The sequence below is a fragment of the Catellatospora sp. KI3 genome (assembly GCF_029948125.1).
Classification (GTDB): domain Bacteria; phylum Actinomycetota; class Actinomycetes; order Mycobacteriales; family Micromonosporaceae; genus Catellatospora.
On the sequence record NZ_JASAMB010000014.1, the window covers coordinates 1 to 111,279 of the forward strand.

Sequence of the window (111,279 nt, forward strand, 5' to 3'; positions counted from 1 at the left end):
GTCACAACCTCGGCTGGGACGCCGCCTCGCGACCGCAAGCGGCGATCATCGCCCGCTCGCGCTACGGAGGTCGCCGCTCCAAGCCAGCCATGGTCACGGTCGCTGGCCACAACCTCAGCGGCAAGGCCGCCTCGCGACCGCAAGGCGCGATCATCGCCAGCCCGCGCTGCGGAGGTCCACAGCTCCAACCGGCCATGGTCGCAGTCGCTGGTCAAAACCTCGGCGAGAACGCCGCAGCGCGACCGCAGGATGCGATCGACAGCTAAGCGAGGTCCGGAGATCACCGTTCCAGGTCAGAACGTTGCAGACAGCCCGGACACCGGTCAGGGTATCGACCTCGATTGGAGATCACTCGCCACTGCGCCACCCCGGAGATCGCCATTCGCGGACGCTCTCCGGGGTGGCGGGGCGGAAACGCCGTCCTGTGACCTGAAAGGCCGATCTCCACGCCCGACGCGGCCAAGATCGGTGTTCGGTGCCAAACGGTCACCGCTCAGCACGCTTTCTGTCCGAGCACCGCGATCTCCGCTGCCGGTGCGAGTCGGTGCGCGGTGCCACGCCGCTGCGGCGGTGACGGATTCGCGGCGGGCTTCAGGCGTTCCAGCGCAGTAGGACCGGGGTCTCCCGTTCGAAGCCCAACACGCTGACGGTGCCGGTCTCCAGGCGGAACAGCATGCCGTCGGAGGGCGGCAGGTCCAGCCAGCGGGCGGTCAGCACCCGCAGCTGGTGCCCGTGCCCGACCAGTGCGACGTCTCCGGTGGCCAGCATCGTCCGGGCCCGGTCGAGCACCCGGTCGGCGCGGGCACCGACCTGCCCGGCGGCCTCGCCGGCCGGGCAGCCGTGCTGCCACAGGCTCCACTCGGGCCGCTCCTGCCGGATCTCGACGGTCGTGCGGCCCTCGTAGGCGCCGTAGTTCCACTCCAGCAGGTCGTCGTCGGTGGCGGTGATGTCCAGCCCGGCCAGCCCCGCGGTGCGTACGGCGCGCTGCAGGGGAGAGCAGAGCACGGCCGCGAACGCCCGCCCGGCCAGCTGGGAGGCCAGTCTCCCGGCCTGCCGTTCGCCCTCGGGGGTCAGCGGCAGGTCGGTGAAGGAGGTATGGCGCCCGCTGGCGCTCCACTCGGTCTGCCCGTGCCTGATCAGCACGATCTCACGCATGACCACACGTTAGCGGCGTATGCGTCCGCCCGGGCGGTATCAGCCCTCGAGTTCAATTCCTAGCGTCCTAGGATCCCTTAGCGGATGGGCTCCGCCTCACAAGAACAGATGAGGACGCCCTTCGGGCGACGACATAACAGAAGGGCCCGGTCAGGCCGGGCTGTGCGCTCACAGAATGGAGTTGTGACCGAGGAGCCGCTCATCCCGCACTACGCCGGGGTGGACCGCAGCCCGGCGGAGGTGAGGGCCCGGCTGGCGGCGTACCTGGAGTCGGCGGCGGCGCATCCCGTGATCACGCGCATCCGCGAGGTCGCGGCCGACGCGATGCGGCTCGCGCCGGGTCAGCGGGTGCTCGACGGCGGGTGCGGGCTCGGCGAGGCGGCGTACCCGCTGGCGTTGCGGGTCGGGCCGGAGGGTTCGGTCGACGGGGTCGACAAGTCGCAGAACATGCTGGCGCTGGCCGACCGGCGCTACGCGGTGTGGCTGCGCAGCCATCCCGGGGCGGCGGCGGTCCGGTTCACCGTCGGTGATCTGACCGGGCTGGACTTCCCGGCGGGCAGCTTCGACGCGGTGCGGTGTGAGCGGACGCTGCAGCATCTGGACGACGCGCAGGCGGTGATCGCGGAGCTGGTGCGGGTGACGCGGCCGGGTGGGCGGGTGTGCCTGGTGGACACGGACTGGGAGTCGCTGGCGTTCGAGGGGATCGCCCACGAGGTGCTGACGCCGATGCTGTGGCGGCTGCGGCAGCGGACGGTGATGAGCAATCCGTCGATGGGGCGTACGCTGCGCAACCGGCTGCGGCAGGCGGGGGTGGTGGAGGTGGAGTGCCATCCGGTGACGGTGCACTTCACGGACCCGCAGGAGGCCCAGCATGTGGTGCCGTACTTCGAGCGGGAGGTGCTGCTGCAGATCGTGGGGCAGGGCGAGGGCAACGACGAGATGGTGTGCCGGTGGCTGGCGGCGGTGGCCGATGCGGCGCGGCGGGACGAGTTCCTGGTGGCGTTGACGATCTGGGTGGTGGCCGGGACGGCTCCGGTACGCGGAACGGGCGCCCGCTGAGCCGTGCGGGCGCCCGTTCTTCGTGCTGCGGTCAGTCCTGGTTCTGCTGCTCCTCGAGCTGCTTGCGCCACCACTTCTGGCCCGACTCGGGCAGGGTGTCGATCGGGTCGTAGTAGGCGTAGCGCTTGGCGAGCACCTCGGGGTCCTGGGTGGCCTCGATGGAGGTGCGGTAGTTCTTGGTCCAGTACGAGATGCCGTTGTCGCGGTCGTACTCGGTGAGCATGTGGACCCAGCGCTTGCCGACGAACGGGACGTCGCAGACGATGCGCGGGGTGGCGTAGCCGGGCAGGTAGCCCATGATGTCGTGCTGCAGTGCCTGGGCGTGGGCGACGGAGACGCGCCAGTGCTCGGCGTTGGGGATCATGTCGCACATGTAGAAGTAGTACGGCAGGATGTTGGCTTCGCCCTGGAGTGCGAAGCACAGGTCGAGCAGGTCGGGGCTGGTGGCGTTGACGCCCCGCATGAGCACGCCCTGGTTGCGCACGTCGCGTACGCCGACCTCCAGTGCCGTCTTTGCGGCGCGGGCGACGGTCGGGGTGATCGAGTTGACGTGGTTGACGTGGGTGTGGATGGCGAGGTTGACGCCGCGGCGGCGGGCGGTGCGGGCGACCCGTTCCAGGCCCTCGACGACGTCGGGCTGCAGCCAGTGCTGGGGCAGGCCCATCAGCGCTTTGGTGGCGAGCCGGATGTCGCGGATGGTGTCGATCTCGAGCAGCCGCATGAGGTAGGACTCGAGGTTCTTCCACGGCACGTTGGCGACGTCGCCGCCGGAGACGACGACGTCGCGTACGCCCGGGTGGGCCTTGAGGTAGGCGATGTGGGCGTCGTAGCGGTCGACCGGTTTGAGTTCCAGTTTGAGCTTCTCCACGGCCGGCGTGGAGTTGCCGACGAGGTCCATCCGGGTGCAGTGGCCGCAGTACTGCGGGCAGGTGGACAGCAGTTCGGCGAGCACCTTGGTGGGGTAGCGGTGGGTGAGGCCTTCGGCGACCCACATGTCGTGCTCGTGGAGGCTGTCGCGGCTGGCGTGGGGGTGGCTGGCCCATTCGGTGAGCCGGTCGGAGGCTACGGGGATCATGTAGCGGCGGACCGGGTCGGCGTAGAACGCCTCGGTGGTCAGTTCCTCGCGCGCCATGGTGTTCATCATCTGCGGCGGGACCAGCATGGACATGGTGGCCATGGCCTTCTGGTCGGCTTCGAGGTCGGTGTAGAAGCGCTCGTCGACGGTGTCACCGAGGAGGGCGCGCAGCTGCTTGATGTTCTTGACGCAGTTGACGCGCTGCCACTGTGCGGACTCCCACTGTGCGGGGGTGACGTTCCGCCAGCCCGGGAACCGGGTCCAGTCGGGTTCGACAAGTTCCACGCGGCGGTACTCGTAGGGCTGCCCAGCGTTCATCGGTGGCCTCTCCTTTGCGGTCCAGATGACCATACTGGAACTTCTTCGGCTCACCAACTATTCTGCCGTAGAATTTCCCGCGAGCGGTAACTTGGGCAGCAGATTTGCCTTGGTGATCGCGGGAGAGCGTCACTTTTTGAGGGAGAACCGGACAATGACGTCACCGATCGGGCTGCACCGGGTGCTGGAGCCGAGGGGCGTTCTGCCCCAGGCGGCGCTTCGGCTGGACAATTCGGCGGAGATCGGGCAGGACGAGGTCCGGATCTGCGTCGAGCGCCTGAACCTGGACGCGGCGAGCTTCCGGCAGCTGGAGACCAAGCACGAAGGCGACGGCGCGGCGGTACGCGCCGAGGTGCTCGACATCATCGCCGCGCGCGGCAAGATGCAGAACCCGGTGACCGGGTCGGGCGGCATGCTCATCGGCACGGTCGAGGCGGTCGGCCCGCGGTCGCCGCTGGGCCTGGCGGTCGGGGACCGCGTCGCGACCCTGGTCTCGCTGACGCTGACGCCGCTGGCCGTCACCGACGGGCTCAAGCGCTGGGACGGCCGCGGTGAGCAGGTCCCGTGCGAGGGCCACGCGATCCTGTTCGCGCGTTCGATCGCCGCGGTGCTGCCCGCGGACCTGGACCCGGAGCTGTCCCTGGCGGTGATGGACGTGTGCGGTGCGCCGGCGCTGACGGCGCGGGTGGTGGGCCAGCACGCCGAGCGCGGCGGCGCCCCCACGGTCGCGGTGATCGGCGGTGCGGGCAAGAGCGGTTCGCTGTCGCTGGCGGCGGCGCGCGCGGCCGGTGCGGCCCGTACGGTGGGGATCGTGCCGGTGGAGCGCGAGCGGGCGCTGCTGGAGCCGACGGGCCTGGCCGACGTGGTGGCGCTGGCCGACGCGCGCGACCCGGTGGCGCTGGCTGAGGCGGTGTCGGGGGCGCTGGGCGGTCCGGCGGACGTGACGGTCGTCTGCGTCGACGTGCCGGGCTGCGAGCATGGTGCGATCCTGTCGACGGCCGACGGCGGCACGGTCGTGTTCTTCTCGATGGCGACGAGTTTCGCGGCGGCGGCGCTGGGTGCCGAGGGGCTGGCCGCCGATGTGACGATGCTGGTCGGTAACGGCTACGTGCCTGGTCATGCGGCGTACGCGCTGGGTCTGCTGCGTTCGGTGCCCGCCGTTCGGGGATTGTTCGAGTCCCGGCTGCGGCAGGAGTCCTCGGCGGGTGCGCCGGACACGGCACACTGACCACATGCAGACTTCGGTGACCCCCCTGCCGGCGGAGCCCACGACGCTGTGGTGCAACGCTGTGGTTCGCAGTCCCGCCGACCCAGCCGCGACGGCGATGGTGACGCGCGGTCAGACGATCGTGTGGCTGGGCCCCCTGTCCGACGCGCCCAGCGCGGATGTCCGGGTCGATCTGGGCGGTGCGCTGGTGACCCCGGCGTTCGTCGACGCGCACGTGCACGCGACCGACACGGGTCTGGCCTTGGCGGGTCTGGACCTGTCGGCGGTGCGCAGCGCGACGGACCTGCTCAAGGCGGTGTCGGGGTTCGCCGACGGGCTCGGCCCGGAGGCGGTGCTGCTGGGCCACGGGTTCGACGAGAGCACCTGGGGTGCGGCGCAGGTCCCGCCGTCGGCGGCGGAGCTGGACCGGGCGGCGGGCGGCCGCAGCGTGTACCTGTCGCAGGCGTCGATCCATTCGGCGCTGGTCTCCTCGGACCTGCTGGCCCTGGCGGTCGGGGTGCCGGGTTTCGACGAGTCCGGCTGGGTGCGCCGCGACGCCCACCACGTGGTGCGGGAGAAGGCGTTCGGTCGGATCACGGCCGTTCAGCGGCAGCAGGCGCAGGCGACGGCGCTGCGGCACGCGGCGTCGCTGGGCATCGCGGCGGTGCACGAGTGCGGCGGTCCCGGCACGTCCAGCGAGGCCGACTTCACCGACCTGCTGCGCCTGTCCGGCCAGGGCCTGCCCGAGGTGTACGGGTTCTGGGGCGAGCTGATGGGCGCGGCCAAGGCCCGGGAGCTGGGTGCGGTCGGTGCGGGCGGTGACCTGTACGCCGACGGTGCCCTCGGCTCGCGTACCGCGCACGTGACCAAGGCGTATCTGGACGGCGAGCAGGGCTGCGGTCACGGCTATGTCACTGTCGAGCAGGTGCGTGATCATCTGCTGGACTGCCATGCGCACCGGATGCAGGGCGGTTTCCACGCGATCGGCGATGAGGCGATCTCGACGGTGGTGGCGGGGTTCGCGCTGGCGGAGCAGAGGCTGGGCGTGGACGTGCTCCGTGACGCCCGGCACCGGGTGGAGCATGCCGAGATCATGGACAAGCGGCTGATCGCCGCGTTCGTGGAGTTCGGGATCGTGGCGAGCATGCAGCCGGCGTTCGACCGGCTGTGGGGCGGGACGGGGCAGATGTACGCCCAGCGCCTGGGTGTGGAGCGGAGTCTGGCGTCGAACCCGATGGGGCAGATGCACAACACGGGTGTGGCGTTGGCGTTCGGGTCGGACAGCCCGGTGACGCCGCTGGATCCGTGGGGCAGTGTCCGGGCGGCGGTGTGGCATTTCAATCCGCAGCAGCGGATGAGTCCGAAGTCGGCGTTCGCGGCGCATACCCGTGGCGGGTGGCGGTCGGTGCACCGTGACGGGGAGGGGGTGCTGGTGCCGGGGGCGCCGGCGACGTTCGCGGTGTGGCGTGCCCCGGCTGGTCTGGCCGGCACCCTGCCGATGCTTGGGCAGCACGATGAGCTGCCGGTCTGTGTCCGTACTGTCCTTCGTGGAGAAACCATCTATGCACAGCAATAAACTGCACCTGGATCCGGAGCTGGTCGCTCGTGCCCGTGCCCTGGCGGCGCGGGCGGGGCGGCCGGTCGTGGACATGGCCCGTTCGCATACCACTGTGTCGGTGGAGCGGGCGGTGCTGCGGCTGGCCGGGATCACCGGTGCCGACGCCGACGGTATTCCGTGGGTGAACCGCCTGGTCGACGCGGTGCGCGCCGATGTGGGGCTGGGGCACGGGGTGGCGTTGCCGGTGTTCCACGCGGTGGCCGAGCATGGCCTGGCCGGGTCGGGTGCGGATCTGACGCTGCTGGCGCAGAAGGCGGCGTCGGGGTCGTTGCGGTTCGACCTGCCGCGCGGCAAGGCGGCCACGGCGGCGCGCAGGGCGGCGCGGCGGGCGGTCGCCGCCGGGATCAGGCAGGTGGACCGCAGCCGGGTCGAGCGCGACCGGATGATCAGAAGGTACGGTGATCCGAGGCAGCGTCCGTGGATCTATCTGATCGTGGCGACCGGTGACATCTACGAGGACATCCCGCAGGCGCAGGCCGCCGCCCGCGCGGGCGCCGACGTGATCGCGGTGATCCGCTCCACCGGCCAGTCGCTGCTGGACTATGTGCCTGAGGGCGCGACCCGGGAGGGTTTCGCGGGTACGTACGCGACGCAGGAGAACTTCCGGCTGATGCGCGCGGCGCTGGACGAGTCGAGCAGGGAGCTGGGCCGCTATGTGCGTCTGACGAACTACGCGTCGGGTCTGTGCATGCCGGAGATCGCGACATTGGCCGGGCTGCAGCGGCTGGACATGATGCTCAACGACTCGATGTACGGCATCCTGTTCCGTGACATCAACCCGATCCGCACGTTCGTGGACCAGCGGTTCAGTCGCCAGATCCACGCGCGGGCCGGGATCGTCATCAACACCGGTGAGGACAATTACCTCACGACCGCCGACGCGGTCGAGGCCGCGCACACGGTCACGGTGTCGCAGCTGCTCAACGAGTACTTCGCGCACGAGGCGGGGTTGGCCGACTGGCAGCTGGGCCTCGGGCACGCGTTCGAGATCAACCCGGATCTGCCGGAGTCGTTCCGCCTGGAGCTGGCGCACGCGCTGCTGGCGCGGGAGCTGTTCCCGAACGCCCCGCTGAAGTGGATGCCGCCGACCAAGCACATGACCGGCGACGTGTTCCGGGGCAATCTGCTCGACGGGTTCTTCAACCTGGTCGGCACGCTCACCGGCCAGGGCATCCTGCTGGTCGGCATGATGACCGAGGCGGTGGTGACGCCGTGGCTGTCCGACCGCGACATCGCCCTGCAGAACGTCCGGTACGTCCTGAACGCGGCCGGCAACCTGCACGAGGACTTCATGCCCGCGCCCGGCGGGTTCATCCAGCGGCGCGCCCACCAGGTGCTCGACGAGGCCATCGACCTGCTCGCGAAGATCGAGGACGACACCCTGCTCAACGCGATCGCCGACGGCACCTTCGGGATCATGAAGCGGCCCGCGGACCGGGGCAAGGGCCGTGACGGGGTCGCCGCGCACGAGGACGGCTACTACAACCCGGCCACCGACATCCTGGAGGCGCCGGCCAAGGGGGAGCAGCAGTGAGCACGGTCATCCGCCCGTACGGCGACACCACCGGCGACGGTATGACCCAGGTCAGTTTCACGTTGCCGCTGCCGCACGACAAGAAGGCCGAAGGCGCGGCGTTGCAGCTGGCGGGCAAGATGGGCCTGGACCCGGCGATGCTGGTGCACGCCAAGCAGATGGGTGACGGGTTCACGTTCTTCGTCGTGTACGGGTCGGTGCGGCACCTGGTGGAGCTGGACAAGGTGCAGGTCGTGGAGCGGGACTTCCCGCTGTTGGGCGCCAAGGAGGTCAACACGGTCGTCAAGCAGAAGCTGCGCCGCAAGCTGTCGGTGGTCGGGGCGACGATCGGCACCGACGCGCACACCGTCGGCATCGACGCGATCCTCAACGTCAAGGGCATCGCCGGCGAGAAGGGCCTGGAGTACTACCGGGAGCTGAAGGTCGTCAACATGGGCGCGCAGGTGACGGTGCCGGAGCTGGTCGCGGCCGCGAAGGCGGAGAAGGCCGACGCGGTGCTGGTGTCGCAGGTGGTGACGCAGCGCGACGCGCATCTGCACAACACGCGGGAGATGTCGGCGGCGTTCCGGGAGGCGATGCCGGCCGACAGGCGGCCGCTGCTGATCGTCGGCGGGCCGCGCTTCGACGAGCTGATGGCCGGTGAGCTGGGCGTGGACCGGATCTTCGGCCGTGGTACGACCCCGCGGGAGGTCGCCAGCTACCTGGTGCACGCCCTGATCACGCAGCGCGCCGAGCGCAAGAAGGAGAAGACGGCAGCATGAGTGTCGGATTGAATGTGACGCACCGCCGGTATGTGCCGTACAGCCACGCCCACTACGCGGGCGACCTCGTCGACGGCGCGTACGCCCTCGCCGCGTTCGGGGATGTGGCGACGGAGGTGTGCATCCGCACCGACGGTGACGAGGGCCTGTTCGCGTCGTACTCCGATGTGCAGTTCAAGGCGCCGATGCGGGCCGGGGACGTGCTGGAGGTCTCCGCGACGGTGACCCGGATGGGGACCCGCAGCCGCACCATCGACTTCGAGGCGCGGGTGGTGTGCCGGGGGCGGCCGGACGTGTCGGAGTCGGCGGCGGAGGTCCTGGACCCGCCGGTGGTCGCGGTGACGGCGACCGGCACCGTGGTCGTACCGAAGAAGTGACGTGCTGATCTGCTGCGTCGACGTCGGGTCGACGTTCACGAAGGCGGCGCTGGTCGACACCGGCGACGGGCGGCTGGTCGCCACGGGCAGCCACCGCACCACCGTCGGCACCGACGTGCTGCACGGCCTGGACGCGGCCGTGGCCGCGACGGGGCACCGCCCCGACGGGCTGCTGGTGTGCTCGTCGGCCGGCGGGGGCCTGCGCCTGGCTGTCGTCGGGTACGAGCGTCTCGTGACGGCGCAGGCCGGGCACCGGGTCGGCCTGTCGGCCGGGGCGAGGGTCGTCCACGTCGCCGCCGGGATCCTCGACCGCGACGGCCTGGCCGCGCTGCGGGCCGCCCGGCCGGACGTGGTGCTGCTGGTCGGCGGCACCGACGGCGGTGACGTCGACACGGTCACCGCCAACGCGACCCGGCTGGCCAGGGCCCGCTGGCGGGTCCCGGTGGTCCTGGCGGGCAACGCCGACTGCCGCCAGGAGCTGCACGACCTGCTCGCCGGCGCCGGGGTGCCGACGGTGGCGGTGGCCAACGTGCTGCCCGCGATCGGGGCCCTGGACCCGGGTCCGGCGCGGGCGGCGATCCGGCAGGTGTTCCTGCAGCACGTCATCGGCGGCAAGAAGCTGTCCCGGGGGCCCCGGTTCGCGTCGCTGGTGCGGGCGGCGACCCCGGACGCGGTCCTGTCGGGCGTGGAGCTGCTGGCGGCGAGCCTGGGCCAGGACCTGCTGGTCGTCGACGTCGGCGGGGCCACGACCGACGTGTACTCGGTGCTGATCCCCGACGCCGAGCACCTGGCCGGGGTCCGCGACGAGGTCGCCGGGGTGCTGTGGGCGGCCCGGACGGTCGAGGGGGACCTGGGGATGCGCTGGTCGGCGCCGGGGGTCGTCGCGGCGGCGGTGGGGGAGAAGCTGCTGCCGCACGACGACACCCACGCCCTGGCGCAGGCCGCGGACCTGCGGGCCGAGCATCCCGGGTTCGTCGCCGACAGTGCGCTGGAGCAGGCCGTCGACTGGCGGCTGGCCGAGCTGGCGGTGGCTGTGGCGCTGCGCCGCCACGCCCGCGGTGAGGCGGTCGTGGCGGGCGGGCCGCGCCGCGGCGGCCGGGACCTGCGGGACGTGGCGCTGGCGATCGGGTCGGGCGGGGTGCTGCGGCACAACCCGCCGCAGGTCGCGCAGCGGATCATGGCGGCGGGGCTGACCGACAGCGCGGGCGGGTGGCCGCTGCCGCGGGCGCCGCGCACGGTCGTCGACGCGTCCTACATCCTGGCCGCGGCGGGACTTCTCGCGGCCGAACATCCGGCCGCCGCGGCGGCCCTACTCGCCGCTGAGCTGCGGTGACGAGTCCCCGGACGGGTAATGGTCACGCTGCGTGCACGCGTGCTCAAATTGACCCGGCGGTGGGCTCACGCGTACCGTCGTAAGGTCCTCCGCCGCAGCGATCGGCTCGATCCACTCGGTTCGATGGTGCGGCAGGCGGTGAGGCGGTGGCCAGTAGACAACGATCCGACGCCGGGCAGCCGGCCAGGCGCGGATCGGCCCGAAGGTCACCGGCCGCGGCCGCTTGCAGGAGTTGGGGAGTGCGGGGCGCGGCCGTCGGCCGCGCCCCGATTCTTGTGTAGCCTGGGCCGCACCCCGGGTGTGATCTTCGGCCGGGGCGGCGCTCCGCGCCCGGCTGCGACAGATAGGTGATGTGGTGACGGTGCAGACCCTCGCCCCCGCGACCCCGCCCAGCCCGTCCGCGCCCGCCCCGGGCGGTCGGCGGCTGTGGCCTGCGCTGGTGCTGGCGGTGCTGTCCGGGCTGGCGCTGCTGGTGTCGTTCCCGCCGTACGGCCTGTGGTGGGCCGCGCCGCTCGGGGTCGCCGGGCTGGCGCTGGCGGTGCACGGTCGGCGGCTGCGCGCCGGCGCCGGACTGGGGCTGATCACCGGCCTGGTGTTCTTCGCGCCGCTGCTGTCGTGGACGAACCTGCACGTCGGGTACGCGCCGTGGCTGCTGCTGGCCGTGTTCCAGGCCACGTACCTGCTGCTGCTGGGCATGGCCCTGGCGTGGGCCAGCCCGCTGGCGGCCCGCCGCCCGGGGCTGTGGCCGCCGGCGGTGGCGCTGCTGTGGACGGCGCAGGAGGCGCTGCGCGACCGGGCCCCGTTCGGCGGCTTCCCGTGGGGCAGGCTCGCGTTCAGCCAGGACGACGCCCCGACGCTGATGCTGGCCCGCCTCGGCGGCGCCCCGCTCGTCACGTTCGCGGTGGCGCTCGCCGGTGGCCTGCTGGCCGCCGCGTGGCTGGCCCTGCGCCCGGCTGCCGCCGATCCGGCCGGGTCTGCGGCAGGGCCCGGCCCGGCCCGGCCGGTGGGCGGCCCGCGCCGTGGCGCCGTGGCCGCGTACGCCGGTGCCGCGCTGGCGGTGGTCGGCGTCGGGCTGGCCGTGCCCGCCGCGCGGCCCGACGGGGCGCCGGTGACCGTCGCGATCGTGCAGGGCAACGTGCCGCGCCTCGGGCTGGACTTCAACGCCCAGCGGCAGGCGGTGCTCAACAACCACGCCCGCGCCACCGTCGACCTGGCCCGCCGCGTCGCCGCGGGTGAGACCGCCCGCCCCGACCTGGTGATCTGGCCGGAGAACGCCTCCGACATCGACCCGCTGCGCAACATCGACGCCGCCGCCGCGATCGACGAGGCCGCCACCGCGATCAACGCCCCGATCCTGGTCGGCGCGGTCCTGTCCGGCCCCGGAGCGGGCCAGTCGCGCAACGCGGGCCTGGTGTGGCTGCCGCGCCAGTCGACGTACGGGCCGCCCGCGCAGATGTACCTCAAGCAGCATCCGGTGCCGTTCGCCGAGTACCTGCCGCTGCGCCCGATCGTCGAACCGATCGCGCAGGCCATCACCAACCAGGCGAAGCTGCTGCGCACCGACTTCGTCGCCGGGACCGCCCCCGGGGTGCTGACGCTGGGCCCGGCGAAGGTCGGCGACGTCATCTGCTTCGAGGTCGCCTACGACGACGTCGTCAACGCGACCGTCCGGTCCGGGGCGCAGCTGCTGGCGGTGCAGACCAACAACGCGACGTTCGACGTGGCCGAGGCGACGCAGCAGCTGGCGATGGTGCGGCTGCGGGCCGTCGAGCACGGCCGCGACAGCCTCATGGCCTCAACAGTCGGTGTGTCCGGTTTTGTAACTGCTGACGGTTCTGTGCATGATGCAACTGAATTCAATACCGAAGCGGTGGTGGTACGGCAGCTGCGGCTGGGCACCGGGTCAACGCTGGCGACCAGGGTGGGCGCGTGGCCGGAGGCCGCCGCGGCGCTGGGCGCGGCGCTGGTGCTGGCCGGAGCGGGTGTGCTGCGCCGGCGCCGGAAGCGCGGAGCGTGACCGGGGCGACATGAGGGAGGCCCGCGTGGGCGAGGCAGACGGCGGCGACGGCTACCCGGGCGTGGGCCGGGTCCTGGTGATCATCCCGACGTACAACGAGAAGGAGAACGTCGCCTCGATCGTCGGGCGGGTCCGCGCGGCGACCCCGCAGGTCGACATCCTGATCGCCGACGACAACAGCCCCGACGGCACCGGCGCGATCGCCGACGCGATGGCCGCCGCCGACCCGCGGATCAAGGTCCTGCACCGGCCCGGCAAGCAGGGCCTCGGTGCTGCGTACATCGCCGGGTTCGGGTGGGCCGACGAGCACGGCTACGACGCGGCCGTGGAGATGGACGCCGACGGCTCGCACGCCCCCGAGCAGCTGCCGCTGCTGCTGGACGCGCTGCGCGGCGCCGACGCGGTCATCGGGTCGCGGTGGACCCGCGGCGGCAGGGTCGTCAACTGGCCGCTGCACCGGCTGCTGCTCTCGCGCGGAGGCAACCTGTACACCCGGACCGTGCTGGGCATGGGGGTGCGTGACGCGACCGGCGGGTACCGGGCGTACCGTACCGACGTCCTACGCAAGATCGAGGTCGAGACGGTGGCGTCGCAGGGCTACAGTTTCCAGGTCGAGCTGACCTGGCGGACGTTCCGCCACGGCTTCCGGATCGTGGAGGTCCCGATCACCTTCGCCGAGCGCGAGCACGGCGCGAGCAAGATGAGCGGGTCTATCGTGAAAGAGGCGCTGTGGCGGGTGACCGTGTGGGGTGCGCAGGCTCGGCGGGACGCGCTGCGGCGCGCGTTCAAGCCAGGCGACCGCTGGCCGTGAGGCCGGCGCGGAGGTGAATCGGATTTGCGCAGGCTGCGGTGGGTTCCGGCGGCTGTCCTACTGGTCGGGGCGGTCGAGTTCCTGATCTTCCTGTGGCTGGCCGCGCAGATCGGGCCGCTGTGGGCGGTGCTGCTGGTGGCGGCCCTGTCGGTGCTGGGGATCGTGCTGATGCGCCGGGAGGGCATGGCCGGATGGCGGCGGCTGCGGGCGGCCCGGCAGGGCGGCGACCCGCGCGGGGAGCAGGCCCTGGACGCGGTCGTCGGGTTGGCCGCGGCGCTGCTGCTGGTCATCCCGGGGCTGCTGACCGGGCTGCTGGGGCTGCTGCTGCTGATCCCGCCGGTGCGGGCCGCGGTCCGGGCGCGGGCCCGCGCGGCGACCGAGAAGCGGATCCCGGCCGGTACGGCCAACAGCGTCTTCGGGCCGCGCCGGGTGCGGGTGAGCACGACCACCCCGCAGCACCCGCCCGCGCAGCAGCCGGGCCCGAATCCGGCGCCCGCGGCCGGGCCGCCGGAGGTCATCGAGGGTGAGATCGTCGACTGATCCCGCCGCTGGAACATATGCGAAAGGCGCCCCGGGCGGACCCGGGGCGCCTTCTCGGTTATCAGGGCGCGGTCAGCGGCCGCGCTTGGTGCGGACCTCGGCCAGGCGCTCGTTGAGGATCTCCTCGAGCTCCTCGATGGAGCGGCGCTCCAGCAGCATGTCCCAGTGCGTGCGCGGCGGCTTGACCTTCTTCTGCTCCGGCTCGGTGCCGTCGACCAGCCGGGCGACGCTGCCGTCGAACTTGCACTCCCACATCGACGGGACCTCGGCGTCGACGGCGAACGGCACCTCGAAGCGGTGGCCGTTGGCGCACTGGAATTCGCGGGTCTGCCGGGGCGCGAGTTCGGTGTTGCGGTCCGACTCGTAGCTGACGGCTCCCAGTCGGCTTCCCCGCAGCATGCGCTCGCCCATACCAGCTCCTCACGTTTGGAAACGACTTCCGGGTGGTGCAACACGCCGCGGCTGGGCAAGATTCCCTCTTTGGTGACGCAGCGTGTCGTAGAACTGTAGCGGTATCGGATTCGTGAGACAGCCTCACCCGTACCCCGGACCGCGATATCGTCCGTTTGAAGACGTTTTGCGGGGAACATCACCTCCGAGGGGACGCGATGGCGACCAGCACGGCGCCGGCCGCAAAGCCGGTCAAAACCTGGATGGGCCACCCCGGCGGGCTCGTCGTGCTGTTCCTCACCGAGATGTGGGAGCGGTTCAGCTTCTACGGCATGCGGGCCATCCTCACCCTCTTCCTGGCCGCCTCGGCGACCGTCGGCGGCTTCGGGATGACCGCGGCGTCGGCGGCGGTGCTGTACTCCATCTACAACTCGATGGTCTACTTCATGGCCCTGCCCGGCGGCTGGATCGCCGACCGGCTCATCGGCACCCGCCGCAGCGTCCTGTACGGCGGCATCGTCATCGCACTGGGTCACTACGCGCTGGCGGCCGGGTCCAAGGCCATGTTCTACCTCGGCCTGGTCCTCATCGTGCTCGGCACCGGCCTGCTCAAACCCAACATCTCCGCCATGGTCGGCGAGCTGTACGACAAGCACCCGGAGATGCACGAGTCGCGGCGCGACGCGGGCTTCACCCTGTTCTACCTCGGCATCAACCTGGGCGCGTTCATCGCCCCGCTGCTGACCGGCTACTTCGCGGCCAAGAACGACTGGCACCTGGCGTTCGGCATCGCCGCGGTCGGCATGACCCTGGCCGTCATCCAGTACATCTTCGGCCACCGGCGGCTGGAAGGGGTCGGGCTCAAGGCCCACAAGCCGCTGCTGAGCCACGAACGCAGCAGACTGCTCAAGATCGCCGCCGTGGTGGTGGCGGTCGTCGCGGTGCTGCTGATCGCCGATGTGGCCGCCGGCACGTTCAAGGCCGACCACGTCATCAACGCGCTGACGCTGATGGCGCTGGTCGTGCCCGCGGCCTACTTCCTGATGATGTTCCGCGACAGGTCGCTGACCACCCAGGAACGCTCCCGCGTCAGCGCCTACGTGTGGATCTTCATCGGGGCGGCGCTGTTCTGGATGATCTACGACCAGGCGGGCAGCCTGGTGAACCTGTTCACCGAGACCGACGTCGACCGGCAGGTCGGCAGCTTCGAGATCCCCACCGCCTGGTTCCAGTCCATCAACCCGGTGCTGATCCTGCTGCTGGCGCCGCTGTTCGCGTGGACGTGGACCAGGCTCGACCGGCGCCAGCCCGGCACCCCGGTCAAGTTCTCCTGGGCGCTGCTGGGCATCGGCCTGTCGTTCCTGGTCATGGGCGCCGCCGGGGCCGCCGCCGGCCGCGGCCTGATCTCCCCGTGGTGGATCGTGCTCGTCTACTTCATCCAGACCTGCGCCGAGCTGCTGCTCAGCCCCGTCGGCCTGTCGGTCACCACCAAACTCGCCCCGCTGCGCTACGCCAGCCAGGTCATGGGCCTGTGGTTCCTGGCCAGCTCCGCCGGCAACGCCCTCAACACGTGGGTCACCCCACTGGCCGAGAAGCTGCCCGCGGGCGTCTACTACGGCGGCCTGGGCCTGCTGGCCATCGCGGTCGGCATCTGCTTCTGGTTCGGCTCGCGCAGGATCGGCCGGCTGATGCACGGCGTGCACTGAGGAACGGAGTCTGATGAGCCACGACACCGCCGCCCTGGACCTGCGCCGCGACCTGCGCGACGGCGCCGCCGCCCGGCTGCACCGCGACCTGGCCGAACTGGCCTGCCGCTACCCGGTCGAACCGGTGACCGCGCTGGCCGGGCAGCTGCTGGAGACCCAGGAGCTCGGCTTCACCGCGCTGGAGACCGACCCCGACCCCGACCGCGACCGGCACCGCTACGCCCTGGTCGCGGTCGCGACCGGGCTGATGGCCCACGTCGGCCACGACCTCGGCCGCGGCCACCAGGCGATGGCCCTGGCCCGCACCATGTACGCCTGCGCCGACAACGCCGACCACGGCTGCCTGCGGTCCTGGGCCCGAGGCATGCAGAGCCTGATCGCGTACTGGGCCGGACGCCCGCAGGAGGCGGCCCGGTTCGCCGAGTCCGGCAGCGCCATGGCCGCCGAGGCCACCGGCACCGTCACCTGCTGGCTGGCCGGCTCGCAGGCACGCGCCCACGCCGTGCTCGGCGCCGTCGAAGCGACCCGCCTGGCCCTGGTCCGCGCCGACGACCTGCGCGAACGCCACGCCAGCGACGACCTCGACGCGCTGGGCGGGCAGCTGACGTTCAGCCTGGCCCGGCAGCACAGCTACGCCGCGCAGGCGTACGCGATGCTGCCCGAGTGCGCCCAGCAGGCCGCCCACGAGGCCACCCGCGCGCTGGCCCTGTTCGGGTCCGGCCCGGCCGAGCACCGCTCCTACCGCGACGAGGCCGCGGCCCGGTGCGCCCTGGCGCTGTCGCGGGTGCACACCGGCGAACCCGACGGCGCCCGCGACGCCCTCGTCCCGGTCCTGTCGCTGGACCTGCCCCGGCGGGTCACCGAGGTCATGGTCAGCGTCGACCGCGTCTACACCGCGCTGCGCGAGCGCCGCTACGCCGACGCGCCCGTCGCCCGGCAGCTGCGCGACGAGATCGAGTTCTTCGCCCAGCGCCCCGCCTCGGCCCTGACGAACTGACCCGGCCCCGCCCCGCCCAGCTCGCGGGCGCGTGTTCGTGCAGTTTCGGGGGAGACTGCGCGAAACACGGCCGTCTAGGCGGCAGTTTCCCCGAAACTGCCGCCTGTCAGCCTGCCGCTACGCGCGGCTGGCGGACAGGCGCAGCACGGCCGCGTGGGCGTCGGCGACCACGTCGGCGTCGGGCCGGGGCCCGTGCGGGGCGCGGGCCGGTGCCGCCGAGCGGCAGGCCGGTCCACGCTCCGCGCGCGTACGGCCGGTGCCCCACCGGGACACCGACCACGCCACCGGCCCGTCACCTGCCCGCGCTGCCATCCGTGCAGTGTCGCACCGTGCCGGGCCGGCCCAGCCGAACGGCGGCCCCGGCACGGTCCGGACGCGCCGTTCAGTCGGCGGCCTGCTCGGAGGTCCGCCGCTCGTCGTGCTCGTCGTCCGGGCCGTAGCGGGCCCGCTCCGTGCGGGCGTCGGACTCGGCCAGGATGGCCTCGGCCTGGGCCTGCGGATCGTCGCTGCCCACGGCGAGCTCCTCGGGCAGCAGTCTGTCGGCCCTGCTGCCGACCCGTTGCTCGTTCATGCCCACCGGCTACCGCGACCCGGCGCCCGCTAAACACGGTGCGGCCCGGTCGTGGCGGCGGGTTCAGTTCGGGGCGGTGGTCAGCCAGGTCGTGCCCAGGCCGGTGAGGGCGGTGCGCTGCGCGGCGGTCAGCGGGCTGCGGCCGGTGGCCGCCCGCAGCAGGCCGGGCCGGTCGGTGCCGAGCAGGGCGGCGGCGGCGCCGGTCTGCGGGCCGAACAGCAGCCCGGTGACGACGTCGGCGGCCTGGCCGGTCAGCCACGGGGCGACGCCGAGCGCGTCGGACAGGTCCAGGCCGTGCACGGCCAGTTCCACGACGCGGGTCACCTGGAAGTCGGTCAGCCGCATCGGGTCGCCGTGGCGGGTGGCGACCAGGCGCGGCGCCGTCGCGGTGACGCGGGCGGTGACGGCGGCGCACTGCTGCTCGCACCAGTCGATCAGCTGCGGGCCGGTGCGGGCGGCGGCGAACTCGTGCGCCGAGTCGACGCGGGCGCTGTCGGCGGCGGGGGCGAACCGGGCGTCGGGGGCGTAGTAGCGGGCGGTGCTGATCGGCTCGGCCGACGGGGCCGGGGCGTCGAGCATGTCCAGGGTCCGCGACACCGCGACGGCGGTGTGGGCGAGTTCGTCGCGCACCGTCCACGGCGGGCAGCAGGTGGGCCGGTCCAGGTCGGCCTCCGGTACGGCGCGCAGCCCGGCGACCAGCGCCGCCGCCTCCGCGGCCAGGGCCGCGGTGACGGTCGCCGCGTCGGGGACCAGCGACACCACCCGGAACCGGTCGGCCACGCACACGGTGTCGTCGTCGACGGTGAACCCGGGATCGCCGAGCCAGGCGCGCATCTGCTCGCCGTGCCAGAACCGCTCGTGCCCGGCCCGCCACTGCGCGACGGTCCGGTAGCCCTCGCCCTCGGCGATGGCGTGGTCGAGGTCCACTTCGGCCAGGCGTACCAGGCGTACGCCGGTGGTCTGCAGGATCGCCAGGGGCTGGCCCGCCGAGTCGATCATCACGGAGCGCTCGCCGGGTACGGGCAGCGGCTCGCCGTCGTGCTCGTAGCCGGCCAGCAGGCCGGTGGAGGAGGTCTTGTGGCCGGCGAGGACCGCGGCGACGAGCTGGTCGCGCAGCGGGCCGGGGAACGCGAACTCGGCGTCGGGCAGGTCGGCGTAGGTCACGCCGGCGAGCCTAGACCGCGCTCGCCGGGTCCCCCTTGACGCCGCTACTACGCCCTGCGATGCTACGCACAACGTAGTAGAAACGAGGTGGTGTCGTGGCCGGACTGTCCGACCTGGGCCGGTTCTCCGAACCGGCGATGCACGTGCTGATCAGCCTCGCCGACGGCCCCAAGCACGGGTACGCCATGCAGGACGACATCGGCGCGCTCACCGGCACCCGCCCCGGACCCGGCACCCTCTACGGCGCGGTGCGGCGCCTGGAGGAGCACGGCTACATCCAGGCCCTGCCCGAGCAGGACCGGCGCAAGCCGTACCGGCTCACCGACGCCGGACGGGCCGCGCTGACCGCCGAACTCAGACGCATCGAACACCTGGCCGGCACCGGCCTGCGCCGCCTGGCGGTGGCCTGATGCGCCGCCTGGCCACGCTCGCGCTCGCCCTGTACCCGCGCCGCATCCGCGACCGCTACGGCGACGAGATCGCCGGCCTGCTGCGCGACTCGCCCCGCCCGTGGCGGGACCTGGCCGACGTGGCCTGGTGCGCCCTCGGCGACCGGATCACCCACCGAGCGGAGACCTTCACCATGGCCCGTGCCCGCACCACCGCCCTGCGCACCGCCTGGCTGCTGGCGTCCCCGGCGGCGCTGACCGCCGTCCTCGCGGCGTTCATGGCCGCGGCGGGACCGCTGCTGTTGCTGGCCGAGCGGTTCACCCGGGTCGACGAGCACGCCGCACACACCGCGTACGCGGTGATGGTCCTGCCCGCCGCGGCGCTGGCGGCGCTGCTGGGCGCCCGGACCGGCCGCCGCGGCGTGGCCCGGCCCTGGCTGGCGGTGCCCGCCGCGATGGCGGTGGGCCTGGTGGCGATCGCGTCGGTGCCCGACGCAGGGCAGATCCTCGGCGAGCACACCGGCGCCAGCGCGGCCGCGATCGCGCTGTGGGCGGCGGGCACCGCCGTCCTGGCCCGGCTCGGCCTGGCCCTGCGCGGCCGGTGGCGCTGGCCGGTCCAGGTGCTCGGCGCGCTGGCCGTGCTCGAACTGGCCACCATGGCGTACGTGCTGATCAGCCTCGACGCGGTCCGCGCACCCCGGCAGTACGCACCGCTGTGGTATCCCACGGCGATGACGGCCCAGGACAGCGGCGTCGTCGACGGTGCGTACCTGCAGCTCGCCGACGTCATCAAGATCCTGCCCGCGATGCTGACCGTGTGCACCGTGTTCGTGCTCGCCGTGAGCGCGGCCGCGGCGAAGACGCCCCGGACCGCGCCGCAACCGGCTTGACTCTGACGTAACGGCAGCCCTCAGCCTTGACCACGGAAAGGAGAGAACCGTGGCCTACACCGTGGGAAAGGTCGCCGACCTCGCCGCAGTGACCGTGCGCACGCTGCACCACTACGACGAGATCGGCCTGCTGTCGCCCAGCGAGCGCTCGCACAGCGGCTACCGCCGCTACGACGACGCCGACCTGGAGCGGCTGCAGCAGATCAGGTACTACCGGGAGCTGGGGTTCTCACTGGAAGAGATCGCGGCCATCCTCGCCGATCCGGGCGCCGACGCCACGGCGCACCTGCGCCGCCAGCACGAGCTGCTGACGGCGCGGATCAGACGGATGCAGGAGATGGTCACCGCGATCGAGTTCGCGATGGAGGCAAGCAAAGTGGGTATCCAGCTCACGCCCGAGGAACGCTTCGAGGTGTTCGGGGACTTCGACCCCGACGACCACGCCGAGGAGGCCGAGCGGCGGTGGGGCGGCACCGACGCCTACAAGGAGTCGGCCCGCCGTACCGCGCAGTACAGCAAGGAGGACTGGCTGCGGCACAAGGCCGCCAACGAGGACTGGGGCGGCCGCTTCACCGCCCTGATGGACTCCGGCGCCGCCGCCGACAGCGCCGCGGCCATGGCACTGGCCGAGGAGCACCGGCAGCTCATCAGCCAGTGGTTCTACGAGTGCTCGTACGAGATCCACACCGGCCTGGCCGACATGTACCTGGCCGACGAGCGCTTCACCGCCACCTACGAGGCGATCAAGCCGGGGATGACGCGGTTCCTGCACGACGCCATCCACGCCAACGCCGTCGACCGCGCGTAGGCGTGAGACCGCTGCCGGTCCCGCTGTGTGCCCGGGACCGGCAGCGGTCAGTTGTCGGACTTGAGGTGCGTGTCCGGGCCCGGGTAGAGCAGGCCCTCGTGCTGGTCGTCCTCCCAGCGCACCGTGTACGGCGGGCTGCCGTCCTCGTGCGGCACCGCGATGATCACACCGATGCGGCGGTGGTCGCCGACGTGCGCGCCCTCGACGATGATCGTATCCCCGACCTTGGCCTTCATGGGGCTCACCTCCTCGTCCATTGTCCGGTCGCGCAGGCCGGTGCGCAGGTCAACGCGGTCGCCGCCAGCCCGCTGGCAGCTCGTACTCCCAGCCGGGCTGCCACGCGAACGGCACCGACACCAGCCGGTGCAGGTCGGCGCCCTCCAGCAGCACCGCCAGGGCGTGCCGGTTGGCCGAGTGGGCCACCAGCACCAGCCGCCGGCCGTCGTGCCGGTCGGCGAGCTCCTCCAGCAGGTCGGCGGTCCGGTCGACGACCTGCCGGTAGGACTCCCCGCCGGGGAACGGCGTGTCCACCCGCTGCGCCCGCTGCCGGTCGAGCCTGGCCACCGGCGCACCGTTGAGCTGCCCGTAGTCGCACTCGCGCAGCCGGGCGTCCAGGCGGATCTCCACACCGGTGCCGCCGAACGCGAGCTGCGCGGTCTGCACCGCCCGGTGCAGGTCCGAGCTGTAGACCAGGTCCACGCCGTCGTCGCGGCGGCGCCGGGCCAGGTCGGCGGCGTCGCGCAGACCCCGTTCGGACAGCTCGCCGGGCAGCCAGCCGGTGGCGATCCCGGCCTCGTTGTCGGTGGTGGTGGAGTGGGTCTCGTACACCAGGCGCACGCTCATACGCTGTGCACGCCGACGGCGGTGCGACCGGTTGTCCCGGTCAGTGCAGTTCGCGGAACCAGTGCAGCGGCGTGGCGGCGGTGAAACCGAGACGGGCCAGCACGGCCGCGCTGGGCGGGTTGTCGAACTCCAGTTCGGCCACCACCCGGCGGGCACCGGCCGCGGCGGCAGCCTCGACCAGCGCCCGCGCGGCCTCGGTCGCGTAGCCGAGGCCGCGAGCCGACTCGGCCAGCCCGTAGCCGATCTCGACGATGCCGTGCCCGTCCGGGGCGCCGTGGAAGCCGGCCCCGCCGACGAACACTCCGCTGTCGCGGACCTGGACCGCGTACGGCACCCACAGCCCGCCCGGCGCCCCGGCCCGCAGGTACATGCGGGCGGTGTCCCGGTCCCCGGTGAACGGGTAGTCCGGCGCCCAGCGCGGGTCGCGCGGCGCGCCGTCGGCGATCATCGACGCCAGGATCGGCGTGTACGGGTGCAGCACCAGCCGCGCGGTCTCGATCACAAGCACCGCAGCCTACCCGCGGGACGGCACCCCGGCGGGCCGTCGGGGAGGATGGCAGCCATGACGTGGACCGCCCCGCAGATCACCCGCGCCGACGAGCCGTACGTGGGCTCCGAACGCACCATCCTCGAGGGCTACCTCGACTGGCACCGCACCACGCTGCTGCGCAAGTGCGCCGGGCTGACCGGCGAGCAGCTGTGCCTGGCCTCGACGCCGCCGTCGAACCTGACCCTGCTGGGCCTGGTCCGGCACATGACCGACGTGGAGCGGGGCTGGTTCCGGCGCCGGGTCGCCGGCCAGCAGGTCGAGTCGCAGTACTCCCACGCCGACGGCCGGGGCGGCGCCTCGTTCGACCTGATCGACCCGGCCGGCGCCGAGGCCGACTACGACCTGCTGGTCAAGGAGTGGCAGCTGTGCCGCGACGCGGTGGCCGACCTGGACCTGACCGCCGAGTTCGTCCACGACCGCACCGGCGCGCGGATGTCGCTGCGCTGGGTGTACGTCCACCTGATCGAGGAGTACGCCCGCCACAACGGCCACGCCGACCTGCTGCGCGAGCGCATCGACGGCGACACCGGCTTCTGACCCGGGCGGCCGGGTGCCCCCACACCTGCGGTGAGCTGCGCGACCGTACCCGTGGGGGCATACGTCGTGTCCTGTGCGCGGCAGACCCGCTACGCTTCGCAGTGTGGACCGCCGCGACCGACGCGCCGCGGCCGCGCCCCCGCAGGCGCGGCCGGGCCGCCGCGCTGCCGTCGCGGCCGACCTGGCCGAGCTGCGCGGCCCGACCGGTGGCGTGGTCCACCTGCCGCACCGGCTGTTCTGGCAGCCCGACCGGGGCGTCGACCTCGCCGACACGCACCTGCTGACCTGGTTCTACGAGACCGTGCTGCGCGAGGCCCGCACCAGCGCCGAGCTGCGCATGTGGCTGCACGGCCCGACCCTGGTCCGGCTGTGGCCCGACCTGTTCCTGCCCCGCGGCGTCCGCCGCGCCTGGGAGGAGCGCCACCCGCAGCTGCGCACCCAGGTCCCGTCCCCGTGACCGGCGGCGCGCAGGCGCTGCAGCACGACGTCGCCCGCATCGCCCTGTCGGTGGCCCGCGCCCACGGGTTCGCCCTCGGCGGCGGGCACGCCCTCAACCTGTACGGCATCGTCCACCGCGGCACCGAGGACGTCGACCTGTTCACCGACGTCGACGGCGGCGTGCGCGCCGCCGGTGCCCTGGTCGCCGCCGCGCTGGCCGACGCGGGCCTGCACGTCACCACCTACGGCGACGACCTCGGCGAGGTCTTCGACGGGCTCGACGACGAACTGGTCGAGTTCGAGGTGACCCGGGGCGCGGCGGTGATGCGGCTGACCCTGGCCCGCTTCGACCGCGAACGCGGCCCCGTCGTCATGGACATCGGGCCGGTGCTGCACCTGGACGACGTGCTCGGCGGCAAGGTCGCCGCGCTGGCGGCCCGCGCCGAGCCCCGCGACTTCGTAGACGTCGCCGGGGCGCAGCGCCGCTACGACCGCGCGCAGCTCATGGCGCTGGGGGTGCGGGCCGACCCGACCCTGGCCGCCGACGACTTCGCCGCCGCGATGCGCCGCCTGGACCGCCTCGACGACTCCGTCTGGCAGCACCTGTACGGCCTGAGCCCGCAGGCGTGCGCGGCGGTGCGGGCCGCGTTCGCCGACTGGCCCCGCTGACCGGTCCGGGCACCCCGGCCGGGCGCCCGGACCACAGCGGTCAGTCCCTGCCGCCGCCCAGCGCCAGCGCGAACGAGAAACCGCCGACGACCGCCTCGACCCGGCCCAGTCCGCTCACCGCCCGGCCCGCGGTATCGCGGTGGTCGGCCGCCGAACCGTCACCCAGCGCACCGAGGCTGTTGTCACCCCAGGACAGGAAACCGGCGTCGTCGTCGACCAGCGCGTACGACGTCGTGGCCCCCGCGGCCACGGCCCGCGCCCCGGTGACGCCGACGACGACGCCCGGGGTGTCGCGGCCCGTCCCGGTCCGGCCGTCGCCGAGCTGACCGGCGTCGTTGAGGCCCCAGGACCGGACCGTCCCGTCGCGCAGCAGCGCCAGGACGTGCCCGGCACCCGCCGCCACAGACCGGACCCGGGCGAGCCCCGGCACCGCCGCCGGACGCGGCTCGGCCTGCGCGGCCGACCCCGTGCCGAGCTGGCCCTCGGTGTTGCTGCCCCAGGTCATGACCGTGCCGTCGGACAGCCGCACCACCGACGTCGCGAACCCGGCCGCGACCTGCTCGACCCCGCGCAGACCCGCCACCGGCGCGGGCGCGGCCGCCGTCCCGCCCACCTGCCCGTCGCCGAGCTGCCCGGCGCTGTCGTCACCCCACGCCACCACGGTGCCGTCCTTGAGCAGCGCCAGCGAGTACGCGTCGCCCGCCGCGATCGCGCGGACCCTGCGCAGCCCCGGCACCCGCACCGGCACCCGCACGTCGGGCCCGGTCGAACCCAGGCCCAGCTGGCCCAGGTCGTTGGCGCCCCACGCCGCGACCGTCCCGTCGGCGCGCAGGGCCAGGCTGTGCCGCTCCCCGGCCGCCACCGCCACGGCGTCGTCCAGGTCCGACACCACCCCCGGGGTGGTGTGCTGGCCGGTGGTGCCGTCGCCGAGCTGCCCGTCGTCGTTGAGCCCCCACGCGCGTACCGAGCCGTCGTCCAGCACCGCCAGGCTGTGGAACACCCCGGCCGCCGCAGCGGCCACCGGCGGCAGCCCCGCCACGGTCACCGGGGTCCACCGCGACTGCTCGGTGCCGTCGCCGAGCTGCCCGAACGCGTTGGCGCCCCAACCGCCCAGCGTGCCCTGCGGTGCGGCGCGCCCGGTCGCGTCCACCGGCGCGGCGGCCGCACCGTCGGGCGGCAGCGTCAGCAGCAGCCCCAGTACGGCCGCGCCGAGCAGGCGGCGCCGATCGGATGTCGATGTCATGTGTGATCCCCCGTGACGGCACGGACGGCGCGCCCGGTCGGCGCGCACGACGTCCGGCTCGCCCTTTCTACCTGCGCGGAAACACCGTTTCGTGATCGACACGCCTGGGCGCCCGGCTCCGGCGCGGGGCTGGCCGGGCCCGGTCCGGCCGGGCTGCTTGGATGGACGCCATGACCGAGCAGCCGCGGTCGGCGGACGAGATCCTCGACATCGTCGACGAGCACGACCAGATCACCGGCCAGGCCCGCCGCGCCGACGCCTACGCGCGAAGGCTCATCCACCGGTGCGTGTTCATCCTGGCCACCGACCCGGCCGGGCGGATCTTCGTGCACCGGCGCACCGCGCAGAAGCTGGTGTTCCCGTCCTGCTACGACATGTTCGTCGGCGGCGTCGTCGGCGCGGGGGAGTCCTACGACGACGCCGCGCTGCGGGAGGCGGCCGAGGAGCTGGGCGTCACCGACCTGCCGCGGCCGCGGTTCCTGTTCAAGTTCCTGTACCGGACCCCCGAGCACGCGTGGTGGTCGGCGGTCTACGACGTCACCGTGCCCGGCCCGGTCGCCCCGCAGGTCGAGGAGGTCGCCTGGCACGCGTTCCTGACCCGCGACGAGCTCGGCGCGCGGCTGGGCCGCTGGCAGTGGGTGCCCGACGGCATGGCCGCGTGGCGGGAGCTGGCCGCGCGTCGGCTCAGCTGAGCTGCTGCGCCAGGGCCAGGACGATGCCGCTCGGCCCGCGCAGGTAGCACAGCAGGTAGCTGTCCTCGTAGCGGGTCACCTCGCCGACGAGTTCCGCCCCGTGGGGCCGCAGCCGGGCCAGGGTGTCCTCGAGGTCGTCGACGGCGAACATGACACGGTGCAGACCCAGCGTGTTCACCGCGGTGACCGCCGGCTGCGGGCGGACCGCGGCCGGGTGGTGGTAGGTCGCCAGCTCCAGCCGCCCCGGTCCGCCCGGGATGCGCATCATCGCGATCTCGGTGCGCATGCCGGCGAGCCCGACGACCCTGCCCGCCCACTCGCCGTCGATCTTCGCCCGACCCTCCAGCTCCATGCCGAGCGCGGTGAAGAAGGCGACGGCGGCGTCGAGGTCGTCGACGACGATGCCGACGTTGTCCATACGCTCAATCGTCATGGCCCCGAGGATATGGCCCGGGTCCGACCTTGTCCGCCGCGACGAGCCGCAGCAGGGCTAGATCGGCTCCACGCCGGTCGGCAGGCGGCTCCACGCCGACTCCTCGTGCAGGTACGCCAGCAGCACCTCCCGCAGCGCCCGCGCCGCGTGGGTCGGGGTCACGTCACGGCGGTGCGCCAGCGCGATGGTGCGCTGCACCCCCGGCGGGGCCAGGGGGGTGGACCGCAGCCGGGTCCGCCCCGACAGCACCATCGACGGTACGAGCGCGACCCCCAGCCCCGCCTCGACGAACCCGAGCACGGCGTCCATCTCGCCGCCCTCGATCGCGAACGACGGCGTGAACCCGGCCCGGCGGCACGCCTCCAGGGTCGTGTCGCGCAGGTCGTAGCCGGGCCGGAACATGACCAGCGGCTGGTGCTCCAGCTCCGGCAGGGTCAGCACCGGCGACTCGGTCGGGGCGGGCAGGGTCGTGGCCGACGCGACGACCAGGCTCTCGCGCAGGATCGCCTCGGCCCGCAGCGCCGGGTCGGTGCCCTGGTCGGGCAGCACGATCAGGGCCAGGTCCAGGCCGCCGCGGGCGAGTTTGCCGACGAGGTCCTGCGAGCCGCCCTCCTCCAGCAGCAGCCGTACGCCCGGATAGCCCTCCTGGTAGCGGCGCAGCACCGGCGCGACGAGGCTGGTGCACAGGCTCGGGGTGGCACCCAGCCGCAGCCGCCCCCGGCGTACGCCGATGAGTTCCTGGACCTCCAGCCGGGCCGTCTCCACGTCGGCCAGGATGCGCCGGGCCCGGGGCAGCAGCGCCTCCCCGGCCGGGGTCAGCGCGATGTTGCCCCGCGAGCGCGTGAACAGCGGCGCCCCCAGTTCGGTCTCCAGCACGTGGATCTGCTTGCTCAGCGACGGCTGGGTCACTCCCGCCTGCTCGGCGGCCTGGGTGAAGTGCCGCGTCTCGGCCACCGCGACGAAGTACTTGAGCTGCTGCAACTGCACATCCATAGCGTACGGCCATCAAGCCCGCACCGACGATGCCCGTCTACCGCTCCGCTCGGGGTGACGTTGCCGGGCAATCGGTGGTTTCGGCGCTCGCATACGCCCGATTGCCCGGCGACTCAGTGGATCTCGGCAGGGCTACTCGCAGGTGTCGCCGACGATGATGCCGCGGCCGTTGGTGCCGACGTAGACGCGGCCGAAGACGCGCGGGTCGCCGGTGATGGCGGCGCCGGTCCAGCCGTACTGGTGCCGGTCGTCGTTGACGCGCACCCAGTGCGCGCCGCCGTCGACCGAGCGGTAGACGCCGCGCACGCCGCGCGCCTTGGCGCTGGTGTACACGGCAGGGTAGGCGCGGCCGGGCGCGGCTTTGCCGAAGCCGACGTTGTCGGCCTCCTGCAGCCCGGCCACCCGCGTGAACGAGGCACCGGCGTCGACCGAGCGCCACATGCCGTAGGCGGTGCCCTTCCCGCCGGCCAGCCAGACGTGGCCGGGCAGCCCCGGCACCGCCTTGAAGCGCACGTCGCCCTCGGTGGGCAGGCCGGTCGCGGCCGTGGCGGTGAACGTGGCACCGCCGTCGGTGCTGGCGTAGAACACTCCGCCGCTGAACGCGTAGAACGTCCCCTGGACCCGGTCGGACTCGACGCCCGCACCGGCGGGCAGGCCCGCCGCGGGCAGCCAGGCGGCGCCGCCGTCGGCGGAGTACACCACGCCGGTGCCGTCGGGCGACCACACGATGCGGGTGCCGTCGGCGCTGACCGCGACCCGGCCGCCGCCGCTGATCCCGTCCGGCTGGGTGGCGGCCGGGGTCCAGGTCGCGCCGCCGTCGGCGGAGACGCCCAGGCGGGTGCCGCTGACCGGGTTGCCGACCCGGACCACGGTCGACGGCGCCTGTCCGGCGAAGTCGAGGCCGGTCGTGGAGCCGTGGGTGGGGTCGGCGTACATGAGGCCGGGGTTGGCGAAGTCGTGGTGGACGAACCCGCCGACGTCGCCGACGGCCGACAGCAGGTGCGCGCCGGTCGGCGGGCTGATCAGGTCGAGCACCGCGGTCTCCTCGAGCCCGCGCGCGGTGACCTCGATGTGGACGGTGCCGCCGGTGTCCCAGTCGGTGAGGTTGCCGGTGCCGTAGATCGTGGCGCCGGTGCCGTACAGCAGCCGGTCGGAGTCGAACGGGTCGATCTCCAGCGACTCGGTCATCCAGCCCAGCTTCGGCGCCTCCTCCGGCGGTGCCGGGGTCTGGTTCCAGGTCAGCCACGGCGCGTCGGTGATGTCGATGTCGTAGCGCTTGCTGCGGTCCGGCCAGGCGCCCCAGTCCCAGGCGCGGGTCCAGGTGGCGCCCCGGTCGGTGCTGCGGAAGAACACGACATCGGGCCACCAGGCGATCTGGGTCGCGACCATGATCGTGTCCGGGTGCTGCCGGTCGACGGTGAGCCCCGAGTATCCCCAGCCGGAGGCCTCCGGGGTGATGTCGGTCCAGGCGCCGGTGGCCGTGTCCAGGCGCCACACCTGCCCGCCGCCGCCGTCGTACGGGCCGCCGGTGTCGCTGGTGGCCAGGTACAGGCAGCCGCCGGAGTGGTCGAGGACCGCCTTGTGCGGCAGGTACCCGGTGGGCGTGCCGGGCACGGGGGCCCAGGTCGCGCCGCCGTCGGTGGACCGGTACAGCGGGTCGGCCTTGTCGGCGACGCCGACGTAGAGGGTCTGGGTGGTCCGGCGCCGGCGGCCCGTACGCGGGTCGAACACCACCCAGAGCACGCCCTGGAGGTCGTTGGAGTATCCGCTGGTGTCGTTCGGGTCGGCCCGGTAGTCGCCCGGGTTCGGGAAGCTGTCGACCTTCGCCCAGGTCTGGGCCTGGTCGGTGCTGCGCCACAGGCCGTGGCCGCTGGGCGCGCCCAGGTACAGGATCTCGTTGCGGTGCGGGTCGACGGCAAGCCGCTCGCCCATGCCCCGGCCGGGCATGTTGCCGCCCAGCTTGAACGGCAGCGGAGCGGCCTTCCAGGTGCGGCCCCGGTCGCGTGAGCGCAGCACGGCCCCGGTGCCGGGGTCCCAGTCGTTGGTGTAGGTCCCGACGGCGACGTAGACGCGGTCGGGGTCGGCGGCGTCGGTGGCGAGGCTGGCCACGCCGGTCCAGCCCCACCGGTCCCAGCCGACCCAGTCGAGCAGGGGGATCCACCGGCCGGTGGGCTGGTGCCAGCGGTAGGCGCCGCCGATGTCGGTGCGGGCGTAGACGAGGCCGGGCTCGGACTGGTTGAAGACGATCCCGGGTACGAAGCCGCCGCCGACGATCTCGACGTTGCGCCACGTGTAGCCGGGCTGCGCGCCGAGGCCGGGCACGGCGAACGCGCCCGCGCCCGCGGCGGCGCCGGCCATGCCCGCGGCGAGCAGGCCGCGCCGGGAGATGGGTGTGTCTCGCATGCGGTTGCGTCCTTCGGTGAAGGGGGAGTGGAGGGACTGCCGCATATAGTTTGGAGATTAAACGAACTTATGGAAAGACGGACTTCGGCAGGCCCGGACCCCGCCCCGGGCCAGTGAGTTTCCCCACTGCCTGAGGTCCAGGTCACAGGCAGTGGGGCGGCATCCACGCGGGATCCGCAGGGCCGGCACCTGAATGCACGCTGAAAGATCAATATCAGGTGTTTCGGTATAGCCCCCGGCTATCGACCAGGCATGCCCGATGCATTGGACGCCTGATCCACACCGTCCTAGCCTGCGAGACGTGGCAGTAGCGAATCAGACCCTCACCCGACCTGGACTTCTGCGGTCCACGGTCGGCCAGAAGGTGATCATGGCGGTTTCGGGAGCACTCCTGGTGCTCTTCCTCGTCGCCCACATGGTCGGCAACCTCAAGATCTTCTTCGGCGCGCAGACGTTCGACTCGTACGCGCACTGGCTGCGCGAGATCGGCGAGCCGATGCTGCCGTACTCGGCGTTCCTGTGGATCCAGCGCGTCGGCCTGCTGGTCGCCATCGTCGCCCACATCTGGGCCGCGACCGCGCTGACCATCCGCGCCCGCAAGGCCCGGCCCGTCAAGTACGCCCACCGCAAGCCCGTCCAGGGCAGCTACGCCGCGCGCACCATGCGCTGGGGCGGTGTGATCATCGTGCTGTTCGTGGTCTACCACATCCTCGACCTGACCACCCGCACCATCAACCCGGTCGCCGACACCAGCAAGGCCCACGCGGCGGTCACCGCCGACTTCGCCCCCGACCGCTGGTACGTCACCGCGTTCTACGCCCTGGCCGTGCTCACCCTCGGCTTCCACCTGCGCCACGGCATCTGGAGCGCGCTGCAGACCCTCGGCGTCAGCAACGACCGCCGCGAGCGCGCCCTCAAGGGCGTCGCGCTGGCCGTGGCCGCGGTGATCGTCGCCGGGTTCCTCTCCGTCCCGTTCGCCGTACTCACAGGGCTGGTGAAGTGACCATGTCGGACTACTACACCCTCGGCGACCCGGTCGCCGACACCAAGGCCCCGCAGGGCCCGATCGAGAACCGCTGGGAGCAGCGCCGCTTCGGCGCCAAGCTGGTCAACCCGGCCAACAAGCGCAAGCTCACCGTCATCGTGGTCGGCACCGGCCTGGCCGGCGGCTCCGCCGCGGCGACCCTGGGCGAGCTCGGCTACCAGGTCAAGTCGTACTGCTACCAGGACTCCCCGCGCCGCGCCCACTCCATCGCGGCCCAGGGCGGCATCAACGCGGCCAAGAACTACCGCAACGACGGCGACAGCGTCCACCGGCTGTTCTACGACACCGTCAAGGGCGGCGACTTCCGCAGCCGCGAGTCCAACGTCCACCGCCTCGCGCAGATCTCGGTGCAGATCATCGACCAGTGCGTGGCCCAGGGCGTCCCGTTCGCCCGCGAGTACGGCGGCCTGCTCGACACCCGCTCCTTCGGCGGCGCGCAGGTCTCCCGGACCTTCTACGCCCGGGGCCAAACGGGCCAGCAGCTGCTGCTCGGCGCGTACCAGGCTCTGGAGCGGCAGATCGCGGCCGGGACCGTGCAGATGCACGACCGGCACGAGATGCTGGAGCTGATCATCGTGGACGGCCGCGCCCGCGGCATCGTCGTACGCGACCTGGTCACCGGCGAGATCAGCACCGAGTTCGCCGACGCGGTCGTGCTCGCCTCCGGCGGCTACGGCAACGTGTTCTTCCTGTCGACCAACGCCAAGGGCTGCAACGTCACCGCGTCGTGGCGGGCGCACCGCAAGGGCGCGCTGTTCGCCAACCCGTGCTACACGCAGATCCACCCGACGTGCATCCCGGTCTCCGGCGACCACCAGTCCAAGCTGACCCTGATGTCGGAGTCGCTGCGCAACGACGGCCGGGTGTGGGTGCCCAAGGCCAAGGGCGACGCCCGGATCCCGGCCGACATCCCGGAGGACGAGCGCGACTACTACCTGGAGCGCATCTACCCCGCGTTCGGCAACCTGGTGCCCCGCGACATCGCCTCCCGCGCCGCGAAGAACGTCTGCGACGAGGGCCGCGGCGTCGGCCCCGGCGGCCTGGGCGTCTACCTCGACTTCGCCGCCGCGATCGGCCGCCTCGGCCGGGACGCGGTCGAGGCCAAGTACGGCAACCTGTTCGAGATGTACCAGCGCATCACCGGCGAGGACCCGTACACCACGCCGATGCGCATCTACCCGGCCGTGCACTACACGATGGGCGGGCTGTGGGTCGACTACGACCTGCAGTCGACCATCCCGGGCCTGTTCGTGATCGGCGAGGCGAACTTCTCCGACCACGGCGCCAACCGCCTGGGCGCCTCGGCGCTGATGCAGGGCCTGGCCGACGGCTACTTCGTGCTGCCCAACACCATCGGCGACTACCTGGCCGCGGGCCCGTTCCCGAAGCTGGACGGCGAGAACGCGCAGGTGGCGCAGGCGCGCCGGCAGGTCGAGGACCGCATCGAGAAGCTGCTGTCGATCAACGGGGACCGCACCGTCGACTCGTTCCACCGCGAGCTGGGCCGCATCATGTGGGAGTACTGCGGCATGGAGCGCACCGACGCGGGCCTGCGCAAGGCGATCACCGAGATCCGCGAGCTCAAGGACGAGTTCTGGCAGCGGGTGAAGGTCCCCGGCGACGGCGAGGGCCTCAACCAGTCGCTGGAGCGCGCCGGCCGGGTGGCCGACTTCTTCGAGCTGGCCGAGCTGATGTGCATCGACGCGCTGCACCGCGAGGAGTCGTGCGGCGGGCACTTCCGGGCCGAGAGCCAGGACGCCGACGGCGAGGCCAAGCGCGACGACGAGCGGTTCAGCTACGTCGCCGCATGGGAGTTCACCGGCGACAGCCCGGTCCTCCACAAGGAGGACCTGACCTTCGAGTACGTACACCCGAGCCAGCGGAGCTACAAGTGACCCAGAAGTCGATGAGCCTGAAGCTGCGCATCTGGCGGCAGGCCGACGCCCGCGACAAGGGCGCCATGGTCACCTACCAGCTGCAGAACGTCTCCCCGGACATGTCGTTCCTGGAGATGCTCGACGTGCTCAACGAGCGCCTGACCCTGGACGGCGAGGACCCGGTCGCCTTCGACCACGACTGCCGCGAGGGCATCTGCGGCATGTGCAGCCTCGTGATCAACGGTGTCCCGCACGGGCCGGAGAAGGCGACCACCACCTGCCAGCTGCACATGCGGCACTTCAACGACGGCGAGACGATCGACATCGAGCCGTGGCGGGCCAAGGCGTTCCCGGTCGTGAAGGACCTGGTCGTCGACCGCCGCGCGTTCGACAAGATCATCCAGGCGGGCGGGTACATCTCCGCCCCGACCGGTTCGGCCCCCGACGCGCACGCCGCGCCGGTGCCCAAGGCCGACGCCGACGCCGCGTTCGAGGCCGCGACCTGCATCGGCTGCGGCGCCTGCGTCGCGGCCTGCCCCAACGGCTCGGGCATGCTGTTCACCGCCGCGAAGATCACCCACCTGGGCCTGCTGCCGCAGGGCCAGCCCGAGCGCGACGCGCGCGTCATCGACATGATGCACGCCCACGACGAGGCCGGCTTCGGCGGCTGCACCAACACCGGCGAGTGCACCTCGGTCTGCCCGAAGGGCATCCCGCTGCAGGCCATCGCCCGGCTCAACAAGGACTTCCGGCACGCCCTGCGCGCCGCGTCCTGACCCCGGCACCAGACACCGCAGGCCCGCGCCCGTACCGGCGCGGGCCTGCGGTGTCTGGTGCCCCGATCCGGCCTGGCCGAGACCGGACGCGGCGGTCGGCACCGACCGGGCCTCAGCGCGCCCCCACGTATACGGCCCAGGCGAGCAGGCCGAGCAGCAGCAGGCCGCCGGCGCGGCGGGTGTGCAGGAACGCGATCGGCGCCCACCACAGCGGCCACACCGGGTTGCCGGCCGGCGGCTCGGCCGGCACCGGCCGGTTGAACGCCCCCACGACCTTGACCAGCATCGGGACCGCCAGCAGCACCAGCAGCGCGGTCCACGGCAGCGCCCGCACCGCGACCAGCACCACCACCCCGGCATAGAAACCGACCATCATCGCCTGGGTGAGCCGCTTGGCGGCCGGCTCGCCGACCACCACCGGCAGCGTCCGCGTGCCCGCCGGCCCGTCGTAGGGCAGCTTGTCGATGTGCTTGGCCATCAGCACCGTCGTGGGCAGCAGCGCGTACACGGTCGCGGCGGCCAGAACCTGCCACGGCAGCGTGCCCGTACCCGCGTAGTAGACCCCGCCGACCATCAGCGGACCCCACGTGAGCAGCACGTCCAGCTCCCCAAGGCCGATCTTCTTCAACCGCAGCGGCGGCGCCGTGTACGCCCACGACAGGAACAGCCCGCCGAGGGCGAACGCGGCGATCCACCAGTCCTGCCGCACCACCAGCACGATCATGATCGCCAGGTCCAACACCTGGCACAGCAGGATGCCGGCCAGGAGCTGCCTGCGGGTGACCAGCCCGGACAGGATCGGATGCGGGGCGTACAGCGCGCGCGGGTAGTCCTCGGTGTCGTTGCCGACGGCCGTGTCGGCCAGGTCGTTCATCAGGTTGTTGGCCAGGTGCGCGAGCACGATGCCGACCACGGCCAGCGCCACGTTGAGCCAGTCGGCGCCCACGTCGGCGATCGCGGCCAGCAGCACCGCCAAGATCCCCGAGGTGAGCGTCATCGGCAGGACCCCGGCGCGGGTCACGACCAGCCAGCGCGTGACGGCGTCGACGACGCCCTGCTCCGGCGGGTTGGTGGTGAGGAACGCATACCGCCAGGCGGCCAGGCGGGCCCGCAGCGGAAGTGGATTCGTCTCGGCTGCCACCGCCGGACTGTACCGCCATCCGGGGCGGGCCGAGTCCCGGTCGGGACCATCGGCGCCACCACACCGCGCCCGGCGGTCACCCCAGGTCCGGAACTCAGTCGGCAACCGCGGCGTCCGGCACCGGCTACAGGCCCACGATCAGCAGGGCGTAGATCAGCAGCGCGGCCAGGTGCAGGGCCTGGTCGGCGGCGTACATGCCGCTGACGGGGGTGGTCAGTTCGGCGAAGCGGGGCGAGCCCGTGGCGCGCAGGATCGCCCGCACCGGCCAGCGCCGGTCCAGCAGCCCGTGCGTGGCCAGCGAGAAACCGAGCCCGGCGGCCAGTCCGGTCCACGACAGCGGCAGGCGCAGCAGCGCGGTGGTGCCCAGCAGCAGCACCAGCAGCGTCAGGTGGTAGCCGAGCAGGTGCCCGGCCATGGCCCGCCAGCCGTGCCCGCCCGCTTCGGCTTTGCCCTCGGCCTGCCGGTCGGTCTGGGCGACGTGGTCGCCGACCTGGTGCCCGACATACAGCACGAGCAGCACGACGGCGAAGGTAGCCGCGCGGGCGACCACGAGCGGTTCGGCGAGCAGCTGCTCGGCTGAGGACGACATACGTCAATGGTGTACCGGTCGGGGCCTGCGGCGCTGCGAGGCAGCCGACAGTTGCGCTGTGTCGTGCGCTACCCGGCGCCGCCGGGGGTGACCGGCGCCACCGGCAGCAGCCGCAGCCCCGCCGCGGCGACGACCGCCACCGCGACGCTGAGCAGGTTCAGCACCAGCGCCAACCCGGCCCCGGCCACCGCCGTGGCCAGCAGCGCCCCGGTGACCAGCGCCACCGCGTCACTGGCGTAGAACGCCGCCCCGACCCGGCCCATCACCGCGTCCGGGGTGTGCCGGGGCAGCGCCGTCTGCACCGCCACCCCCGCCACCGCGCCCGGCACCCCGGCGGCGGCCGCCGCGACCACCGCCACGGCCAGGTTCGGGGCGTTGAACAGCACCAGGAACGCCACGGCGACGGCCGCGTACGCGCCGACCAGGACCGTACGCGTCGGCAGGTGCGCCACCCGGCGGCTCAGCGCCGCCCCGGCCAGATACCCGGCGCCCAGCCCGCCGATCAGCCAGCCCAGGTCCTGGCCGGGCCGGTGCAGCACCTGCACCAGGTACGGCACCAGCAGCGCGCTCAACGCCGCGTTCAGCATCCAGAACGCCCAACTGGTCGCCAGCAGCCCCCGCAGCACCGGCGTCGCCGCGACGTAGCGCAGCCCGGCGGCCAGGGCCCGCCCGACCGGCTCGGCGGACTGCGGCACGGCCGCGACCGGCCGCCGCGACAGGGCCACCGACGCCAGCGCCCCGACCAGGTACGTGGCCGCGTCCACGGCGATGACCGTGCCGAGGCCCGCCTGGGCGTACAGCACGGTCCCCAGCGGCGGCCCCGCCAACCGGACCGCGCCGAGCGTGAACGCGTTGACGGAGTTCGCCTCGACCAGCCGCGACCCGGCCACCGCCGGGATCAGCGCCCGCGCCGCCGGGGCCACCAGCACCGCCGCGACGCTCTCCACCAGCAGCCCCGCGTACACCCACCCGGTCCCGGCCGCCATCAGCAGCACCCCCGCCGCGGCGACCACGTTGCCGACCGCCAGCAGCGCCCGGCGGCTGTACCGGTCGGCCAGCAGCCCCGCCCACGGCCCCAGCACCACCGCGGGCAGGCCCTCCACCGCCAGCGCGAACCCGGTCGCCAGCGCCGACCCCGTCACCGCGTACAGATGCGCGGGCACCGCGATTACCAGCAGATACGAACCGAGCTGCGACACGGCGCCGCCAGCCCACAGCAGCCGGAAGTCACGGCTGTCCCGCAGAATCCCCATGCCCGGAAAACTATCCGCATCGGACGGTCCCCGCTGCCCCGCCCCGCGACCGCCACCGCTGGCCCCGCCGCCCCCGCGGCGCTACCGTGGCCGCGGCCGCAACACCGCGCCGACCACCGGGGGAGTCCACCGATGCACGACCAGGCACCGCTGTACGCCGCGACCGTCCGACCCGCCGTCGACCGCGTCTACTCCTCGATGCGCCGCGCCTCCATGCCGCACGTACGCGACCTGGTCGAACGCGCCGGCAGAAGCCCCGGCTTCGGCGTCAGCTTCTACTTCGGGCTGCTGGCCCGCCCCATGGACGCCGCCGGTTTCGCCGCCGCCACCACCTACACCGGCGCCGACATGACCACCGAACTGGAGCAGGGCATCGCCTGGTGCGACCCCGACGGCGCCTGGCACCTCACCGACACCGGCCGCGACCTGGTCGCGCAGTTCCAGCAGCTGCTCGCGGCCACGGCGCAGGAGCACTGGGCGCAGACGACCCTGCCGACCATGCCCGGCCTGGCCGCGCTGCCCCGGCTGGCCGAACTGCTCGCGATCCTGCTCGAAGCCGGCCGGGCCAGCGGCGGCCCCGCGTTCCGCACCCTCACCCCCGTGTACGAGCCCGCCGACGCCACCGACGCGCTGCGCGTCTGCACCCGCCTCGGGGCGCTGCGCCACCACCGCGCCGACGCCCACCGCGCCGCCTGGGCCGCGGCCGGGCTCACCGTCGAGCAGCTGCGCGCCCTCGACCCCGCCGACCCGCTGCGCCGGCAGATCGAAGACGACACCAACCACCGCGACGCCCCCATCTACCAGGCGCTGACCCCGGCGCAGCGGCTGGAGTTCCTGGGCCTGCTCGCGGCGCTGCCCTGACCGGCGGCGGCGGTCACACGCCCAGCGCCTCCAGCACGGCCGCGCCGGGCAGGCCCGCCAGGACCTTGCCGGGCACGATCAGCTTCCCGCGCCGGTTGCCCGACCCGATCACCACCCACGGGGTGTCGGCCACGGCCGCGTCGACCAGCACCGGCCAGTGCCCCGGCAGGCCGATCGGGGTGATGCCCCCGTACTGCATCCCGGTCAGGTCCACCGCCTCGTCCATCGGCGCGAACGACGCCTTGCGCGCCCCCAGGTGCTTGCGGACCACGCTGTTGACGTCGGCGCGGGTACTGGCCAGCACCATGCACGCCGCGTAGGTGACCGCCTCGCCGCGCTTGGCGGCCACGACCACGCAGTTGGCCGACAGGTGCGGAGCCACCTCGTAAGCCTGGCCGAAGTTGCCGGTGTCGGCCAGGTCCGGGTCGGTGTCGACGACCAGCACCGACTCGACCGGCTCCACCCCCGCCCACGCGGCCAGCGCCGCCGCGACAGGCGCGGCGACCAGGTCGGGACGGGTCACGGCAGGCCACGCGGCCTCGAATTTTCCGATCGGTGCGGCAGACATGCCCCCGATCGTAGCCACCGGGCGGCTAGGCTCACCGTTGCCATGGACCAGTGCCTGTTCTGCGAGATCGCCGCCGGTGACCGGCCGGCGTTCCTCGTCCACGCCGACGACACGGCGGTGGCGTTCCTCGACACCCGGCCGGTGTTCCCCGGCCACGTCCTGGTCGTGCCCCGCCCGCACGTGCCGACACTGCACGACCTGCCCGCCGCGACGGTCGGACCGTACTTCCAGCTGGTGCAGCGCATCGCCGGAGCCGTCGAGACCGGGCTGCAGGCGCAGGGCACGTTCGTGGCGCTCAACAACCGGATCAGCCAGAGCGTGCCGCACCTGCACACCCACGTCGTGCCCCGGCGCAGAGGCGACGGGCTGCGCGGCTTCTTCTGGCCCCGCACCAAGTACGCCGACGACGCGCAGGCCCGCCAGGTCGCCGACACGATCGCCGCGACCCTGGCCGGCTGACCCGCTCAGCGGCTGGACTGGAACACCGCGGTCGTCGTGGCCAGGAAGTACACGAACATCAGCACCGCGGCCAGCAGCGCCGCCCGGGTCGCCAGCAGCCACGCCGTACGCGCCGACTTCAGCGCCGCCTTCGCCTTGGGCACCCCGGCGACCGCGCCCCTGTACCCGGCCCGCGCCTGCGTCATCTTCAACCACCGCCGCCCGAGCAGCACGCCGAGCAGAACTCCGATGATGCCGACCATCAGGGCGTCAGGGGACATGGCCGCTACGCTAGCGCGTCCATCGACTCAGCGCGATCACTCATTCACCCGACCGGGTCCGATCACGACACCCACCGCCGCCCGGACAGGCCCGGGGGGCGCGGCGACGCCGTCAGGTCGGGTCGACCGGGTAGAACCGGCCCGCCATCCGCAGGTACTCGTTCGAATCCAGGAACCGGCCCAGCACGAACCCCGACGCCGGCGTGAACGCCCGCCCGCTGAGGACCTCGTCGCCGTGGACGAACTCCGCCACGACCCCCGCCTGCGCCACGATGTCGGGATTCCACGCCGACGTCGGCGCGGCGAAGAAATACACGTCCACGCGCGTACCCGGCAGGTAGCCGTGCCAGAACTCCACCGGCTCCGCGTCGACCGGCAGGCCGGTCTGCTCCGCGATGTGCCGCTTGGCCGCACCCAGCGGCGTCTCGGCCGGGCGCACGGCCCCACCGGGCAGGCTCCACCGGTTGGCGCGCACCGCGGACTGCTCGTCGCGCATACGCAGCAGCACCGCCCCGGTGCGGCCCACCAGTGCCGTCAACGCGATCCGCGTGGTCATGAAGCGAGCGTACTTCGCACCCGCACCCCCGCGCTGACCCCGACGGCCGTCCTCCACCGGGCCGTACGGCCGACCAGGCGCCACCCGCTAGGGTTGGCCCCGTGCTGATCCTGCTGCCGCCCTCGGAAGGCAAAGCCGCGTCCGGGAAGGGCAGACCCGTCGACCCGGCCGCCCTGTCGCTGCCGCCCCTGCACCCGGCGCGCACCGCCGCACTGCGGGCGCTGACCACCCTGTGCCGCGGCGACCTCGACACCGCCGCGCACACCCTCGGCCTCACCCCCGGACTGCACCCCGAGATCGCCCGCAACGCCGCCCTGGACACCGCCGCGGCCATGCCCGCCGCCGCGCTGTACACCGGCGTCCTCTACGACGCCCTCGACCTGGCCGGGCTGCCCACCACCGCCCGCCGCCGCGCCACCCGCGCCATCCTCATCTTCTCCGGCCTGTGGGGCGCCGTACGCCTCGACGACCGCATCCCGCCCTACCGCTGCGCCATGGGCGTCAAACTGCCCGGCATCGGCCCCCTGGCCGCCCACTGGAAAGCACCCATGGCCCACGCCATGACCGACACCGCCGCCACCGGCCTCATCCTCGACCTGCGCTCCTCGGCCTACAGCCCCGCCTGGACCCCCCGCGGCGAAACCGCCGACCGCACCGCCACCGTCCGGGTCCTGCACCAGCGCCCCGACGGAAAACGCATGGTCGTCAGCCACTTCAACAAAGCCACCAAAGGCCGCCTCGTACGCGACCTGCTGCTCGACGCCGCCGCCCCGCGCACCCCCGCGCAGCTCGCCGAAGCGCTGCGCGACCTCAAGTACACCGTCGAGCAGCAGCCCACCGCGGCCGGCAAGCCCCGGCAGCTCGACGTGATCGTCAACGAACTGTAGGCGGCGTAAGCTCCCAGGCGCCGCGCCGAAACCCACCGGAGCCGACATGCGCAGCACCTACGCCGACCTCGGCGGCCCCGTCCACCACGTCGACTTCGGCGGCCCCGACGGCACCCCGCCGACGGTGCTGGTCCACGGGCTCGGCGGCTCCCACCTCAACTGGACCCGGCTGGCCGCGCAACCCACCCCGTACACCCGCGTCCACGCCCTCGACCTGCCCGGCTTCGGCCGGACCCCCGCCGCCGGACGGGCCACCACCGTCACCGCCAACGCCGCCGTACTGCGCCGCTACCTGACCGACGTCATCGGCGCCCCCGCCATCCTCGTCGGCAACTCCATGGGCGGCATGATCGCCACCCTCACCGCCGCGGCCCACCCCGACCTGGCCAGCGCCGTCGTCCTCGACGACTTCCGCGTCCCCATCGCCGCAGGCGCCCGCGTCGACCCCGCCGTACGCCGCCAATTCCTCTGCTGGCCGCCCCCGCCCGATACCGGCGCGCCATGGCCGCGCTGACCATGCCGGTGCTGCTCGCCCACGGCATCCACGACCGGCTCGTACCGGTCGCCTCCGCCCGCGCCGCCGCCGCGCGGCTACCGCACTGGACCTACGTCGAGCTCGACTCCGGGCACGTCCCGCAACTCGAACACCCGGCCGAACTCGCCGCCCGCATCCTGCCCTGGCTGCGCCGCCACGACCTGCTGCCTGCCGCATGACCCCCGACCCGCTCGCAGCACCGAACACGACCCCGCCGACCGCGACGAACACGGCCACCACCAGGGCCCCCTCGGCCGCGCCCGCTGGTCGGTGTGACCGGCGTTAAATCCTTTGCCCGGCCGGCAGACCCCGCCGTACGGTATGACCTGCACCGAACACCACCGGCCACAGGAGACAGACATGCCCCGCCAGGTCCCGCTCGCACCGCGATGGCAGACGCCGCGCGGCGAGACGGCCCTACCCGGCGCCGGCCGCAGCGGTGACGCCAACCGCAACCGCCGACTGCAAGGACCGAAGACGGCCCGGCGCCACTGACGCACCCACGTCACGGCAGGCCCGCCGCCCGCCCGGTCCGACCGGGGTCAGGGCGGCCTCGTCTACCGAACCACATTTCCTACGGGTGTAGCTCAACGGCCAGAGCACCGGTCTCCAAAACCGGCGGCTACAGGTTCGAATCCTGTCACCCGTGCTCGACCTGCCACCGGCGCCGGTGGCACGTCCGGTCACGCCCCATGGGGATAGGGCGTGACCACCCACCCGGGTAGCCCAACCGGCAGCGGCGACGCGCTCAGAACGCGTACAGTGCAGGTTCGAATCCTGCTCCGGGTACCGACGACCAGCCGCACGGACTCACCGGAACCGGAACATCACCCCGTCACCCGGCAACGGCTGCGGCACCCCGGCGAACTCATGCACCCCCACCGTGAACACGACACCGTCTGGAGCGTGGAAAGCCCGCCGGACGAACCCGGCGTCGGCGAACCAGCCGTCGATCGCCGGGGTCAGGTCCGGGCCGCGCCTGCTCCGCGTCCAGATCACGGTCGCACCCGCAGCACACAACGACGGCAGCGCCGCCACCGTCGCCCGCACGTCCGCATCGCTCACATTGCCGAACACCCCGACCATCAGCACCAGATCCGCAGGAACCGCCCCGGCGTACGACCCGAACACCCCCGCGTCGGCGCACCGCACCTGCACCCCCGGCAGCCCGACCGCAGCCGCCTGCGCGGCGGCCGCGTTACGCGGGTCGTACTCGATCAGACAGGCCCGGACCCGGTCCGCGTCGGCCCGCCCCGCCAGCACCCCCAGCACGTCACGGCCCTGACCCGCGCAGGCGCTGACCACCTGCAGTAGCGGCTCCGACCGCCCGTCCAACCAGCCCTCGACATGCGAACGCACCAGCGCCAGCCGCCGCGACAGCGGCGAACCCGGATCGTCGTAGTCACGATGCCAGTCCGCCCAGTCGGTACCCACCCCGCCAGTATGGCGAACCCGCCGCCGGATCAGCCCGGCCGCACGTCGTACACGCTGTGGCACGAACCCCACGAGATCGCCCGCTGCCACGCCACCAACCCCGGCCCGCCCACCGGCCACCCCGGCCCGACCTCCTCCGGCGGCAGCCAGAAATACCGCAGGTACGGGCCCGTCGCCGCATCCGCCGTCACCGGCACCGGCCACGCACCCACCGGCACCTCACCGCAGTCGGTCACCACATAGCGCAGCTCGATACTCACCGACCGCCCCGCACCCAGCCGGTACGGCAGCACCACATCAGTACCGACCAGCCGCAGCCCCGGCCCGTCCCGGCCCACCGCCAGCAACGTCATCTCGGTCCAGCCGTCATTGCGGATCGTGATCGTCTGCCGCGGCGGATCCCAACCATGCGACCCCGCCGACTGCTCACCCAACGCGAACCGGGGCGCCACCACCCCCGACCTCCACACCGCGGCCACCACCGCCGCCACGACCACGACCAGCACCAGCGGCCAGGTCACCCGCCGGGAACGCACGCGGCGGCCCCACTTTCGTCCGACAGACCCCGGCCCGGAGCGGCGGACCCTGACGCGGCGCAGCCTAGCCGCGCCGCGTCACCGGCCGCTTCCGCCGGTCAGCCGACCCGCACCCACCGCCCGGCCGAGGCGGCTACTGCCAGAACCGGAACAGGCTGAACCCGTAGTACGCCCCGTTCACCGGCGCACCCGACACATACATAATCCACGACGTCAGCTCGCCGAACGGCTCCCGCAGCACATACAGCAGCACGAACACCAGCAGCAGCCCGAACGGCTTGACCTTCTCCCCGGTACGGCGCGCATCCGGCGGCAGATACGGCTCCACGATCCCGTACCCGTCCAGGCCCGGCACCGGCAGCAGGTTCAGCAGCGCCGTAGCCACCTGCAGATACGCCATCAACGACAGCGCACCCCAGAACACAGCCTGCGCCGGGGGAGCATCGAACACGAACTGCGGCCCGAACGTGCCCGCCACGAACAGCAGCAGCACCGCCGCACCCACATTGATCGCCGGCCCCGCCGCCGACACCAGCGAATCCCGGAACCGGTTGCGCAGCCGATGCGTCTCGATCAGCACCGCCCCACCCGGCAGCGGCAACCCGCCCATCACCAGGAACAGCAGCGGCAGCACCCACGTCAGCACCGGATGGCCGTACCGGCGCAGATCAAGCCGCAGATACCCCTTGTCGACCACCGTATGGTCACCGCCGCGATGCGCCGCCAGCGCATGCGAGAACTCGTGCAGACACAGCGTCACCAGCCACCCGGCCAGCGTGAACACGAACACCAGCGGACCCGCCATACCCTCCGGGCCCGCACCCGTCCACATCAGCACCCCGGCCGCGACCGTCACCGCCACCAGCACCACGAACAGCAGCGAGACACCGCCACCGCCCGCACGCCCCACCCGGCCCGGCCGCGACGGACGCAGCGAACGCATCCGCCGCCCCCGCACGACCTCGCTCTCCACCTCCCGGGCCCGACGCGCCCAGTCCTCTTCGGCCGCCAACCGGTCGAGCGGGTCCTCAGCGTCTCCTGCCGGTCTGCTCATAGCGCGCAAGGCTACCCGACCCCCGGCCCCGTCACGTTCCCGCGCCGACCCGGCCCGGACCTGCCGACGGCGACACCGACGGCTTCGGCGCGGGCAGCACCTTTGCCGGCGCCCCCACCCTGCCCGCACACCACGCCACCAGAGCCCGGTCCCGCACATACAACTCGTACTTGCCGCTGCGGTACAGCACCGGATAGTGCTCGCGGACCCACGTCACCGCGTTCGGCCGCTTCTTCAGCCGCCCCGTGGACAGCAGCACCGCGTCGGCCCCGCGCGCCGCCGCGATCACCTCCGCATCGGACAGCCGCCCCGAGTCCAACCGCACATGCGACGTGTCGGCCAGCCACGGCGCCGTACGCAACCCCGCCCGCGAGACCATGCCCTGGTCGTCGGTGACCACCCGCAGGTCGTGCGGCAGCCGCCGCACGCACGCCTCCGCCGCGGTCGGCTGCGGGTACGGCCCCACCTCCCGGTGCTGGGCCTGCCACACGCACCCCCACGCCGCCGCGAGCACCACCGCCGCCGTCAACGCGCCCAGGCGCCGCAGCCGCAGCCCCGACCACAGGCTCGCCACCGCCACCGCCAGCACCGCCGCCCACGCCGCCATGAACATCAGCAGATGATGCTTGAACGTCGGATGGTGCAGGTACTCGAACGGCACCACCGCACCCGCCCACAGCACCAGCGCCACCACCCCCGTCCGGCGCACCGCCCCCGCCGGCCAGCACACCGCCACCAGCGCCGCGATCCCAGCCGCGACCAGCAGCGGCAGCGCGTACGGGCCACCCGAGGTGACGAACCGGACCAGGTCCGGCGGCGGCCGGTGCTCAGCCGCGGTCACATGGAACCCGAACACCTGGTCCCACGCCTGCTCCGGCGGCGCCAGCCACACCAGCACCCCCGCCACCGTCGCCGCGAAACCCAGCCCCATCCACGCCCCGGCCGCCGCCGTACGCCGCGCCCACGCCAGCGCCACCGCCCGCCACGGCACCGACGCACCCGGCAGCGCGGCGGACCGCTCGCCGTCGGGCCGCGGCGGGCGCGACACCAGCCAGGCCGCCAGCAGCGGGGCCACGAACACGATCGCCACCAGCTTCACCAGCACCGCCAGCGCCAGCATCGCCCCGGCGCCCAGCCACCACCAGCGCGCCCACCGGCGCGAGCAGATCCGGGCCCGCAGCGCGCACAGCAGCGCCGTCGCGCCCAGCGCCGCGGTCGGCATGTCCGCGCCGAACTGGTAGCTGAACTGCTGGATGAGCGGCACCGCCGTAACCCCGAGCGCGGCGAGCATCCCGGCGCGCGGTCCCCGTACCGTGGCCGCGATCCCGGCCGCCGCGGCGACCAGCAGCAGCGCGAACCCGACCATCAGCCAGCGCCCGGCGAGCGCACCGGCGGCCACGTCGCCCGCGTGCCAGCGGAACGGCTGCGCCAGCAGCCACGCGAACAGCGGGGGCTGGGCGTGGAACACCTCCGCGTACGGCCGGTGCCCGTCGGCCAGGGCCAGGGCGGTCTGCCAGTAGATGCCGTCGTCGTTGTCGACGCCCTGGCCGGGGGAGTGCAGCAGCCGGTAGCGGAAGGTGAAGAACACGACCGAGGCGACCACCCCCCACAGGCCCAGGTCCACGACGGTGCGCAGCCCCGGCGGGCGCAGGCGCGGCAGCGGCAGGCGGGACACCTGCGTCAGCAGGCGGCCGGGCAGGGCCAGCTTCATTCGGTCCGTCCAGAGCGTCGAAGGTCGAGCAACACCACCCAGATAACGGACCAGTCGGACGCAGGCGATGCAGATGGTGACAATTGTCCCACCATTCCGTCAACTTTGGTTGACAAACGGCATGGCGTCAACCTACATTGACACCATGAGCGACGCCACCAAACTGGCCGCAGCCGCAGGCAGCCCCGACCCCGGCACCGGCCTACGCGCGGTGCTCGCCCTGCGCCGCCTCCTGGAAACCCTCGAAATCCTCCAGGTCGGCAACGCCCGCCGACAAGGCTGGTCCTGGCAGGACATCGCCGACGCACTCGAAGTCAGCCGCCAGGCCGTACACAAGAAACACGCCGGCCGCTGGCCCGACACCGACCGACAGGACACCTGATGCTCGAACGATTCACCACCGCCGCCCGCACCACCGTCCTGAACGCCCGCACCGAAGCCAGACAACTCGGCCACCCCCAGATCGGCACCGAACACCTGCTGCTCGCACTGCTGCAGCCCGGCACCGACATCGCCCACGACGTCCTCACCGCCGCGGGACTGCGCCACGACACCGCCACCGCGGCCGTCACCCGCCTCGTCGGCACCGTCGCACCCTTCGGCCCAGCCGACGTCGCCGCGCTCGAAGCCATCGGCATCGACCTCGACGCCGTACGCGCCCGGCTCGAAGAGACCTTCGGCCGAGGCGCCCTCGACCCCGCACCGCCCAAGCCCCGCCGCGGGCTGTTCGGCCGCCGCACCGAACCCCGCACCGGACGGTTCGGCCCCCGCGCCAAGGTCGTCCTCGAGCTCGCCCTGCGCGAAGCCCTCCGCCTGCACCACAACTACATCGGCACCGAGCACCTGCTGCTGGGCATCATCCGCGAGCAGCAGGGCCTGGCCGCCAAAGTCATCACCGACGCCGGAGTCGACCTGCGCGAACTGCGCCGCAGCACCGAAGCCGCCATCACCGCCAGCGGCCGACCCGCCGCCTGAACGCCCCGCAGCGCAGCGCCGAACCGTCCGTGACTTCGGCGAATGAGCAGCTGGCGGTACCCGGCACCACCACCGGGGCGCGAAAACCCCGCAGCGTGGATTTAAAGACGTTATCGCAGGTCAGAGGCCCTTTGCTGGTGCCATCGGCCAGGCGATGATCATCGGGGGGACAGGTAGGCCTGCCGTCCGCGGCGTGATCCGGGGTAGCGGCACCCAGTCGACGCCCACCATGGCAGGGCAGTCGCAGTCGGCGTCCGCCACGCCCAGTACCGGCTCGCCCGGCGCCACGTCGACGGAGAACACGGCGGTCGGGCCGGACGGGAACGGCAGGTCGCCCAGGTGCCGTACCGCCAGCGCGGTCAGCCCGACCTCCTCGGCGACCTCCCGGACCACCGCCTCCTCGGCGGACTCGCCGTCCGCGATCCCACCGCCGGGCAACGTCCAGTACTCGAGTCCGTCGTGCCGCCCGGAGGGCCCACGGCCGCGCTCCCTGACCATGAGCACGTGCCCGTCACGCACGATCACCGCCGCCGCACGCCGCTTCGGCGCGGCGTCGCCGTCCGCCCGGTCGGATCGATCCGGTTCCTGACGGCTTCCACGGGTCCGCCAGCGTCGCTGTGCTTCGGCGTTGCACTCCGCGCAGGGCCGGAGCCGACCGGTCTCCTGGTCGGTCTGGCGTGGATGGACGCAGCTGCGGGCCTTGCCGCGCTTGCGCGCCTGGTTCTCGGCCGCGGTGATCTGCCGCAGATGGCTCGGCTCGATGCACGGGGGGTTGTCGCAGAGGTGGTCGATCACCAGGGTGGGGTCCACCTCGCCGACGAAGGCGGCATAGGCGGCCACGTGCGCTGAGGCCGAGACGCTGATCTTCTGGTACGCACGACGATCTTTGCCGAAGCCCTGGAACTCCAGGCAGCCGGAAGGGGTGCGTACGGCTCGGCTGAGCAGATGGGTGCGAAGCGTCTCGGGCGTGAAGTGTCGAGCGAGCCGCGGCACGTTGGGGACCATCAGCGGTTTGTAGCACCGGCTTCCGACAAGTTTTGAGGCGATCTTGGCGACCAACCATAACTGTCATTATGGTGTTGGCGATTTATGAGTGGGGTTCTCGTTGTGGAGGGTGTTTTTGGATTGTTGGATTACTGGTAATGGCAATTAGGTAATGGCGGAGGCGGGGGTGGGTGGCTGGAGCGGGTCGGTTACGGTGGCGCGGTGTCGGCTGTCGTGGTTTCTGGGGTTTCGGTGCGGCTCGGGTCGCGGACCGTTTTGGACCGGTTGGATCTGGACGTCGGCGACGGTGAGGTCGTCGCGCTGTCAGGGGTGAACGGGACCGGGAAGTCGACGCTGCTGCGGTGCCTGTCGGGGCTGCTCTCCCCCACGGCCGGAACGGTCCGCGTCTGGGGTGCGCCGCCCGACGGCCGGCCCGGTTTCTGGCGCACCGTCGGCTTGGCAGCCGAGGAGCCCGCCTGGTACCCGGGGCTGACCGCGCGCGAGCACCTGGATCTGGTGCGGCTCACCCATGAGCCGCTGCCGGGGCCGTCGGCGTCGGTCGACGAGCTGCTCGACGTGTTCGAGCTGGGCGGGCATGCCGACGCGTCGCCGTTGACGCTGTCGTCGGGTCAGCGGCAGCGGCTTGCGCTGGCGGCGGTGTGGGCGCGTCCTAGTCGGCTGCTGCTGCTCGACGAACCGGAGCAGAAACTGGATCAGCAGTTCCGCGGTGTCCTCGCGGGCATGCTGCGGCAGTACGCCGACGGTGGGGGCACGGTGGTGCTGGCCACGCATGATCCGGTGCTGGCGGCCGCGGCCGGGGCGCGGGTGCTGGCCATGTCCGGCGGGCGGCTGGAGGGTGCGGTGGCGTCGGCATGAGTTCGGTCGGGCAGGTCCGGGCGCTGGTGCGGGCGGCGGGCCGCCGGTCGGGGCGGCCGGGTTGGACGGACTGGTATCTGGTCGCCGCGGCGATCGTGGTGGGGTCGCTGCTGGCTGGCGGTCCGCTGGCGGACGTGCTGGGGCAGGCGGTGGCGCCGCTGCCGGCGTACCGGGCGGCCGCGCTGGTGTCGCTGGTGGTCGCGGGGTGTGCCGCGCTGCTGGCGGTGGCCGGTGCGGTGGGGCCGGTGGCGGTGCCGCCCGCTGACGCGTACTGGCTGGTGCTGTCGCCGTTGGACCGGCGTGCGGTGCTGGCGCGTGCCGTGGCTGCCGTGGGGGTGGTCGCGGCGGTCGCCGGGGTCCTGGCCGGGGTGGCGGTGCGGCGGGTGGCGGGCCTGCCCGCGTACGGGTGGGGTCCGGTCGGAGTGGCCGCGGCGGCGGGTGCGGCGGTGTGCGTGTGCGTGGCCGGGGCGGCGGTGCTCGCGCAGGCGGCCGGGGCCGGGGCGGTCGTGCGGCGTGCGGCCGCGGGGGTGGGTGTCGCGGCGGTGGCGTGCGGGTTGGCGGCCGCGCTGCGGCCTGCCTGGCCGGGCTGGTCGCCGGTGGTGCCGCCGACGCCGGTGTCGGTGTCGGCGGTGGCGGCGGCGTTGCTGGTGTCCGGGCTGGTGTGGTGGCGGCTGGCCGTCTTCCCGGCCGGTGCGGTGCTCTCGGCGTCGGTGCGGTGGGGTGTGGTGACCGACGCGGCGGTCGGGTTGGAGCCGTCGTTCGTGGCGCGGATCGTCGAGGACGGCTTCTGGCGCGGCCGGCGGCTGCGGTCGCGGCCGTGGCCGGGCTGGTTGCCGCCGTGGGCGGCACCGGCGTGGCAGGACTGGCGGATGCTGGGGCGTCGGCCGTACCGGCTGGTGGTGTCGCTGGTCACCGCGGCGCTGCCAGCGGTCGTGGCGGTCGCCGCCGGGGGCGCCGGGCTGCTGGTGGCGGTGGTGCTGCTGGCCGGGGCGGTGTCGGCGGCGAGCGCCGGTGCGTCTGGGGTACGGCGTGATGCGGGCAGTGCGGTGCTGGGGCGGCTGTTCGGGGTGGGTGGTGCGGCGGTGTCCGGGGCGCGGCTGGTGCTGCCGGGGGTGTTGGCGGTGGGGTGGCTGGTGGCGGCTTCGGTGGTGCTGCTGCTGGCGGGGGTGTGGGTGTCGTGGTGGTGGCTGCTGGTGGCGGTGGCGGCGGGTCCGGTGCTGGCGGTGGGTGTGCTGCGGTTGGCGGGGCGGGGTTGGGTCGATCACGCGTCGGTGCCGGTGGTGATGCCGATGTCGGGGTCGTGGATTCCGACGGGCTGGATCGTGTGGTGGGTGACGGGTTGGGATGTGGTGGTGGCCGGTGGGCTGCCGTCGGTGTGGGTGTGGTCGGGTGGGCCGGGTGGCTGGGTGGTTCCGGCGGCGGTGCAGGTGGTGGTGGGTGGTGTGGTGGTGTGGGGTTGGCTTCGGCGCCGGTGAGGGCGGGTCTGTTCGCAGGTTCTCTGCAGGCGCGGTTGTTGCGGTGCGCGGGCGTGGCGGGGATGCGCCACGATGGTGACCTGGTCATCGGCGTACCACCGAAAGGCGTCTGGGATGGTTTTCAAGAAGCTGCTCGCCGGGTTGGGTTTCGGCGGGGTGGAGGTCGACACGGTGCTGTCGCCGCAGTCTGTGGTGGCCGGGGGTGTGCTGGTCGGGCAGGTGAATCTGCGGGCGAAGTCGGAGACCGACATCACGGGGGTCACGCTGCTGCTGGTGGCGTCGTCGGCTGGTGGTGAGGCGGAGTTGGCGCGGTGGCAGGTGGCTGGTGGTCTGCGGGTGGCTTCGGGTGAGGTGCGGTCGCTGCCGTTCTCGGTGCCGGTGCCGCTGACGGTGCCGTTCTCGGTGCTGTACGGGCAGGTGCTGCCCGGGGTGGGTGTCGGGGTGCGGACGCAGGTGTCGGTGGCGGCGGGTAGTGCCAAGGGTGACTTCGACCCGGTGCGGGTGGATGCTTCGCCGGTGCAGCAGCAGGTGGTGGACGCGTTGGGCACGATCGGGTGCCGGTTTGTGCGCAATGAGCTGCGGCCGGGTGCGTTCCAGGGGTTGCCGGTGCCGTTCGCGCAGGCGTTGACGTTCTTCGCGCCGGTGCCGGAGGGGCAGCCGGTGGGGCCGCACATTCCGCAGTTGACGTTCACGTTCTCGGTGGTCGACGCGACGGTGCTGGTGCTGGCGGAGTTGGCGTCGCGGCCGGGTGCCGCCGACCGGTATCACCTGTCCCCCGCCGAGGTGGACCGGTTGACCGCTGAGGGTGGCTGGGTCGCGGAGGTGGACCGGTGGGTGACTGCGGCGTTGGCGCGGTTGTCGCAGCCGGGGCAGGCCGCGCCGGGTGCGTTCCTGCAGCAGCCGCCGCAGCCGTACGGCCGCCAGCCGGGGTATGGGCAGCAGGGTCATGGCCGTCCGGGTTATGCCTATGGCGGTCACGGGTTCGGCGGTTACCAGTACGGCGGCTATCGCGGTCGGCCGAGTGCGGCGGGGGCGGTCGCGGCGGGGGTGGGTGGTGCGGCGCTGGGGTTCCTGGGCGGCATGGTGATCGGTGACATGATCGGTGACGCGTTCGAACCGGATGTGGCGGACGCGTCGGGTTTCGACGATCCGGGTGCGGCGGATGTGGCCGATTACGGCTCGGGTGCCGCGGAGGTGGACTATGCCGGGTTCGACGGCGGCGGGTTCGACGATTTCGGTGGCGGGGACTTCGGCGGCGGCGATTTCTGACCGCCGCGCCGTCGGGGGGTGCCGGTTTGCGGCACTCCCCTCTTCGTGTCAGCTGCCGAGGACCTGGTCGACGACGGGCTGGTAGCGGGCGGTGTCGTCGGTGGTGGGCAGTCCGGCGCGGTGGCGGCCCGTGGTGGTGGCGATGCGGTACATGAGGGCGCGGATGGCCAGTTGCCGCCAGTGGGGCCGGTGCTGGTGCCCGGTGTGCAGGTCGGCGGGTGCGTCGTGCCAGGTGATGGCGTCGGTGACGGCGACGGCGAGGGCCCAGTCGGCGGGGCGGTGGTAGACGGGCCAGTCGATGACGGCCGGTGGCAGCCCGGGGGCGAACAGGACGTTGCCGAGCAGGTCGCCGTGTACGGGTTGGCTGGGCAGGTCGATGGGGTGCCGGGCGGCGGCGAGCTGGTGCAGGAGTTCGGTCATGGGGCCGGTGGCGGGCAGGGGTTGTTCGTCGAAGGCGATGTGGTCGCCGTGGGTCCACGGGTCGTCGCGGTGGTCGAGGAACTCCGGTCGTGGCAGGTGCGCGAGGGCTTGGTGCAGGTGCTGGCCGGCGGTGAGGGTTTCGTGGACGCGGCGGGGGTCGGGGTGGCCGGGTAGGTGGCGGTTGGCTTGCCAGCCGTGGTGGGTCCAGTGGCCGTCGGCGGCGGGTATGGGCCGGGCCAGGCGCAGTTGCGGTGTGTCGGGGATGGCGGCGAGGGTGGTGGCGGTCCATTCGTGTTCGGCGGGTAGTCCGGCGGGTTTGAGCACGATGGTGCCGGACAGCCAGGTGTGGCCTTGGCCGCCGGGTAGTGGCGTGGGTGGTGCGGTGGCGCCGAACGCGGCCAGGACGTGTGGTGGTGGGTGCATGTGGTGATGGGATCGTGTCGGTGCGGTGCGGGTCTACCGGGTTTCGGCCGCCGGGGCGCCTGTGGCGTGGGCGTCCCGGCGGCCGGGGGTCAGGAGGTGGCTTTCTCGGCGGCGGCTACGGCGTTGCGGAACAGCATCGCGACGGTGGTGGGTCCGACGCCGCCGACGCGGGGGGTGATGGCGCCGGCGACGTGGGCGCAGGCTTCGTCGACGTCGGGCAGGATGCGGCGGCCTTCGTAGCGGACGCCGCCGCCGATGACGACGGCGCCGGGTTTGACGTGTTCGGGCTGGATGATGCCGGGTACGCCGGCGGCGGCGACGAGGATGTCTGCGCGGCGGGTGTAGCGGGGCCAGTCTTTGACGCCGGTGTGGACGACGGTGACGGCGGCGTCGGCGGTGGGGCGTTTCTGGGCGAGGAGCATGGCCAGGGGGCGGCCGAGGGTGGCGCCGCGGCCGAGGATGACGACTTCGCGTCCGGCGATGGGGATCTGGTGGTGGGCCAGGAGCGCTTCGATGCCGGCGGGGGTGCATGGCAGCGGTCCGGGTATGCCGAGGGCGAGGCGGCCCATGTTGACCGGGTGCATGCCGTCGACGTCCTTGTCGGGGTCCATGGCGGCGAGGGCGGCGTTGTAGTCGAGGTGGCCGGGGATGGGGTACTGGATGAGCATGCCGTGTACGGCGGGGTCGTCGTTGTAGGCGGCGACGGCGGCTTCGACCTGCGCCTGGGTGGCGTCGGCGGGCAGGTGGGTGTGCGGGGATGCGAAGCCCAGGGCGGTGGCCTGCTGCTGTTTGATGCGGATGTAGCCGGCGCTGGCGTCGTCGTCGCCGACGAGGATGGTGGCGAGGCTGGGGGTGGTGCCGCGGGCGGTGAGGGCGGCGGCGCGGGCGGCGGTGTCGGTGTTGACGGCTTCGGCGACGGGTCCGCCGGGCAGGAGCCGGGCGGTGGCGGTGTCGGGCATGGTGCGTCCTGTCGTGCGGGCGCCCAGGCGGTCGGCTTCCGCGAGAGGCTCCCCGGTGGTCGGTTCCACCCTGTGCCGCCAGTCGCTGTCGGGTGCCAGCCTATCGGGTTGTGCGGTTGCGTTCGGGGCGCGGGTTGTTCACCATCGCCTGGTGGGTGACCGTCCGATTCCCGATTTCTCCGTCAAGCCGACTTTGATCGGGCAGCGGGTGCTGCTGCGGCCGTTCCAGGATTCGGATTTCGACGGTCTGCGTGCGGCGCTGCGCGATCCGGAGGCGGCGCGGCTGACGGGCAGTGTGACCAGTTCGCAGGCGGTGGTGCTGGCGCAGGATCCGACGCGGGAGCGGCGGCTGCGGGAGTGGTATTCGACCCGCAACGCCCAGACCGACCGGCTGGATCTGGCGGTGGTGGACGTGGCCGGCGGTGCGTGTGTCGGGGAGGTGGTGTTGAACAAGTGGGATCCGGACAACCTGTGCTGCAATTTCCGGACGCTGATCGGCCCGGGTGGTCGTGACCGGGGGTTGGGTACGGAGGCGATCCGGATGTTCATCGGGTACGGCTTCGAGCAGCTGCACCTGCACCGGATCTCGTTGGAGGTGTTCGCGTTCAATCCGCGGGCGCGGCGGGTGTACGAGAAGGTCGGTTTCGTGGCGGAGGGGGTGCTGCGTGATGCGCTGCGGTTCGACGGCCGGTGGGTGGACGCGACGGTGATGTCGGTGCTGGCGCCGGAGTGGGCCCGGCATCGGGGCCGTCCTTAGCCGAGGATGTGCTGCGCTTCGGCGGTGACCTGCGGTGACGCCAGCGGCGCCCAGGTGGTGAACAGGTGGTGCAGGTAGCGGCCGTGGCGGGTGGCGGTGTCGGGGGACTGCTCGCAGACGTCGAGTTCGTTGACGATGGTCAGGTCGACGAGTTCGCGCAGGGTGGGTGCGGGTGGGTGGTGGCTGGTGCCGGTGAACCGGTCGTGCCAGGTGCCGGTGGCGGCGAGGTTCGGCCAGGTGGCTTCGCGCAGGCAGGCGCCGTAGTCGTAGACGAGCTGCTCGGCGTCGGCGCCGATGGTGGTGCGCAGCAGGTCGCGTTCGGTGGTGGCCAGCAGCGGGTGGGCGAAGCCGTCGGTGCCGTATGCGGCGTGGGTGAGGCCGGCGACGGCGACGTGCGGGGCGAGGCCGAGGGCGAGCAGCCGGTCGTGGACGCGCAGCAGGTGGGTGTGGAGGGTGCCGCCGGGGTGGTCGAGGTGGTGTGCGCCCCGGTGGTGCAGCAGCGTCAGGGCGGGCTGCGGTGCCGTCATGGGGTGACGGTAGGCGCGGGCGGGGGTCGGGGCCAGGGGGCTGTGTCCGATGTCATCGGCGGGTGGGGCCGGTTCTAGGATGGCCGTTATGACCTTGAGCAAACCGATTGTTGAGTTCCCTGAGGGTGCTCCGCCGACCGAGCTGGAGATCACCGACCTGGTGGTGGGTGACGGGCAGCAGGCCGGTGCCGGCGACCATGTGGTGGTGCACTACGTGGGGGTGTCGTTCTCGACGGGTGAGGAGTTCGACGCGTCGTGGAACCGCGGTTCCACGTTCGATTTCCGGTTGGGTCGCGGGCAGGTCATCGCCGGCTGGGACCAGGGTGTGGCCGGGATGCGGGTCGGTGGCCGGCGCAAGCTGGTGATCCCGTCGAAGCTGGGTTACGGCGAGCGCGGCGCGGGTCGGGCGATCAAGCCCGGCGAGACGTTGATCTTCGTGGTGGACCTGGTGGACATCATCCCGTGATCGGATGAGGCCTGAGGTTGTCGCGGTGGACCTCGACGGGACGCTGCTGGGCACCGGTGGGGTGCTGTCGGCGCGTACGGTCGCGGCGTTGCGGCTGGTCCGGGCGGGTGGGGCCCGTGTCGTCGTGGTCACCGCCCGCCCGCCGCGGTTCGTGGACCGGCTGGTCGGGCACGCGGGTGTGGACGGGGTGTCGGTGTGTGCCAACGGCGCGGTCGTGTACGACCGGGCGGCGGGGGTGCATGAGGTGGTGGGGCCGCTGCCGGTGGCGGTGGCGCGCCGGTGTGCCGAGGTGGTGGACGCGGTGCTGCCGGGGGCGGCGTTCGCGGTGGAGACGGGCCGGCGGGTGCTGTGCGGTCCGGGTTTCCGGCGGCTGTTCCGCGGTGATCCGCAGCGGGTCGACGTCGGTTCGCGGGAGGAGTTGTGGGCGGCGGCGGAGTCGGTGGTGAAGCTGCTGGTGTGGTCGCCGGCGCATGAGGATGCCGTGGACGTGGCGTGGGAGGTGCTGTCGGCGGCGCTGCCGCTGGTGGAGTGCACCCATTCGGGTGGGCGGGGGCTGCTGGAGGTCAGCGCCGCGGGGGTGACGAAGGCGGCGACGCTGGCGGCGGTGTGCGCCGGCTGGGGTGTGGACGCGGGCCGGGTGGTGGCGTTCGGGGACATGCCCAACGATCTGCCGATGCTGGCGTGGGCGGGGACGGCGTATGCGGTCGCCAACGCGCATCCGCGGGTGCTGGCGCAGGTGGCGCGGCATACGGCCGGCAATGACGACGACGGGGTGGCGCTGGTGCTGGAGCGGCTCTACGGGTGAGCGGCCAGTAGGTGTTCGCGGCCGAACATGGCGGCGGCCTGCCGGGCGGAGGGGTTGCCGGCGTCGGGGTCGGCGCCGGCGGCCAGCAGCACCTGTACGACTTCGGTGTGGCCTTTGAACACGGCTCCGGCCAGTGGGGTCTGCTCGCGGTCGTTGGCGAGGTCGGGGGTGGCGCCGTGGGCGAGCAGCGCGGCGACGGTCGCGGGGTGGCCGTGGTAGGCGGCGAGCATGAGCAGGGTGTCGCCGCGGCCGTTGGCGAGGTCGGGGGGTGTCCCGGTGTTCAGGTGGGCGGTGAGGGCGGCGGTGTCGCCGTCGCGGGCCAGGGTGAACGTGGTGGGGGCTGGTCCGGGGTCGTGGCTCACGCGGTTCAGCATCGCCGGTGGGGGGCCGGGTGGGCTACCGCGTGCGTGCGGGGTGTGGTGACGGGCCGGTAGCCGCGGAGACTGGCTGAAAACGGTCGGGATCTACCTAGACTGGGATGCATGGAGCTGTCATTGGCGGAGCAACTGGTTCTGCTCAGTTATGACGACGTGTCGGGGCGGCCGCTGCTGAACACGGCTCAGCTCGACTGCGGTGTGCAGGGCGCGATCCTGCTGACGCTGTCGTACGCGGGCAAGGTGGTCTTGAACCACGGCCATCTCGAGGTGAGCGATCCGGTGCCGACCGGTGATCCGGTGCTGGACGCGTCGCTGGCCCGGGTCGCGGCGGAGACGACCCGCTACCACACGCCGGACTGGTGGATCTACCACCTGTCCAGTCCGCGGCACCGGGAGGCGCTGCTGGAGCGGCTCGTCGACCGGGGGGTGATGGTCCGGGAGGACCATGCGGTGCTGGGGGTGTTCCACCGGCGCCGCTACCCGGAGCGGGACACGGTGGTGGAGAAGGAGCTGGTGGGGCATCTGCGGCAGGTCGTCAACCGGATGGCGGCACCGGACCGGCAGTCGGTGAGCCTGCTGGCGCTGGTCCATACGCTGCTGCTGGACCGGCACCTGTTCCCGGAGATGAACCGGGACGATCTGCGGCACCGGATCACGGAGCTGACCGAGGGCGAGTGGTGCGGCCCGGCGGTGGCCAAGGTGGTGTACGCGATGAACATGGCGGTGCTGGCCGCGATCACGGGCGGGGCCGCGTCGTCGCCGACGGCGGCCGTGTCGGCCACCTGAGCGGGTGTCGCCCGGCGCGGGTGAGGCCGGACACGGTGCGCGGGCCGGGCGCGGGTTCTAGCGTGACGGCATGCAGGGAATCCCCCACGCCGGCACGGCACTGGCCGACACGTACCGGGCGTTCGCGACCCGGGAATGCGCCGGCGTCTCCCCCGCCTACGAGCACCTGTGCCTGGGTGTCGCCGGCGACGCCGAGATCCTGGCGCTGATCGGGCAGCTGCCGCTGCCGCGGCGCCAACCGAACCTGCTGCTGGGTGTGGTGCGGCTGCTCGGCGGCCCGACCGGCGGCTATCTGGCGATGCGGGCGTGGCTGGTGGCGCACTGGGACGCGGTGCGGGCGCAGATGCTGGCCCGCACGACGCAGACCAACGAGGCGGGGCGTACGGCGGTGCTGCTGCCGGTGCTGGCGGGGCTGCCGCAGCCGCTGGCGCTGCTGGAGGTCGGCGCGTCGGCGGGCCTGTGCCTGTACCCGGACCGGTACGCGTTCTCCTACGACGGCGCCGCCCCGTTCGGCGACCCGGCGGGGCCGGTCATCGACTGCGCCACGGCCGGCCCGGTGCCGGTGCCGGACCGGGTGCCGCGGGTGGTGTGGCGGGCCGGGGTCGACCTGAACCCGCTGGACGTCACCGACCCCGGCGATGTGGCGTGGCTGCGGGCGCTGATCTGGCCGGAGCACACCGCCCGCCGCGACCGGCTGGCCGCCGCGGCGGCGATCGCGGCGGCCGACCCGCCGCTGCTGGTCCGCGCCGACCTCAACGACGCCGTCGCGGACCTGGCGGCCCGGGCGCCGGCGGGTGCGACGCTGGTGGTGTTCCACACCGCGGTGCTGGCCTATCTGAGCCCCGCCGACCGGGACCGGTTCTGCGCGACGATGACCGGCCTGGTCGCGGCCAGGCCGGGCACGGTGTGGCTGTCGAACGAGGCCCCGGGGGTGCTGCCGGCCGTGACCGCGCGGCTGCCGGTGCCGGTCCCGCCGGGCCGGACGGTGCTGGCCCGCGACGGGCGGCCGGTCGCGTTCGGGATGCCGCACGGGCAGGGGCTGACCTGGCTGGGCTGACCTGTGTCAGCGGCACCAGACGTCGACGAGCTGCACCGCGTTGTTGGCGAAGCCGCCGCGGTTCCAGTCCTGCCCGAGCGGCTGGGCGGCGCCGGTGGCGTCGTGGGCGCGGGCGGTGAGCTGGTGGCGGCCCGGTGCGGCGGCCCACCGGTGGGTGAAGCGCCGCCACGCCCACCGGTGCCCGGTGTCGGGTTCGAGTTCGGCCCGCGCCCACGTGTCGCCGCCGTCGGCGCTGACCTCGACCGACACCAGCGGCGCCTGCCCGGACCACGCGCGGCCTTCGAGCAGGTGCTCGCCGGCGTCGACGACGCGGGCGCGGGACATGAAGTCGGGGAACCCGGGCGGCACGAGCAGGGCCCGGGGCCGGATCCGGGTGACCGGGTCGCCGTCGTCGCCGGGCTGCTGGCGCAGCCGGTACGCGACGGCGTTCTGGTAGCCGGTGAACGGGGCGGCGGTGACGGTGACGTCGCGCAGCCATTTGACGTGGGCCATGCCGTACCAGCCGGGTGCGACCAGCCGCACCGGGTGGCCGTGCTGCGGCGGCAGCGGCTGCCCGTTCATCGCGTACGCGACCAGCACCTCCGGCGCCGTCGCGTCGGCCAGGGACAGGCTGCGCTGGTAGTCCTGTTCGACGCCGCGTTCGATGCCGTGGTCGGCGCCGGTGAACACGACGTCGGCGGCGCCCGGGTCGGCGCCGGCGTCGGCGAGCAGGTCACGCAGCGGCACCCCGGTCCATTCGGCGGTGCCGACGGCTTCGACCAGCCACGGCTGGCTGACCGGCCGGGGGTGCAGGCGGGCGCGGCCGTTGCCGGCGCACTCCATCGTGACCCGTACCGTGCTCGCGGGCCGGGCCCGCAGGTCGGCCATGGTCAGGGTCAGCGGCCGGGCGACCTGCCCGCCGATGCTCAGCTGCCAGGCGGCGTCGTCGGTGAGCGGGATGTCGTAGTGGATGAGCAGGTAGTGCAGGCCCGGCGGGGTGAGGTCGTAGCGCAGCGCCTCCAGCGGGATGCCGTGGTTGCGGGCGGCCAGGGCCAGTTCCTCGGCGGAGATGGCTTCGCCGTCGGCGGCGACCCGGCCGGGGCGGCTGATCTGGTCGAGGTTCATCGCTGTCCCCTGTCACGTGTGCGGTGCGTGCCGTTCCAGCTTCGCATCCGGGCGGGCACGGGCGCGCCCCCGGTCCGGGAGCCGGACCGGGGGCGCGGGAGGGCGGGCGGGTCAGGCGCTGCGGCGGCGACGCCGTACGGGCTTGTCGTCGTCGGCGACGAAGGTGCGGGTCAGCGCCATCGCGGCGATGATGCCCAGCACCGCGAACGCGAGCTGCACCCCGAGGGTGGCCCAGCTCCAGTGCAGGTGCAGGCCGATCCAGTCCCAGTCCCAGCGGGCCTGGGCGTTGTCGTCCCAGCCCAGGCGCCGTGACGCCCAGCCGCCCAGCAGCGCGGCGATGACGCCGACCGCGGCGGTGGCGACGGCGCCGATGTTCTGCCGGCCGGGCAGGACCAGGCGGCCGAGGGTGCCGATGAGGATTCCTATCAGGAGCGCGGAGAGGATACCGGTAGCCGTCATGGGCCGCATCTACCCGCGGTGCGGGGTGTTAATCCTCGCCGCGGCACCGGTTTCGGCGACGGCGGGGCCGAAACCCGGTCGCGGCGGGCGGCCCGGTGGCGGTAGGAATGTCGCCGTGTTCAAGTTCCCGCGTACGCCGCACCTGACCGGCTCCCGGCTGCAGCCCGGCGACGAGGACCTCGCCCAGGTGCCGCTGTCGGCGCTGCGCGGGGTGAGCGTGGTGGTGTGCGAGAAACTCGACGGCGCCAACGCGGGCGTCTCCTTCGACGCCGACGGGCGGCTGCGGCTGCAGTCGCGGGGCCACTACCTGTCCGGCGGGCCCCGTGAACAGCAGTTCACGCTGTTCAAGTCATGGGCGGCGACGCTCGCGCCGCTGCTGCGCCCGCGGCTGGGCGACCGGTACGTGTGCTACGGCGAGTGGCTGTACGCCAAGCACACCGTCTTCTACGACGCGCTGCCGCACTACTTCTGCGAGTTCGACATCCTCGACACCGCCACCGGCCGGTTCCTGGACACCGCGGGCCGGCGGGAGCTGCTCGCCGGGGTGCCGGTCGTGTCGGCGCCGGTCCTGGCCGAGCGGGTGCTCGGGTCGGCGGCGCAGGTCGCGGCGCTGGTGGGGCCGTCGACGTGCCGTACCCCCGGGTGGCGTGACGCGCTCGCGCGGGCCGCCGCCGACGCCGGCGTCGACCCGGTGACCGCCGCGGCCGAGTCCGACGCCTCCGACCGGATGGAGGGCGTCTACCTGAAGGTCGAGCAGGACGGGCACGTGGTGGCCCGGTACAAGTGGGTGCGGCCCAGTTTCGCCACGGCGGTGGCCGACTCCGGTTCGCACTGGGCCGACCGGCCGATCGTCGCCAACCGGCTCGCCGACCCGGGAGCGCTGTATGCGGGTCTTTGACCGGCTGTGCCCGGCCGGACCCGGCTGGGACCTCGACTGGGACGCGGTCTGCGACCGGTTCGGCTGGGTACGCCGGATGGCCGGCGTCGGCGACGGCGCGCGGCACACCCGGCTGGCCGCCCAGGCCCTGGCCGGGCTGCCCGGATGGCGGGCGCGGCCCCGGGCCGAGCAGGTGCGGCTGTTCGCGGCGGTGCTGCTGCGCGACGTCGCCGGACCCGACTGCGCCGCGGTCGAGGACGGGCGGGTGCGGTTCGTCGGGCATGCGCGCCGCGGCGACCTGCTGGCCCGGCGGATCCTGTGGGAGCTGGGGGCGCCGCCGGACTGGCGGGAGCACGTGGCGGCGCTGGTGGGCCACCACCAGGTGCCGCAGTCGGCGATGGACCGGCCCGACCTGGAGCGGACGGTGCTGCGGGTGTCGCTGCTGGCCCGCAACGACGACCTGGCGCTGCTCGCCGAGGCCGGTGCGCGGGGCCGCGGCGGCGAGCTGGAGCAGGTGGGCCTGTTCCGGGAGTACTGCGCGGAGCTGGGGGTGCTGGAGGGGCCGTGGCCGTTCGCGTCCGACCACGCCCGGTTCCAGTACTTCCGGACCCCGGGCCGCGACCCGGGCTATGCCGCCTATGACGACACCCGGTCGGTGGTGACGGTGATGTCGGGCCTGCCCGGGGTCGGCAAGGACACGTGGATCGCCGCGAACCGGCCCGGGGCGGCGGTGGTGAGCCTGGACGAGCTGCGGGCGCGGCTCGGGGTGGCGCCGGCCGGCGACCAGGGGCCGGTCGTGGCCGCGGCGTACGCGCGGGCCCGGGAGCTGCTGCGTGCCGGGCAGCCGCTGGTGTGGAACGCCACCAACGTGTCGCGCCAGACCCGGGACCTGTGCGTGGGGCTGGCCGCGTCGTACCGGGCGCGGGTGGAGATCGCGGCCCTGGAGGCGCCGCCGGCGGTCGTGCGGGCCCGCAACAGCGGCCGGGCCGCGGCGGTGCCCGCGGCGGCGTGGGAGCGGATGCTGGGCCGCTGGCAGGCCCCGGACGTGACCGAAGCCCATGCCGTGCACCGGATCGAGACCGCGCGACGTGAACCGATACAGGAATGATGGATCACTTCACGTGGTCCTCAGGGGTGCGGTGGCCTACAGTGGGCGAGTGATCGAGTCGCAGAGGGTTACCGGCGCACTACACATTGCTGCCGAAAGGGCCCAAACCTGCGGTTTCTTCTTCGACTTCGACGGCACCCTGTCGACCATCCAGACCGACCCCTCCGCCGTCACCCCGGTCCCCGGAGCCGTAGAGGCCATCGCCGACCTCGCCCCCCTCGTCCACACCACCGCCATCGTCTCCGGCCGCCCCGTCAGCTTCCTGCGACGCCACTTCGCCGGACTACCCGTACACCTCTACGGCCTCTACGGCATGGAATCAGCCGACCAGCACGGCACCATCTGGACCGACCCCGAAGTCATCCCCTGGATCCCCGCCATCGACACCGTCGCCCGCCAGGCCATGGCCGACCTCGACCCCAACATCCTCGTCGAACACAAACGACTCTCCGTCGCCCTGCACTACCGCACCGCACCCCACCTGCGCGAACACATCGAACAATGGGGACACGCCAAAGCCGCCGAATACGGCCTCACCGCCCTGCCCGGCCGCATGGTCGTCGAACTCAAACCCCCCGTCCGCCGCGACAAAGGCGACGTCATCACCGCCACCACCACCGACCTCACCTGCGCCTGGTACTTCGGCGACGACCTCGGCGACCTACCCGCCCTGCACGTACTCGACCGGCGCACCCACACCGACCCCGACTTCGCCGCCTTCCGCGTCGGCATCCACAACCCCGAAACCGGCGACCAGGTCGCCGACTGGGTCGACCTCGTCCTGGACAGCCCCACCGACCTCGTACCCCTGCTGCGGCTCGCCGCCCGCGCGATCTCCACCGTACGCACCCGATGATCGACACCATATGATGCGTCGATGACCGACCAACCCGTCGCGCTCGTCACCGCGGGCGGCGGCGCCATCGGCGCCGCCTACGCACGACACCTCGCCGCCCGCGGCTACCACCCCGTCATCGCCGACCTCGACCCCGACGCCGCCACCGCCGTCGCCCACACCGTCGGCGGCACCGCCCACACCCTCGACGTCAGCGACCGCGACGCCAACCTCGCCCTCATCGACACCATCCTCGACCGGCACGGCCGCCTCGACCTGCTCTGCCTGCACGCCGGCGTCGCCACCGGACAACGCGCCACCGAACCACTCGACCTGCCCCGCTACCGCCGCGCCGTCTCGGTCAACATCGACGGCGTCGTCTACGGCATCGACGCCGCCCTACCCGCCCTGTCCGTACGCGGCGGCCACATCATCGTCACCTCCACCCTCGCCGCCATCGACCCCAGCCGCGCCAACCCCCTCTACACCCTCACCAAATCCGCCGTCCTCGGCTTCGTCCGCGCCCTGGCCAACCCCCTGCAACCCCGCCACATCACCATCAACGCCCTCTGCCCCGGCTTCGTCGACACCCCCATGCTCGACGCCCTCCGCCCCACCCTCGCCGAACAGGGCTACCCCCTCATCACCCCCGACGACGTCGCCACCGCCATGGACCACGTCATCGACACCGGCACCACCGGCGGCGCCTGGGCACTCATCCCCGGCCAGCCACCCCTGCGCTACGACTACCCGCCCCTGCCGCCCTCGCTCATGCCCGACGGCAGCCCCGCCCCCGAACTCAGACTCCCCCCACCACTCATGCCCACCGGCACCCCCCAACCCCGGGGTTGATCCACCCCACGACGGGGTACGACACCCGTATGCCCGACAGTGTCATGGTCTTCGCCCCATCGCCGCAGCTCACCGTCACCATCGAGAAAAACGGCGACGACGACGAGATCCACCTCCACGCCGGCGGCCAAGGCGTCTGGGTCGCCCGCATGATCCGATCCCTCGGCGTACCCGTCCGGCTCGTCTCCGCCTTCGGCGACGAAACCGGACACGTCGTACGCACCCTCATCACCGCCGAAGGCCTCGAACTCGCCGCCACCGACACCACCGGCGGCAACGGCGCCTACGTCCACGACCGACGCGACGGCCAACGCAACGAACTCGCCCAAGCCCCCGGCCACACCCTGTCCCGCCACGAACAGGACGAGCTCTACGGACTCGCCCTCGCCGAAGGACTACGCGCCCGCGTATGCGTCCTCGCCGGCGTCGCCGACCCCCGCGTCCTGCCCCCCGACACCTACCGGCGCCTCGCCACCGACCTGCGCCGCAACGGCGCCCTCGTCATCGCCGACCTGTCCGGCGACTACCTCGACGCAGCGCTCGCCGGCGGCCTCGACGTCCTCAAGGTCTCCCACGAAGAACTCCTGCGCGACGGCCGCGCCACCGACGACACCACCCCCACCCTGCTCACCGCCCTACGGCAACTGCAGACCGACGGCGCCGCCGCCATCGTCCTCAGCCGCGCCGACCAACCCGCACTCGCCCTCCTCGACCAGCGACTACACCAGGTCAAACTCCCCCGCCTCGAACCCGCCGACCACCGCGGCGCCGGCGACTCCATGACCGCAGGCCTCGCCGCCGTCCTCGCCCAAGGCGGCGACCTGCGCACCGCCGTACGCACCGGCGCCGCCGCAGGCGCCCTCAACGTCACCCGCCACGGCCTGGGCACCGGCAACGCCGACGCCATCACCCGCTTCCTCGACACCGTCGAACTCACCGACCTACCCGACGAGCCCGCCACCGGACACCACCCCGACAGCGGACACACCACCCCGCAAGAACTCGCCGGAAAGGTCAAAACCGTATGAACCGCACACTCATCACCAACGACGACGGCATCGACGCCCCCGGCCTGCACCGCCTCGCCGCCACCGCCGCCGACCACGGACTCGACGTCATCATCGCCGCACCCGCCCGCGACTCCAGCGGCGCCAGCGCCGCCATGAGCGCCGTCGCCAAAGACGGCCGCATCATCGTCGAAGAACGCGTCCTACCCGGCCTACCCGGCATCCCCGCCTACGCCGTCACCGGCACACCCGCACTCGCCGCCCTACTCGCCGGCAACGGCGCCTTCGGCGACCCACCCCAACTCGTCCTGTCCGGCATCAACCGCGGCGCCAACGCAGGCCACGCCGTCCTGCACTCCGGCACCGTCGGCGCCGCCCTCACCGCCGCCGCCAACGGCTGCCGCGGCCTCGCCGTATCCCTGGCCATCACCGACGAAGACGACACCGACCGCCACTGGGACTCCGCCGCCCGGCTCGCCCTGGCACTGATACCCGTACTGGGCGACCTACCCGACAGCACCATCCTCAACCTCAACGTCCCCGACCGCCCCACCAGCGACATCAACGGCCTCTGCCGCGCCCGCTTCGGCCGCTTCGGCCAAGTCCAGATGCGCATCGCCGAACGCGGCACCGGCTACATCCGCACCGCCCTCGAAGACACCGGCGCCCACCTCGAACCCGGCACCGACATGGCCCTGCTCGCCGACGGCTACGCCACCGTCACACCCATCCAGCCGCTCGGCGAAGCACCAGTCCAACTACCCGGACTCGCCCACCTGCTCGCCACCGCCGGCTGAACCCCCGCCGGCACCGCATCCGGTCGCGGCGGCGGCCACGGACGAGCCGCCACCGCGACCGGCGACGGCAGCGGACTCGGCGCCGGAGTCGGCACCCCCGCGCCCGGCACGACCGCCAGCACCACCACAGCGGTCAGCGGCACCCACAGCACACACCCATCCTCGCGCGCCCAGCCGCCCGCCCGCCGCAAAAGCCGGATTCCGCCCCCCGCCGCACCGAGCTTGGGAGGATGAGAACAACCAGCCCCGCGCCGCAGGGGGAACGCAGATGACCGACCCCACCGAACAGTTCTTCACCGAACTGGTCGCCCATGGCCGCCACCCGCTCCTGCAGACCACCACCGGCACCATCCGCTTCGACGTGACCGGCACCGGCCGCACCGAACACTGGCACGCCCGCATCGACAAAGGCCACGTCCAGGTCACCCGCGGCGACGACACCGCCGACTGCGTCGTACGCGTCGAACGCGCCCTCTTCGACGGCATCGTCACCGGACACGTCAACACCATGGCCGCCACCCTGCGCGGCCAGGTCGAAGTCGAAGGCGAACTGCACCTCATCGTCATGCTGCAACGGCTCTTCCCCGGCCGCCCCACCCCGCAACCCGCCCACACCGGCAGCCGGAGGCAACCCCGATGAGCATCGGCAGCGTACGAACCCTCGACGGCAACACCTTCGTCGTCAGCGACACCCGCGGCGACATCGAAGCACACCCCGACGAACCCACCGGCCTGTTCTCCTGGGACACCCGCTTCCTGTCCCGCTGGATCCTCACCGTCAACGGCAAGCGGCTCACCCCGCTGTCAACCGACGACCTGCACTACTTCGAAACCCGGTTCTTCCTCGTCCCCGCCACCGGCACCGTCTACGTCGACGCCACCCTGTCGGTCATCCGCCGCCGCGCCGTCATCGACGGCCTACGCGAAACCCTCACCATCCTCAACCACGCCGGACAACCCGCCGACCTGACCGTACGCATCGACGCCGGATCCGACTTCGCCGACCTGTTCGAAGTCAAGGACCACCTCAAGAAGAAAGGCAAGTACTACACCCGCATCACCGACAACCAGCTGCTGCTCGGCTACGAACGCGAGACGTTCCGCCGCGAGACCCTCATCGTCACCGACGGCGCCACCCTCGACGACCAGGGCCTCACCTACACCGTCCACCTCGACCCCCACGGCACCTGGACCACCGACATCCAGGTCTCCCACAGCATGTGGGGCTGGGCCGAACACCAGCGCGTCGTCTCCAACCAGCAGCAGGCACACTCCCGCCGCGGCATGGAGGAAGACCTCGCCGCCTGGATGGAGGACGCCCCCAAACTCGAATGCGACTGGGAACCGCTCAAACACACCTACCGGCGCAGCCTCATCGACCTCGCCGCCCTGCGCTTCGCCCCCATGACCTCCGGCGTACGCTGCCTACCCGCCGCCGGCCTGCCCTGGTTCATGACCATGTTCGGCCGCGACAGCATCCTCACCAGCCTGCAAGCCCTGCCGTTCGTCCCGTCACTGGCCGCCACCACCCTGCTCGAACTCGGCGCCCGCCAAGGCAGCCGCCTCGACGACTTCCGCGACGAAGACCCCGGCAAGATCCTGCACGAGATGCGCTACGGCGAACTCACCGCCTTCGAGGAACGACCCCACTCCCCCTACTACGGCTCCGCCGACTCCACCCCCCTGTTCCTCATCCTGCTCGACGAGTACGAACGCTGGACCGGCGACACCAGACTCGTCCAGCAGCTCGAGTACGAAGCCCGCGCCGCCCTCAACTGGATCGACGAGTACGCCGACCTCACCGGCACCGGCTACATCTGGTACGAACGCCGCAACCCCGACACCGGCCTGGAGAACCAGTGCTGGAAAGACTCCTGGGACTCCATCTCCTACCGCGACGGCCGCCTGCCCGGCTTCCCCCGCGCCACCTGCGAACTCCAGGGCTACGCCTACGACGCGAAGAAACGCGCCGCCCGGCTCGCCCGCCTCGTCTGGAAGGACCCCGAGCTCGCCGACCGGCTCGAACAGCAGGCCGCCGACCTCAAGGAGCGCTTCAACCGCGACTTCTGGGTCGAGGACGGCCAGTACTACGCCCTGGCCCTCGACGCCGACGGGACCAAGGTCGACACCCTGTCGTCCAACATCGGCCACCTGCTGTGGAGCGGCATCGTCGACCGCGGCCGCGCCAAAGCCGTCGTCGGCCACCTCATGGGACCCCGCCTGTACTCCGGCTGGGGCATCCGCACCCTGGCCGAGGGCGAGGAGCGCTACAACCCCGTCGGCTACCACGTCGGCACCGTCTGGCCGTTCGACAACTCCTTCATCGCCTGGGGCCTGCGCCGGTACGGCTACAAGACCGAAGCCGCCCGGCTGGCCGCCGGCATGCTCGACGCCGCCGAGTACTTCGACGGCCGCCTGCCCGAAGCGTTCTGCGGCTACCCCCGCGACGTCACCAAGTACCCCGTCCCGTACCCCACCGCGTGCAGCCCGCAGGCCTGGTCCACCGGCACGCCGCTGCTGCTGCTCGGCACGATGCTCGGCCTGCAGGCCGTCGGCAACCACCTCGTCGTCGACCCGGCACTGCCCATCGGCATCGGACACCTGGCGCTGCTGGACGTACCGGGCCGGTGGGGCCGCCGCGACGCGTACGGCCGCGGCCGCGTCCAGGTCCGCGCCACCGACCGCCGCAAGCTGCGCCCGCAGCTGTCGGGCCTGGAAGACGTCGTCGCCCGCCGCGAGCAGTGACCCCGGCCCGCTCCGCGCCCGCCGCCCGCACCACGCGGCGATGATCGTCTTCCGTGGTCGTTTCGCCGTCCCCGACCCCGTGTTCTGACCGCAGCCACCGATCGACGCCGCCGCAACGCCCCTTGATCGGCGTCTCCGGACCTCAGCGGCAGACCTCGGGTGGCCGGGCCCCTATATGTCGTCGCCCGAAGGGCGTCCTCATTGGGTTTCCGGGTTGACGTCTTACGACGTCTGACCGTCACCACCTCTACGGCATCCTAGGAATGTGCATGGAGGTGTGGGGGAGGTCGACGGCGCCGTTCCCCGTACCGCGTCCTAGGAATCTGGGATCGTCGCCCCCACCTGAGCGGCCCGGACGCGCCCGGTGCCGCGCCTGCTCGGCACCGGGCGCCACGGCAGGCTACGCTGCGCTGCGATGTCCACTGCGAACGCCGAACCCGAGCTCACCCGGCCCTGCGCCCACTGCGGCAAGTCCGTGCCGCAGCGCGCCGCCGCCGGGCGTCCCTTCCGCTACTGCCGCGACAACGACGGCGCCTGCCAGGCCGCGGCCCGCAACTCGCGGCTGCGCCACCGCAACTCCCCCGGCCTGGCCGGGCAGGTCGCGAAGGCATACGAAGTGGTCGAACGGCTCGAGCAGGTCGCCGAGACGCTCGTGGAGGCCCTCGAGATCGAACTGTCCCCCGCCGGGGTGGAGCGGCAGCTCGCCGAGGTCCGCGCCGAGGCCGCCAACCAGGTCGCCGTCGCCCACACCGAGCGCGACGAGGCCCGCGGCGACGCCGACCGGGCCGCCAAGCAGGTCCGCGAGGCCGTCGACACCGCCGAGCAGACCCGCCGGCAGGCCGAACAGCAGGTGCGCGAAGCCCGCGCCGCCGCCGAGGCGGAGGTCGCCGCCGCCCGCGCCAAAGCCGAGGAGCAGCGCGAACTCGCCGAGCGGGCAGCCACCGCCGCCACGGCCGCCGACCAGGCCGCCCAGGCCGCCCGGACCGACCGCGACCAGGCCCGCCGCGACCTGGCCGCCGCCGAGGCGCTGCGGCAGGAGGCCTACCGCGACCGCGACGCCACCCGCGCCGCCGCCGACCAGGTCCAGGCCGCGTTCGACCTGGCCCGTGCCGCCGCCGAGGAGGCCGCGCGGGAGGCCGAAGGGCTGAAGGTGGAGCTGACCCGGGCGCAGCAGCAGACCGCCGCCGCCGAGGCGCAGACCGCCACGGTACGGCAGGAGTCCGGGCGCCAGGTCGAGCAGCTGCGTGCCGAACTGGCCCAGGTCCGGGCGGCGCTGGCGGCGCAGCAGTCGGCGACGGCGCTGGCCGAGCAGCAGGTGCAGCAGCGGCTCTCCGACATCACCGTGCTCACCGCCCAGCGCGACGGGACCCAGGCCGAGGCGGCCGCGCTCCGGGCCCGCGTCGACGAGCTCACCGGCCAGGTCGGTCAGCTCGCCAGCACCCTCACCCAGCTCACCGCGAAGCTGACCCTGCCCGCCCAGCCGGCCCCGGCGGCCGAGCCCGCCGCGGCCTGAGCAACGCCCCGGCGGTCACCGCCCGCCATCCGCCAACCCCGACCTGAATCCGGTTCACGGTAGCGGGGGCGCGCACCGTCCTGTCGCGAGGGCGCCGCCGGACGGATCTAGGCTGGCGGTATGGCTGACGTGGTACGCATGCCGCCGCTGCCGGAGCCCGGCGCGCCGGTCACCGAGCAGGAGCTGGCGAAGGTGATGATCGGCAAGCCGACGCGGCTGACCGGCCCGATCGTGATCCACGACTGCGATCCGCGGACCCACCCGGAGGACCGCGACCGCTACGCGGCCGAGAAGCGGGCCGTCGCCGCCCTGCCGCTGGACTTCATGGCGCAGTACGCCGACCTCAAGACCGGGGTCATCGTGGACATCCTGCGCCGGGCGGGGTTGGGCGGGACCTGAGCGGCAGTCGTGGACGGGCCCGTCCACGACTGCCGCTCAGTCGGCCAGGCGGAAGGCGAGCTCGGTCTCCCACTTGGCCATATCCGGCTGCTCCATCGGGTTGGTGTGGTAGAGCTCCAGCCGGGCCGTCCAGCGTTCGCCGTCGGCGGTGTCGACGGTGTCCCAGCGCAGGCCCTGCTGCTCGGCCCAGCCGAGCACGGCGCCGGTGACGGCCTCCAGTCCGTCGGGATGGCCCAGATGGGTCACGGTGACGTACCGTCCGGCGGGCAGGACCGCGCCGAAGATCTCGCCCTCGCCGGTGATCTCGGCGCCGACGGGGACGCCCGCCTCGACCTCCAGGCTGCGCTCCATGTCGATGACGTTGTACTTGAGGAACGGCGCTCCGGCCGGAGCGATGCCGCGGCCGAGCAGCCAGCCGATGATCTCCGGGATGCGGTCGGCGATCTCCGGGATGGACTGCATGGTGACGGTGCGCCTGATGCCCGCGTACGGCTGGGCGGTCCGGTCGGTGATGGCAGGGTGCACCGGTGGTGTCGAGGTCATGCCTCGATTGTGCCGTCCGGGCCCGGCCCGCGCAGGTCTGCGGGCAGCGTGGCGCGCGGGTCGGCGATGAGGCCGTGGCGCAGCAGGGCCCGTTCGCGGACGGCCGGGTCGTCGCTGATCAGGTCGCGGGTCCAGCGCAGTCGCCGGTCGATGTCGTCGCGCACGCAGAGTGGATCACCGTTGGCCGGTGGGCGACCAGTCGGTTGCGGGTTCCCAGACGGCGGCGTCGTGTGCGAACAGGACCCGGCGGGGGTCGAAGGACAGGATGCGCTCCAGCCACGCCGGGTGCTCCAGCCCGGCGGTGCGGCCCAGGACGCCGGTGCTGAACTCGGAGGCGAAGTCGTGGGCCTGGCCGGCGAGCACCACCGTGCCGTCGGGGCGCAGTGCCACCAGGGACTGGTGTCCGGCGGTGTGGCCGGGGGTGGCGATGAGCCATACGCCGGGCCAGATCTCGGTGTCGCCGTCGAGGCGGCGGTAGTCGGCGCCGGTGAAGTCGACCAGCCCGGGCAGGGTATGCCCGGGCTGCCCGGCCAGGTCCAGTTCGGCCGCCTGCGTCATGATCGGCACGCGGGCGAAGCGGGGGTTGCCGCCGCTGTGGTCGAAGTGCAGGTGGCAGTTGGCCACGACGTCGACGTCGCCGGTGGTGAGCCCGGCGTCGGCGAGCGCCTGTTCGATCGGCCGGGGCCTGGGCCGGTAGTGGTCGTCGGTCCACGGATGGCGGCCGATGCCGGTGTCGAACAGCAGCACCTGGCCGTCGTGTTCGACGACGTAGCCGAGGACCGCCTCGGCTCGCGGCCGCGGGCCGCCGGTTTCGGCGGCGGGTCGGATGAAGTACCCGAGGTCGAGTCTGCGGATGCGCATCCGCCACGATAACCGGCGGTTTGTCGGACGTGGCCGGTAGCGTCGCGGGCATGGCAGCGAACTTTCAGATCTCGGTCGACAGCGCCGACCCGCATGCCCTGGCCCGGTTCTGGGCGCGGGCGCTGGAGTGGGAGGTCGAGCGGCACGGCGACTTCATCAAGCAGATGCTGGCGGCCGGGCACGCCAAGCCCGACGACGTGATGACCCTCGACGGCGAGCTGGTGTGGGCCACGGCCGAGGCCATCCGCGATCCGCAGGCGGCGGTGGACGGGCGCGGCTCCCCGGTCCGCTCTCGGATGATCTTCCAGGTGGTGCCGGAGGGCAAGACGGCCAAGAACCGGATGCACCTGGACGTGAGCTTCGAAGGGGTCGGCAAGGAGGTCACGGCCGCGCGGCTGGAGCAGCTGGGCGCCAAGCGGCTGTGGGAGGGGCAGCAGGGTCCGCACTCGTGGATCGCGATGGCCGACCCGGAGGGCAACGAGTTCTGCGTGTCCTGAGGGCAGGCCGGTGACGGGGCGTACGGCCGAACGGTGGAGTCGGGCGTACGCCTTCGTCGTGTCCGGCCGTACCCGAGGCTGAGGTTTGGCGGCGTCGCACTGGCGGTGCGATGTCGGCCGGGAGCGCGTTGCTATTACTCGTGCGACGTTCATTCACGTCAGGTGTCGGACCGGTCGCTCTTCGCAGGCGTACGCAGGCGCGGGGCGAGCAGTGAACGCGCCTGCCCCGCCCGGGTCAGGCGCGGACGTGTCGTCAGCCGAGCATGAGCGGGTGCCATGAACAGACCGCGCAACCCCGGTCTCCGGAACAAGATCGTCGCCGTGCTGGCGTCGCTGGTGGCGCTGTGGGCGTTCGCGGCGTACGTCACCGTCGGCGAGGGCGTCAGCCTGGTGTGGCTGGCCACCCTGGAGCAGCAGGTCGCCAAGCCGACCGAGGCGCTCATCGCGGCGGTTCAGGAGGAACGGCGCGAATCGGTCGCCTACGCCGCGGCGGGGACGGCGGAGTCGCGTACCGCGATGGACTCCGCCCGTGCCGCCACCGACCAGGCCGCGGCGAAGCTGCGCGGGGCACTGAAGGGCACCGCCGCGCAGTGGTCGACCAGCGCCGCCAGCGACGCCCGGCTGGCCGACCTGCTCGCGGGCCTGGACACGCTGACCCCGCACCGGTCCGACCTCGACGCCGGCCGGATGGACCGGGTCGCCGCCGGCGACTACTTCACCGGCCTGACCCAGCTCGGCTTCGACGTGTACGACACCTACACCGCCTGGGACGACTCCGAGGTCATCTACCACACCTCGACCCTGGTGCTGCTCACCCACAGCCAGGAGATGATCTCACGCGAGGACGCCGTGGTCTCCGGCGTGCTGGCCGCCGGGCGCCTCACCGAGACCGACCGGGCCACGCTCACCCAGCTCGTCGGCGCCCAGCGGTACCTGTCGCGCCAGGTCGCCGACCGGCTGCCGCAGCCGGACCGGGGCGAGTACGAGCAGCTGCTGGCCGGGCCCGAACTGACCGCGCTGCGGGCCCTGGAGGCGCGGCTGATGGCGGCCGGGCCGGGGGCGGCGCCGCACGTCGAGGCGGCCGCGTGGCGGTCGACCGCGACCGGTGCCATCGAGGCGCTGCGCACGCTGGTGCTGACCCTGGCGGACCTGACCGTGGTGCGGTTCCGGGGTGCGGCGGTCTGGATCGTCATCCGGCTGGTGCTGGCCGCCGGGCTGGGCCTGGTCGCGGTGGTGGCGTCGATCCGGTTCACCATCCGGACCCTGCGCAACCTCCAGGACCAGCTCGCCGAACTGCGCGTGGCCGCGCTGGACCTGGCCCAGCACCGGCTGCCCCGGGTGGTGGAGCGGCTGCGGCTGGGCGAAGAGGTCGACGTGGCCGAGGCGGCGCCGCCGCTGGCGTACGGCACCGGCGACATCGGGCAGGTCGGGCACGCGTTCAACGAGGTGCAGCAGACCGCGATCCAGGCCACCGTCGACCAGGCGGCGCTGCGCCGGGGCGTACGCGACGTGTTCCTGAGCCTGTCGCACCGCATCCAGGCACTGGTCCACCGCCAGCTCAAACTCATCGACCACATGGAGCGCCAGGCGGTCACCGACGAGGAGCTGGCCGACCTGTTCCGCATCGACCACCTCGCCACCCGGATGCGCCGCAACGCCGAGAACCTGGTCGTGCTGGCGGGGGTGCCGGCCAGCCGCACCTGGCGCGGCCCGGTGCCGCTGATCGACGTCATCCGCGCCGCACTGGCCGAGGTCGAGGACTATCCCCGGGTACGGCTGCGCTCGGCCGACCCCGCCGCGGTCGCCGGGCGGGCCGTCGGTGACCTGATCCACCTGCTGGCCGAGCTGATGGAGAACGCGCTGTCGTTCTCCTCGCCGCAGACGGTCGTGGTGGTGGCCGGGCGGGCGGTCCCCGCCGGGTACCTCATCGAGATCGAGGACCGGGGCCTGGGCATGACCGACCAGGACCTGGCCGAGGCCAACCGGCAGCTGGCCGACCCGCCGGAGTTCCAGCTCACCGGAGCGGCCCGGCTCGGGTTCTACGTGGTCGGCCGGCTCGCCGCGCGGCACCGCATCGAGGTGCTGCTGCGGCGCTCGGCCGACGCCGGGGTGGTGGCTTCGGTGCTGGTCCCCGCGGCGTTCCTCGACCAGGAGGCGGCCGGTGCCGAGCGGCCCCACGAGCGGCTGCTGGCGACCGTCGCCGCCGCGACCGCCGCCGCCCCGGCGGCGTGGCCGGCCTGGGACAGCCACACCCCGCCCGGGGGTGTCGCCGCCGACACCCCGCCCACGGGCGTGCCCGTGCCGGCCGCGGGCGACACGCCGCAGACCCCCGTCGGGCTGCCGTGGCGCCAGAAGCGGCCCAAGGCCCCGGCCGCGCCGCCGGTCCAGGTGCCGCGACCGCGGGACCTGCAGGAACTGGAGCAGACAGCGGAGGTGTACCCGAACGGCCGCACCCCCGCGGAGGTGGGCCGGTTCCTCGCCGCCTACGTCAACGCGGTCCACCAGGGCCGCGAGCGCGCGGAGCGGCCTGCTCCGGCCGCCGACTGAACACCGTCCGTCCACCGAGAAGCCAGTCGCCCTCCCCCGACAGGAAGCCGAGCCATGTCCGACAGAGCAGCCACCGCCAACGCCGACCTAGCCTGGCTGGTCGACGACCTCGTCCACCGGGTCGTGGAGGCCCGCTACGCCGTCATCCTGTCCACCGACGGCCTGCTGGTGGCCGCCTCGCGCGGGCTGGAGCGCGGCGACGCCGACCACTTGGCCGCCGCCGCGTCGGGGCTGAGCAGCCTCGCCCGGGGCGCGGGCCGCCACTTCGGCGACAGCGTCGTACGCCGCACGATGATCGAGTTCGGGACGGGGTACCTGTTCGTCACCGCCGCGGGCAACGGCGCCTGCCTGGCCGTGGTCACCGGCACCGGCATCGACGTGGGCGTCGCCGCGTACGAGATGGAGATGCTCGTGGTCCGGGTCGGCCAGTACATCACCACGCCGATGCGCGCCCCCGCGGTGCCCGCCCGCTGAGCCGCGGATGGACGAGCGCAGCGCCGCCGCCGCGGGCGGGTGGGCCCAGGAGGACGCCGGACCGACCGTCCGGCCGTACGCCATGACCTCCGGCCGCACCCGCCCGGTGCGGGGCGCGTTCGACCTGATCTCCATCGTGCTGGCGCTGCGCTCACCCGCGGCCCACGACGGCACGTCCCCCGAGGCGGCGCAGATCCTGCGCTGCTGCCGGCTTCCGGTGTCGGTGGCCGAGCTGGCCGCCCGCCTGGACCTGCCGTCAGGAACCGTGAAAGTGCTGCTGGGCGACCTGCTCGACCAGCAGCTCATCACCACCAGATCACCCGCGCCGGAGCTCGCCCCGCCGAACCGGCCCCTGCTCGAGGCGGTCATCCATGGACTCCGCGCGCTCTGACACCTCCACCGGCACCGCGGCCGACACCGCGGTCCTCACCCTGCCCACCGCCGTGAAGATCCTCATCGCGGGGCACTTCGGGGTCGGCAAGACCACGATGGTCGGCTCGGTCAGCGAGATCCTGCCGCTGCGCACCGAGGAGGTCCTCACCGATGCCAGCGTCGGCGTCGACGACCTGTCCGGCGTCGAGGCCAAGGACACCACCACCGTGGCGATGGACTTCGGCCGGATCACCATCAGCGACGACCTGGTGCTGTACCTGTTCGGCACCCCCGGGCAGGAGCGGTTCTCGTTCGTGTGGGACGAGCTGGCGCTCGGGGCGCTCGGGGCGGTCGTGCTGGCCGACACCCGGCGGCTGAAGGACAGCTGGGCCAGCATCGGCTACTTCGAGGACCGGATGACGCCGTTCGTGGTGGCGGTCAACTGCTTCGAAGACGGGCAGCGGTACACCACCGGCGACGTACGGCTGGCGCTGAACCTGGAGCCGGACGTGCCGGTGCTGCTGTGCGACGCCCGCCGCCGCGACTCCTCCAAAGAGGTCCTCATCCGCCTGGTCGAGCACGTCCTCACCGGCCCCTGAGACGACAGCTGGGTCTCCGGCGAGCGGATCGCGGAACTGGAGACCCTGTCGGTCGCGCGGGCAGGTCGTCCCCGCACAGCGCGCAGCCGCAGGCGCCATCCTCGACCACAGCGAGCTGCCCGCGGTTCACAGGTCGCGCAGCGCGGGTACGACGTGCCTGCCGAGGGCTTCGATGTAGCCGACCGGGTCGGTGCCGGACGGCATCAGATGCACCTGGTCGACGCCGACCTCGGCGAAGGCCGCCATCTGCCGCAGGAACTGCGGGGTGGAGTCCGCGTCCGGAGTGAACGGGGCCCAGGTGATGGTCTTGCGGATGCGGGCGTAGTCGGTTCCCTCGCTGGCGCAGTGGGCGGCCAGGACGGCGAGCTTGGCCGCGATCACGTCGGGTCCGGCCTGCGGCCCGGCGAACAGGTTGCAGGCGTCGGCGTACTTCGCGACCAGGCGCAGGGTCTTCTTCTCACCCATGCCGCCGATCATGATGGGCGGGTGGGGGCGCGACAGCGGCTGCGGCGAGTTGACCGTCTCGGCGAGGCGGTAGTGCCTGCCCTGGAACGGCCCGGTGTCCTCGCTCCACATCTGGCGGACGATCTGCAGCGTCTCCTCCAGCCGCTCGAACCGCTCGCGCAGAGGGGGGAACGGTACGCCGAAGGCGGCGTGCTCGCGGTCGTACCAGGCGGCGCCGATGCCGAGCGCGGCCCGGCCGCCCGACAGGACGTCCAGCGTGGTCACGATCTTCGCGAGCAGGCCCGGATGCCGGTACGTGACGCCGGTGACCAGCAGTTGCAGCTCGACGGTGCGGGTCTGCCCGGCCAGGAACCCCAGCGTGGTGTAGCCCTCCAGCATCGGCGCGTCCGGCTCCCCCAGCCCCATGCCCTCCATCTGCAGGTAGTGGTCCATCACCGAGATGTTGTCCACCCCGGCCGCCTCCGCGGCCTGCCCGGCCCGCGCCAGTGTCGGCCCGATCGCCGGGGCGCCGCCCGGGAAGTCGAAGTTGACGATGTGTACACCCAGCCGCATGCGCCGTCCCCCTTGCCGTGTCGCCGATACGCGGTCGCCGAGGTCACCGTACCGTCGCGGCCTGCCGCGTGCTGGCCGATGCCCGCCTAAGACCGGGGCAGGGTGAGCGACGCGGTGGTGAAAGGGGCGATGGACTGCTGCCAGCGGAACAGGCACAACTCGGCGCCGACCCGTACGATCTGCCGCCCCGCCGACACGTAGTGGCCGTCGGCGCGCAGGCACTCCACGACCTCGCCGGCGTCCCAGCCGAACACGTCCACACCCGCGAACACGACCGGCTGATGGGCTGCCAGGCCTTCCCGTCCCGCGTGCTGGAACACCGTCCGCCGGTCGACGTCGAAGGTGGAGGTGAGCCCGTCCGGGCCGCCACCGGCCCGGACGCTCACCCCGCCGAGGTCCCAGCCCCGCGTCCAGGCGAGCCCGCAGACCCACCCCCGGCGGTGCAGCGCCGTCCGCCGCTCGACCAGGGCATGCACCTCGTCGACGGGCATGCCGTACGTCAGGTCCGGCCAGCCCTCGATCCTGACCCCGTGTCCGGCGACCAGCTCGACGCTCACGCGAACAGGGCGCTGACCGACTCGCCGTTGTGGATGCGGCGCATCGCCTCGGCCAGCGCCGGGGCGACGGACAGGACCTTCAGCTTCGGTACGCGCTTGTCGGCCGCGATCGGCACCGAGTTCGTGCACACGATCTCCAGCACCCCAGGCTGCCCGCTGAGCCGGTCCAGGGCCCCGCTGGAGAACAGCCCGTGCGTGCACGCCAGCCGGATCGACTGGACGTCCAGGCCGCGCAGGTGCTCCATCAGCTCGATGACAGTGCTGCCCTTGGCGATCTCGTCGTCGAGCACGATCACGTGCTTGCCCGCGACGTCGCCGATCACGGCGCTGATCTGCACCCGGTCGTCGCTGTAGCGCTGCTTGGCCCCCGCCGCCACCGGCGTGCCGAGCAGCCGCGCGAACGCGGCCGCCTCCTTGGCGTTGCCCAGGTCGGGTGAGACCACGACCGTGTCGGTGAGGTCGTACTGGCTGAAGTGGGTGGCCAGTTCGCGCAGCGCGTGCAGGTGGTCCACGGGCATGCTGAAGAAGCCGTGCACCTGCGGCGAGTGCAGCGTCAGCGCCAGCACCCGGTCCGCGCCGGCGGTCTTGAGCAGGTCGGCGACCAGGCGGCCGCCGATGGAGATGCGCGGGGCGTCCTTCTTGTCCGACCGGGCGTAGGCGTAGTGCGGCAGCACGACGGTGATCCGGGCCGCCGAGGCGCCCCGGGCCGCGTCGAGCATCAGCAGCAGTTCGACCAGGTGCTCCTGCACCGGCGGGACCAGCGGCTGCACCAGGTACACGTCGCGTTCGCGGCAGTTGGCGCCCAGCTGCACCTCGAGGCAGTCGTTGGCGAAACGCGAGACCCGCACCGGGTGCAGCGGCACCCCGAGGTGGGCGCAGATCTCCGCCGCCAGTTCCGGGTGAGCACTGCCACTGAAGACCGCGATGTCCCGCACGAGTGGCATGGTAGATGATCGAGTGTCGCGACTGGCCGGTAGGCTCGGCGGAGTGAGCGGTGAGATCGTGGTGCCCCGGCAGACGGCGGCGCTGGCCGCCTCGGTGCAGGAGTATGTGGACTTCACCGAGGCGTGGCTGAACAACCGGCGGCTGTCGGACAACACCCGCGAGGCGTACCGGCGGGACGTCGCCGCGTACCTGGGCTGGTGCGGCGAGCAGGGCGTCGAACCGCTGCGGGCGATGTTCACGCACGTCAACGACTACGCGCGGGCACTGGAGGGCACCGTGGACCCGCGCAGCGGCCGGACGCTGGCGCCGACCACCGTCGCCCGGAAGATGTCGGGCCTGTCCAGCTGGTACGACTTCCTGGTCAAGCTCGGCGTGGTGCCCGCCAACCCGGTGCACGGCGCCGACCGGCCCCAGGTGTCGCGCGACCACTCCGCCACGATCGGGATGAGCCCGGCCGAGGTCGACGCGCTGCTGCGCGCCGCCGAGGCGGACTCGGCCCGCAGCTTCGCCCTGATCACGCTGCTGGCCGACCTGGGCCTGCGGGTCGGGGAGGCGGTGCGCCTGGACCTGTCCGACCTGGGGCACGAGCGCGGGCACCGCACCGTGCGGTTCTCCGGCAAGGGCGGCAAGCCGCGCCGCCGGGCCCTGGCGCCGGGCACCTCGGCGGCGCTGGACGGGTACGTGCGCCAGCGCGCCGACGCGGCCGGGGTCACGCCCGAGGAGCTGAGCGGCCCGGTCTTCGTCACCCGCCACGGCCGCCCACTGGACCGGCACGCCGTGTTCCTGCTGGTGCGGCGCCTGGCCGAGCAGGCCGGCATCCCCAGCGCGGCGCAGCTGTCGCCGCACTCGCTGCGGCACGCGTTCGCGACCACCGCCCGGTCGGAGGGGGTGCCGCTGGAGGACGTGCAGGACGCGATGGGCCACGCCGACCCGCGCACCACCCGCCGCTACGACCGCGACCGGCACAACCTGGACCGCGACCCGTCGTACGCGATCTGGGCCGCCCGTGCCCGCCGCGGCACCGGCCGCTGACCAAGCTCGGAAACGGCTGGGAATCGGCGGGTCATCCCGCCGACCACACCATCTGCACCAATTTGCCCGGTTACCGTGGGTATCCACACACGGGGAGGGCACGATGGCGATGCGCAGATGGATGGCGGGAGCCACAGCCGTGGCACTGCTCGCGGGCTGCGGCTCACCCGCGACGAAACCGCTGTTCACCGCCGACCCGCGCCTGCCCGCACCCGAGACCGCCGGCTTCGACCCCGCCGGACTCGGCGACGACTACTTCCCCACTGCCGGCAACGGCGGCTACGACGTCTCCTCCTACGACCTCAACCTCCGCTACGACCCGGCCACCGGCCGCCTCGACGGCACCGCCGCCATCACCGCCACCACCGCCCGCGACCTCACCGCGTTCCACCTGGACCTGCACGGCCTGACCGTGACCAGAGCCGACGTCGACGGCACCGCCGCCACCACCGGACACGACGGCGACGAACTCGTCGTCACCCCCGCCACGCCCCTCACCACCGGGCAGACGTTCGTCACCACCATCGGGTACGGCGGCACGCCCAGCCCGATCGAGGACCGCAGGTTCGGCAGCGGCGGATTCTTCCGCACCCGCGACGGCGCCGTGGCCATGGGCGAACCCGCCTCGGCCAGCACCTGGTTCCCCGTCAACGACCACCCCCGCGACAAGGCCCACTACACCATCGAGGTGACCGTCCCCGACGGGCTCGCCGCGATCAGCAACGGCGTACCGGCCGGCACCTCCAGCAAGGGCGGCTGGACCGGCTGGCGCTGGGAGGTCACCGCCCCGATGGCGCCCTACCTGGCGATGCTCGCCATCGGCAAGTACCGCGTCACCACCGGCGAGCACGACGGCAGGCCCCTGGTCACCGCCGTCGCCGACACCGTCCGCGGCGACGACGCCCAGCAGGCCCTGGCCCGCACCCCGGAGATCACCGACTTCCTCGCACAGTGGTTCGGGCCGTACCCGTTCGACGCCTACGGCGGCGTCGTCGTCGACGACGAGCGCATCGACGAGGCCCTGGAGACCCAGACCCGGCCGATCTACCCCGCCTCGACGTTCCGGCGCGGCCCCGACACCGTCACCGTCGCCCACGAACTGGCCCACCAGTGGTTCGGCGACAGCGTGTCGCTGACCCGGTGGCGCGACATCTGGCTCAACGAGGGCTTCGCCACCTACGCCGAATGGATGTGGCAGGAGCACGAGGGCGACGGCACCGTACGCGAGCGGTTCGACCGGCTCTACCGCCACGACGACAGCCGCATCTGGTCGGTGCCGCCCGGCGACCCCGGCCGCGGCGGCCTGTTCTCCGACAGCGTCTACCAGCGCGGCGCGATGACCCTGCACGCGCTGCGCGAACAGGTCGGCGACGACACGTTCTTCGCCATCCTGCGCACCTGGGCCACCGCCCACCGCGACGGCAACGCCACCACCGGCGACTTCACCAACCTGGCCGAGAAGCTCGCCGGACGGCCGCTGGGCGGCTTCTTCGACGCGTGGCTCTACCAGACCGGCCGCCCGGCGATGTGATCAGCCGAGCGGATCGCTGGTCCGGGTGCCGTCCCCCGGGCTGACCTGGGCCGTCCAGACCCGGCCGTCCCAGTACCGGTAGTAGTGCCGACCCGTGGGATCGGTGTACCAGCCCGCCGGCGCCGCCGGGGCGGGCAGCAGCGCCGCCCGCGGCCGGTCGGCGGGCTCGGCGGGCAGCAGCCGGTCCAGCTCGCCCACCCCGACCTCGGACAGGCCCAGCTCCCGGGCGCGGCGCACCCGCGGGTCGTCGGCGTCGGCGTCGGCCACCACCACCGTGGCCAGGCCCCGGGTCAGGTTGGTCGCCAGCCGGTAGCCCGCCTGCCCGATCCGGCGGCGCACCTGCGCGGGCACCGCCGGACTGCACCACACCCGCGGGCCGGTCGCCCGCGCCGCACCGGCCTGCACCGGCACCGTGACCAGGTCGGCGAAGTAGTCCGGCAGGTCCAGCAGCCGCGCCACGGCCACCAGCTGCCGCTGCTCGTCGGCGCTGAGCTCCGGCTGGGCCACCGCCGCGTCGCGCAGCCCGTCCAGGAACCGCCGGTGCAGCGCCGCGACCTGCGTCGCCCCCATCCCGGCCCGCCCCGCCAGCCGGCCCAGGAGCCTGGCCTTGCGGCCGGTCAACCGGCCGTCGACCAGGGCGTCGGCCAGCGCGTCCAGGTACGGCTGCGCCCCGACCGGGTCGTGGTCGGCCATCGAGTACGGCAGCTTCGCCAGCAGCGAGCGCATCCACCCGCCGGTGCCCTTACGCAGGTTCGTGACCCGGGTGCGGGGCGTGACCGCGGTCCGCTGGCGCGGCGCCACCGCCGCGGGCACCGGGTAGGTCAGCCCCGGCGACTGGGCCAGCAGCCGCGGCAGCAGCATCGCCGTCGCCCGCACGTCACCCAGCGCCGTGTGCGCGTCGTACAGGGTGATCCCGGAGATCTCGCAGCACGTCGACAGCTTGTAGTTCGGCGAGGCGAGCACCGTGCGGGCCAGGCGCAGCGTGCACAGCGCCGGGATCACCGGCGTCGCCACGCCCGCCCGCGCGAACTCCCCGGCCAGGAACCGCTCCTCGAACGGCGCGTGGTGGGCCACCACCACCGCACCGGCCAGGCGGGCCAGGATCTCCGGCGCCATCTGCGCGAACGTCGGCGCCCCGTGCACCATGTCGGCCGAGATGTGGTGCAGGTACGTCGGACCGGGGTCGCGGCCGGGGTCGATGAGGGTGGCCCACTCGTCGACGACGACCCCGTCCTCGACCCGGGCCATGGCGATCTCGACGATGCGGTCGTCGTCGGCCAGGCCGGTCGTCTCCAAATCGATCACGACATAGGTGTGCGGGAGCCGGTGGCCGTCGGGATCGGTCGTGCCGTAACCGAACAGCCCAGGTGCCTGATCGAACATGGCACAGAGTCTGCGGTCGCGGTACGACACGTCGACATCGGACGGTCGGCCGGAATCGCGATCAAGGCACGGCCCCGCAGGTCAGCCCAGGTCGGCGCGGGAACCGTCGCGGGTGCGCTGCGGATCGATCTCGCGCTGCGGGAACCTGCGCAGGTATTCGCGCTCCAGCTCCCGGGAGCGCTCGGTGTGCGTGTGCAGCGCGTCGTCGGAGCCGTGCCGCAGCGTCTGCACCCGGGTCCGCCCCAGGCTCTCCAACTCTCGCAGCAGATCCTCGTCAGCCAGTTCGTCGGCCGGAATACCTTCGATGATCTCCATGTGAGACGTTTACCCACTTCCGGGCACCGGTAATCGGCGCCGGACGTTTGGGCGGCGGCGCGGCGTTCGGCCGGTATCAGCTGTTGGCGCCCCGGGCCGCCACCCGCCACCGGTCCACGACCTGGCCCGCCGAGGTGACCACGAGCTCGTCGGCGAGGTTGACCGCCGCGCACACGTGGTTGGGCATGACCCGCACCCGCGTGCCGACCGGCGGCAGGTCGGCCGGATCGGGCAGGACCACGGTCGCGTGGTGCTCCGACACGGTGACGATCCGCGCCTCGGGCAGGTCGACCAGGCGCCCGAAGCCGGTGGTCCACGCGGGGCGGTCGGCGCCCAGGACCTTGTTGCCCGAGTCGAGGATGACGTGCCCCGGGCGGCGGCTGACCACCGTCGCGGTCACCGTCAGCGCCACCTCCGCCGGCTCGCAGACGCCGAGTTCCACCTGCTGGGCGTCGTTGAAGGCGTAGACGCCCGGACGCAGCTCGGTCACGCCCGAGCCGGTGAGCGGGGCCGTGGGCGTCGAGCCGCCGCTGACCACCTGCGGCTGCACGCCCGCGGCGCGCAGCGCGTCGGCGGCCGCGGCCAGGGCCGCCGCCTCGTCGGCCGCGGCGGTGGGGGGCTGGCCGGGGCCGTACCCGTGGCCGGGGAAGGTGAACACGCCGCGAACCCGCAGCCCGGCCCGCAGCGCCGCCGCCGCGACCGTCCCGGCCTCGGCCGGCGCGACGCCGCTGCGGTGGTGCCCGGAGTCGATCTCGACCATCACCTCGATCGCGGCGCCCGCGTGCTGGGCAAGTGCCCGCACGCTCTCGGCGGAGTCCGCCCCCACCGCGACCCGGCCGCGCTCGGCCAGCGCCGCCAGCCGGGCGCCGCGCGCGGCGTCGACCCACAGCGGGTACGCCAGGAACAGGTCGGTGAAACCGGCTGCGGCGAAGATCTCCGCCTCGCCGACGGTGGCCACGGTCAGGCCGGTGGCCCCGGCCCCGACCTGCCGCTTGGCGATCTGCAGGGTCTTGTGGGTCTTGGCGTGCGGACGCAGCGACAGGCCGTGCGCGGCGGCGTGGGCCGCCATGCGGGCGATGTTGCGGTCGAGCACGTCGACGTCGACGCTGACGTACGGAGTTGGCAGCTCGGGCACCAGCCCATCCTGCCACCGCCGGGGCGGCGGCGCCCGTGCGTGAATCGGTACCGGGGGACTCCGGTCCGGTACGCAGACCAGACGCCGGGCAAAGATCCGTACCAGCGCTGAGGTGCGCGGCCCCGTCCACGCCTACCGTGAAGAGATCAGCACCCCCCGAGCAGCTCCTGGAGGAACCGCCATGCGCAGGCCCGCCACCCTCACGGCGATCATCGTCGGGCTGGCCGTTCTGGCCGCCGGATGCGGCGGCAAGCCCGCCGCCACCCCCGGCGCGGTCGCGACGGCCGGCACCACGCTGTCCCCCGAACCCGCGGCTTCGGCCGAGCCCGGCCCGAGCACCTCCCCGACCGGTACGGGCCCCGGTTCCGGCTGCGGCATGAGCGGCACCGCCACCGGCGGCGACGGGGCGGCGCTGGACGTGATGAAGGCCTGGCTCAAGTGCGACACCGCCAAGCTGCACACGCTCATGCAGAACGACGCCTACCAGCAGCTGCACGCGGTGGGCACCCCGAACATCGACGGGCACTGGACGTTCGTGAACTGCGACGGCGCGATGGGGTCGAGCTACTGCACCTACCGCAACAAGCTCGGCTCCGACGTGGTGATCCGGCTGCGCAACGGGGCCACCGACCACCCGGTCACCGAGTTCAAGCTGGACCTGACGGTGTACCACAAGGACCCGGAGAAGTACGCCCGCGAGTTCCTCGACGCGTTCGTCAACCGCAACGAGCCCCGCATGGTGACGCTGGCCTCGCAGTCCATCGTCGACTCGATCGTGGTGGAGCCGCCGCCCTTCGGCTACGACCTCACCCTCTCCCCCGAGCCGCACTGGGTCTACAACGCGCACTTCGACACCGGCGAGTACTGGGTCGTGACGATCCACGGCACGCTCGGCAAGGCCCACGCGGTCACCGCGTTCGGCAACGCGGGCTGACCTGACCTTCCGGCGGGCCCGGGACGCGGCGTCGCGTCCCGGGCCCGCCGGCGTGTTCCGGCTCGGCGGCGTCACACCCGCTACGGCATCCTAGGAGGATGGGCAGGAAATCGCTGGCCGGTGTCGTACCCGGCTGGCATGCTGCCCGCCGTGAGCACGTTGTCGATCATCAAGGGCGACGCGACCAGTCCGCAGGCCAAGGGGCCCAAGGTGGTCGCGCATGTCTGCAACGACATCGGCGGCTGGGGCAAGGGGTTCGTGGTGGCCGTGTCCCGGCGCTGGCCGGAGCCGGAGCGCGACTTCCGGGCCTGGCACCGCCAGCGGGCGGGCAACGACTTCGGGCTCGGCGCGGTGCGGCTGGTCCAGGTCGCCCCGGACCTGTGGGTGGCGAACATGGTCGGCCAGCGCGGCATCAAGACCGGCAGCAACGGGCCGCCGATCCGCTACGAGGCGGTGGAGCGCTGCCTGGCGACGCTGGCCGAGCAGGCCGCCCGGCTGGAGGCCTCGGTGCACATGCCGCGGATCGGCTGCGGGCTGGCGGGCGGCAGGTGGGACCGGATCGAACCGATGATCGTGCGTACGCTGTGCGCCCGCGGCATCGCCACGACGGTGTACGACCACGATTGACGGGCAAGGCGGGTGCGCCCCCCAGGCCGGAGGTGGCGGCACCCGCCCCGCGTCGCGCGCCGGGTCGCCGGCGCCGTCTCAGAACACCGACCAGCCGGTCAGCGTGGCGAAGTGCTCCAGGGCCAGCAGCCCCGTGACGGAGTTGCCGGAGGGATCCAGGCCGGGACCCCACACGCAGACCGTGCCCACCCGGGGCGCCACGGCCAGGATCCCTCCCCCCACCCCCGTCTTCAGCGGCAGCCCGACCCGGTGTGCGACCTCGGCGCTGGCGTCGTACGCCCCGCAGGTGAGCATGGTGGCGTTGACCCGCCGGGTGTCGGCGGGGCTCAGCAGGCGGCGGCCGTCGGCCCGCACCCCGGCCCGCGCCAGGTACAGCCCGGCCAGGGCGAGGTCGCGGCAGCTCGCGGCGATGGCGCACTGCCACTGGTAGTGCGCCAGCACCGCCTCCACCGGCAGGCTGAGGTTGCCGTATGCCGCCATCAGGTGCGCGATGGCGATGTTGCGTTCGGACCGGTCGCGCTCGTCCTTGACGGTGACCGGGTCCATCTCGATGCCGTGGTTGGCCGACTCGACCCGGAGCAGGTCCAGCACCTGGTGGCAGCCCTGGCCCCCGGTGAGCTCCAGCAGCCGGTCGACGACGACCAGCGCACCGGCGTTGAGCAGCGGATTGCGCGGGATGCCGTGCTCGATGTCGAGTTCGGAGACCGCGTTGTAGAGGCGGCTGGAGGGGCGGCGGCCGACCCGGGTCCACAACCGGTCGCCGTCCAGGGACAGCACCAGGGTGAGGGCGAACACCTTGGCGATGCTCTGCACCGGGAACGGTTCGCACCAGTCCCCCGCACCGTGCAGGTGCCCGTCGACGGTGGCCACGGCGATGCCCAGGCCGGTGTCGGGCGCGGCGCTCAGGTGCGCGGCCGCGTACACGGTGTCGACGACGGTGTCGAGGTCCATGCTGCGCTCCGGGGTGAAGGGGCGGCTGCGCTGCCGCGGTCGGTGCCAGCATGTCCGGCCGCCGGGCCGGGCCGAAACAGGGAAAGCCCTTGTCCTACCCTTGCGCTCCCCTTGCCCGGACGCGAATCGGCGGCCGTACTTCGGTGAATGGTCGTATCACTCACCATTCGCTCACGAATCGAAGCGTTTGATTCACACGATCCGGGGAAAGAGCGGCGCGCTCAACGCCTCATTCAAGTAAAGCGATTGCTCGATGGGTTACGGTCGCCGCCCCGACTTCACGCAGGACGGGGCGGTTTCCCACACCCGATTCAGATCGCGGCCACCGCCGGATCACGACGGAAAGAGGCGACAATCGTGCGACGATCACCAAGGCTGCGGCACTGGCCGTACGCCGCCGCGCTGCTGGCTCTGTCACTGGCTCTGTCACTGGCCCTGGCGCCGGCCGGACCGGCCGCCGGCGTCCCCACCGCGCAGGCGGCCGGCTCCCTGACCAAGAGCGCGCAGAACGTGACCCACCCGGGTGCCGACCCGGCCTCGCACGGCGACCTGCTCAACTGGACCGTCTCCTACGCCGACGGCGGCACCGGCGGCCCGGTCACCGTCACCGACCCGATCAGCTCCGGGCACGGCTACGTCAACGGCTCGCTGCGGGTGCCGCCGGACTGGACCCGGCAGTGGTCCACCGACGGCACCACCTTCGGCAACACCGAACCGGCCGCCGGCACGGTCGCGGTGCGCGCGACCATCCCGGCCCTCAACCCCGGCGGCACCAGCCTCACCCGGATCCTGCTGCCCCCGGTACGGGTCATCACCTCCCCCACCGGCGGCGACGGCTTCACCCCCGTGCTGTACCGGTCCGACAGCGGCGCCGTCGAGGCGTGGAACACCTACCACCACCTCGGCGCGGCCTCGCCCAAGGTCGTCTGCACCGACCTGCTGACCGCGCAGCCCTGCGCGGGCGGCCCCTGGCCGCGGCCGCTCAACACCACACCCGGCCCGCTGGGCAGCGGCAACACCGGTGACATCGCCAGCGGCATGGCACCGCAGTTCGTCTTCGACCCTGAGCGGGCCGGGACGCTGTACTACCCCGCCATCACCGCCGCCTCGATCGGCGTCGGCTGCCTCGACCTGGACGCCCGCGCCAACTGCGGCTTCTTCCCGCTCATCGGTTACGGCGCCGCGCCCGAGGCCTACAGCGTGGGCGGGTTCGTCGAGCACGGCGGCAACCTCTACGGCGTGGCCAGCACCGGGGCGGTGCTGTGCCTGACCATGGCCACGCAGGCCCCCTGCGCGGGCCAGCCGTACGCGGCGATCCTGCCCGACCGGCCCAACGGCAACTTCTTCGGCTCGCTGACCCTGGTCGGCGACAAGCTGTTCGCCTCCTCGTCGCAGAGCGGCCCGGCACCCACGCTGGGCTGCTTCGACCCGGCGACCGCCACCGCCTGCGACGGCTGGGCCGCCTACCGCACCTTCGGCAACACCTCGATGTACACGTACGGCGTCTTCACGTCGTACACCACGTCGGGCCAGCCCGACGGGGCCTGCATCCCCATGGTGTCCAGCCCGTACCAGGTGTTCTGCGCCGCGACCGACGGCTCCGCGCTGGCCGCGCCGAACCTGGGCGCGCTGCCCGCCGGCGCGCTGACCTTCCGGCCGGAGACGATCACCGCGCCCGACGGCCACCTGCGCAGCTACCTCCCGCTGTGGGGCGGCGGGCTGCCCGGCTCCACCGGCTGCTACGACTGGACCACCGCGGCGGTCTGCACCGGCATGCCGTTCCCCAACAACCACCCGGCCGTCAACAACGGCGTCACCCGCGACTACGGGTACGACTACGACGAGGTCACCCAGTGCCTCATCGGCCTCGGCGACGCGGGGATGCTGTTCTCCGAGGACCCGATCACCGGGGCGTCGCCGTGCTTCCACGCGGGCGCGTCGATCACCCTGGCCACGCCGGACTTCTACTGCGACGGCGGCACCGACCACGTCAAGAACTACCAGAACGCCCGGCTGGACGACATCGCGCTGGCCAACGTCGACCTGGCCAACAGCTCGGCCACGATCAGCACCCCGGACGGCACCGTCATCGACACCGTCGGGTTCGCCGCCGACGGCACCGTCGACCTGTCGGGCATCTCGACCACGACGTACCCGAAGATCGTCGTGGACGCGGCCCTGCGCCTGAACAACGTCGACGACTTCGGCAACGGCAACGAGCCGCACCTCATCGCCGGGTTCATCGGCGACCCGCCGCAGGTGTGCTTCCAGACGACGGTGAACTCCGCGTGCACCGTCACCAACGTCGACAACACCGCCATCGGCACCGACACCGCCGGTGCCCTCACCTCGAACACCGTCAAGATCGGAGTCGCGGCGGGTGCGGCGTGCAGCCCGCACGTCAGCATCGAGAAGGAGATCTGCCGTGACAGCCGGGCCACCCGGTGCGGCCCCGGCGGGGTCGGGCCGTGGGGTAAGACCAGCCCGGCCGGGCTGCTCGGCATCCTCGGTACGGCGTACTGGCGGATCACCGTCAGCAACGCCGGGCCGGTCAGCGCCGAGACGGTGACCGTCAACGACCCGGTGACGCCCGGGTGCGCCGCCGCGGCGGGCACGTTCAAGCTGGCCGCCGGGGAGAGCAAGCAGATCTACTGCTCGTCGTTCCTGCTCCTGCTGCCGCTGACGAACACGGCCACCGCGTCGTACCTGGCGCCGAACGCCCCGCCGGGGACGCCGAAGTCGGTCACCTCGCCCTCGTCGGCCACGGCGTGCTCGCTGCTCTGCATCCTGGCCGGGCCAGACCAGGTCACGGTGTACGGCAGCAAGCAGCTGCCGTAGCCAGGCCCGGGGCGGCCGACCCGCAACGGTCGGCCGCCCCGCCCGCGGGCGCATCGCCTCCGACCCGCGATCGGGGCGATGCGCCCGCGATGTCGGTGGGCCGTGTGAGAATCCGGCCATGACCGACGACGTTCTGGGCGCGGGCCGGGCCTTCCTCGACCGGGAGGGCCGCCTGGTGGAGCGGCGCCTCACCGCGGTGCTGTTCGACGGCGACGACCCGGCCGGGGTGATCGACGCGGTCCGGGCCTACCGCAACGCCGACGGCGGGTTCGGGCACGGTCTCGAGCCCGACAAGCGCTGCCCGGCGAGCCTGCCCATCGACGTGGAGTTCGCCCTCGACGTGCTGCTCGCGGTCGGCCACGGGCGTCCAGGCTGGTACGCCGAGCCCGGCGTGGCCGCGCTGGTCGGCGGCGCGTGCGACTGGCTCGGCTCGGTGGCCGCCCCCGACGGCGCGGTGCCGCTGGCCTTCCCGGTGATGGAGGGCTACCCGCGCGCTGAGCACTGGGCGGACTGGACATACGTGCCCGGGTTGAACCCGACGGCCGGCCTGGCCGGGCGACTGCACCGCGTCGGGGCCGTCCACCCGTGGCTGGACCGGGCCACCGAGTGGACCTGGGCCGGCCTGGAGTCAGGCATCGGCGAGGACGCGCACACCCTGCTGGAGGTCGTGCAGTTCCTCGCGGACGTGCCCGACCGCGAGCGGGCCGCCGCCGTCGCCGCCCACGTCCCCAGCTGGCTCGGCAAGCTCCACCACTTCCGCGCCGACCCCGCCGACCCGGAGTACGGGGTGACGCCGCTGCATCTGGCCCCGACCCCGGACAGCCCGTGGCGTGCCCTGTTCGACGACGCCGCGATCGAGGGGCATCTGGACCGGCTGACCCGCGACCAGCAGGACGACGGCGGCTGGGCCATCACCTGGCAGCCGCCGGGGCAGGCGTCCACGCTCGAATACCGGGGGATCGAGACCCTCCGCGCACTGCGCACGCTGCGCGCCTACAACCGGATCTGACCCGCGCGCCCGCTTGCCGTAGCCGCCGGTGGCTGCGGTTTCGGGGAAACTGCACGAATCAAGGCCGAGATTCCAGCACTTTCCCCGAAACTGCAAGCCAGCCCAGCTGCGGCGATGCGGCGCGTCGCGGAGGGCCGGGTCGGTCGCGGCGGGAAGAATCGCGCGGTGGCGGAGTGTGCCGCCGCCGGTGCGCGAGGGAGCCCGAGCTTGTCACAGCGTCTGATCACCCACCTGCGCCATGTCGACCTGGCGGTGCCCGATTTCGACCGCCAGGTCGCGTTCTTCACCGGGACGTGGGGTCTGACCGAGGTCGCCACCGACACCGGGGTGGCGTTCCTGGCCGCGGCGGGTTCACCGGAGCAGTACGCGGTACGGGTGCGCCGGGCCGCGGACAAGCGGCTGGACCTGATCGCGTTCGGGGCGGCGTCCCCTGCCGACGTGGACGTCCTCGCCGAGCGGCTGGGCCGCGACGGGGTGCGGCTGGTCGGCGAGCCGGGCCCGCTGTCGACCCCGGGCGGGGGCTACGGCTTCCGGTTCTTCGACGTCGACGGCCGTACTGTGGAGGTCTCCGCCGACGTGCGGCCGCGCGCGCACCGGCGGATCGAGGCCCGCGAGTCGGTGCCGGTGCGGTTGTCGCACGTGGTGGTCAACTCCCCCGACCCGCAGGCGACGGCCGCTTTCTACACCCGGCACCTGGGCTTTGCCCTGTCCGACCGGCTGAGCCATCCGCACCGCGGCGACCTGATGTGGTTCCTGCGCTGCAACAGCTGGCACCACAGCCTGGCCGTGTCGCGCGGCCCGCACGTGGCGCTGCACCACGCGTCGTTCGAGCTGCGCGGGCTGGACGAGTTCATGCGCGGCTGCGGCCGGATGATCCGGGCCGGGGTGGAGAAGGTGTGGGGGCCGGGCCGCCACACGGCGGGCGACAACACGTTCAGCTACTTCCGCGACCCGCACGGCAACGTGGTCGAGTACACCACCGAGCTGGAGGAGCTCGACGAGGACCGCTGGCACCCGCACGTGTACGACTCCTCCGACCCGCACGTCTCCGACCAGTGGGGCACCGCGAACCCGATGAGCGAGCTGGTCGGCCGGCAGACGTTCAACGACCCCGACCGGGGCCTGTTCACGGCGCCGCCGCTGTAGGCAGGGCCGACGCGGCCGCGGGCGAGGGATGATGGCTGCAGGAGGCAGCCGATGCGACCGACGCTGTCGTTGGGCACCATCGCCGGCATCCCGGTCGGCGTGCACTGGTCCGCGCTCGCGATCATGGTGCTGCTCGGGCACGGCCTGGCCACCGGGGTGCTGCCGCTGGGCGCGCCGGGCGGGGCGGCGGTCGCGTACTGGACCGTCGCGATCGCGGTGACGGTGCTGTTCCTGGGCTCGCTGCTGGCGCACGAGCTGTGCCACGCGGTGGTGGCCCGGCACTACGGGGTGGGCGTACGCCGGATCACGCTGTGGCTGCTGGGCGGGGTCGCCGAGCTGGAGTCCGAGCCGCCGCACGCGCGGGCCGACCTGCTGGTGGCGCTGGCCGGTCCCGCGGCCAGCCTCGGCGCGGCGGTCGTGTTCGGCGCCCTGGCGGCCGGGGTGTACCTGGTCGGCCTGTGGGCGCTGGCGTGGGTCGCGCTGGCGTGGCTGGCCCTGGTCAACGCGGTGCTGGCGGTGTTCAACCTGCTGCCCGGGGCACCGCTGGACGGCGGCCGGGTGCTGCGGGCGGCGGTGTGGTGGTGGCGCGGCGACCGGGCCGTGGCGCAGCGGACGGCGGCGTACGCGGGGATGGCGGTCAGCCTGCTGCTGGTGCTCGGCGGCATGCTGCAGGTGGTGTACCTGCACAGCGTGGGCGGGCTGTGGCTGGTGCTGCTGGGCTGGTTCCTGCTGTTCGCGGCACAGGCCGAGCAGACCGACTTCCAGGTGCGTACGGCGATGGCCGGGCTGACCGTCGCCGACGCGATGGCGGCCCTGCCGGTCTGCGGGTACGTCACCCAGCGGGTCGCGGACTTCGTGGCCGTGGCCCGGCAGCACCGCCCGGCCGACGCCTACCCGGTGCTGGGCCCCGACGGCGACGCGGCGGGGCTGGTGACCCTGTCGGCCCTGGCCCGGACCACTGCCGCGCAGCGCGATGAGCAGACGCTGCGCGACATCCGGGTGCCGCCGGACCGGGTGCTGCTGCTGGCCCCGGACACGCCGCTGGCCGACGCGGCCCGCCAGATCATGGCCGGGCGGCTGCCCGCGCTGGTGGTCGTCGGCGGCCTGCCAGTGGGCTTGGTCAGCACCGCCGACCTGGCCCGCGCCGTCGACATGAACTCGCTGCGGGGCAGCTGAGCACCGGTCACGCGAGCAGCGCCCGCAGCTGCGGCAGGCGGCCGAACAGGTCGGGCAGGCCGCGCACGCCGTTGCGTACGGACTCGTGTGACAGCGCGAGGTCCGGGCCGGTGCTCGCCTCGGCACCGGCCAGGCACCGCAGGATGTTCCACCTCGTGTGCCCGAGCCAGCCGCCGATCAGGTACGCGAACCAGCTCGGCCCCGGCGGCGGCAGCACTCCGCCTCCCGCGACGTAGCCGTCGAGGACCGACCGGAATATGGCGGGCCGGATGTCGTCGAAGCCGGGACCCTTCGCCAGGCTCAGCGCGGTCGAGCCGAGCTCACCGGACAGGTCGAGCATCCCCGAGAGTTCCCAGTCGAGCACCACCGGTCGTCCCTCCCGGGCGAGCAGGTTCCACGGCTGGATGTCCTTGTGGGTCAGCACGACGGGGCCCGGCCGTTCGCAGACGTCGACGAAGTGGGCGATCGCGAGGAAGGTGTCGACGTGGGAGACGAGTTCACCGGCCCACGGCTGTCCGGTCGCCGCCGCCCGCGCGGCGAGCTCGGGCCAGTCCCGCGCCGCCGGTTCCTCGCTCGACGCGTCGGTCCACGCGACGTCGAGCGCGTGGATGCGCGCCAGGATCTCACCGATCTCGAACGCGTACGCCGCCGACACCGGCGCCTCGGGCACCGTCTCGCCCTCCACCCATCGGTGCACGAGCGTGTCGTGGCCGGCCGCGACCGGCTCCGGCATGGGGATGCCGGCGGCGAAGGCCGCCCGCTCGAACCGGAGCACGTCCTCGGCGCGGTACGTCCAGCGGCGGTCGGCGAGGTTCAGCTCCTTCACCGCGAACGAGCCCTGGTCGGTGTCGAGCCGGTACATCCGGTTGGCGTACCCGCCGTGGATCCGGATCATCGGCCCGACCGGCACACCGAGCAGCGAGAGGTCCACCCACGCATCCTAGGAGTCGGCAGTTCGCCGACCCACCGGATTTCACGGTCGCGGCCGGGCGAGGTCCTCGGGCCGGACGTACCCGGGGACGGCTGGTCCGCGCCGGACCCGGACGGCCGGCGCGGACCAGCGGCACGTCACATCGGGTTCCAGCCGTCCGATCCGGCCAAGTACTTCTGCGGCGTGTAGTTGGCCGCCTGAGCGTCGCTCAGCTGCGGCCGGTTGCTGTTGACGCCCGCCCCGGCGCCGGTGTTGCGGTACTCCAGGAACCGGGCGTTCTGCCAGGTGCTGGTGGACATGTCGGTCCACGGCTGGGCGGTCTTGATGGTGTTGGTGAGGGTGGACTCGCGGTAGAGCACCTGCGCGTCCTGCCGCCACGGCCGCCCGAGCTGGGTGGTGTTGGCGGTGGCGCCGGAGACGGTCGACTTGTAGATCAGGAACCCGTACATCCGGTCGGCGGGGGTGCTGGCGGCGGTGATGGGGCCGCCGGTGGTGCGCTTCTCGTAGATCTGGCAGGCGTTGAAGACGGCGATGCCGCCGCCGTAGATGAAGTCGACCGTGCCCTCGATGTACGAGTTGACGAAGTACACCCGGGCCGCGTTGTTGACCAGCAGCGTGTCCTGGTTGCTCAGCAGCCGTACGTTGTCGAACCTGCCCCGGTCGACGTTGAGGTTGAGCGCCAGCGTCTGCACGCCGACGCCGTAGTCGTTGGAGACGGTGAGGTTGGTCGCCGCGAAGTCGTGCCCGAACACGGCCACGGTGGCGCCGTTGTTGGCGCTGCCGTCGGCGGCGGTGTGGTTGTTGACGATGACGGTGCTGCTCGCCGACGAGCCGAGGCCCTGCAGCGTGATGTACGGCTTGTCGGTCGGGATCACCACGCTCTCGCGGTAGGTGCCCGCCTTGATGGTGATGGTCCGGCGGCTGGCGTTGCCCGAGGGCACCGCGTTGACGGCGGCCTGGACGCTGGTGTACTGCCCGGTGCCGTCGGCGGCCACCGTCGCGGTGCCCGGCGGGTTGCTCGGCGCGGCGCCGACCAGGTTGAACGCGATCTGCATGCGGGCGATGTCGGAGCAGGTCTCCTGCACGATCGGGTTGCCGCCCGCGGTGGAGCCGTCCTTGTCGCTGACGCACTGCGCGGTCGCGGCGCTGACCACCCGGTACTTGCCGGACGCCGCCGATGAGGCGGTGAAGGTCCACAGCTGGTTGGTCTGCGCCGCGCAGCCCCACTGCTGGAGCTGGGTGCCGGAGGTGGTGGAGGCGCTCGGCACGTCGACGCACATGCCGCTGTTGACGTTGACGAGCTGGAACTTGCCGGAGTTCGCCACGACCCGCCACTGCTGGCGGGTGGCCCCGGCCGAGCACGCGGCCTGGGTCAGCTTGGTGCCGGAGGCGGTGGAGCTGCCCGGCACCTCGACGCACTTGCCGCTGGCGCCGGGGACGAGCGTGTAGACGCCGCCCGCGACCGGGGCGACGGCCGCCTGCGAGGCGGCGGGCAGCAGCAGCGCCGTCACCGGCGCGACCACGAGCAGGGCCAGCGCTGCGAGCAGCGGCCTGAATCCACGGGTACGGGCCATCTCAGACTCCGATGTTCGACTGGGGACCGGCGTACGTGGTGACCAGCGCGGGCACGTTGGCGGCCGGGTCGAGGGTGTAGGAGTAGAACGACGACGGGTTGAACGCCGACCCGTTGGTCTGCGCCTTGCCGGTGCAGTTGACGAGGATGCTGCCCCGCTGGACCAGCTGCGCGGCCGTGGTGTCCGGGTAGTACGGGTTGGCCACGTTCTGGAAGTAGCTGTTCTCCAGCACCATCTTGGTGGCCCCGCGCGACAGGTTGCCGTACGAGGTGACGTTGCTCAGGTAGTTGTTGTAGAGGTGCGCGTAGGCGACGTTGTCGGTGCTGGGGTTGCGCTGGTTGGTGTCGTGGATCCAGTTGTGGTGGATCGTCATGCGCGCGGTGACGTTCTCGGTCCAGCCGATGCCGAACGTCTTGTTGTGGTCGGACAGCACGTTCCAGGACACGGTCAGGTAGGTGGTGTCCTTGCGGCTGTCGATCAGGCCGTCGTTGGTGTGGGTGATCAGGTTGTGGTCGATCCAGATGTGGTCGGCGGTGTCCATCTGGATGCCGTCGTAGTCGAACTCCTTGTCGTCCGGGTCGTCGGAGGCGACCTCGGTCTCGCCGATGGTCAGGTTCCGGATGATCACGTTGCGCACGCCGACCCCGAGGAAGATGCCGCCGTGCAGGATCTTGCCGTTGCGGCCGACCCCGATCAGGGTCTTGTTCGAGGTCACCGGGATCTCGTAGCCGAACGTCGGCACGGTGATCGCCGCGTTGATCCGGATCGTGTACGGCGACGACGACGTGGCGTACTTCAGCAGGTCGGCGTACGTGGTGACGGTGACGGTCGCGCCGCCCGCGCCGCCGGTCGTCCCCGCGGCGAACCCGTCGGCGGTGTTGGACCAGGTGCGGCCGGAGGCGGTCGGGCTGGGCGCGGCGCCGACCAGGTTGAACGACCACTGCATGCGGGCGATGTCGGAGCAGGTCTCCTGCACGATCGGGTTGCCGCCCGCGGTGGAGCCGTCCTTGTCGCTGACGCACAGGCCGCTGGAGACGCTGGTGACGCGGTACTTGCCGGAGGCGGCGGCCGACGCGGTGAAGGTCCACGACTGGTTGGCCTGCGCCGAGCCGCAGCCCCACTGCTGGAGCTGGGTGCCCGAGGTGGTGGCGGCGCTCGGCACGTCGACGCACATGCCGCTGTTGACGTTGACGAGGTTGTACGCGCTGCCCGCGGCGGTGACCCGCCACTGCTGGTAGGTGGCGCCGGCCGCGCAGGCGGCCTGGGTCAGCTTCGTACCGGAGGCGGTGGCGGCGCCGGCCACCTCCAGGCACTTGCCGCTGGCACCGGCGACGACGGTGTAGACGCCGCCGGGCAGCGGGGTGGTCGCCGCCTGCGAGGGCAGCATGTTCACGCCGACGACCACGGCGGGCACGGCGACCAGCACCGCGACGGCGGAGATCAGCCTGGTCGCGGTCCGGGAGCGGGGACGGGACGGTTCGGACATCGGACTGCCTTCCTGCGCGCGAGGCGCGCACGACGCGGGGGACCGCCGCCTCTGTCCGTAGGGATGGCAGACGCGGAGTCCGGGCGGGACGGCCTGCCTGCCGGGCGACAGGCGTGCCGACGGCGCGCCGGGGCGACGCGACCGTCGGCAGTAGACGGACCGCGCCACCCTCGGATAACACAATCCGAACAAGATTTTTTGCTGGTACGGCGATGACCTGCGCACAGAAGGGACTTCACGCAGTCTTTACAACAAACTCGACGCCGTGCCACGATGGCGCCCGCGCCCCGCACCGGACCCCCGTCCCATCCCGGAAACGGCCCGCCGATGAATCCCGCCCCCGACACCGGACTGGTCCGCGCGGCGCAGGCCGGTGACCCCCGCGCCCGCCAGGAGCTGTTCGCCGCCCACCTGTCACTGGTGTACAACGTCGTCGGCCGGGCCCTCGACGGCCACCCCGACACCGACGACGTGGTCCAGGAGACGATGCTGCGCGCGGTCGCGGCCCTGCCCCGGCTGCGCGACCCGGACCGGTTCCGCTCCTGGCTGATCGCCATCGCGGTCCGGCAGACCCAGGAGCGCGGGCGGGCGCGCGGCGCGTCCCTGGCCCGCCTGCGGCGGCTCGAGGACTGGACCGAACTGCCCGATCCGGCCGCCGACCCGGAAGCCGAGACCCTGGCCGGCGTCAGCCTGTCCACCCAGCGGCGCGAGGTCGCGGCGGCCACCCGCTGGCTCGCCCCGGCCGAGCAGAGCCTGCTCGCGCTGTGGTGGCAGGAGGTCGCGGGCGTGCTGACCCGCACCGACCTGGCGGCCGCGCTGGGCATCACGGTCGCCCACGCGGGGGTACGGGTGCAGCGCCTGAAGGCGCAGCTGGACCTGGCCCGGCAGGTGGTACAGGCGTGGCGGGCCTACCCGCGCTGCCCCGGCCTGGACACCGCCGCCCGCGACCCCCGGCGGCGCCAGGGCCCGCTCTCACTGCGCCGGGCCGAGCAGCACGTCCAGGGCTGTCCTCGCTGCGCCGGGCACCTGGCACCGCTGGTCCCCGCCGAACGGCTGCTCACCGGCGCCACACTGCTGCCGGTCCCGGTGGCGCTGGCGGCGAAGATCGCGGGGCTGCTGTCCACCGGCGCGGTCGCCCACGCGGGTCCGGTCGGCCTCGCGATGGGCGGCTGGCTGCGCCGAGGCGTCGCGGGCCTGACCGCCAAGACCGCCGTCATCGGCGGATCGTCCCTCGCGGCGACCGCAGCGGTCGTGTTCGCCGTCAACTACCTGCCCGCTTCGCCACCGGCCGCACAGGCCGACCCGCCCCGGCCCTCACCGTCGGCGTCGACGTCGGCGACCACCGAATCGACACCGAGCCCGTCCACGAGGCCGTCCCGACCGCCCGCGGCGGCCGCACCCCCGCTCACCGGGGTGGCCGACGCCGACCTGTACGTGGCACCCGGCGGCAGCGACAGCGCCCCGGGCACCCGCACCGCCCCGCTGGCCAGCCTCAACCGGGCCGTCGAGCTGGTCCAGCCAGGTCAGACCATCGCACTGCGCGGCGGGACCTACCGGGCCACCGCCCCGGTCACCATCACCACCAGCGGCACCGAGGCGCAGCGGATCACGCTGAGCAACTACCGCGACGAACGCCCGGTGCTCGACGCGACCGCCGTCCGCAGCAACCAGTGGTACGTCACCCAGCGGGCGTCGTACTGGACCGTGCAGGGCCTGACCGTGCGCAACGCCAAGACGTTCCCGTACGTCTGCGTGAGCTGCCGGGGCACGGTCTTCCAGCGGCTGTCGGTGCACGACAACGGCGCGACCGGGCTGGTGCTGCGCGGGCCGGGCACGGTCGGCAACCAGGTGCTCGACAGCGACTTCCACGACAACCACGACGACGCCGCGCACGGCGCCAACGCCGACGGGGTCGCGTTCAAGGACGGCGACGGCACCGGCAACGTGATCCGGGGCTGCCGCGCCTTCCGCAACGCCGACGACGGCGTGGACCTGAGCGGGTTCGCCGACCCGGTGACGGTGGAGCGCAACTGGGCGTACGGCAACGGCGTCAACCGGTGGGGCCTGGCCGACTTCGCCGGGGCCGGCACCGGGTTCAAGCTCGGCGGCGGCGACCCGGTCCCGGCCGCCCAGCATGTCGTACGGGACAACGCCGCCTGGGACAACCGCAGTTACGGCTTCACCGAGCAGAACAACCCGGGCGCGATCAGGGTCACCGGTAACACGGCGTTCCGCAACGGGGGCGACGGGTTCGCGTTCTGGTACTCGCCCTCGGTGCTGGAGTCGAACCTGGCCCTGGGCAACGGCCGCGACGACAACCGCGGCGACACCGCCCGCGAGCACGGCAACTCCTGGAACCAGACCGGCTGGTCGGTGTCGCTACTGCGCAGCGCCGACCCGGCCACCGCCGAGGGCCCCCGACGCCCGGACGGCACACTGCCGACCACTATGTTCCTGACCGCGATCCGGCCCGGCATCGGGGCGCACATGACATCTTGATCAAGTTCGGCGGGGTTTGCGGCGCTCCCGCCCTACGGTGCCGAGAACGGCCGGAAGTCGCCGTGCATCATGTTCTCGACCGTTCCACACAACGCGATGACCGCCTCCAGACCCTGGATCATCATGACAACCATCTTGTGCAGCTGCTCGTAAGCCTCCTCGATCAGATTGATGACTTCCATGACCAGCTTGCGGATCAACCCCGCCCGCTGCGTGAACGATGTGGAGAATCGGAGCTGCGCCAGCAGCCTGACGATCCGCAGGAAGTAGAGATCCAGGAGAAAGAGGACTGAGTTGAGGAAGTAGTCGTACTCTGCGGCGTAAGCCTCGTATATCTGCTGGCAGGCGTCATTTGCCTGAGCGAACGCCTCCAACGCAGGGATCCACCGCATGCGGATCTGGTAGTCGAACGCGGTGGAGGCACCACCGTCGGGGGCGTCACTGGTCCAGTGCCCGGACAGCAGATCCATCCCGCTCTCGACATCGTGTTTCACCGCGCGGATTGCGTGCTCCATGTTGCGGTGTGCCTCGGCCAGGCGCCGCAGAGCGCCGGAGTCACCGACGATGACCGGGAGCAGTCTCTCCAGCACGTCGTATCCGGAGACGAGCCGCACAAGCGTGTTGATGTGCTCTATCTTCTTGAGCACCGACGTCTTCAGTTCGGCCGTGTCCGAGTAGTCGTAGGGAGGAGGCAGGAACAGATCCGGCCCGGCAGAGAAGGCCGTCGCGGTCGACTTCACGTCTTGCTCGACATAGCCTGTCGGCATCTGGCGCCGACCGCGAGTCGCCAATATCCGCTCCGCGGCATTGCTGTCGGCGGTTTCGTACAGATCGGCGCTTTCCCGCAGCCGCTGGGCAACGTCGTCCATCCCTCTTCTGGCCTGTACGACAAGGCCTTCCACCCTCGAACTCATCTCGTACACCACCGGCCGGGCCAGGGACAGGAGCCCGTCGAACCCGGCCGTGTTTCGGCAATGATCCTCGCAGTAACGAAGCAGGGACCCCCAGGCCGCTCCCTCTCCGTCGTCCAACTGCGCCGCGTACCCGCGCAGATATTTCGGCTCGACGACGACTCCCAACAGATCCCCCTCGACTCGGGTCTTCGACAGTCAGGCAGCGGCGCGAACAGTCAGCGCCGTTCTTCGAGCGCAATCCGATCGCTGACGTGGCGAGCGTGATCGAGCCGTCCGTACAGCCATCGGTGGACGAGATAGGCATCGCGTTCGGCGACATTCCCGACGAGAACGTCCAACCAGTCGAGTTCCCCGTCTGCGATCCTGGCCAAGACGCTTCCGCACGCCACCGGCGCATCATTCGGAATGACCGAGAACTCCGCTTCGGATTCACCCTCGCACATGTTGGTCGCGGGTCCTTCGCGAGTGACGCGCCACAGGCTGGTTTCACGTTGGAAATAAGCTATATCCGACCGATGCCTCCGCATGATGTCCGCCAGATCAGCATCCCAGCTCAACATGCAGTCATCGTAGCAGAAAACCCGATGACAGTCCACTTCGCACGGTTCTTGAGAGTCACCTTTCCTGCCCGCCTTCCACCTTTACCTACACCACATTTCCGGCGGGCCGAAACTCGTTTTGATATCGTCATCAGCCCTGTCCGCGCCAATGCCCCCGCATTTCCGGCCAAGACCGCCGCCTTCGCCCGAATCCCGGTCCGGCGAAGCCTTCAAGGTTCCGCGAACGCATAGCGAACAGAGACCGCCATCCGACCCACACTTCGATGCCGATGAGCCGAGTGGCGGACCACCGCGACTGGCCCGAGACCCAACCGCCGGCGTCCAAGCGGAACCGGGGCCGCATGGCCGGCGAGGGGTGCGTCAGCCGCCCCGCTGCCGCCAGTACCGGCCGGGTTCTCGCCGTTTGCATACGGCGTCGACGTAAGCCTTGGCACCCCGCAAGCCCAGTTGCGGGGCATGCTCGCGGATGTGCCGAAGCGCGGCCATGACGCCGCCGCGCCGTTCGTGATCATGGCGACCGTCTCCCGGACCCCGCGCACACCCGCCAGTCCAGCCGGGCACGACCGGGCCTGCCAGGCGAGGCACACTTCCAGGGTGAACGACGATCTCGACGCGGTGGCCGTGCTGCACGATCCGGTCCGGCGGGCGCTGTACGACTATGTCGCCGCCCAGGGTCGGCCGGTCGGGCGGGACGAGGCGGGGCAGGCGGCCGGCATCTCCCGTACCCTCGCCGCTTTTCACCTGGACAAGCTGGCCGAGGCCGGGCTGCTGGAGATCGACTTCATGCGGCTGACCGACGCCCGGCCCGGCCCCGGCGGCGGTCGACCGGCGAAGGTGTATCGCCGCGCCCGTACGGCCCGCAAGGTCACCCTGCCGGAGCGGGACTACGAGCAGCTGGCGGGCCTGCTCGCCGAGGTGGTGCACGACCTGGACGCCGACGGCCGGGCGATCGCGGCGGCGGGCGCGGCCGGACGCCGCCTGCACCGGCCCGGTGCCTGGCTGCAGACCCTGCGCGAGCGCGGCTACGAACCCTACGACGACGGCGACCGGGTCCGCCTGCGCAACTGCCCGTTCTACCAGGTTGCCCGCGATCAGCCGCTACTGGTGTGCGCGATGAACCTGGCGCTGTGCCAGGGCGTGGCGGGCGAGGAGGCGGCGGCCGAACTGGACCCCCGGCCCGACGAGTGCTGCGTCTCGTTTTCTAAAAACAAAAATCGTTGACATAGAATCGCGGCGGGTGCTCTGCTGTGTCCATGCATCTCGCGCAGCTGAACGTCGGACATCTCATCGCGCCCGTCGACGCCCCCGGACTCGCCGAGTTCGTCGCCCTGCTCGAACCGGTCAACACCCTCGCCGACGAGGCACCCGGATTCGTGTGGCGCCTCAAGGAGTCCGAGACCGACCCGACCGCGACCTACGTCCACGACTTCGGCGACGACCTGCTGCTCAACATGTCGGTCTGGCGCACCCGCGACGACCTGTGGAACTACGTCTACCGGACCCGGCACCTGGCGGTGCTGCAGCGCCGCCGCGAGTGGTTCCAGCGGTCACTGCAGGTCAGCAGCGTGATGTGGTGGGTCCCCGAGGGACACCTGCCCACGGCCGCCGAAGGGATGGCGCGGCTGACCCGGCTGCGCGAGCAGGGCAGCAGCCCGGACGCGTTCACGTTCAAGGACTTCCACGAGGCACCCGCCCCGGTCGCCTGACGCGCGGACGCGAACAGCCCCGCCCGAAGGCGGGGCTGTTCGCCGAAGCGGGTCAGAAGACCGGGACGCCCTCGCGGACCAGGCGCCAGTTCGGCTGGAAGAAGTCGGCCGGGTCGATGACGCCCTTGGCCTGCGCCCAGTCGATCAGCAGTTGGCGGATCTCCTGCTGGGCGTTGTAGACCTGCGGCTTGACGATGCCGGGGAAGCCGCCGCCGCCGCTGCGCCGGTAGTTGTTCACCGCGACGACGAACTGGTCGGCGTCGGCCACCGGGGTGGTCGTGCCCGCGTGGTACAGCGCCGTGATCCGCTGCCCCACCGGCTTGCTGATGTCGATGTCATAGTCGACGCCGGACAGGGTGTCGTAGTTGTAGTCCGGCACGGTCGGCTCGCTGATCACCGCCGGGTCGACGGCGGCGCCGACCGCAAAGGTCTTGAAGTACTTCGCCGAGTAATCCAGGTAGGCACGCACCTCGGCGCCGGTAAGCACCACCGCTTCGAGGGTGTTGTCATAGATGTACAGCCCGGCGACGTCCTTGATCTTCACGTCGCCGGCCGGGAACAGCGCGGTACGGCTGAACGGCGCCGAGATCGACAGCACCGGCAGCCCCGCGTACGAGGTCGAGGCCAGCGCGGCGGTGACCGTGTCGGTCTGCACCTTGTTGATGAAGTCGAGGATCGGCGTGTCGCGGTAGCGGGACTCCGCCGCCGACAGCTCGACGACCGAGGTCGCGACCACCTGGTTGATGTAGGCGACCGTCTTGTCGTGCTGGGCCTTGACCGCCGCGACCACCGCTGGGTCCTCGACCACGGTGTTGGTGTTCAGCATGGTCGCGTGCTTGCCGAGAACCTTCCAGCGCCCGCGCTCGCGGGTCAGCGTGAAGTCCATCCGGGTGACGCGCTGGCCCCACTTGGACGGCTCGGACGTCAGCACCTGCTCGCCGGTCTGCTCGTTGACGACGAACTTCTCCACGATCTCGCTGTGCGCGTGGCCGAACAGGATCGCGTCGATGCCCGGCACCTGCTGGGCGATGAGCGCGGTCGGGTTCTCGTTGGGCAGCTCGGTGCCGTAGCTGGACACGCCGCTGTCACCACCGTGCGCGGAGATCAGCACCAGGTCGGCACCCAGGTCGCGCATGATCGGCACGTACTTCGCCGCCGTGGCGATCATGTCCTCGAAGCGCAGCACGCCCTCGACGTTGGCCCGGTCCCAGATCGCCACGCCGGGGTTGGTCAGGCCGAGGATGCCCACGCGCAGCGACGGCGCACCCGGGCCCAGCGACACCTTCTTGATCACGTACGGGGTGAACGCCGGCTTGCCGCTGCGGGCCTTGACGGCGTTGGCGGCCAGGGCCGGGAAGCCCAGCTGCTTGATCCACAGGTCCAGCAGCGGCAGCCCGTAGTTGAACTCGTGGTTGCCCAGCGTGATGGCGTCGTAGTCGATGACGTTCATCGCCCGCGCCATCGGGTGCCGCTCACCGGTCGACGTGATCGGCTCCTGCTTGGCGTAGAACGTCGCCAGCGGGGTGCCCTGGATGGTGTCGCCCGCGTCCAGGACCAGGGTCGCCTTGCCCCGGCGCTCGGCGCGGATCTGGTTGACCAGGGTGGCGACCTTCGCGACGCCGACGTCGTTGTGCGCGCTGTCGTCGTACTCCTTGTCGCGGTAGTAGTCCCAGTTGAAGACGTTGCCGTGGGTGTCGGAGGTGCCCAGGACCGTCAGGTCGAAGGTCTTCGGCTGTCCGCCTGCCTGCGCGGGGGCGGCCACGGCCAGCGGGCCCGCGACGACGGCCGCGGCCGCGCCGGTGAGCAACTGCCGCCGGGACGGCATGCCGGAGGGTGGGGTCATCTCTCGTGTGCCTTTCCGAGGGGATCGCGCCCGGTGGGGCGCCACCACGCACCCTAGTCAAACGGCTGATCGGCTCGCCATCCGATCGGCGCCGACGCATAGCCGCATGTACACGGATCAGCGCGGCCGGGCGCACGCACGCGGGCCCGGCCGGGACCGCCCGGCCGGGCCACGAGTGGAGAGGCCCGTGCTGCCAGCCCCCGTGGCGGCAGTCCGTGCCCGTGCCGCAGAGCTTGCCGGGCCGGGCTTACCACCGCCTTAACACCGGTGGCAGGCCCGATGCGGAGGTCCGCTACGGTGCGCTTCATGGTCGACTTCCTGTTGCTGGGCCCCCTCGAAGCGCGGCACGAGGGCCGGTCCCTGGATCTGGGCCAACGGCGGGCGGAGCGTTGCCTGCTGGGCATCCTGCTGCTGGAGGCGGGCAGCGTGGTGCCCGCCGACCGGCTGGTCGACCTCATCTGGGACAGCGAACCCCCGGCGACCGGGCGGACGATCCTGCAGATCTACGTGTCGCGGCTGCGGGCCGCGCTCGACCCCGGCCGCGACGGCCGCTACGGGCTGCAACTGCTGGCCCGCGGCGACGGGTACCAGGCCCAGGTCCGTCCCGAGGCCGTCGACGCGCACCGCTTCCGCGCCAGCACCGAGCAGGCACTGGCCGACCCGGATCCGGCGACCCGGGCGGCGACCCTGCGCGAGGCGCTGGCGTGGTGGCGCGGGCCGCTGCTGGCCGGCGACATCTCCGACAGCCTGCGCGACCGGCTCGGCGCCGGGCTCGCCGAGCTGCGCCTGCAGGCGTGGGAGGCGTGCCTGGAGGCCGAGCTGAGCCTCGGTCGCCACCGCACCGCGGTCGGCGAACTGGCCGAGTTGGCACAGGCGCATCCGCTGCGCGAGCGGCTGGTCGGGCTGCACATGCTGGCGCTGTACCGCAACGCCCAGCCGGCGGAGGCGCTGGCCGCCTTCCGCCGCACCCGCGAGCTGCTCGTCGCCGAACTGGGCGTGGAACCGGGACGCGACCTGCACGAGCTGCACCTGCGCATCCTCAACGAGGACCCGGAACTGGAGCCCACCGCCCCGGCGGCGGTCGCGGTCGGCGGCCCGCCCGCGCCGCGCACGCTGCCGCGCCGCATCCCCGACTTCATCGGCCGCGCCGCCGAGTTGGCCCGCCTCACCGAGGGGGTCGAGGCGGGGCGCGACGGGCGGCAGACCGTGGTGATCAGCGGCATCGCGGGCATCGGCGGGGTGGGCAAGACCGCGCTGGCGCTGCACTGGGCGCACCAGCACGCCGCGCGCTTCCCCGACGGCCAGCTGTTCGTCAACCTGCGCGGGTTCGACACCGCGGCACCGCTGCGGCCCGCCGACGCGCTGGCGATCCTGCTCGGCGCGCTGGGGGTGGCACCCGACCGGATCCCGCTCGACGCCCAGAGCGCGGCCGGGCTGTACCGGTCGCTGCTGGCCGGTCGGCGCATGCTGATCGTGCTGGACAACGCGTACAACGCCGCGCAGGTGCGGCCGCTGCTGCCCGGCGACGACACCACCACCGTGATCGTGACCAGCCGCGACGCGCTGGCCGGGCTGGTCGCGCAGGAGGGTGCGGCCCTGCTGCACCTGGACGTGCTCAGCGCCGCGGAGTCGGTACGCCTGCTCGCCGAGATCATCGGACCGGACCGGGCCGCGGCTGAACCGGCGGAACTGGACGCGCTCGCACGGCTGTGCGGATACCTGCCGCTCGCGCTGCGCATCGCCGCCGCCCGGCTCAGCGTGGACCTTCGCGCCGACGTAGCCGGTCTGGTCGCCGAGCTGGCCCACAGCGACCGGCTGGGCGGCCTGGCCATCTACGACGACCCGCAGACCGCCGTACGGCTGGTGTTCGAGCACTCCTACCGCGCGCTGAGCCCGGCCGATCAGGAGCTGTTCCGCCGACTGGGGCTGGTGCCGGGGCTGGACTTCCCCAGTGCGGCCGCGGCCGCACTGGCCGGGGGCGACGCGGACCAGGCGGACCGAGGGCTGCGCCACCTCACCGAGGCGCATCTGATCACCGAGACCGGCCCTGGCCGGTATGCCATGCACGATCTGCTGCGCGAGTACGCCCAGTCGCTGTGCGAGCAGGTCGACGGCGACACGGCCGCGCTCGCGGCGTTCACCAGGCTGACCGACTGGTACCTGGAGCACGCCGACGCGGCCGGACGGGTGCTCAACCCCAACATGACCCGCATGCGCGAAGCCCCGCCGGTGACCGCGGTGTACGCGGGCAAGCCCGAGGCCGCGAGCTGGCTCGACACCGAGCGGGCCGCCCTGATCAGCCTGATCGTGCGGGCGGCCCGGCTGCGCCTGCCGCAGGCGAGCGTCCTGGCCGACGCGCTGCGCCCCTACCTGGCCTACCGGTCACCGGTCGACCTGGTCGTGGCGTGCTCGGCCGCGCTGGAGGCGGCCGAGCACACGGGCGACCAGCGTGCCCGGTTCGCGTTGCAGGGCGGACTGTGCAACGCCATGATCATGATGGACCGCCACGCCGAGGCCATCGCCGCCGGTGGCCTGGCCAGGGACATCGTCGCGCCGATGGACTGGCCGCTCGGACGGCTCACCGCCGCCAGCCTGCTGGCCACGGCACACCTCAACGCCGGCAACCTCGGACAGTCCGCGCAGTACAGCCGTGAGTCGCTGGAGATCGCCCTGTTGCTGGGCTCCGAACACAGTGTCGCCGTCGCCGACGGCCGGCTGTCGCTGCTGGCGCTGCTCCGCGGGCATCTGCGGGAGGCAGCCGAGCGTTTCGAGAACGCCAACAAGCGGTACAACCCCGGCGTCGAGCTGGCGATCGGGCTGGTGAACCTGGCCGACGTCTGCCTGCTGCTGGGCGACACGCCCCGGGCGTCCGATCTGGTGGCGCAGGCGATGGAGCAGATCGCGGACGCCGACAATCCCGTCGTCGAGGCGGCGGCGCGGATCACCCGCGCGGCGGTCGGTCTGGCGCAGCGGGAGCTCGACGCCGCCCTCGTCGACGCCGAGTGGGCCGAGCGCACCCTCGCCGACTCCGCGAACCTGCAGAGCAAGGCGCACGGAGAGTACATGCTGGCCCGGGTGCTGCTGGAGCACCAGCACCTCGACCGGGCCGAGGCGACGATCGAGGCGGCGCTGCGTACCAGCGCGCAGATCGGGCTGCGCCACTCCGAGGTGGAGGCCCAGACGCTGCACGCCGACCTGCTGCGGTGCCAGGGCCGACTCGACCTTGCCACCACCACCGCCCGCCAGGCGCTGGACACCGCCCTGGCCTGCGAGTACGAGCTGCTGGCGGGCCAGGCGCGCACCGTGCTCGCTGAGATCCTGCTCGCCGCGGGCGACCGTACGGCGGCCGCCGAGCAGGCCCGCACGGCGCTGGCCGAGCAGGAGGCGCTCGGGCACGCGCCGGGTGTGCGGCGGGTCGCGCGGGTGCTGGCCGCCGCCTGATGCCCGGCCGGCCGCAACCGCGACCGGCCGGGCACAGACCCGGCGGCGGCCGGCCCGTCAGCGGGACAGGTGCGGGGCGACCTGCTCGGCGATCAGCTCGAACGAGCGGATGCGGGCGTCGGCGTCGTACACGAGGGTGGTGAGCATCAGTTCGTCGGCTCCGGTGCGGGCCAGCAGCGCGGACAGCTGCGAGGTCACCGTCTGCGGCGAGCCGAGCGCCTGCCCGTCGCGCCGGGCCAGCACGAACTCCCGCTCCATCGGCGAGTACGGGTACGCCGCAGCCTCCTGCGGGCTCGGCATCCGCCCCGGGCGCCCCTGCCGCAGCAGCAGGAACGACAGCCCGGCCGGACCGGCCAGCCACTCCGCCTCGGCGTCGGTCGGCGCACACACCGCGCTGACCGCCACCATCGCGTACGGCTGCTCCAGCCAGCGCGAGGGCCGGAACGCGTCGCGGTAGACCGCCAGCGCCACGTCGGTGTGGGCGGCGCTGAAGTGGTGCGCGAACGAGAACGGCAGCCCGAGCCGCCCGGCCAGGCGGGCGCTGAAGTCGCTGGAGCCCAGCAGCCAGATCGCCGGGGCGTCGCCGCGGCCGGGCACGGCGGTCACCCGGGGCGTGCCCGTGCCGGTGCCGAAGTAGTCGATGAGCCGGGCCAGCTCCTGCGGGAAGTCGTCGGCCGACAGCGCCTCCATGCTGCGGCGCAGCGCGAGCGCGGTGACCTGGTCGGTGCCCGGGGCCCGGCCCAGGCCCAGGTCGATGCGGTCGGGGTGCAGCGCCACCAGGGTGCCGAACTGCTCGGCGACGACCAGCGGGGCGTGGTTGGGCAGCATCACCCCGCCGGAGCCGAGCCTGATCGTGCTGGTGTTCGCCGCCAGGTGGGCCAGCAGCACGGCTGGGGCGGAGCTGGCGATGCCGGGCATGTTGTGGTGCTCGGCGACCCAGAACCGCCGGTAGCCCAGTTGCTCGGTGCGCTGGGCGAGCCGGGTGGTGTGCGCCAGGGCCTCGGCGTGGGAGGCGCCCTCGGCGACGGGGGCAAGATCGAGCACGGACAGCGGTACGGAGGTCACGCCGAACCCCAACCACGCCCGGCCCGGATCGCTTCCCGGCACGACGAAGATCACATGTCGGGTGCGGGCGCCCGCAGTACCGGCACCTCCGGCGCCTGCTCGACCTGCCCCGGCGCACCCGGTGCCGCCGCCTCGGCGGTCGCCTCCGCCGCTGCCGGCGCCGGCGGCTTCGGTGCGACCTGCGCGGGAACCAGGAGGAACACGGCGAGGTCGTGGCAGACGTGCAGGGCGATCGGCAGCAGGATGCTGCCCGAGACCAGGTAGACGGTGGTGAACACCAGCGTGAGCACGACGATGCCGGGCAGCCCGCGGCGGCCCTGGTAGGCATGGCCGGCCAGGAACAGCACGGCGCTGGCCGCCGCGGTCAGGGCGACGGGCAGCTGGTAGAGCGCGGCGGTCGCGCCGATGAGCAGGCCCCGGAAGACGACCTCTTCGGTGACGCCCGCCGACACCGCCACCAGCGCCGCCAGCAGCCGCTCGCGGCGGTTGCGCGGCAGCAGCACCGCCACTCCGGACGGCAGGGACACCCCGGTGCCCTTGCGCAGCCGGCGGCGCAGCCGAACGGTGCCCGACAGCAGTGACAGCATCAGCATGGCCGCCAGCGCGTAGTCGAGCCCGTCGCCACCGGGCCGCGCCCACCCGGCGTCGGCCGCGGTGAGGTCGGGGCTGACGAGCACGGTCAGGGGCACCAGCGCCGCGGTCGACCACGACAGGATCATCATGCGGCGGTACACCGCAGACCGCTGCGACGGGTCGGCGGTCAGCCGCTTGACCAGCAGGCCCCGGCGACGGACCGCCCGGACGGCGTTGGCGACCGCGGCGGCGGCGACCAGACCGAGCAGGACGTGGGTCGTGACTTGCGCGAGAGCGGGCACGGAGGATGATCTTCCCGGCGCCGCGCTGCGGCCACAACGCCTGTTCGGCTGATCCGTGCGCGAGGATGGTGGCATGAGCGACGCGACGACGGTACGGCTGGCGCGCGGGGCCGTGATGCCCCGCCTCGGACTGGGCACCTGGCCGATGGACGACGCGCAGGCCGCGCGCAGCGTGGTGGCGGCGGTCGAGGCCGGGTACCGGCTGTTCGACACGGCCGAGAACTACGGCAACGAACACGGTGTCGGCCAGGGGGTCCGCGACTGCGGGCTGCCGCGCGAGCAGCTGTTCGTCACGACGAAGTTCAACGCCCAGTGGCACGGCCGCGACCTGGTCCGCGAGGCGTTCGACGCCTCGGCACGGCGGCTGGGCACGGACTACGTCGACCTGCTGCTGATCCACTGGCCCAACCCGGAGCAGGACCGCTACGTGGACGCGTGGCGGGGCATGCTGGACCTGCTGGCCGAGGGCCGGCTGCGGGCTGTCGGCGTGTCCAACTTCAAGCCCGCGCACCTGCGGCGGCTGCTGGACGAGACCGGCGAACTGCCCGACGTCAACCAGATCCAGCTCAGCCCGTACACGACGCGGACGCAGGCACGGGAGTTCCACGTCGAGCACGCGATCGTCACGCAGACCTGGAGCCCGCTCGGCCGGGGCACGGAGCTGCTGGAGGAGCCCGTGATCGTAGACGCGGCCAAGGCGCACGGGCGCACCCCGGCGCAGGTGGTGCTGCGCTGGCACCTGCAGCTGGGCCTGAGCACCGTGCCGAAGTCCGCCCATCCGCAGCGGATGCGGGAGAACATCGCCGTGTTCGACTTCGCGCTGACCGACGCCGAGATGGCGCTCATCTCCGGGCTCGACCAGGGCGAGCAGGCGGCTGCCGACTCCGACGCGTTCGGACACTGACCGCCGCCACACCCCCGCGCGCCGTGGGCGGCGAAGGTCCGGTGAAGGTTCTGTGGAGCGGGACGCGCGCCGGCACCGCAACGGATAGCCTCGCCCCCAGCACATCGGCTGAGAGGGGCGGGCATGGCGCGGGTCGAGGCGGGTGCGAGCGAGGCGTTGGTGTCGTTTCTGGACGCCACGTTCGCCCAGGTGGCGGCTGAGCTGGCCGCGCCGCACGACATGGACCGCGACTTCCTCGTCGAGGGCATGAACCTGTGGCTGCACCACACCTTCGGCACGTTCCAGGCGGCGGCCTGCCTGACCCGGTGGGGCCGGGACCGGGCCGCCGCCGCCGAACTGCGGGACATGTGGAGCTGGGCCGGTCCGCAGCACCGCGCGTGGATGGTCGAGCAGTTGAATGCCGCCGGGCTGGACACCGGTCGGCTGTTCGATCACGCGACGACGTCGGGGCCACCCCTGCCGTACCGGGACCATGCCGGGGATCTGCAGCCCGTCCGCGTACCGCTGAGCGCGGCGGTGGCGCAGGCGATGCTGGCCGACTACGAGTTCGCGGGCGGCCGCCTGGTCCGGGCCGCCGTGAAGCACCGTGCGCGCGGCGCGGCACCGGCCGAGGGCTCGCTGGCGGTGGCGGCCGGTCGGCGGCGGTTCCCCCACACCTCCCGCCGCAGCAGCGGCGATCCGTACGACCGCCACTGGATGGGGCTGCCGGGCCACCACTTCGCCTTCGACCGGATCGACGGGTTCGATCTGCCCGACGGCGGCGACGGGGCGGAGATCACGCTGACCGGCGAGCCGGAGTTCGCCTTCGACGGCACAGCCGTGACGATCACGTTGCCGCTCGGTAGGGGAAGGCACGCGAGTGTCCGGGCCGACGGTGTCACGTACCTGCCCCGCGACCTCCAGTGGCACCTCTCCGGGGCGGCCGCCGCGGTGACCGAGGTCGAGCCGCCGCAGCCGACCGGCCGCCAGGTGCGGCGAGGCGCGTGGCAGGCGATCAGCCACAGCGCACCGGTGCGTGCGCTGGTCGCGGTGCAGCACTACACCTTCCAGGCAGTCCGCACCATGCGGTTCCCCCAACTGTTCCACCGGGCACACCTGGCCTCCGCTGTGGCTGTGTGCCTCGGGCTGCCTGCGGCCACCGCGCGGATCGTGGCGATGGGCCGGGGCGAGCAGCAGCGGGCGGCGGCACGGCGGCTGCTGGCTGAGGTGTGGGAGGTAGCGGACGACCGCGGTCGCGACCACCTGGCCCGGGTGCTGTCGACCTATGTGCCGGACGGGCTGGACCTGGTGCCGCAGGCGGCCGCGCACCAGCGGTACCGGAGCCCGCACGTGCCCGTCACCGCCGACAACGGGGCGACGCTGGCCGACCCGGTCGACTTCACCGGCGGCCGGGTGCGCCTGGTCGAGCACTGCGATGACCGGCGGCTGGAGGACGCCTCACTGGTGCTGCACCTGGAGGGGCGGCGGCGGGCGGACGGAGCGGCGGTCGTGGCCGTGGTCGAGCAGGAGTCCGTCGTCGCTCGCGAACTCCGGCATCTGCCGGATTCGGTCCTGGTGGGGCCGCCGCGATGGCGCACCGACGACGACGGGGCGGTGCTCACGCTGCCGCTGTCCACCGGCACGTGGTCGTGCACCTCGGCCAAGGCGCGGTGGTATCCCGACCCGCGCTGACGAGTGCCGCTAGGGGTCGAGTGCCCGCTCCACAGCATTGGTCGGCGCACCACGCGGGCAGGCTTTCGAAAGACGTACCCTCGACAGGGATCGATGTCTTACGATCGCCTCCCCTGCCGTCCGGGAGCGCTCCCACGATTCCGGACTCCGTCCTGAGAGGAGCTTCCCGTGCTCCGCAGAACCTTCGCGGCGCTGTCCGCCGCCACCGCGGTGCTCGCCCTGCTGGCCGTACCGGCACCGGCTGGTGCCGCCACCGGCACCCCGGTCAGCCCGGACGCCGCCATGTACCCGCGCGCCTTGCGGCTGGCCTACAACGGCACCGCCAACGGTCGCATCCTGCTCACCACCACCGCCTTCCCCGGCGGCGGACCCGTCGGCGCCATCAGTGAGAGCACCGACGGCGGCG

General features: G+C 72.8%; 116 protein-coding genes, 2 tRNA genes and 1 pseudogene (1 of these 119 only partly in view). 70 read left to right on the forward strand and 49 right to left on the reverse strand.

The window, feature by feature from the left end:
* On the forward strand, positions 1-266 hold a 266-nt coding region (locus QEZ54_RS21720; RefSeq protein ID WP_281306527.1), incomplete at its 5' end, for a hypothetical protein.
* 325 nt (positions 267-591) lie between these two features.
* Here QEZ54_RS21720 and QEZ54_RS21725 read toward each other — a convergent pair.
* A complete protein-coding gene (locus tag QEZ54_RS21725; protein ID WP_281306528.1) occupies positions 592-1,155 on the reverse strand; it encodes a histidine phosphatase family protein in 564 nt (187 codons plus the stop codon).
* A gap of 183 nt (positions 1,156-1,338) precedes the next feature.
* Here QEZ54_RS21725 and QEZ54_RS21730 point away from each other — a divergent pair, with 183 nt between their 5' ends.
* The gene (locus tag QEZ54_RS21730; protein ID WP_281306529.1) at positions 1,339-2,214 is read left to right on the forward strand and encodes a methyltransferase domain-containing protein; all 876 of its coding nucleotides are present in this window, start codon (positions 1,339-1,341) and stop codon (positions 2,212-2,214) included.
* Between the two features lie 31 nt (positions 2,215-2,245).
* Here the strand turns inward: QEZ54_RS21730 and QEZ54_RS21735 are convergent, their stop codons facing one another.
* Entirely contained in the window at positions 2,246-3,607 is a 1,362-nt protein-coding gene (locus tag QEZ54_RS21735) for a lysine 2,3-aminomutase (protein WP_281306530.1), read from the reverse strand.
* Between the two features lie 154 nt (positions 3,608-3,761).
* On the opposite strand from QEZ54_RS21735, the gene QEZ54_RS21740 reads away from it, so the two are divergent.
* The 9 genes from QEZ54_RS21740 to QEZ54_RS21780 all read left to right on the forward strand — a co-directional run bounded on the left by QEZ54_RS21740 (position 3,762) and on the right by QEZ54_RS21780 (position 13,805).
* Entirely contained in the window at positions 3,762-4,835 is a 1,074-nt protein-coding gene (locus QEZ54_RS21740) for a zinc-binding alcohol dehydrogenase (protein WP_281306531.1), read from the forward strand.
* 4 nt (positions 4,836-4,839) lie between these two features.
* The gene (locus QEZ54_RS21745; protein WP_281306532.1) at positions 4,840-6,390 is read left to right on the forward strand and encodes an amidohydrolase family protein; all 1,551 of its coding nucleotides are present in this window, start codon (positions 4,840-4,842) and stop codon (positions 6,388-6,390) included.
* Positions 6,377-7,966, forward strand: a complete 1,590-nt coding sequence (locus tag QEZ54_RS21750) for a lysine 5,6-aminomutase subunit alpha (protein WP_281306533.1) — start codon at positions 6,377-6,379, stop codon at positions 7,964-7,966. Before QEZ54_RS21745 ends, QEZ54_RS21750 begins: the two co-directional genes overlap by 14 nt.
* On the forward strand, positions 7,963-8,727 hold the full coding sequence (locus QEZ54_RS21755) for an OAM dimerization domain-containing protein (protein ID WP_281306534.1): 765 nt from the start codon (positions 7,963-7,965) through the stop codon (positions 8,725-8,727). Before QEZ54_RS21750 ends, QEZ54_RS21755 begins: the two co-directional genes overlap by 4 nt.
* Complete coding sequence (locus QEZ54_RS21760; protein ID WP_281306535.1) at positions 8,724-9,104, forward strand: hotdog domain-containing protein; 381 nt, start codon at positions 8,724-8,726, stop codon at positions 9,102-9,104. Before QEZ54_RS21755 ends, QEZ54_RS21760 begins: the two co-directional genes overlap by 4 nt.
* A 1-nt stretch (position 9,105) precedes the next feature.
* Positions 9,106-10,437, forward strand: a complete 1,332-nt coding sequence (locus QEZ54_RS21765; protein ID WP_281306536.1) for a glutamate mutase L — start codon at positions 9,106-9,108, stop codon at positions 10,435-10,437.
* 424 nt (positions 10,438-10,861) lie between these two features.
* On the forward strand, positions 10,862-12,454 hold the full coding sequence (gene lnt, locus QEZ54_RS21770; protein WP_281306702.1) for an apolipoprotein N-acyltransferase: 1,593 nt from the start codon (positions 10,862-10,864) through the stop codon (positions 12,452-12,454).
* 25 nt (positions 12,455-12,479) lie between these two features.
* The gene (locus QEZ54_RS21775) at positions 12,480-13,265 is read left to right on the forward strand and encodes a polyprenol monophosphomannose synthase (protein ID WP_281306537.1); all 786 of its coding nucleotides are present in this window, start codon (positions 12,480-12,482) and stop codon (positions 13,263-13,265) included.
* A 24-nt stretch (positions 13,266-13,289) separates the two neighbouring features.
* Positions 13,290-13,805, forward strand: coding sequence for an FxsA family protein (locus tag QEZ54_RS21780; protein WP_281306538.1), 516 nt, complete (start codon positions 13,290-13,292; stop codon positions 13,803-13,805).
* Positions 13,806-13,877: 72 nt separating this feature from the next.
* Here QEZ54_RS21780 and QEZ54_RS21785 read toward each other — a convergent pair whose 3' ends face one another.
* Positions 13,878-14,216: an RNA polymerase-binding protein RbpA gene (locus QEZ54_RS21785; protein ID WP_217396276.1), complete on the reverse strand. Its 339-nt coding sequence runs from the start codon at positions 14,214-14,216 to the stop codon at positions 13,878-13,880.
* A gap of 197 nt (positions 14,217-14,413) precedes the next feature.
* Between QEZ54_RS21785 and QEZ54_RS21790 the strand changes: the two genes are divergently transcribed.
* Together QEZ54_RS21790 and QEZ54_RS21795 are read left to right on the forward strand one after the other, a co-directional pair.
* A complete protein-coding gene (locus QEZ54_RS21790) occupies positions 14,414-15,901 on the forward strand; it encodes a peptide MFS transporter (RefSeq protein ID WP_281306539.1) in 1,488 nt (495 codons plus the stop codon).
* A 13-nt stretch (positions 15,902-15,914) separates the two neighbouring features.
* On the forward strand, positions 15,915-16,898 hold the full coding sequence (locus QEZ54_RS21795; RefSeq protein WP_281306540.1) for a hypothetical protein: 984 nt from the start codon (positions 15,915-15,917) through the stop codon (positions 16,896-16,898).
* Between the two features lie 117 nt (positions 16,899-17,015).
* On the opposite strand, the gene QEZ54_RS21800 is transcribed toward QEZ54_RS21795, so the two are convergent.
* The 4 genes and pseudogenes from QEZ54_RS21800 to QEZ54_RS21815 all read right to left on the reverse strand — a co-directional run.
* Positions 17,016-17,210, reverse strand: a complete 195-nt coding sequence (locus QEZ54_RS21800; protein WP_281306541.1) for a hypothetical protein — start codon at positions 17,208-17,210, stop codon at positions 17,016-17,018.
* Between the two features lie 70 nt (positions 17,211-17,280).
* Complete coding sequence (locus QEZ54_RS21805; protein WP_281306542.1) at positions 17,281-17,469, reverse strand: hypothetical protein; 189 nt, start codon at positions 17,467-17,469, stop codon at positions 17,281-17,283.
* Positions 17,470-17,532: 63 nt separating this feature from the next.
* A complete protein-coding gene (locus QEZ54_RS21810; RefSeq protein ID WP_281306703.1) occupies positions 17,533-18,231 on the reverse strand; it encodes a maleylpyruvate isomerase N-terminal domain-containing protein in 699 nt (232 codons plus the stop codon).
* Positions 18,217-18,633 (reverse strand): annotated as a pseudogene (locus QEZ54_RS21815) (ASCH domain-containing protein); the annotation flags it as partial. The gene QEZ54_RS21810 and the pseudogene QEZ54_RS21815, both read right to left, overlap by 15 nt.
* A 95-nt stretch (positions 18,634-18,728) precedes the next feature.
* On the opposite strand from QEZ54_RS21815, the gene QEZ54_RS21820 reads away from it, so the two are divergent.
* The 3 genes from QEZ54_RS21820 to QEZ54_RS21830 are packed head-to-tail and all read left to right on the forward strand — an operon-like array spanning position 18,729 to position 20,720.
* Positions 18,729-19,043, forward strand: coding sequence for a PadR family transcriptional regulator (locus QEZ54_RS21820; protein ID WP_281306543.1), 315 nt, complete (start codon positions 18,729-18,731; stop codon positions 19,041-19,043).
* Positions 19,043-19,912: a hypothetical protein gene (locus tag QEZ54_RS21825; protein ID WP_281306544.1), complete on the forward strand. Its 870-nt coding sequence runs from the start codon at positions 19,043-19,045 to the stop codon at positions 19,910-19,912. Before QEZ54_RS21820 ends, QEZ54_RS21825 begins: the two co-directional genes overlap by 1 nt.
* A gap of 49 nt (positions 19,913-19,961) precedes the next feature.
* Positions 19,962-20,720 carry a MerR family transcriptional regulator gene (locus QEZ54_RS21830; protein WP_281306545.1) on the forward strand — a complete coding sequence of 253 codons (759 nt, stop codon included), beginning with the start codon at positions 19,962-19,964 and terminating at the stop codon, positions 20,718-20,720.
* Between the two features lie 47 nt (positions 20,721-20,767).
* On the opposite strand, the gene QEZ54_RS21835 is transcribed toward QEZ54_RS21830, so the two are convergent.
* From QEZ54_RS21835 to QEZ54_RS21845, 3 genes are read right to left on the reverse strand one after another with little or no spacing between them, the layout of a single operon-like run.
* Positions 20,768-20,956 (reverse strand): DUF1918 domain-containing protein, encoded by a 189-nt coding sequence (locus QEZ54_RS21835; protein ID WP_281306546.1) that lies wholly within the window; start codon positions 20,954-20,956, stop codon positions 20,768-20,770.
* 49 nt (positions 20,957-21,005) lie between these two features.
* Positions 21,006-21,563: a histidine phosphatase family protein gene (locus tag QEZ54_RS21840; RefSeq protein WP_281306547.1), complete on the reverse strand. Its 558-nt coding sequence runs from the start codon at positions 21,561-21,563 to the stop codon at positions 21,006-21,008.
* Between the two features lie 40 nt (positions 21,564-21,603).
* Positions 21,604-22,065, reverse strand: coding sequence for a GNAT family N-acetyltransferase (locus QEZ54_RS21845; protein ID WP_281306548.1), 462 nt, complete (start codon positions 22,063-22,065; stop codon positions 21,604-21,606).
* Positions 22,066-22,125: 60 nt separating this feature from the next.
* Between QEZ54_RS21845 and QEZ54_RS21850 the strand changes: the two genes are divergently transcribed.
* The 3 genes from QEZ54_RS21850 (at position 22,126) to QEZ54_RS21860 (ending at position 23,757) form a co-directional block, all read left to right on the forward strand.
* The gene (locus QEZ54_RS21850; protein WP_281306549.1) at positions 22,126-22,650 is read left to right on the forward strand and encodes a DinB family protein; all 525 of its coding nucleotides are present in this window, start codon (positions 22,126-22,128) and stop codon (positions 22,648-22,650) included.
* 103 nt (positions 22,651-22,753) lie between these two features.
* Positions 22,754-23,107: a hypothetical protein gene (locus QEZ54_RS21855; RefSeq protein WP_281306550.1), complete on the forward strand. Its 354-nt coding sequence runs from the start codon at positions 22,754-22,756 to the stop codon at positions 23,105-23,107.
* The gene (locus tag QEZ54_RS21860; protein WP_281306551.1) at positions 23,104-23,757 is read left to right on the forward strand and encodes a nucleotidyl transferase AbiEii/AbiGii toxin family protein; all 654 of its coding nucleotides are present in this window, start codon (positions 23,104-23,106) and stop codon (positions 23,755-23,757) included. Before QEZ54_RS21855 ends, QEZ54_RS21860 begins: the two co-directional genes overlap by 4 nt.
* A 40-nt stretch (positions 23,758-23,797) precedes the next feature.
* Here the strand turns inward: QEZ54_RS21860 and QEZ54_RS21865 are convergent, their stop codons facing one another.
* Positions 23,798-25,000, reverse strand: coding sequence for a cell wall anchor protein (locus tag QEZ54_RS21865; RefSeq protein ID WP_281306552.1), 1,203 nt, complete (start codon positions 24,998-25,000; stop codon positions 23,798-23,800).
* 170 nt (positions 25,001-25,170) lie between these two features.
* Here QEZ54_RS21865 and QEZ54_RS21870 point away from each other — a divergent pair, with 170 nt between their 5' ends.
* On the forward strand, positions 25,171-25,692 hold the full coding sequence (locus QEZ54_RS21870) for an NUDIX domain-containing protein (RefSeq protein WP_281306553.1): 522 nt from the start codon (positions 25,171-25,173) through the stop codon (positions 25,690-25,692).
* Here the strand turns inward: QEZ54_RS21870 and QEZ54_RS21875 are convergent.
* The 3 genes from QEZ54_RS21875 to QEZ54_RS21885 form a co-directional block, all read right to left on the reverse strand.
* Entirely contained in the window at positions 25,685-26,125 is a 441-nt protein-coding gene (locus tag QEZ54_RS21875) for a VOC family protein (RefSeq protein ID WP_281306554.1), read from the reverse strand. The genes QEZ54_RS21870 and QEZ54_RS21875 overlap by 8 nt on opposite strands.
* Positions 26,126-26,182: 57 nt before the next feature.
* On the reverse strand, positions 26,183-27,118 hold the full coding sequence (locus tag QEZ54_RS21880) for a LysR substrate-binding domain-containing protein (protein WP_281306555.1): 936 nt from the start codon (positions 27,116-27,118) through the stop codon (positions 26,183-26,185).
* 132 nt (positions 27,119-27,250) lie between these two features.
* Complete coding sequence (locus tag QEZ54_RS21885) at positions 27,251-29,521, reverse strand: xyloglucanase (protein ID WP_281306556.1); 2,271 nt, start codon at positions 29,519-29,521, stop codon at positions 27,251-27,253.
* A 301-nt stretch (positions 29,522-29,822) separates the two neighbouring features.
* On the opposite strand from QEZ54_RS21885, the gene QEZ54_RS21890 reads away from it, so the two are divergent.
* From QEZ54_RS21890 to QEZ54_RS21900, 3 genes are read left to right on the forward strand one after another with little or no spacing between them, the layout of a single operon-like run.
* A complete protein-coding gene (locus tag QEZ54_RS21890) occupies positions 29,823-30,524 on the forward strand; it encodes a succinate dehydrogenase cytochrome b subunit (RefSeq protein WP_281306557.1) in 702 nt (233 codons plus the stop codon).
* 2 nt (positions 30,525-30,526) lie between these two features.
* On the forward strand, positions 30,527-32,461 hold the full coding sequence (locus tag QEZ54_RS21895; protein ID WP_281306558.1) for a fumarate reductase/succinate dehydrogenase flavoprotein subunit: 1,935 nt from the start codon (positions 30,527-30,529) through the stop codon (positions 32,459-32,461).
* Between the two features lie 11 nt (positions 32,462-32,472).
* The gene (locus tag QEZ54_RS21900; protein ID WP_281306704.1) at positions 32,473-33,219 is read left to right on the forward strand and encodes a succinate dehydrogenase/fumarate reductase iron-sulfur subunit; all 747 of its coding nucleotides are present in this window, start codon (positions 32,473-32,475) and stop codon (positions 33,217-33,219) included.
* A 112-nt stretch (positions 33,220-33,331) separates the two neighbouring features.
* On the opposite strand, the gene QEZ54_RS21905 is transcribed toward QEZ54_RS21900, so the two are convergent.
* The 3 genes from QEZ54_RS21905 to QEZ54_RS21915 all read right to left on the reverse strand — a co-directional run bounded on the left by QEZ54_RS21905 (position 33,332) and on the right by QEZ54_RS21915 (position 36,202).
* Positions 33,332-34,360 carry a prenyltransferase gene (locus QEZ54_RS21905; RefSeq protein WP_281306559.1) on the reverse strand — a complete coding sequence of 343 codons (1,029 nt, stop codon included), beginning with the start codon at positions 34,358-34,360 and terminating at the stop codon, positions 33,332-33,334.
* Positions 34,361-34,484: 124 nt separating this feature from the next.
* Complete coding sequence (locus tag QEZ54_RS21910; protein ID WP_281306560.1) at positions 34,485-34,949, reverse strand: DUF3307 domain-containing protein; 465 nt, start codon at positions 34,947-34,949, stop codon at positions 34,485-34,487.
* Between the two features lie 68 nt (positions 34,950-35,017).
* The gene (locus QEZ54_RS21915; protein ID WP_281306561.1) at positions 35,018-36,202 is read right to left on the reverse strand and encodes an MFS transporter; all 1,185 of its coding nucleotides are present in this window, start codon (positions 36,200-36,202) and stop codon (positions 35,018-35,020) included.
* Between the two features lie 132 nt (positions 36,203-36,334).
* Between QEZ54_RS21915 and QEZ54_RS21920 the strand changes: the two genes are divergently transcribed.
* A complete protein-coding gene (locus tag QEZ54_RS21920; protein WP_281306562.1) occupies positions 36,335-37,063 on the forward strand; it encodes a hypothetical protein in 729 nt (242 codons plus the stop codon).
* A gap of 13 nt (positions 37,064-37,076) precedes the next feature.
* Here QEZ54_RS21920 and QEZ54_RS21925 read toward each other — a convergent pair whose 3' ends face one another.
* Complete coding sequence (locus QEZ54_RS21925; RefSeq protein ID WP_281306563.1) at positions 37,077-37,631, reverse strand: YbaK/EbsC family protein; 555 nt, start codon at positions 37,629-37,631, stop codon at positions 37,077-37,079.
* A gap of 42 nt (positions 37,632-37,673) precedes the next feature.
* On the opposite strand from QEZ54_RS21925, the gene QEZ54_RS21930 reads away from it, so the two are divergent.
* The gene (locus tag QEZ54_RS21930) at positions 37,674-38,090 is read left to right on the forward strand and encodes an HIT family protein (RefSeq protein WP_281306564.1); all 417 of its coding nucleotides are present in this window, start codon (positions 37,674-37,676) and stop codon (positions 38,088-38,090) included.
* Positions 38,091-38,095: 5 nt separating this feature from the next.
* Here QEZ54_RS21930 and QEZ54_RS21935 read toward each other — a convergent pair whose 3' ends face one another.
* Together QEZ54_RS21935 and QEZ54_RS21940 are read right to left on the reverse strand one after the other, a co-directional pair.
* On the reverse strand, positions 38,096-38,350 hold the full coding sequence (locus tag QEZ54_RS21935) for a hypothetical protein (protein WP_281306565.1): 255 nt from the start codon (positions 38,348-38,350) through the stop codon (positions 38,096-38,098).
* A gap of 112 nt (positions 38,351-38,462) precedes the next feature.
* On the reverse strand, positions 38,463-38,906 hold the full coding sequence (locus tag QEZ54_RS21940; RefSeq protein WP_281306566.1) for an NUDIX domain-containing protein: 444 nt from the start codon (positions 38,904-38,906) through the stop codon (positions 38,463-38,465).
* A 101-nt stretch (positions 38,907-39,007) separates the two neighbouring features.
* Here QEZ54_RS21940 and yaaA point away from each other — a divergent pair, with 101 nt between their 5' ends.
* The 5 genes from yaaA (at position 39,008) to QEZ54_RS21965 (ending at position 41,117) form a co-directional block, all read left to right on the forward strand.
* Positions 39,008-39,793 (forward strand): peroxide stress protein YaaA, encoded by a 786-nt coding sequence (yaaA, locus tag QEZ54_RS21945; RefSeq protein ID WP_281306567.1) that lies wholly within the window; start codon positions 39,008-39,010, stop codon positions 39,791-39,793.
* 46 nt (positions 39,794-39,839) lie between these two features.
* Positions 39,840-40,307, forward strand: a complete 468-nt coding sequence (locus QEZ54_RS21950) for an alpha/beta fold hydrolase (protein ID WP_281306568.1) — start codon at positions 39,840-39,842, stop codon at positions 40,305-40,307.
* On the forward strand, positions 40,295-40,507 hold the full coding sequence (locus tag QEZ54_RS21955) for an alpha/beta hydrolase (RefSeq protein ID WP_281306569.1): 213 nt from the start codon (positions 40,295-40,297) through the stop codon (positions 40,505-40,507). Before QEZ54_RS21950 ends, QEZ54_RS21955 begins: the two co-directional genes overlap by 13 nt.
* 397 nt (positions 40,508-40,904) lie before the next feature.
* Positions 40,905-40,977 (forward strand) — tRNA-Trp (locus QEZ54_RS21960).
* A gap of 66 nt (positions 40,978-41,043) precedes the next feature.
* Positions 41,044-41,117, forward strand: a tRNA-Leu gene (locus QEZ54_RS21965).
* A 21-nt stretch (positions 41,118-41,138) separates the two neighbouring features.
* Here QEZ54_RS21965 and QEZ54_RS21970 read toward each other — a convergent pair.
* The 4 genes from QEZ54_RS21970 to QEZ54_RS21985 form a co-directional block, all read right to left on the reverse strand.
* Positions 41,139-41,762, reverse strand: a complete 624-nt coding sequence (locus QEZ54_RS21970) for an SAM-dependent methyltransferase (protein WP_281306570.1) — start codon at positions 41,760-41,762, stop codon at positions 41,139-41,141.
* A 29-nt stretch (positions 41,763-41,791) separates the two neighbouring features.
* A complete protein-coding gene (locus QEZ54_RS21975; RefSeq protein ID WP_281306571.1) occupies positions 41,792-42,298 on the reverse strand; it encodes a hypothetical protein in 507 nt (168 codons plus the stop codon).
* Positions 42,299-42,431: 133 nt separating this feature from the next.
* Positions 42,432-43,241: a site-2 protease family protein gene (locus tag QEZ54_RS21980; RefSeq protein ID WP_281306572.1), complete on the reverse strand. Its 810-nt coding sequence runs from the start codon at positions 43,239-43,241 to the stop codon at positions 42,432-42,434.
* 142 nt (positions 43,242-43,383) lie between these two features.
* A complete protein-coding gene (locus tag QEZ54_RS21985) occupies positions 43,384-45,063 on the reverse strand; it encodes a glycosyltransferase family 39 protein (protein WP_281306573.1) in 1,680 nt (559 codons plus the stop codon).
* A 145-nt stretch (positions 45,064-45,208) separates the two neighbouring features.
* On the opposite strand from QEZ54_RS21985, the gene QEZ54_RS21990 reads away from it, so the two are divergent.
* Entirely contained in the window at positions 45,209-45,445 is a 237-nt protein-coding gene (locus QEZ54_RS21990) for an HTH domain-containing protein (RefSeq protein ID WP_281306574.1), read from the forward strand.
* Complete coding sequence (locus QEZ54_RS21995) at positions 45,445-46,038, forward strand: Clp protease N-terminal domain-containing protein (RefSeq protein WP_281306575.1); 594 nt, start codon at positions 45,445-45,447, stop codon at positions 46,036-46,038. Before QEZ54_RS21990 ends, QEZ54_RS21995 begins: the two co-directional genes overlap by 1 nt.
* Positions 46,039-46,158: 120 nt before the next feature.
* Here the strand turns inward: QEZ54_RS21995 and QEZ54_RS22000 are convergent, their stop codons facing one another.
* A complete protein-coding gene (locus tag QEZ54_RS22000) occupies positions 46,159-47,097 on the reverse strand; it encodes an NUDIX domain-containing protein (protein ID WP_281306576.1) in 939 nt (312 codons plus the stop codon).
* Between the two features lie 147 nt (positions 47,098-47,244).
* Here QEZ54_RS22000 and QEZ54_RS22005 point away from each other — a divergent pair, with 147 nt between their 5' ends.
* From QEZ54_RS22005 to QEZ54_RS22015, 3 genes are all read left to right on the forward strand, one after another.
* Complete coding sequence (locus tag QEZ54_RS22005; RefSeq protein WP_281306577.1) at positions 47,245-47,898, forward strand: ABC transporter ATP-binding protein; 654 nt, start codon at positions 47,245-47,247, stop codon at positions 47,896-47,898.
* Positions 47,895-49,373, forward strand: coding sequence for a DUF6297 family protein (locus tag QEZ54_RS22010; RefSeq protein ID WP_281306578.1), 1,479 nt, complete (start codon positions 47,895-47,897; stop codon positions 49,371-49,373). The genes QEZ54_RS22005 and QEZ54_RS22010 overlap by 4 nt, the downstream gene beginning before the upstream one ends.
* 114 nt (positions 49,374-49,487) lie before the next feature.
* Positions 49,488-50,642, forward strand: a complete 1,155-nt coding sequence (locus tag QEZ54_RS22015; protein ID WP_281306579.1) for a sporulation protein — start codon at positions 49,488-49,490, stop codon at positions 50,640-50,642.
* Between the two features lie 48 nt (positions 50,643-50,690).
* Here QEZ54_RS22015 and QEZ54_RS22020 read toward each other — a convergent pair whose 3' ends face one another.
* Entirely contained in the window at positions 50,691-51,485 is a 795-nt protein-coding gene (locus tag QEZ54_RS22020; RefSeq protein WP_281306580.1) for a hypothetical protein, read from the reverse strand.
* Between the two features lie 89 nt (positions 51,486-51,574).
* The gene (locus QEZ54_RS22025; RefSeq protein WP_281306581.1) at positions 51,575-52,444 is read right to left on the reverse strand and encodes a tetrahydrofolate dehydrogenase/cyclohydrolase catalytic domain-containing protein; all 870 of its coding nucleotides are present in this window, start codon (positions 52,442-52,444) and stop codon (positions 51,575-51,577) included.
* Between the two features lie 166 nt (positions 52,445-52,610).
* On the opposite strand from QEZ54_RS22025, the gene QEZ54_RS22030 reads away from it, so the two are divergent.
* Positions 52,611-53,201, forward strand: coding sequence for a GNAT family protein (locus QEZ54_RS22030; protein WP_281306705.1), 591 nt, complete (start codon positions 52,611-52,613; stop codon positions 53,199-53,201).
* On the opposite strand, the gene QEZ54_RS22035 is transcribed toward QEZ54_RS22030, so the two are convergent.
* Positions 53,198-53,728, reverse strand: a complete 531-nt coding sequence (locus QEZ54_RS22035; protein WP_281306582.1) for a DUF6817 domain-containing protein — start codon at positions 53,726-53,728, stop codon at positions 53,198-53,200. The two genes, QEZ54_RS22030 and QEZ54_RS22035, sit on opposite strands and share 4 nt — an antisense overlap.
* Positions 53,729-53,816: 88 nt before the next feature.
* On the opposite strand from QEZ54_RS22035, the gene QEZ54_RS22040 reads away from it, so the two are divergent.
* Positions 53,817-54,194 carry an FKBP-type peptidyl-prolyl cis-trans isomerase gene (locus QEZ54_RS22040; RefSeq protein WP_281306583.1) on the forward strand — a complete coding sequence of 126 codons (378 nt, stop codon included), beginning with the start codon at positions 53,817-53,819 and terminating at the stop codon, positions 54,192-54,194.
* A gap of 4 nt (positions 54,195-54,198) precedes the next feature.
* Entirely contained in the window at positions 54,199-54,999 is an 801-nt protein-coding gene (locus QEZ54_RS22045; protein ID WP_281306584.1) for an HAD family hydrolase, read from the forward strand.
* Here QEZ54_RS22045 and QEZ54_RS22050 read toward each other — a convergent pair.
* Entirely contained in the window at positions 54,990-55,361 is a 372-nt protein-coding gene (locus tag QEZ54_RS22050) for an ankyrin repeat domain-containing protein (RefSeq protein WP_281306585.1), read from the reverse strand. The genes QEZ54_RS22045 and QEZ54_RS22050 overlap by 10 nt on opposite strands.
* Before the next feature lie 120 nt (positions 55,362-55,481).
* On the opposite strand from QEZ54_RS22050, the gene QEZ54_RS22055 reads away from it, so the two are divergent.
* Both QEZ54_RS22055 and QEZ54_RS22060 read left to right on the forward strand, forming a co-directional pair.
* Positions 55,482-56,162: a GPP34 family phosphoprotein gene (locus tag QEZ54_RS22055; RefSeq protein ID WP_281306586.1), complete on the forward strand. Its 681-nt coding sequence runs from the start codon at positions 55,482-55,484 to the stop codon at positions 56,160-56,162.
* 70 nt (positions 56,163-56,232) lie between these two features.
* Complete coding sequence (locus QEZ54_RS22060; RefSeq protein ID WP_281306587.1) at positions 56,233-57,219, forward strand: DUF2332 domain-containing protein; 987 nt, start codon at positions 56,233-56,235, stop codon at positions 57,217-57,219.
* Positions 57,220-57,225: 6 nt separating this feature from the next.
* Here QEZ54_RS22060 and QEZ54_RS22065 read toward each other — a convergent pair whose 3' ends face one another.
* Both QEZ54_RS22065 and QEZ54_RS22070 read right to left on the reverse strand, forming a co-directional pair.
* Entirely contained in the window at positions 57,226-58,323 is a 1,098-nt protein-coding gene (locus QEZ54_RS22065) for a sulfite oxidase (protein WP_281306588.1), read from the reverse strand.
* Between the two features lie 111 nt (positions 58,324-58,434).
* On the reverse strand, positions 58,435-58,782 hold the full coding sequence (locus QEZ54_RS22070) for a hypothetical protein (RefSeq protein WP_281306589.1): 348 nt from the start codon (positions 58,780-58,782) through the stop codon (positions 58,435-58,437).
* Positions 58,783-58,897: 115 nt separating this feature from the next.
* Here QEZ54_RS22070 and QEZ54_RS22075 point away from each other — a divergent pair, with 115 nt between their 5' ends.
* The 10 genes from QEZ54_RS22075 to QEZ54_RS22120 all read left to right on the forward strand — a co-directional run bounded on the left by QEZ54_RS22075 (position 58,898) and on the right by QEZ54_RS22120 (position 68,915).
* Positions 58,898-59,680, forward strand: coding sequence for an RNA ligase family protein (locus QEZ54_RS22075; protein ID WP_281306590.1), 783 nt, complete (start codon positions 58,898-58,900; stop codon positions 59,678-59,680).
* Positions 59,667-60,767: an ATP-binding protein gene (locus QEZ54_RS22080; RefSeq protein ID WP_281306591.1), complete on the forward strand. Its 1,101-nt coding sequence runs from the start codon at positions 59,667-59,669 to the stop codon at positions 60,765-60,767. The genes QEZ54_RS22075 and QEZ54_RS22080 overlap by 14 nt, the downstream gene beginning before the upstream one ends.
* Before the next feature lie 49 nt (positions 60,768-60,816).
* On the forward strand, positions 60,817-61,623 hold the full coding sequence (otsB, locus tag QEZ54_RS22085) for a trehalose-phosphatase (protein WP_281306592.1): 807 nt from the start codon (positions 60,817-60,819) through the stop codon (positions 61,621-61,623).
* A gap of 21 nt (positions 61,624-61,644) precedes the next feature.
* Positions 61,645-62,454 carry an SDR family NAD(P)-dependent oxidoreductase gene (locus QEZ54_RS22090; protein ID WP_281306593.1) on the forward strand — a complete coding sequence of 270 codons (810 nt, stop codon included), beginning with the start codon at positions 61,645-61,647 and terminating at the stop codon, positions 62,452-62,454.
* A 29-nt stretch (positions 62,455-62,483) separates the two neighbouring features.
* Positions 62,484-63,482 (forward strand): PfkB family carbohydrate kinase, encoded by a 999-nt coding sequence (locus QEZ54_RS22095; RefSeq protein ID WP_281306594.1) that lies wholly within the window; start codon positions 62,484-62,486, stop codon positions 63,480-63,482.
* Complete coding sequence (locus tag QEZ54_RS22100; RefSeq protein ID WP_281306595.1) at positions 63,479-64,258, forward strand: 5'/3'-nucleotidase SurE; 780 nt, start codon at positions 63,479-63,481, stop codon at positions 64,256-64,258. Before QEZ54_RS22095 ends, QEZ54_RS22100 begins: the two co-directional genes overlap by 4 nt.
* Positions 64,259-64,526: 268 nt before the next feature.
* Entirely contained in the window at positions 64,527-64,898 is a 372-nt protein-coding gene (locus tag QEZ54_RS22105; RefSeq protein ID WP_281306596.1) for an SCP2 sterol-binding domain-containing protein, read from the forward strand.
* Positions 64,895-67,003, forward strand: coding sequence for a glycogen debranching N-terminal domain-containing protein (locus QEZ54_RS22110; RefSeq protein WP_281306597.1), 2,109 nt, complete (start codon positions 64,895-64,897; stop codon positions 67,001-67,003). Before QEZ54_RS22105 ends, QEZ54_RS22110 begins: the two co-directional genes overlap by 4 nt.
* A gap of 415 nt (positions 67,004-67,418) precedes the next feature.
* Entirely contained in the window at positions 67,419-68,516 is a 1,098-nt protein-coding gene (locus tag QEZ54_RS22115) for a serine/threonine protein kinase (RefSeq protein ID WP_281306598.1), read from the forward strand.
* A gap of 120 nt (positions 68,517-68,636) precedes the next feature.
* Positions 68,637-68,915 (forward strand): hypothetical protein, encoded by a 279-nt coding sequence (locus QEZ54_RS22120; protein WP_281306599.1) that lies wholly within the window; start codon positions 68,637-68,639, stop codon positions 68,913-68,915.
* Positions 68,916-68,951: 36 nt separating this feature from the next.
* On the opposite strand, the gene QEZ54_RS22125 is transcribed toward QEZ54_RS22120, so the two are convergent.
* The 3 genes from QEZ54_RS22125 to QEZ54_RS22135 are packed head-to-tail and all read right to left on the reverse strand — an operon-like array spanning position 68,952 to position 70,319.
* Positions 68,952-69,458: a GyrI-like domain-containing protein gene (locus tag QEZ54_RS22125; protein WP_281306600.1), complete on the reverse strand. Its 507-nt coding sequence runs from the start codon at positions 69,456-69,458 to the stop codon at positions 68,952-68,954.
* Positions 69,455-69,622 (reverse strand): hypothetical protein, encoded by a 168-nt coding sequence (locus tag QEZ54_RS22130; protein ID WP_281306601.1) that lies wholly within the window; start codon positions 69,620-69,622, stop codon positions 69,455-69,457. The genes QEZ54_RS22125 and QEZ54_RS22130 overlap by 4 nt, the downstream gene beginning before the upstream one ends.
* Positions 69,623-69,632: 10 nt before the next feature.
* Positions 69,633-70,319: an N-acyl homoserine lactonase family protein gene (locus QEZ54_RS22135; RefSeq protein ID WP_281306602.1), complete on the reverse strand. Its 687-nt coding sequence runs from the start codon at positions 70,317-70,319 to the stop codon at positions 69,633-69,635.
* A 50-nt stretch (positions 70,320-70,369) separates the two neighbouring features.
* On the opposite strand from QEZ54_RS22135, the gene QEZ54_RS22140 reads away from it, so the two are divergent.
* From QEZ54_RS22140 to QEZ54_RS22160, 5 genes are all read left to right on the forward strand, one after another.
* Positions 70,370-70,816: a VOC family protein gene (locus QEZ54_RS22140; protein WP_281306603.1), complete on the forward strand. Its 447-nt coding sequence runs from the start codon at positions 70,370-70,372 to the stop codon at positions 70,814-70,816.
* 276 nt (positions 70,817-71,092) lie between these two features.
* Positions 71,093-73,363 (forward strand): nitrate- and nitrite sensing domain-containing protein, encoded by a 2,271-nt coding sequence (locus tag QEZ54_RS22145; RefSeq protein WP_281306604.1) that lies wholly within the window; start codon positions 71,093-71,095, stop codon positions 73,361-73,363.
* A gap of 54 nt (positions 73,364-73,417) precedes the next feature.
* A complete protein-coding gene (locus tag QEZ54_RS22150; RefSeq protein ID WP_281306605.1) occupies positions 73,418-73,837 on the forward strand; it encodes a roadblock/LC7 domain-containing protein in 420 nt (139 codons plus the stop codon).
* Positions 73,838-73,844: 7 nt separating this feature from the next.
* A complete protein-coding gene (locus QEZ54_RS22155; protein ID WP_281306606.1) occupies positions 73,845-74,228 on the forward strand; it encodes a DUF742 domain-containing protein in 384 nt (127 codons plus the stop codon).
* Positions 74,209-74,808 (forward strand): ATP/GTP-binding protein, encoded by a 600-nt coding sequence (locus QEZ54_RS22160; protein ID WP_281306607.1) that lies wholly within the window; start codon positions 74,209-74,211, stop codon positions 74,806-74,808. The genes QEZ54_RS22155 and QEZ54_RS22160 overlap by 20 nt, the downstream gene beginning before the upstream one ends.
* A 126-nt stretch (positions 74,809-74,934) precedes the next feature.
* Here QEZ54_RS22160 and QEZ54_RS22165 read toward each other — a convergent pair whose 3' ends face one another.
* From QEZ54_RS22165 to QEZ54_RS22175, 3 genes are all read right to left on the reverse strand, one after another.
* Positions 74,935-75,825, reverse strand: coding sequence for an LLM class F420-dependent oxidoreductase (locus QEZ54_RS22165; protein WP_281306608.1), 891 nt, complete (start codon positions 75,823-75,825; stop codon positions 74,935-74,937).
* 86 nt (positions 75,826-75,911) lie between these two features.
* Positions 75,912-76,382: a hypothetical protein gene (locus QEZ54_RS22170; RefSeq protein ID WP_281306609.1), complete on the reverse strand. Its 471-nt coding sequence runs from the start codon at positions 76,380-76,382 to the stop codon at positions 75,912-75,914.
* Positions 76,379-77,317 (reverse strand): ribose-phosphate pyrophosphokinase, encoded by a 939-nt coding sequence (locus QEZ54_RS22175; RefSeq protein WP_281306610.1) that lies wholly within the window; start codon positions 77,315-77,317, stop codon positions 76,379-76,381. Before QEZ54_RS22175 ends, QEZ54_RS22170 begins: the two co-directional genes overlap by 4 nt.
* A 64-nt stretch (positions 77,318-77,381) precedes the next feature.
* On the opposite strand from QEZ54_RS22175, the gene QEZ54_RS22180 reads away from it, so the two are divergent.
* Positions 77,382-78,359, forward strand: a complete 978-nt coding sequence (locus tag QEZ54_RS22180; RefSeq protein ID WP_281306706.1) for a tyrosine-type recombinase/integrase — start codon at positions 77,382-77,384, stop codon at positions 78,357-78,359.
* 103 nt (positions 78,360-78,462) lie between these two features.
* Positions 78,463-79,890, forward strand: coding sequence for a M1 family metallopeptidase (locus QEZ54_RS22185; protein ID WP_281306611.1), 1,428 nt, complete (start codon positions 78,463-78,465; stop codon positions 79,888-79,890).
* Here the strand turns inward: QEZ54_RS22185 and QEZ54_RS22190 are convergent, their stop codons facing one another.
* From QEZ54_RS22190 to QEZ54_RS22200, 3 genes are all read right to left on the reverse strand, one after another.
* The gene (locus QEZ54_RS22190) at positions 79,891-81,273 is read right to left on the reverse strand and encodes an exonuclease domain-containing protein (RefSeq protein WP_281306612.1); all 1,383 of its coding nucleotides are present in this window, start codon (positions 81,271-81,273) and stop codon (positions 79,891-79,893) included.
* Between the two features lie 81 nt (positions 81,274-81,354).
* A complete protein-coding gene (locus QEZ54_RS22195) occupies positions 81,355-81,588 on the reverse strand; it encodes a DUF6158 family protein (RefSeq protein WP_281306613.1) in 234 nt (77 codons plus the stop codon).
* A gap of 76 nt (positions 81,589-81,664) precedes the next feature.
* Complete coding sequence (locus QEZ54_RS22200; RefSeq protein ID WP_281306614.1) at positions 81,665-82,723, reverse strand: alanine racemase; 1,059 nt, start codon at positions 82,721-82,723, stop codon at positions 81,665-81,667.
* 181 nt (positions 82,724-82,904) lie between these two features.
* On the opposite strand from QEZ54_RS22200, the gene QEZ54_RS22205 reads away from it, so the two are divergent.
* Positions 82,905-83,657: a hypothetical protein gene (locus tag QEZ54_RS22205; RefSeq protein ID WP_281306615.1), complete on the forward strand. Its 753-nt coding sequence runs from the start codon at positions 82,905-82,907 to the stop codon at positions 83,655-83,657.
* 150 nt (positions 83,658-83,807) lie between these two features.
* Complete coding sequence (locus QEZ54_RS22210) at positions 83,808-84,284, forward strand: macro domain-containing protein (RefSeq protein ID WP_281306616.1); 477 nt, start codon at positions 83,808-83,810, stop codon at positions 84,282-84,284.
* 78 nt (positions 84,285-84,362) lie between these two features.
* Here QEZ54_RS22210 and glsA read toward each other — a convergent pair whose 3' ends face one another.
* Positions 84,363-85,235, reverse strand: coding sequence for a glutaminase A (gene glsA / locus QEZ54_RS22215; protein ID WP_281306617.1), 873 nt, complete (start codon positions 85,233-85,235; stop codon positions 84,363-84,365).
* A 357-nt stretch (positions 85,236-85,592) separates the two neighbouring features.
* Between glsA and QEZ54_RS22220 the strand changes: the two genes are divergently transcribed.
* The 4 genes from QEZ54_RS22220 (at position 85,593) to QEZ54_RS22235 (ending at position 91,404) form a co-directional block, all read left to right on the forward strand.
* The gene (locus QEZ54_RS22220) at positions 85,593-88,073 is read left to right on the forward strand and encodes a hypothetical protein (RefSeq protein WP_281306618.1); all 2,481 of its coding nucleotides are present in this window, start codon (positions 85,593-85,595) and stop codon (positions 88,071-88,073) included.
* Positions 88,074-88,191: 118 nt separating this feature from the next.
* The gene (locus QEZ54_RS22225; RefSeq protein ID WP_281306619.1) at positions 88,192-89,082 is read left to right on the forward strand and encodes a hypothetical protein; all 891 of its coding nucleotides are present in this window, start codon (positions 88,192-88,194) and stop codon (positions 89,080-89,082) included.
* A gap of 207 nt (positions 89,083-89,289) precedes the next feature.
* Positions 89,290-90,228: a VOC family protein gene (locus tag QEZ54_RS22230; protein ID WP_281306620.1), complete on the forward strand. Its 939-nt coding sequence runs from the start codon at positions 89,290-89,292 to the stop codon at positions 90,226-90,228.
* A 51-nt stretch (positions 90,229-90,279) separates the two neighbouring features.
* Positions 90,280-91,404, forward strand: a complete 1,125-nt coding sequence (locus QEZ54_RS22235) for a site-2 protease family protein (protein ID WP_281306621.1) — start codon at positions 90,280-90,282, stop codon at positions 91,402-91,404.
* A 7-nt stretch (positions 91,405-91,411) separates the two neighbouring features.
* Here QEZ54_RS22235 and QEZ54_RS22240 read toward each other — a convergent pair whose 3' ends face one another.
* From QEZ54_RS22240 to QEZ54_RS22250, 3 genes are all read right to left on the reverse strand, one after another.
* The gene (locus QEZ54_RS22240) at positions 91,412-92,335 is read right to left on the reverse strand and encodes a phosphotransferase (protein WP_281306622.1); all 924 of its coding nucleotides are present in this window, start codon (positions 92,333-92,335) and stop codon (positions 91,412-91,414) included.
* A gap of 137 nt (positions 92,336-92,472) precedes the next feature.
* Positions 92,473-93,909, reverse strand: coding sequence for a pectinesterase family protein (locus QEZ54_RS22245; RefSeq protein ID WP_281306623.1), 1,437 nt, complete (start codon positions 93,907-93,909; stop codon positions 92,473-92,475).
* Between the two features lies 1 nt (position 93,910).
* Complete coding sequence (locus tag QEZ54_RS22250) at positions 93,911-95,395, reverse strand: RICIN domain-containing protein (protein ID WP_281306624.1); 1,485 nt, start codon at positions 95,393-95,395, stop codon at positions 93,911-93,913.
* 327 nt (positions 95,396-95,722) lie between these two features.
* On the opposite strand from QEZ54_RS22250, the gene QEZ54_RS22255 reads away from it, so the two are divergent.
* Positions 95,723-97,894: a sigma-70 family RNA polymerase sigma factor gene (locus tag QEZ54_RS22255; protein ID WP_281306625.1), complete on the forward strand. Its 2,172-nt coding sequence runs from the start codon at positions 95,723-95,725 to the stop codon at positions 97,892-97,894.
* Between the two features lie 32 nt (positions 97,895-97,926).
* On the opposite strand, the gene QEZ54_RS22260 is transcribed toward QEZ54_RS22255, so the two are convergent.
* On the reverse strand, positions 97,927-98,973 hold the full coding sequence (locus QEZ54_RS22260) for a hypothetical protein (RefSeq protein ID WP_281306626.1): 1,047 nt from the start codon (positions 98,971-98,973) through the stop codon (positions 97,927-97,929).
* 50 nt (positions 98,974-99,023) lie between these two features.
* On the reverse strand, positions 99,024-99,368 hold the full coding sequence (locus tag QEZ54_RS22265) for a hypothetical protein (protein ID WP_281306627.1): 345 nt from the start codon (positions 99,366-99,368) through the stop codon (positions 99,024-99,026).
* A 594-nt stretch (positions 99,369-99,962) separates the two neighbouring features.
* On the opposite strand from QEZ54_RS22265, the gene QEZ54_RS22270 reads away from it, so the two are divergent.
* Together QEZ54_RS22270 and QEZ54_RS22275 are read left to right on the forward strand one after the other, a co-directional pair.
* Positions 99,963-100,589, forward strand: a complete 627-nt coding sequence (locus QEZ54_RS22270; protein WP_281306628.1) for a helix-turn-helix domain-containing protein — start codon at positions 99,963-99,965, stop codon at positions 100,587-100,589.
* A 32-nt stretch (positions 100,590-100,621) separates the two neighbouring features.
* Entirely contained in the window at positions 100,622-101,074 is a 453-nt protein-coding gene (locus QEZ54_RS22275; protein ID WP_281306707.1) for a DUF3291 domain-containing protein, read from the forward strand.
* Between the two features lie 52 nt (positions 101,075-101,126).
* Here QEZ54_RS22275 and QEZ54_RS22280 read toward each other — a convergent pair whose 3' ends face one another.
* Positions 101,127-102,917 (reverse strand): 5'-nucleotidase C-terminal domain-containing protein, encoded by a 1,791-nt coding sequence (locus tag QEZ54_RS22280; protein WP_281306629.1) that lies wholly within the window; start codon positions 102,915-102,917, stop codon positions 101,127-101,129.
* A gap of 306 nt (positions 102,918-103,223) precedes the next feature.
* Here QEZ54_RS22280 and QEZ54_RS22285 point away from each other — a divergent pair, with 306 nt between their 5' ends.
* Positions 103,224-106,358, forward strand: a complete 3,135-nt coding sequence (locus tag QEZ54_RS22285; RefSeq protein ID WP_281306630.1) for a BTAD domain-containing putative transcriptional regulator — start codon at positions 103,224-103,226, stop codon at positions 106,356-106,358.
* Between the two features lie 57 nt (positions 106,359-106,415).
* Here QEZ54_RS22285 and QEZ54_RS22290 read toward each other — a convergent pair whose 3' ends face one another.
* Together QEZ54_RS22290 and QEZ54_RS22295 are read right to left on the reverse strand one after the other, a co-directional pair.
* A complete protein-coding gene (locus QEZ54_RS22290; RefSeq protein ID WP_281306631.1) occupies positions 106,416-107,423 on the reverse strand; it encodes an LLM class flavin-dependent oxidoreductase in 1,008 nt (335 codons plus the stop codon).
* A 50-nt stretch (positions 107,424-107,473) separates the two neighbouring features.
* Entirely contained in the window at positions 107,474-108,298 is an 825-nt protein-coding gene (locus QEZ54_RS22295; protein ID WP_281306632.1) for a CPBP family intramembrane glutamic endopeptidase, read from the reverse strand.
* Positions 108,299-108,371: 73 nt separating this feature from the next.
* Between QEZ54_RS22295 and QEZ54_RS22300 the strand changes: the two genes are divergently transcribed.
* From QEZ54_RS22300 to QEZ54_RS22310, 3 genes are all read left to right on the forward strand, one after another.
* Entirely contained in the window at positions 108,372-109,202 is an 831-nt protein-coding gene (locus QEZ54_RS22300) for an aldo/keto reductase (RefSeq protein WP_281306633.1), read from the forward strand.
* Positions 109,203-109,325: 123 nt separating this feature from the next.
* Complete coding sequence (locus QEZ54_RS22305) at positions 109,326-110,873, forward strand: hypothetical protein (RefSeq protein ID WP_281306634.1); 1,548 nt, start codon at positions 109,326-109,328, stop codon at positions 110,871-110,873.
* 168 nt (positions 110,874-111,041) lie between these two features.
* A protein-coding gene (locus tag QEZ54_RS22310; protein WP_281306635.1) for an AbfB domain-containing protein crosses the window boundary here: on the forward strand, positions 111,042-111,279 show its 5' portion. The gene runs 1,763 nt beyond the window's last position; only the first 238 of its 2,001 coding nucleotides appear in the window; its start codon is at positions 111,042-111,044; its stop codon lies off the right edge, out of view.

Coding starts and splice junctions, on each gene's coding strand:
- QEZ54_RS22250 (WP_281306624.1), bottom strand. CDS start 95,395: ATGTCCGAACCGTCCCGTCCCCGCTCCCGGACCGCGACCAGGCTGATC.
- QEZ54_RS22035 (WP_281306582.1), bottom strand. CDS start 53,728: ATGACGGCACCGCAGCCCGCCCTGACGCTGCTGCACCACCGGGGCGCA.
- QEZ54_RS21950 (WP_281306568.1), top strand. CDS start 39,840: ATGCGCAGCACCTACGCCGACCTCGGCGGCCCCGTCCACCACGTCGAC.
- QEZ54_RS21955 (WP_281306569.1), top strand. CDS start 40,295: ATGGCCGCGCTGACCATGCCGGTGCTGCTCGCCCACGGCATCCACGAC.
- QEZ54_RS22055 (WP_281306586.1), top strand. CDS start 55,482: ATGGAGCTGTCATTGGCGGAGCAACTGGTTCTGCTCAGTTATGACGAC.
- QEZ54_RS22045 (WP_281306584.1), top strand. CDS start 54,199: ATGAGGCCTGAGGTTGTCGCGGTGGACCTCGACGGGACGCTGCTGGGC.
- QEZ54_RS21790 (WP_281306539.1), top strand. CDS start 14,414: ATGGCGACCAGCACGGCGCCGGCCGCAAAGCCGGTCAAAACCTGGATG.
- QEZ54_RS22080 (WP_281306591.1), top strand. CDS start 59,667: ATGCGGGTCTTTGACCGGCTGTGCCCGGCCGGACCCGGCTGGGACCTC.
- QEZ54_RS21850 (WP_281306549.1), top strand. CDS start 22,126: ATGACGTGGACCGCCCCGCAGATCACCCGCGCCGACGAGCCGTACGTG.
- QEZ54_RS21875 (WP_281306554.1), bottom strand. CDS start 26,125: ATGACGATTGAGCGTATGGACAACGTCGGCATCGTCGTCGACGACCTC.
- QEZ54_RS22015 (WP_281306579.1), top strand. CDS start 49,488: ATGGTTTTCAAGAAGCTGCTCGCCGGGTTGGGTTTCGGCGGGGTGGAG.
- QEZ54_RS22275 (WP_281306707.1), top strand. CDS start 100,622: ATGCATCTCGCGCAGCTGAACGTCGGACATCTCATCGCGCCCGTCGAC.
- QEZ54_RS22305 (WP_281306634.1), top strand. CDS start 109,326: ATGGCGCGGGTCGAGGCGGGTGCGAGCGAGGCGTTGGTGTCGTTTCTG.
- QEZ54_RS22115 (WP_281306598.1), top strand. CDS start 67,419: ATGTCCACTGCGAACGCCGAACCCGAGCTCACCCGGCCCTGCGCCCAC.
- QEZ54_RS22140 (WP_281306603.1), top strand. CDS start 70,370: ATGGCAGCGAACTTTCAGATCTCGGTCGACAGCGCCGACCCGCATGCC.
- QEZ54_RS22105 (WP_281306596.1), top strand. CDS start 64,527: ATGACCGACCCCACCGAACAGTTCTTCACCGAACTGGTCGCCCATGGC.
- QEZ54_RS21825 (WP_281306544.1), top strand. CDS start 19,043: ATGCGCCGCCTGGCCACGCTCGCGCTCGCCCTGTACCCGCGCCGCATC.
- QEZ54_RS21880 (WP_281306555.1), bottom strand. CDS start 27,118: ATGGATGTGCAGTTGCAGCAGCTCAAGTACTTCGTCGCGGTGGCCGAG.
- QEZ54_RS21980 (WP_281306572.1), bottom strand. CDS start 43,241: ATGCGTTCGCTGCGTCCGTCGCGGCCGGGCCGGGTGGGGCGTGCGGGC.
- QEZ54_RS22020 (WP_281306580.1), bottom strand. CDS start 51,485: ATGCACCCACCACCACACGTCCTGGCCGCGTTCGGCGCCACCGCACCA.
- QEZ54_RS22060 (WP_281306587.1), top strand. CDS start 56,233: ATGCAGGGAATCCCCCACGCCGGCACGGCACTGGCCGACACGTACCGG.
- QEZ54_RS22010 (WP_281306578.1), top strand. CDS start 47,895: ATGAGTTCGGTCGGGCAGGTCCGGGCGCTGGTGCGGGCGGCGGGCCGC.
- QEZ54_RS22190 (WP_281306612.1), bottom strand. CDS start 81,273: ATGTTCGATCAGGCACCTGGGCTGTTCGGTTACGGCACGACCGATCCC.
- QEZ54_RS21995 (WP_281306575.1), top strand. CDS start 45,445: ATGCTCGAACGATTCACCACCGCCGCCCGCACCACCGTCCTGAACGCC.
- QEZ54_RS21725 (WP_281306528.1), bottom strand. CDS start 1,155: ATGCGTGAGATCGTGCTGATCAGGCACGGGCAGACCGAGTGGAGCGCC.
- QEZ54_RS21805 (WP_281306542.1), bottom strand. CDS start 17,469: ATGAACGAGCAACGGGTCGGCAGCAGGGCCGACAGACTGCTGCCCGAG.
- QEZ54_RS21990 (WP_281306574.1), top strand. CDS start 45,209: ATGAGCGACGCCACCAAACTGGCCGCAGCCGCAGGCAGCCCCGACCCC.
- glsA (WP_281306617.1), bottom strand. CDS start 85,235: ATGGACCTCGACACCGTCGTCGACACCGTGTACGCGGCCGCGCACCTG.
- QEZ54_RS22235 (WP_281306621.1), top strand. CDS start 90,280: ATGCGACCGACGCTGTCGTTGGGCACCATCGCCGGCATCCCGGTCGGC.
- QEZ54_RS21785 (WP_217396276.1), bottom strand. CDS start 14,216: ATGGGCGAGCGCATGCTGCGGGGAAGCCGACTGGGAGCCGTCAGCTAC.
- QEZ54_RS22110 (WP_281306597.1), top strand. CDS start 64,895: ATGAGCATCGGCAGCGTACGAACCCTCGACGGCAACACCTTCGTCGTC.
- QEZ54_RS22095 (WP_281306594.1), top strand. CDS start 62,484: ATGCCCGACAGTGTCATGGTCTTCGCCCCATCGCCGCAGCTCACCGTC.
- QEZ54_RS21920 (WP_281306562.1), top strand. CDS start 36,335: ATGCACGACCAGGCACCGCTGTACGCCGCGACCGTCCGACCCGCCGTC.
- QEZ54_RS22205 (WP_281306615.1), top strand. CDS start 82,905: ATGCGCAGGCCCGCCACCCTCACGGCGATCATCGTCGGGCTGGCCGTT.
- QEZ54_RS22225 (WP_281306619.1), top strand. CDS start 88,192: ATGACCGACGACGTTCTGGGCGCGGGCCGGGCCTTCCTCGACCGGGAG.
- QEZ54_RS21840 (WP_281306547.1), bottom strand. CDS start 21,563: ATGAGCGTGCGCCTGGTGTACGAGACCCACTCCACCACCACCGACAAC.
- QEZ54_RS21745 (WP_281306532.1), top strand. CDS start 4,840: ATGCAGACTTCGGTGACCCCCCTGCCGGCGGAGCCCACGACGCTGTGG.
- QEZ54_RS22135 (WP_281306602.1), bottom strand. CDS start 70,319: ATGCGCATCCGCAGACTCGACCTCGGGTACTTCATCCGACCCGCCGCC.
- QEZ54_RS22285 (WP_281306630.1), top strand. CDS start 103,224: ATGGTCGACTTCCTGTTGCTGGGCCCCCTCGAAGCGCGGCACGAGGGC.
- QEZ54_RS22300 (WP_281306633.1), top strand. CDS start 108,372: ATGAGCGACGCGACGACGGTACGGCTGGCGCGCGGGGCCGTGATGCCC.
- QEZ54_RS21885 (WP_281306556.1), bottom strand. CDS start 29,521: ATGCGAGACACACCCATCTCCCGGCGCGGCCTGCTCGCCGCGGGCATG.
- QEZ54_RS21900 (WP_281306704.1), top strand. CDS start 32,473: ATGAGCCTGAAGCTGCGCATCTGGCGGCAGGCCGACGCCCGCGACAAG.
- QEZ54_RS22040 (WP_281306583.1), top strand. CDS start 53,817: ATGACCTTGAGCAAACCGATTGTTGAGTTCCCTGAGGGTGCTCCGCCG.
- QEZ54_RS22265 (WP_281306627.1), bottom strand. CDS start 99,368: ATGTTGAGCTGGGATGCTGATCTGGCGGACATCATGCGGAGGCATCGG.
- QEZ54_RS22165 (WP_281306608.1), bottom strand. CDS start 75,825: ATGCGGCTGGGTGTACACATCGTCAACTTCGACTTCCCGGGCGGCGCC.
- QEZ54_RS22065 (WP_281306588.1), bottom strand. CDS start 58,323: ATGAACCTCGACCAGATCAGCCGCCCCGGCCGGGTCGCCGCCGACGGC.
- QEZ54_RS21835 (WP_281306546.1), bottom strand. CDS start 20,956: ATGAAGGCCAAGGTCGGGGATACGATCATCGTCGAGGGCGCGCACGTC.
- QEZ54_RS21750 (WP_281306533.1), top strand. CDS start 6,377: ATGCACAGCAATAAACTGCACCTGGATCCGGAGCTGGTCGCTCGTGCC.
- QEZ54_RS22025 (WP_281306581.1), bottom strand. CDS start 52,444: ATGCCCGACACCGCCACCGCCCGGCTCCTGCCCGGCGGACCCGTCGCC.
- QEZ54_RS22195 (WP_281306613.1), bottom strand. CDS start 81,588: ATGGAGATCATCGAAGGTATTCCGGCCGACGAACTGGCTGACGAGGAT.
- QEZ54_RS21800 (WP_281306541.1), bottom strand. CDS start 17,210: ATGGCAGCGCGGGCAGGTGACGGGCCGGTGGCGTGGTCGGTGTCCCGG.
- QEZ54_RS21925 (WP_281306563.1), bottom strand. CDS start 37,631: ATGTCTGCCGCACCGATCGGAAAATTCGAGGCCGCGTGGCCTGCCGTG.
- QEZ54_RS21915 (WP_281306561.1), bottom strand. CDS start 36,202: ATGGGGATTCTGCGGGACAGCCGTGACTTCCGGCTGCTGTGGGCTGGC.
- QEZ54_RS22160 (WP_281306607.1), top strand. CDS start 74,209: ATGGACTCCGCGCGCTCTGACACCTCCACCGGCACCGCGGCCGACACC.
- QEZ54_RS22280 (WP_281306629.1), bottom strand. CDS start 102,917: ATGACCCCACCCTCCGGCATGCCGTCCCGGCGGCAGTTGCTCACCGGC.
- QEZ54_RS21935 (WP_281306565.1), bottom strand. CDS start 38,350: ATGTCCCCTGACGCCCTGATGGTCGGCATCATCGGAGTTCTGCTCGGC.
- QEZ54_RS22100 (WP_281306595.1), top strand. CDS start 63,479: ATGAACCGCACACTCATCACCAACGACGACGGCATCGACGCCCCCGGC.
- QEZ54_RS21735 (WP_281306530.1), bottom strand. CDS start 3,607: ATGAACGCTGGGCAGCCCTACGAGTACCGCCGCGTGGAACTTGTCGAA.
- QEZ54_RS22145 (WP_281306604.1), top strand. CDS start 71,093: ATGAACAGACCGCGCAACCCCGGTCTCCGGAACAAGATCGTCGCCGTG.
- QEZ54_RS21985 (WP_281306573.1), bottom strand. CDS start 45,063: ATGAAGCTGGCCCTGCCCGGCCGCCTGCTGACGCAGGTGTCCCGCCTG.
- QEZ54_RS22125 (WP_281306600.1), bottom strand. CDS start 69,458: ATGACCTCGACACCACCGGTGCACCCTGCCATCACCGACCGGACCGCC.
- QEZ54_RS21760 (WP_281306535.1), top strand. CDS start 8,724: ATGAGTGTCGGATTGAATGTGACGCACCGCCGGTATGTGCCGTACAGC.
- QEZ54_RS21870 (WP_281306553.1), top strand. CDS start 25,171: ATGACCGAGCAGCCGCGGTCGGCGGACGAGATCCTCGACATCGTCGAC.
- QEZ54_RS21895 (WP_281306558.1), top strand. CDS start 30,527: ATGTCGGACTACTACACCCTCGGCGACCCGGTCGCCGACACCAAGGCC.
- QEZ54_RS22120 (WP_281306599.1), top strand. CDS start 68,637: ATGGCTGACGTGGTACGCATGCCGCCGCTGCCGGAGCCCGGCGCGCCG.
- QEZ54_RS21865 (WP_281306552.1), bottom strand. CDS start 25,000: ATGACATCGACATCCGATCGGCGCCGCCTGCTCGGCGCGGCCGTACTG.
- QEZ54_RS22090 (WP_281306593.1), top strand. CDS start 61,645: ATGACCGACCAACCCGTCGCGCTCGTCACCGCGGGCGGCGGCGCCATC.
- QEZ54_RS22150 (WP_281306605.1), top strand. CDS start 73,418: ATGTCCGACAGAGCAGCCACCGCCAACGCCGACCTAGCCTGGCTGGTC.
- QEZ54_RS21940 (WP_281306566.1), bottom strand. CDS start 38,906: ATGACCACGCGGATCGCGTTGACGGCACTGGTGGGCCGCACCGGGGCG.
- QEZ54_RS21930 (WP_281306564.1), top strand. CDS start 37,674: ATGGACCAGTGCCTGTTCTGCGAGATCGCCGCCGGTGACCGGCCGGCG.
- QEZ54_RS21740 (WP_281306531.1), top strand. CDS start 3,762: ATGACGTCACCGATCGGGCTGCACCGGGTGCTGGAGCCGAGGGGCGTT.
- QEZ54_RS21795 (WP_281306540.1), top strand. CDS start 15,915: ATGAGCCACGACACCGCCGCCCTGGACCTGCGCCGCGACCTGCGCGAC.
- QEZ54_RS22070 (WP_281306589.1), bottom strand. CDS start 58,782: ATGACGGCTACCGGTATCCTCTCCGCGCTCCTGATAGGAATCCTCATC.
- QEZ54_RS22185 (WP_281306611.1), top strand. CDS start 78,463: ATGGCGATGCGCAGATGGATGGCGGGAGCCACAGCCGTGGCACTGCTC.
- QEZ54_RS22255 (WP_281306625.1), top strand. CDS start 95,723: ATGAATCCCGCCCCCGACACCGGACTGGTCCGCGCGGCGCAGGCCGGT.
- QEZ54_RS22155 (WP_281306606.1), top strand. CDS start 73,845: ATGGACGAGCGCAGCGCCGCCGCCGCGGGCGGGTGGGCCCAGGAGGAC.
- QEZ54_RS22245 (WP_281306623.1), bottom strand. CDS start 93,909: ATGGCCCGTACCCGTGGATTCAGGCCGCTGCTCGCAGCGCTGGCCCTG.
- QEZ54_RS21910 (WP_281306560.1), bottom strand. CDS start 34,949: ATGTCGTCCTCAGCCGAGCAGCTGCTCGCCGAACCGCTCGTGGTCGCC.